The sequence below is a fragment of the Bradyrhizobium campsiandrae genome (assembly GCF_014529705.1).
GTDB lineage: Bacteria > Pseudomonadota > Alphaproteobacteria > Rhizobiales > Xanthobacteraceae > Bradyrhizobium > Bradyrhizobium campsiandrae.
The window spans coordinates 56,108-170,235 of the sequence record NZ_JAANIH010000010.1 but is presented as its reverse complement, the minus strand read 5'-3'; the positions used below and the strand labels follow the sequence as shown (position 1 = coordinate 170,235).

At 62.0% G+C, this 114,128-nt stretch carries 103 protein-coding genes and 4 pseudogenes (2 of these 107 running past the window's edge); 45 read left to right on the top strand and 62 right to left on the bottom strand.

Features of this window, described 5'->3' with window-relative positions; genetic code table 11:
* The 12 genes and pseudogenes from G8O24_RS10100 to ihpA form a co-directional block, all read right to left on the bottom strand.
* Positions 1-163: pseudogene (locus G8O24_RS10100) on the bottom strand (cation diffusion facilitator family transporter) (it extends 738 nt beyond the left edge of the window).
* A gap of 2 nt (positions 164-165) precedes the next feature.
* A complete protein-coding gene (locus G8O24_RS10095) occupies positions 166-1,023 on the bottom strand; it encodes a hypothetical protein (RefSeq protein WP_188098712.1) in 858 nt (285 codons plus the stop codon).
* Positions 1,024-1,030: 7 nt separating this feature from the next.
* On the bottom strand, positions 1,031-1,516 hold the full coding sequence (locus tag G8O24_RS10090; RefSeq protein ID WP_188098710.1) for a hypothetical protein: 486 nt from the start codon (positions 1,514-1,516) through the stop codon (positions 1,031-1,033).
* Positions 1,516-1,776: pseudogene (locus G8O24_RS10085) on the bottom strand (PilZ domain-containing protein); the annotation flags it as partial. The pseudogene G8O24_RS10085 and the gene G8O24_RS10090, both read right to left, overlap by 1 nt.
* Positions 1,777-1,812: 36 nt before the next feature.
* Positions 1,813-2,127, bottom strand: a complete 315-nt coding sequence (locus G8O24_RS10080; protein ID WP_188098708.1) for a ferritin family protein — start codon at positions 2,125-2,127, stop codon at positions 1,813-1,815.
* A gap of 30 nt (positions 2,128-2,157) precedes the next feature.
* On the bottom strand, positions 2,158-4,323 hold the full coding sequence (locus G8O24_RS10075; protein ID WP_188098706.1) for a heavy metal translocating P-type ATPase: 2,166 nt from the start codon (positions 4,321-4,323) through the stop codon (positions 2,158-2,160).
* Positions 4,324-4,365: 42 nt separating this feature from the next.
* Positions 4,366-4,815 (bottom strand): hypothetical protein, encoded by a 450-nt coding sequence (locus tag G8O24_RS10070; protein WP_188098703.1) that lies wholly within the window; start codon positions 4,813-4,815, stop codon positions 4,366-4,368.
* Between the two features lie 27 nt (positions 4,816-4,842).
* Positions 4,843-5,214, bottom strand: a complete 372-nt coding sequence (locus G8O24_RS10065; protein WP_188098701.1) for a hypothetical protein — start codon at positions 5,212-5,214, stop codon at positions 4,843-4,845.
* Positions 5,211-8,432 (bottom strand): efflux RND transporter permease subunit, encoded by a 3,222-nt coding sequence (locus G8O24_RS10060; RefSeq protein WP_188098699.1) that lies wholly within the window; start codon positions 8,430-8,432, stop codon positions 5,211-5,213. The genes G8O24_RS10065 and G8O24_RS10060 overlap by 4 nt, the downstream gene beginning before the upstream one ends.
* The gene (locus tag G8O24_RS10055; protein WP_188098697.1) at positions 8,425-8,787 is read right to left on the bottom strand and encodes a P-II family nitrogen regulator; all 363 of its coding nucleotides are present in this window, start codon (positions 8,785-8,787) and stop codon (positions 8,425-8,427) included. Before G8O24_RS10055 ends, G8O24_RS10060 begins: the two co-directional genes overlap by 8 nt.
* Positions 8,777-9,724: a divalent metal ion exporter adaptor subunit IhpB gene (gene ihpB, locus G8O24_RS10050; protein ID WP_188098695.1), complete on the bottom strand. Its 948-nt coding sequence runs from the start codon at positions 9,722-9,724 to the stop codon at positions 8,777-8,779. Before ihpB ends, G8O24_RS10055 begins: the two co-directional genes overlap by 11 nt.
* Entirely contained in the window at positions 9,721-10,992 is a 1,272-nt protein-coding gene (gene ihpA / locus G8O24_RS10045) for a divalent metal ion exporter subunit IhpA (protein ID WP_188098693.1), read from the bottom strand. The genes ihpB and ihpA overlap by 4 nt, the downstream gene beginning before the upstream one ends.
* Positions 10,993-11,770: 778 nt before the next feature.
* Here ihpA and G8O24_RS10040 point away from each other — a divergent pair.
* From G8O24_RS10040 to arsH, 6 genes are all read left to right on the top strand, one after another.
* On the top strand, positions 11,771-13,591 hold the full coding sequence (locus G8O24_RS10040; RefSeq protein ID WP_202988753.1) for a cytochrome c/FTR1 family iron permease: 1,821 nt from the start codon (positions 11,771-11,773) through the stop codon (positions 13,589-13,591).
* Between the two features lie 123 nt (positions 13,592-13,714).
* A complete protein-coding gene (locus G8O24_RS10035) occupies positions 13,715-14,080 on the top strand; it encodes an ArsR/SmtB family transcription factor (protein ID WP_188098689.1) in 366 nt (121 codons plus the stop codon).
* The gene (locus G8O24_RS10030) at positions 14,073-14,600 is read left to right on the top strand and encodes an arsenate reductase ArsC (RefSeq protein ID WP_188098687.1); all 528 of its coding nucleotides are present in this window, start codon (positions 14,073-14,075) and stop codon (positions 14,598-14,600) included. The genes G8O24_RS10035 and G8O24_RS10030 overlap by 8 nt, the downstream gene beginning before the upstream one ends.
* 2 nt (positions 14,601-14,602) lie before the next feature.
* Positions 14,603-15,658: an ACR3 family arsenite efflux transporter gene (gene arsB / locus G8O24_RS10025; RefSeq protein WP_188098685.1), complete on the top strand. Its 1,056-nt coding sequence runs from the start codon at positions 14,603-14,605 to the stop codon at positions 15,656-15,658.
* Positions 15,655-16,059, top strand: a complete 405-nt coding sequence (gene arsC, locus G8O24_RS10020; protein ID WP_188098684.1) for an arsenate reductase (glutaredoxin) — start codon at positions 15,655-15,657, stop codon at positions 16,057-16,059. Before arsB ends, arsC begins: the two co-directional genes overlap by 4 nt.
* Positions 16,049-16,771 (top strand): arsenical resistance protein ArsH, encoded by a 723-nt coding sequence (gene arsH, locus G8O24_RS10015; protein WP_202988752.1) that lies wholly within the window; start codon positions 16,049-16,051, stop codon positions 16,769-16,771. The genes arsC and arsH overlap by 11 nt, the downstream gene beginning before the upstream one ends.
* A 39-nt stretch (positions 16,772-16,810) precedes the next feature.
* On the opposite strand, the gene merA is transcribed toward arsH, so the two are convergent.
* The 3 genes from merA to G8O24_RS10000 all read right to left on the bottom strand — a co-directional run bounded on the left by merA (position 16,811) and on the right by G8O24_RS10000 (position 19,045).
* On the bottom strand, positions 16,811-18,262 hold the full coding sequence (gene merA, locus G8O24_RS10010; RefSeq protein ID WP_188098682.1) for a mercury(II) reductase: 1,452 nt from the start codon (positions 18,260-18,262) through the stop codon (positions 16,811-16,813).
* 103 nt (positions 18,263-18,365) lie between these two features.
* Positions 18,366-18,653, bottom strand: a complete 288-nt coding sequence (locus G8O24_RS10005) for a heavy-metal-associated domain-containing protein (protein WP_188098680.1) — start codon at positions 18,651-18,653, stop codon at positions 18,366-18,368.
* Between the two features lie 17 nt (positions 18,654-18,670).
* Complete coding sequence (locus G8O24_RS10000) at positions 18,671-19,045, bottom strand: mercuric transporter MerT family protein (RefSeq protein WP_013913466.1); 375 nt, start codon at positions 19,043-19,045, stop codon at positions 18,671-18,673.
* A gap of 136 nt (positions 19,046-19,181) precedes the next feature.
* Here G8O24_RS10000 and G8O24_RS09995 point away from each other — a divergent pair, with 136 nt between their 5' ends.
* The 13 genes from G8O24_RS09995 (at position 19,182) to G8O24_RS44275 (ending at position 35,531) form a co-directional block, all read left to right on the top strand.
* A complete protein-coding gene (locus G8O24_RS09995; protein ID WP_188098678.1) occupies positions 19,182-19,652 on the top strand; it encodes a MerR family transcriptional regulator in 471 nt (156 codons plus the stop codon).
* Positions 19,653-19,999: 347 nt separating this feature from the next.
* The gene (locus G8O24_RS45585; RefSeq protein WP_244654160.1) at positions 20,000-20,416 is read left to right on the top strand and encodes a heavy-metal-associated domain-containing protein; all 417 of its coding nucleotides are present in this window, start codon (positions 20,000-20,002) and stop codon (positions 20,414-20,416) included.
* A 765-nt stretch (positions 20,417-21,181) separates the two neighbouring features.
* On the top strand, positions 21,182-22,414 hold the full coding sequence (locus G8O24_RS09985) for an OpgC domain-containing protein (protein WP_188098676.1): 1,233 nt from the start codon (positions 21,182-21,184) through the stop codon (positions 22,412-22,414).
* A gap of 380 nt (positions 22,415-22,794) precedes the next feature.
* Positions 22,795-23,172: an SPW repeat protein gene (locus G8O24_RS09980; protein WP_188098674.1), complete on the top strand. Its 378-nt coding sequence runs from the start codon at positions 22,795-22,797 to the stop codon at positions 23,170-23,172.
* An 87-nt stretch (positions 23,173-23,259) separates the two neighbouring features.
* Entirely contained in the window at positions 23,260-24,531 is a 1,272-nt protein-coding gene (locus G8O24_RS09975) for a porin (RefSeq protein WP_188098673.1), read from the top strand.
* 1,476 nt (positions 24,532-26,007) lie between these two features.
* On the top strand, positions 26,008-26,562 hold the full coding sequence (locus G8O24_RS09970; protein WP_188098671.1) for a sigma-70 family RNA polymerase sigma factor: 555 nt from the start codon (positions 26,008-26,010) through the stop codon (positions 26,560-26,562).
* Positions 26,559-27,200, top strand: a complete 642-nt coding sequence (locus G8O24_RS09965) for an NrsF family protein (protein ID WP_188098669.1) — start codon at positions 26,559-26,561, stop codon at positions 27,198-27,200. The genes G8O24_RS09970 and G8O24_RS09965 overlap by 4 nt, the downstream gene beginning before the upstream one ends.
* Positions 27,201-27,763: 563 nt before the next feature.
* On the top strand, positions 27,764-28,036 hold the full coding sequence (locus G8O24_RS09960) for a hypothetical protein (protein WP_188098667.1): 273 nt from the start codon (positions 27,764-27,766) through the stop codon (positions 28,034-28,036).
* Between the two features lie 513 nt (positions 28,037-28,549).
* On the top strand, positions 28,550-30,067 hold the full coding sequence (locus tag G8O24_RS09955; protein ID WP_188098665.1) for an efflux RND transporter periplasmic adaptor subunit: 1,518 nt from the start codon (positions 28,550-28,552) through the stop codon (positions 30,065-30,067).
* Positions 30,064-33,261 carry an efflux RND transporter permease subunit gene (locus tag G8O24_RS09950; protein WP_188098663.1) on the top strand — a complete coding sequence of 1,066 codons (3,198 nt, stop codon included), beginning with the start codon at positions 30,064-30,066 and terminating at the stop codon, positions 33,259-33,261. The genes G8O24_RS09955 and G8O24_RS09950 overlap by 4 nt, the downstream gene beginning before the upstream one ends.
* A 128-nt stretch (positions 33,262-33,389) precedes the next feature.
* Positions 33,390-33,782 (top strand): copper-binding protein, encoded by a 393-nt coding sequence (locus G8O24_RS09945; RefSeq protein ID WP_188098662.1) that lies wholly within the window; start codon positions 33,390-33,392, stop codon positions 33,780-33,782.
* Positions 33,783-33,900: 118 nt separating this feature from the next.
* Positions 33,901-35,328 carry a multicopper oxidase family protein gene (locus G8O24_RS09940; protein WP_188098660.1) on the top strand — a complete coding sequence of 476 codons (1,428 nt, stop codon included), beginning with the start codon at positions 33,901-33,903 and terminating at the stop codon, positions 35,326-35,328.
* 23 nt (positions 35,329-35,351) lie between these two features.
* Positions 35,352-35,531 (top strand): hypothetical protein, encoded by a 180-nt coding sequence (locus G8O24_RS44275; RefSeq protein WP_244645804.1) that lies wholly within the window; start codon positions 35,352-35,354, stop codon positions 35,529-35,531.
* Between the two features lie 66 nt (positions 35,532-35,597).
* Here the strand turns inward: G8O24_RS44275 and G8O24_RS09930 are convergent, their stop codons facing one another.
* Together G8O24_RS09930 and G8O24_RS09925 are read right to left on the bottom strand one after the other, a co-directional pair.
* Positions 35,598-36,158, bottom strand: a complete 561-nt coding sequence (locus G8O24_RS09930; RefSeq protein WP_188098658.1) for a hypothetical protein — start codon at positions 36,156-36,158, stop codon at positions 35,598-35,600.
* Positions 36,159-36,434 carry a metal-sensitive transcriptional regulator gene (locus G8O24_RS09925; RefSeq protein WP_012564758.1) on the bottom strand — a complete coding sequence of 92 codons (276 nt, stop codon included), beginning with the start codon at positions 36,432-36,434 and terminating at the stop codon, positions 36,159-36,161.
* A gap of 53 nt (positions 36,435-36,487) precedes the next feature.
* Here G8O24_RS09925 and G8O24_RS09920 point away from each other — a divergent pair, with 53 nt between their 5' ends.
* Both G8O24_RS09920 and G8O24_RS09915 read left to right on the top strand, forming a co-directional pair.
* Entirely contained in the window at positions 36,488-38,929 is a 2,442-nt protein-coding gene (locus tag G8O24_RS09920) for a heavy metal translocating P-type ATPase (RefSeq protein WP_188098655.1), read from the top strand.
* 452 nt (positions 38,930-39,381) lie between these two features.
* A complete protein-coding gene (locus G8O24_RS09915) occupies positions 39,382-40,116 on the top strand; it encodes a helix-turn-helix transcriptional regulator (RefSeq protein WP_188098653.1) in 735 nt (244 codons plus the stop codon).
* A gap of 128 nt (positions 40,117-40,244) precedes the next feature.
* Here G8O24_RS09915 and G8O24_RS09910 read toward each other — a convergent pair whose 3' ends face one another.
* Positions 40,245-42,557, bottom strand: coding sequence for a relaxase/mobilization nuclease domain-containing protein (locus G8O24_RS09910; protein WP_188098650.1), 2,313 nt, complete (start codon positions 42,555-42,557; stop codon positions 40,245-40,247).
* A complete protein-coding gene (locus G8O24_RS09905) occupies positions 42,554-43,126 on the bottom strand; it encodes a hypothetical protein (protein ID WP_244645803.1) in 573 nt (190 codons plus the stop codon). Before G8O24_RS09905 ends, G8O24_RS09910 begins: the two co-directional genes overlap by 4 nt.
* A gap of 448 nt (positions 43,127-43,574) precedes the next feature.
* Between G8O24_RS09905 and G8O24_RS09900 the strand changes: the two genes are divergently transcribed.
* Both G8O24_RS09900 and G8O24_RS44270 read left to right on the top strand, forming a co-directional pair.
* Positions 43,575-44,276 carry an AAA family ATPase gene (locus G8O24_RS09900; RefSeq protein WP_188098648.1) on the top strand — a complete coding sequence of 234 codons (702 nt, stop codon included), beginning with the start codon at positions 43,575-43,577 and terminating at the stop codon, positions 44,274-44,276.
* Positions 44,273-44,689: a hypothetical protein gene (locus G8O24_RS44270; protein ID WP_244645802.1), complete on the top strand. Its 417-nt coding sequence runs from the start codon at positions 44,273-44,275 to the stop codon at positions 44,687-44,689. Before G8O24_RS09900 ends, G8O24_RS44270 begins: the two co-directional genes overlap by 4 nt.
* 91 nt (positions 44,690-44,780) lie before the next feature.
* Here G8O24_RS44270 and repC (G8O24_RS09895) read toward each other — a convergent pair whose 3' ends face one another.
* Positions 44,781-46,013, bottom strand: a complete 1,233-nt coding sequence (repC, locus tag G8O24_RS09895) for a plasmid replication protein RepC (RefSeq protein WP_013913430.1) — start codon at positions 46,011-46,013, stop codon at positions 44,781-44,783.
* A gap of 315 nt (positions 46,014-46,328) precedes the next feature.
* Between repC (G8O24_RS09895) and G8O24_RS09890 the strand changes: the two genes are divergently transcribed.
* Entirely contained in the window at positions 46,329-46,640 is a 312-nt protein-coding gene (locus tag G8O24_RS09890; protein WP_188098646.1) for a helix-turn-helix domain-containing protein, read from the top strand.
* A 66-nt stretch (positions 46,641-46,706) separates the two neighbouring features.
* The gene (locus tag G8O24_RS09885; RefSeq protein WP_244645801.1) at positions 46,707-47,123 is read left to right on the top strand and encodes a helix-turn-helix domain-containing protein; all 417 of its coding nucleotides are present in this window, start codon (positions 46,707-46,709) and stop codon (positions 47,121-47,123) included.
* 60 nt (positions 47,124-47,183) lie between these two features.
* On the opposite strand, the gene G8O24_RS09880 is transcribed toward G8O24_RS09885, so the two are convergent.
* The 8 genes from G8O24_RS09880 to G8O24_RS09845 all read right to left on the bottom strand — a co-directional run bounded on the left by G8O24_RS09880 (position 47,184) and on the right by G8O24_RS09845 (position 54,956).
* On the bottom strand, positions 47,184-47,516 hold the full coding sequence (locus G8O24_RS09880) for a single-stranded DNA-binding protein (protein ID WP_012564767.1): 333 nt from the start codon (positions 47,514-47,516) through the stop codon (positions 47,184-47,186).
* Between the two features lie 618 nt (positions 47,517-48,134).
* Positions 48,135-49,367 carry a plasmid replication protein RepC gene (repC, locus tag G8O24_RS09875; RefSeq protein WP_012564768.1) on the bottom strand — a complete coding sequence of 411 codons (1,233 nt, stop codon included), beginning with the start codon at positions 49,365-49,367 and terminating at the stop codon, positions 48,135-48,137.
* Between the two features lie 193 nt (positions 49,368-49,560).
* Entirely contained in the window at positions 49,561-50,544 is a 984-nt protein-coding gene (repB, locus tag G8O24_RS09870; RefSeq protein WP_013913427.1) for a plasmid partitioning protein RepB, read from the bottom strand.
* Positions 50,541-51,764, bottom strand: coding sequence for a plasmid partitioning protein RepA (repA, locus tag G8O24_RS09865; RefSeq protein WP_012564770.1), 1,224 nt, complete (start codon positions 51,762-51,764; stop codon positions 50,541-50,543). Before repA ends, repB begins: the two co-directional genes overlap by 4 nt.
* 208 nt (positions 51,765-51,972) lie before the next feature.
* Positions 51,973-53,145: a site-specific integrase gene (locus G8O24_RS09860; protein ID WP_188098645.1), complete on the bottom strand. Its 1,173-nt coding sequence runs from the start codon at positions 53,143-53,145 to the stop codon at positions 51,973-51,975.
* 13 nt (positions 53,146-53,158) lie between these two features.
* Positions 53,159-54,247, bottom strand: a complete 1,089-nt coding sequence (locus G8O24_RS09855) for a hypothetical protein (RefSeq protein ID WP_188098637.1) — start codon at positions 54,245-54,247, stop codon at positions 53,159-53,161.
* Entirely contained in the window at positions 54,244-54,681 is a 438-nt protein-coding gene (locus G8O24_RS09850; RefSeq protein ID WP_012564773.1) for a type II toxin-antitoxin system VapC family toxin, read from the bottom strand. Before G8O24_RS09850 ends, G8O24_RS09855 begins: the two co-directional genes overlap by 4 nt.
* Complete coding sequence (locus G8O24_RS09845) at positions 54,678-54,956, bottom strand: type II toxin-antitoxin system Phd/YefM family antitoxin (RefSeq protein WP_012564774.1); 279 nt, start codon at positions 54,954-54,956, stop codon at positions 54,678-54,680. Before G8O24_RS09845 ends, G8O24_RS09850 begins: the two co-directional genes overlap by 4 nt.
* A gap of 122 nt (positions 54,957-55,078) precedes the next feature.
* Here G8O24_RS09845 and G8O24_RS09840 point away from each other — a divergent pair, with 122 nt between their 5' ends.
* The gene (locus G8O24_RS09840; RefSeq protein WP_244645800.1) at positions 55,079-55,435 is read left to right on the top strand and encodes a prevent-host-death protein; all 357 of its coding nucleotides are present in this window, start codon (positions 55,079-55,081) and stop codon (positions 55,433-55,435) included.
* Between the two features lie 203 nt (positions 55,436-55,638).
* On the opposite strand, the gene G8O24_RS09835 is transcribed toward G8O24_RS09840, so the two are convergent.
* The 3 genes from G8O24_RS09835 to G8O24_RS09825 all read right to left on the bottom strand — a co-directional run bounded on the left by G8O24_RS09835 (position 55,639) and on the right by G8O24_RS09825 (position 58,801).
* Positions 55,639-56,958: a hypothetical protein gene (locus G8O24_RS09835; protein ID WP_006023653.1), complete on the bottom strand. Its 1,320-nt coding sequence runs from the start codon at positions 56,956-56,958 to the stop codon at positions 55,639-55,641.
* The gene (locus tag G8O24_RS09830) at positions 56,937-57,374 is read right to left on the bottom strand and encodes a hypothetical protein (protein WP_006023654.1); all 438 of its coding nucleotides are present in this window, start codon (positions 57,372-57,374) and stop codon (positions 56,937-56,939) included. Before G8O24_RS09830 ends, G8O24_RS09835 begins: the two co-directional genes overlap by 22 nt.
* Before the next feature lie 131 nt (positions 57,375-57,505).
* Positions 57,506-58,801, bottom strand: coding sequence for a site-specific integrase (locus G8O24_RS09825; RefSeq protein WP_188098634.1), 1,296 nt, complete (start codon positions 58,799-58,801; stop codon positions 57,506-57,508).
* 123 nt (positions 58,802-58,924) lie between these two features.
* On the opposite strand from G8O24_RS09825, the gene G8O24_RS09820 reads away from it, so the two are divergent.
* The 4 genes from G8O24_RS09820 (at position 58,925) to G8O24_RS09805 (ending at position 63,398) form a co-directional block, all read left to right on the top strand.
* Positions 58,925-59,866 (top strand): DUF1403 family protein, encoded by a 942-nt coding sequence (locus G8O24_RS09820; protein ID WP_006023656.1) that lies wholly within the window; start codon positions 58,925-58,927, stop codon positions 59,864-59,866.
* 1 nt (position 59,867) lies between these two features.
* Positions 59,868-60,530: an SMC-Scp complex subunit ScpB gene (gene scpB / locus G8O24_RS09815; protein WP_006023657.1), complete on the top strand. Its 663-nt coding sequence runs from the start codon at positions 59,868-59,870 to the stop codon at positions 60,528-60,530.
* An 88-nt stretch (positions 60,531-60,618) separates the two neighbouring features.
* Positions 60,619-62,253, top strand: a complete 1,635-nt coding sequence (locus G8O24_RS09810) for an ATP-dependent nuclease (RefSeq protein ID WP_188098632.1) — start codon at positions 60,619-60,621, stop codon at positions 62,251-62,253.
* Positions 62,250-63,398, top strand: a complete 1,149-nt coding sequence (locus tag G8O24_RS09805) for a UvrD-helicase domain-containing protein (protein ID WP_188098631.1) — start codon at positions 62,250-62,252, stop codon at positions 63,396-63,398. Before G8O24_RS09810 ends, G8O24_RS09805 begins: the two co-directional genes overlap by 4 nt.
* A gap of 101 nt (positions 63,399-63,499) precedes the next feature.
* On the opposite strand, the gene G8O24_RS09800 is transcribed toward G8O24_RS09805, so the two are convergent.
* The gene (locus G8O24_RS09800; RefSeq protein WP_081758779.1) at positions 63,500-65,278 is read right to left on the bottom strand and encodes a retron Ec67 family RNA-directed DNA polymerase/endonuclease; all 1,779 of its coding nucleotides are present in this window, start codon (positions 65,276-65,278) and stop codon (positions 63,500-63,502) included.
* A 467-nt stretch (positions 65,279-65,745) separates the two neighbouring features.
* Here G8O24_RS09800 and G8O24_RS09795 point away from each other — a divergent pair, with 467 nt between their 5' ends.
* Both G8O24_RS09795 and G8O24_RS09790 read left to right on the top strand, forming a co-directional pair.
* Positions 65,746-67,014, top strand: coding sequence for a metallophosphoesterase family protein (locus tag G8O24_RS09795; RefSeq protein WP_006023661.1), 1,269 nt, complete (start codon positions 65,746-65,748; stop codon positions 67,012-67,014).
* Between the two features lie 3 nt (positions 67,015-67,017).
* The gene (locus G8O24_RS09790) at positions 67,018-70,521 is read left to right on the top strand and encodes an ATP-binding protein (RefSeq protein WP_006023662.1); all 3,504 of its coding nucleotides are present in this window, start codon (positions 67,018-67,020) and stop codon (positions 70,519-70,521) included.
* A 183-nt stretch (positions 70,522-70,704) separates the two neighbouring features.
* Here the strand turns inward: G8O24_RS09790 and G8O24_RS09785 are convergent, their stop codons facing one another.
* Positions 70,705-71,688: a LysR family transcriptional regulator gene (locus G8O24_RS09785; protein WP_188098629.1), complete on the bottom strand. Its 984-nt coding sequence runs from the start codon at positions 71,686-71,688 to the stop codon at positions 70,705-70,707.
* 88 nt (positions 71,689-71,776) lie between these two features.
* Here G8O24_RS09785 and G8O24_RS09780 point away from each other — a divergent pair, with 88 nt between their 5' ends.
* The 5 genes from G8O24_RS09780 (at position 71,777) to G8O24_RS09760 (ending at position 75,549) form a co-directional block, all read left to right on the top strand.
* Positions 71,777-72,796 carry an NADP-dependent oxidoreductase gene (locus G8O24_RS09780; protein ID WP_188098715.1) on the top strand — a complete coding sequence of 340 codons (1,020 nt, stop codon included), beginning with the start codon at positions 71,777-71,779 and terminating at the stop codon, positions 72,794-72,796.
* Positions 72,797-73,148: 352 nt separating this feature from the next.
* Positions 73,149-73,637 (top strand): Hsp20 family protein, encoded by a 489-nt coding sequence (locus tag G8O24_RS09775; protein WP_006023665.1) that lies wholly within the window; start codon positions 73,149-73,151, stop codon positions 73,635-73,637.
* A 75-nt stretch (positions 73,638-73,712) separates the two neighbouring features.
* Positions 73,713-74,183, top strand: coding sequence for a hypothetical protein (locus tag G8O24_RS09770; RefSeq protein ID WP_006023667.1), 471 nt, complete (start codon positions 73,713-73,715; stop codon positions 74,181-74,183).
* Positions 74,184-74,739: 556 nt separating this feature from the next.
* Positions 74,740-75,201: a thermonuclease family protein gene (locus G8O24_RS09765; protein WP_006023669.1), complete on the top strand. Its 462-nt coding sequence runs from the start codon at positions 74,740-74,742 to the stop codon at positions 75,199-75,201.
* A gap of 84 nt (positions 75,202-75,285) precedes the next feature.
* Positions 75,286-75,549, top strand: coding sequence for a WGR domain-containing protein (locus tag G8O24_RS09760; RefSeq protein ID WP_188098627.1), 264 nt, complete (start codon positions 75,286-75,288; stop codon positions 75,547-75,549).
* A gap of 68 nt (positions 75,550-75,617) precedes the next feature.
* Here G8O24_RS09760 and G8O24_RS09755 read toward each other — a convergent pair whose 3' ends face one another.
* From G8O24_RS09755 to G8O24_RS09735, 5 genes are all read right to left on the bottom strand, one after another.
* A complete protein-coding gene (locus G8O24_RS09755) occupies positions 75,618-75,932 on the bottom strand; it encodes a DUF736 domain-containing protein (protein ID WP_006023671.1) in 315 nt (104 codons plus the stop codon).
* Between the two features lie 680 nt (positions 75,933-76,612).
* Complete coding sequence (locus G8O24_RS09750; RefSeq protein WP_006023672.1) at positions 76,613-76,771, bottom strand: hypothetical protein; 159 nt, start codon at positions 76,769-76,771, stop codon at positions 76,613-76,615.
* A gap of 319 nt (positions 76,772-77,090) precedes the next feature.
* Positions 77,091-77,276, bottom strand: a complete 186-nt coding sequence (locus G8O24_RS09745) for a hypothetical protein (protein WP_006023673.1) — start codon at positions 77,274-77,276, stop codon at positions 77,091-77,093.
* Positions 77,277-77,685: 409 nt separating this feature from the next.
* A complete protein-coding gene (gene dinB, locus G8O24_RS09740) occupies positions 77,686-78,771 on the bottom strand; it encodes a DNA polymerase IV (RefSeq protein ID WP_006023674.1) in 1,086 nt (361 codons plus the stop codon).
* A gap of 12 nt (positions 78,772-78,783) precedes the next feature.
* Entirely contained in the window at positions 78,784-79,290 is a 507-nt protein-coding gene (locus G8O24_RS09735; protein ID WP_024921644.1) for an SOS response-associated peptidase family protein, read from the bottom strand.
* Between the two features lie 57 nt (positions 79,291-79,347).
* On the opposite strand from G8O24_RS09735, the gene G8O24_RS09730 reads away from it, so the two are divergent.
* Positions 79,348-79,938: an SOS response-associated peptidase family protein gene (locus G8O24_RS09730; RefSeq protein WP_006023676.1), complete on the top strand. Its 591-nt coding sequence runs from the start codon at positions 79,348-79,350 to the stop codon at positions 79,936-79,938.
* Positions 79,939-79,945: 7 nt separating this feature from the next.
* Here the strand turns inward: G8O24_RS09730 and xth are convergent, their stop codons facing one another.
* The 10 genes and pseudogenes from xth to G8O24_RS09680 all read right to left on the bottom strand — a co-directional run bounded on the left by xth (position 79,946) and on the right by G8O24_RS09680 (position 91,027).
* Positions 79,946-80,776 (bottom strand): exodeoxyribonuclease III, encoded by an 831-nt coding sequence (xth, locus tag G8O24_RS09725; protein ID WP_006023677.1) that lies wholly within the window; start codon positions 80,774-80,776, stop codon positions 79,946-79,948.
* Positions 80,777-80,779: 3 nt separating this feature from the next.
* The gene (ligD, locus tag G8O24_RS09720) at positions 80,780-82,594 is read right to left on the bottom strand and encodes a DNA ligase D (RefSeq protein ID WP_202988751.1); all 1,815 of its coding nucleotides are present in this window, start codon (positions 82,592-82,594) and stop codon (positions 80,780-80,782) included.
* 140 nt (positions 82,595-82,734) lie between these two features.
* Positions 82,735-82,920 carry a DUF3606 domain-containing protein gene (locus tag G8O24_RS09715; RefSeq protein WP_006023679.1) on the bottom strand — a complete coding sequence of 62 codons (186 nt, stop codon included), beginning with the start codon at positions 82,918-82,920 and terminating at the stop codon, positions 82,735-82,737.
* Between the two features lie 127 nt (positions 82,921-83,047).
* Complete coding sequence (locus G8O24_RS09710; protein ID WP_188098625.1) at positions 83,048-86,320, bottom strand: error-prone DNA polymerase; 3,273 nt, start codon at positions 86,318-86,320, stop codon at positions 83,048-83,050.
* Positions 86,317-87,840, bottom strand: coding sequence for a Y-family DNA polymerase (locus G8O24_RS09705; RefSeq protein WP_188098623.1), 1,524 nt, complete (start codon positions 87,838-87,840; stop codon positions 86,317-86,319). Before G8O24_RS09705 ends, G8O24_RS09710 begins: the two co-directional genes overlap by 4 nt.
* Positions 87,755-88,507, bottom strand: a complete 753-nt coding sequence (locus G8O24_RS09700) for an ImuA family protein (RefSeq protein WP_024921641.1) — start codon at positions 88,505-88,507, stop codon at positions 87,755-87,757. The genes G8O24_RS09705 and G8O24_RS09700 overlap by 86 nt, the downstream gene beginning before the upstream one ends.
* A gap of 261 nt (positions 88,508-88,768) precedes the next feature.
* Positions 88,769-89,062 carry a type II toxin-antitoxin system RelE/ParE family toxin gene (locus G8O24_RS09695; protein WP_006023691.1) on the bottom strand — a complete coding sequence of 98 codons (294 nt, stop codon included), beginning with the start codon at positions 89,060-89,062 and terminating at the stop codon, positions 88,769-88,771.
* Complete coding sequence (locus G8O24_RS09690; protein WP_006023692.1) at positions 89,059-89,364, bottom strand: type II toxin-antitoxin system RelB/DinJ family antitoxin; 306 nt, start codon at positions 89,362-89,364, stop codon at positions 89,059-89,061. The genes G8O24_RS09695 and G8O24_RS09690 overlap by 4 nt, the downstream gene beginning before the upstream one ends.
* Positions 89,365-89,442: 78 nt before the next feature.
* Positions 89,443-89,742, bottom strand: a pseudogene (locus G8O24_RS09685) (zincin-like metallopeptidase domain-containing protein); the annotation flags it as partial.
* Positions 89,743-90,382: 640 nt separating this feature from the next.
* Positions 90,383-91,027, bottom strand: coding sequence for an NIPSNAP family protein (locus G8O24_RS09680; RefSeq protein WP_188098620.1), 645 nt, complete (start codon positions 91,025-91,027; stop codon positions 90,383-90,385).
* Positions 91,028-91,268: 241 nt separating this feature from the next.
* On the opposite strand from G8O24_RS09680, the gene G8O24_RS09675 reads away from it, so the two are divergent.
* From G8O24_RS09675 to G8O24_RS09660, 4 genes are all read left to right on the top strand, one after another.
* Positions 91,269-92,135, top strand: a complete 867-nt coding sequence (locus G8O24_RS09675) for a LysR family transcriptional regulator (protein ID WP_244645799.1) — start codon at positions 91,269-91,271, stop codon at positions 92,133-92,135.
* 497 nt (positions 92,136-92,632) lie between these two features.
* Positions 92,633-93,853: a site-specific integrase gene (locus G8O24_RS09670; RefSeq protein ID WP_024897184.1), complete on the top strand. Its 1,221-nt coding sequence runs from the start codon at positions 92,633-92,635 to the stop codon at positions 93,851-93,853.
* Positions 93,850-94,794 carry a tyrosine-type recombinase/integrase gene (locus tag G8O24_RS09665; RefSeq protein ID WP_188098618.1) on the top strand — a complete coding sequence of 315 codons (945 nt, stop codon included), beginning with the start codon at positions 93,850-93,852 and terminating at the stop codon, positions 94,792-94,794. The genes G8O24_RS09670 and G8O24_RS09665 overlap by 4 nt, the downstream gene beginning before the upstream one ends.
* Entirely contained in the window at positions 94,791-95,783 is a 993-nt protein-coding gene (locus G8O24_RS09660; RefSeq protein ID WP_024897186.1) for a tyrosine-type recombinase/integrase, read from the top strand. Before G8O24_RS09665 ends, G8O24_RS09660 begins: the two co-directional genes overlap by 4 nt.
* Positions 95,784-95,817: 34 nt before the next feature.
* On the opposite strand, the pseudogene G8O24_RS09655 reads toward G8O24_RS09660, so the two are convergent.
* The 11 genes and pseudogenes from G8O24_RS09655 to G8O24_RS09605 form a co-directional block, all read right to left on the bottom strand.
* Positions 95,818-96,495, bottom strand: a pseudogene (locus tag G8O24_RS09655) (ArdC family protein); the annotation flags it as partial.
* 337 nt (positions 96,496-96,832) lie between these two features.
* Complete coding sequence (locus tag G8O24_RS09650) at positions 96,833-97,420, bottom strand: hypothetical protein (RefSeq protein ID WP_006023694.1); 588 nt, start codon at positions 97,418-97,420, stop codon at positions 96,833-96,835.
* A 386-nt stretch (positions 97,421-97,806) separates the two neighbouring features.
* Positions 97,807-98,178, bottom strand: coding sequence for a hypothetical protein (locus tag G8O24_RS09645; protein ID WP_191093118.1), 372 nt, complete (start codon positions 98,176-98,178; stop codon positions 97,807-97,809).
* Complete coding sequence (locus G8O24_RS09640) at positions 98,136-99,104, bottom strand: DUF7007 domain-containing protein (protein ID WP_244645798.1); 969 nt, start codon at positions 99,102-99,104, stop codon at positions 98,136-98,138. The genes G8O24_RS09645 and G8O24_RS09640 overlap by 43 nt, the downstream gene beginning before the upstream one ends.
* Entirely contained in the window at positions 99,101-99,577 is a 477-nt protein-coding gene (locus tag G8O24_RS09635; protein WP_188098616.1) for a UCP036055 family protein, read from the bottom strand. The genes G8O24_RS09640 and G8O24_RS09635 overlap by 4 nt, the downstream gene beginning before the upstream one ends.
* Before the next feature lie 84 nt (positions 99,578-99,661).
* On the bottom strand, positions 99,662-101,335 hold the full coding sequence (locus G8O24_RS09630) for a ParB/RepB/Spo0J family partition protein (RefSeq protein ID WP_006023698.1): 1,674 nt from the start codon (positions 101,333-101,335) through the stop codon (positions 99,662-99,664).
* A gap of 250 nt (positions 101,336-101,585) precedes the next feature.
* Positions 101,586-106,685, bottom strand: coding sequence for a helicase-like domain-containing protein (locus G8O24_RS09625; RefSeq protein ID WP_188098614.1), 5,100 nt, complete (start codon positions 106,683-106,685; stop codon positions 101,586-101,588).
* Between the two features lie 169 nt (positions 106,686-106,854).
* Positions 106,855-107,460: a DUF1419 domain-containing protein gene (locus tag G8O24_RS09620; protein WP_006023700.1), complete on the bottom strand. Its 606-nt coding sequence runs from the start codon at positions 107,458-107,460 to the stop codon at positions 106,855-106,857.
* Positions 107,461-107,634: 174 nt separating this feature from the next.
* On the bottom strand, positions 107,635-108,402 hold the full coding sequence (locus tag G8O24_RS09615; RefSeq protein ID WP_006023701.1) for a hypothetical protein: 768 nt from the start codon (positions 108,400-108,402) through the stop codon (positions 107,635-107,637).
* Between the two features lie 73 nt (positions 108,403-108,475).
* Entirely contained in the window at positions 108,476-108,865 is a 390-nt protein-coding gene (locus G8O24_RS09610; RefSeq protein ID WP_006023702.1) for a hypothetical protein, read from the bottom strand.
* Between the two features lie 207 nt (positions 108,866-109,072).
* Complete coding sequence (locus G8O24_RS09605) at positions 109,073-109,996, bottom strand: DUF3991 and toprim domain-containing protein (RefSeq protein WP_024921637.1); 924 nt, start codon at positions 109,994-109,996, stop codon at positions 109,073-109,075.
* A gap of 770 nt (positions 109,997-110,766) precedes the next feature.
* Between G8O24_RS09605 and G8O24_RS09600 the strand changes: the two genes are divergently transcribed.
* From G8O24_RS09600 to G8O24_RS09590, 3 genes are all read left to right on the top strand, one after another.
* Positions 110,767-111,078, top strand: coding sequence for a transcriptional repressor TraM (locus G8O24_RS09600; RefSeq protein ID WP_081758552.1), 312 nt, complete (start codon positions 110,767-110,769; stop codon positions 111,076-111,078).
* A 369-nt stretch (positions 111,079-111,447) separates the two neighbouring features.
* Positions 111,448-112,071 carry an acyl-homoserine-lactone synthase gene (locus tag G8O24_RS09595; protein WP_006023704.1) on the top strand — a complete coding sequence of 208 codons (624 nt, stop codon included), beginning with the start codon at positions 111,448-111,450 and terminating at the stop codon, positions 112,069-112,071.
* 27 nt (positions 112,072-112,098) lie between these two features.
* Entirely contained in the window at positions 112,099-112,344 is a 246-nt protein-coding gene (locus tag G8O24_RS09590; protein WP_024921636.1) for a hypothetical protein, read from the top strand.
* 12 nt (positions 112,345-112,356) lie between these two features.
* On the opposite strand, the gene G8O24_RS09585 is transcribed toward G8O24_RS09590, so the two are convergent.
* The 3 genes in view from G8O24_RS09585 to G8O24_RS09575 are tightly spaced (at most 14 nt apart) and all read right to left on the bottom strand, a layout consistent with a single transcriptional unit that may run on beyond the window.
* Entirely contained in the window at positions 112,357-113,046 is a 690-nt protein-coding gene (locus G8O24_RS09585; protein WP_006023706.1) for a hypothetical protein, read from the bottom strand.
* Positions 113,043-113,519, bottom strand: a complete 477-nt coding sequence (locus G8O24_RS09580) for a hypothetical protein (protein WP_006023707.1) — start codon at positions 113,517-113,519, stop codon at positions 113,043-113,045. Before G8O24_RS09580 ends, G8O24_RS09585 begins: the two co-directional genes overlap by 4 nt.
* Positions 113,520-113,533: 14 nt before the next feature.
* Positions 113,534-114,128 carry the 3' portion of a hypothetical protein gene (locus G8O24_RS09575; RefSeq protein ID WP_006023708.1) on the bottom strand. It continues 62 nt past the right edge of the window, so only the last 595 of its 657 coding nucleotides appear in the window; the start codon falls outside the window, past its right edge; its stop codon occupies positions 113,534-113,536.

The following is a 114,128-nucleotide window of genomic DNA, read 5'->3' as shown; positions in this document are numbered from 1 at the left end:
CATCGGTCAGCATATGGGCGGCGTCGGCAAGTAGCGCTAGACTGCCCGTGACCAGGCCTCCCACGACTTCCGCCACCATGTAGGTGGCCGTCAGCGCGAGCGCCCATCCCAACCTCCCCGCGTGCTGCGCCGCTGCTGTTCCCGCGGTCCCTCCACCATGCATCGTCAGACCTCCGATGGGCGAGCTGGATGTGGATCGGCATTCTGACCGACAGCGTCTCGCAACTTCGTCTCGAGTTCATCCAGCAGAAAGAAGCTCACGTCGTCAACTGAGCCGTGGCCCTTCGCAAAGGGCTGTTCGAGCAAGCGAACCAGATACAACGCATAGACGAACATGTAGGTGATGAAGCCGAACATGATCGCTGACGCTGGATCGCCTTCGGTTTTGAGGAACAACAGCATTGCTACAATCGACAGCACCAAGGTCTGGACGAGGACATGCACGGACGGAACGAATTCGACGCGCTGAATGTGGTAGATGCGCAGCATCGCGCGTCGAATCACATCCTGGGTGGTGCGCAGCCGTACCACGAAGTTTGCAGCCATCCCCATTCCTTCGAGGCAGCCGAAGATCGGCGTCAATTTCGCGATCTCGTCCAACGCAGGCGGGATATCCTTGTGACTTTTGGCATGATCCAGACCTCGACGGAGCCTGTCGATGACCCCAATCAGAATTGCGCGACATTCGATGAGGTCGAAATTCGGATTCTGAGCGGCAAATGACTCCAGATCGCCGTCGATGGCCTCAATTGCGGTGCGGATATCGGCCGGAATGCGCTCGGTTTCCTTGTAGTCGGCGAGGATGCTCGACAATAGAAAGCCGATAATGAAGATGGCGCCGCCGATGCCGCTCGTCAGCAATCGGTTGAGTTCGAGGAATTCAAAGCCGTAGTAATGGATCGCCGTCTTGATGCATCCGAGCAGCAGCACCACGATGCCGACGGTAAAGAACAATCGGAATTTCTTCCAGAAGCTGATGTCCGCGCGGTCGAAGTGAAGATGGTTTATGATTGATGGTATCATCCGCTCGTCATTCTTTCCCTATCGTCACACGTACAAAACGCCCACCGTTCCATCGGTATCGGCCCCGAAGGAATCCGCCGTTAACTTCCAATTCAATGGCGTTGTCATCGTCGACCATCTTCAGATCGCGTGCATGGGCACTGAAGACGAGTCGATGCCGCCCACGTGACTCCAAGTACACCTCGTGGAGACACAAATCCCCCTTACAAACGGTCGCCCTGTTTTGGCAGACGAAATCCTCGAAGTGCAGCGAGATGAAACGCTGGCCCGTCGTTGCGATGGTGACCGAGAAGTAGTGGGCCGCGGCCGCCTTGTTGCCGCAGACCCTGGCGCGTGCGGACAGCTTGCGCTGGATCTGCGGCGGAAGCGCTTCGATGTGCTCGGCCGCCAACGGATTCTCCGAAGCAAATCCGCCGCGCGCATATGCCGCCGACGTCGCGGACAGCGACCCGGCCAGCAACAGCGCGCTCATCGTCGGCTTCAATCCGAACATCACCGTACCTTTCCCGCGAATGCCTCGCCTGCATCGCGCAGACGTTCGAACCGGACCCCGAGGCGGCGTTCGGATTTCCAGATGGTGCGGCACGGTCGGGACAATTGGTCCGTTGGCACCACCAGGAGAAACCGCTCCGGAATGCCAAGCGGACTTTCAACTTCCAACAGGGCGCCGGTCGCGCTGATGTTGCGGACCATGCAGGAGATCGCGGCACCTCCGAAGGAAATGCTGCCCGCCTTCAGAATCCGCGTGCGTGACGACTCCCTTTTTTTCCTCCACGTTGCGCGCCTCCGTCAGTCGGCTTTTTTCTCGGCCTGCTCGCCATGCTCGACGACGTCCCCGTCCTTGACGAGGATGCCTTGAAGTGCAACTCGCCAGTCGGCCTTGCGCCGGAGCAAGAATTCGAGATTCATACCGAAGTGCTTGAATTCTTCCTTTTGGGCGTTGGCCATGATGGCTTTGGCTTCCTTATTCCTTTCGAGCGACATCCGCTGTTCGTACCAGCCAATGGCTTCGGCTTCTTCAATGAGCGAGGCGATCATGCGAGCGAACGTCCGCATCTCTTGCGACAGCTCTTCTGCTGGTTCGTGATACTGATCGACACCCATACCGGTCTCCTCCGTCGTTCCGTTTGTCCGTCAGACCTTTCCTTGCGCGAGCAGACGAAGCGCGTTCATGGTGACGAGGACGGTCGCACCGGTGTCGGCGAGAATGGCCGGCCACAATCCGGTCAGCCCGACGATCGTGGTGACCAGAAAGAAGGCCTTGAGCCCCAGTGCGATGGCGATGTTCTGCCGGATGTTGGCCATGGTTCGCTTCGAGAGGTCGACCATCGCGGCGACGTCCGTGACGCGGCCGTGCAAGACGGCGGCGTCCGCGGTTTCCAGCGCCACGTCGGTACCGCCGCCCATCGCGATGCCGACGTCGGCCGCGGCCAACGCCGGCGCGTCATTGATGCCGTCGCCGATCTTGGCTACCGAACTGCCGTCTCGCCGCAACTCGCCGACGATCCGCTGCTTGTCCTGTGGCAGCAATTCCGCTCTGACCTCGATTCCCAGTTCTTGACCGATCGCGCGCGCAGCGCGGCGGTTGTCGCCAGTCAGCATCAGGGTCCGGATTCCCGCGTCCGTCAGACGCTTGAGTCCCGCCTTCGCGTCCGGGCGGGGTTCGTCGCGCATCGCGATCGCGCCCGCGACTTCGTTTCCGATCGACAGCAGTGAGACGGTCTTGCCCTCGTCGTTGAGTGCCGCGATCCGGGCGGTCTGCTCAGAGGTCGGGGATGACAATTCCGCAACGGCCGCAGGCGACCCAAGGAAGACGCTGCGTCCGTCGATCGTCGCTTGAATACCCTTGCCGCCGATCGCTTTCGAATCCGCAACCTGGGGCAGCGCGATCCGCTGTTCGGACGCTTTTGCCAGGATCGCGGTCGCAAGCGGATGGCTTGATCCGGATTCCAGCGCGGCGGCGAGACGCAGAACATGCGCCTCGCTGCTGGAAAAGCCGATGATGTCCGTGACCTGGGGTTTCCCCGCCGTCAACGTTCCGGTCTTATCGAAACACGCCACCGTGATCTTGCCGACCTGCTCCAGGACCGCGCCACCCTTCATAAGGAGGCCGCGGCGCGCCCCGGCGGCAAGGCTGGCGGCGATGGCAGCGGGCGTCGAGATGACCAGCGCGCAGGGACAACCAATCAACAGGATAGCCAAGCCCTTGTAGATCCAACCGCTCCAATCCCCGCTGAACAACAAAGGAGGACCGATGGCAACCAACCCGGCAACCGCCACCACCCCCGGCGTATAGAAGCGTGAGAACCGGTCGATGAAACGTTCCGTGGGCGCTTTCGATTCCTGCGCCTCCTCAACGAGGCGAATGACCCGCGCAATCGTGTTGTCGGCTGCGGCGGCGGTCACCCGCACCCGCAGCAGGCCGTCGCCGTTCACGGTTCCGGCAAAGACGAGTGCGTCCGGCCCCTTCCGCACCGGCGTGCTTTCGCCCGTCACCGGGGCTTCATCGATCGGACTTTCTCCGGACAGGATGACCCCATCGGCCGGAATGCGATCGCCCGGCCTGACCTGAATCGTCGTTCCGACCTCGAGACTGTTCGCCTGTACCTCCCGGACCTGCCCGTCGGCTTCGAGGCGAGCCGTCTTCGGAACGAGCTTGGTGAGGTCCCGGATGCTAGCGCGGGCGCGGCTGGCGGCGACGCCTTCCAGGAGTTCACCGATCAGAAACAGGAAGACGACGGTCGCCGCCTCTTCGGTCGCCCCGATGATCACCGCGCCCACCGCGGCGATCGACATCAGCATCTCGATCGAGAACGGCGTCCCGGACCGTGCGGCGGAGAGCGCGCGACGCGCAATCGGAACGAGACCCACCAGCATCGCCAGCAGAAACGCCCAACGCTCGGTGACAGGCGCAATTTTGCCGACCGCAAACGCCCCCGCCAATGCGGCACCGGACGCCAAGGTGAGCAAGCCCTTTCGGGTCCGCCACCAAGACCCATCGACCGGGGCGTGGCCGTGTCCCTGCGGATCGTCTCGCCGCGGCGAGACGCCCTGATCGTGGAGATCGCTGCGGACGGGCTCCACGCGATAGCCGAGATCCGAAATACGATTGCGGAGTTTCTCGTCGTCCACGCGATCATCGTCGCGACTGACGATCACCGTGCCTCCGGCGACGGAGACGGCAACCTCGGTGACGCCCGGAACCCGCCGCAGAGCGGTTTCGATCTTGGTCGCGCAAGACGCGCAGTCCATCCCCTCCACGCGGAAGCGGACTTTCGCAACCCGTGCGGTGACGTTCATGTCAGGTCCCCTCGGAATCGTGCATGGAATACAGTTTCGCGATCACGTCTTGCCCTCCTGCCGAAGCCGCTTGTAGAGCGCTTCGACGGCGTCAGAAAAATCCAGCGATACATTACGTGCACAATGATCTTCCAGAAAATGCAGTTGGTTGATGAGATCGAATGTTACCGGATTGAGATCGAGCCCCTCGTCAACACCGGGCGGCCGGCTCAGGATGATTCCGCTCATGAACCCTTGCGCCCATGCAAGGTAGTCCCGTCGAAGCACAGGATTGGCTTTGACGTCGTCGTTGAATCGCTGGCACGTGGTGGCGCCAAGACCGACAATCCGCGCCTTCGGTGCTTCCGCGCGCGAGGCCTCGACCGCGAACACAGCAAACGAGGATAGCGCCATGACCAAGAGTAAACGACCGGGACGCAGGCTCGCGACGCGCGCGTAGGTCTGGGCTGTAAGTGTGCGGCAACCTCGCATTGCTTGTTGTTCGATCAACATTGGTCCGTCCTGCAACAAATCGACATGCTACTCTTTGAATTTGGCCTGACCCGATTTGCCTTCGGCGGTCTTGATGGTCAACGTGATGGTCGTTCCCGCCGCGATCGGTGTTTTCGCGTCACCCATCAGAGAATTCTCGCCCTGAGGCGCAAGAGTCACGGTCTCTCGTCCGCTCCCGCCGGCGATGAGCACCGCCCCCGAGTAGCCTTTCGTTGCGATCGGTTTGCCATTCTTGGCGTCGAAGACGTTGATGGTGACGGTCTTCTCAGTGGTGAGGAGCTCGGCGTCGACACCGGCGACGTCGAGCATCAGGCCACCATTGGGGCCTTTTTCATACTCTTCAGCCCAAGTCGGGACGGCCGACAGCAGGGTGGCAATCAACAACAAGGCGTATCTCATGGCGTTTCTCCGTTCGTGGTATTCGCGGCGTGGGGTTGCACAGCCGCTCCGTTCTCGAGATCCTCGCGTCGGAACAGGACATAGAGCGCCGGGAGCACCAGCAAGGTGAGGATCGTGGAGGAGATGATGCCGCCGATGACCACCGTCGCCAGCGGCCGCTGGACTTCCGCGCCGGCTCCAGTCGCGATCGCCATCGGAACAAATCCAAGCGACGCGACGAGCGCCGTCATCAGCACCGGGCGCAATCGGGTGAGCGCACCCTCGCGCACAGCATCGACCAATCGATGCCCTTCCTGACGCAGCCGCTCGATGAAGGTGATGATCACCAACCCATTGAGCACCGCGACGCCGGACAGGGCGATGAAACCGATTCCAGCGCTGATCGACAGCGGAATGCCGCGTAACAGCAGTGCAATGATGCCGCCCGTCAGGGCGAGCGGCACGCCGCTGAAGACCAGCAGTGCATCCGCCATGGACCCCAGGCTCATGAACAGCAGCAGGAAGATCAGCAGGAGCGCGATCGGCACCACGATGGTCAACCGCTGCGTCGCCGAGACCAGTTGTTCGAACTGACCGCCCCATCCGATCCAGTAGCCGGCGGGCAGTTTAACCTTAGCTTCCACCTGTTCCTGCGCGTCGGCAACGAACGATCCGAGATCGCGTCCGCGGACATTGGCGGTGACAACGATGCGTCGTTTGCCCTGCTCGCGGCTGATCTGGTTCGGCCCCGGAGCCAGGTCGATCTGCGCGAGTTCGGAGAGCGGCACGTAGCGGATCTGGGCAAGGGGAGAATTGTTCCAGACCGCGGGCGTGGCCTTGGTTTGATTGTCGAGCGGGGGCAGCGGCACCGGGAGCGCCTTGATCGCCTCGATGTCCGAGCGCAGATGTTCCGGAAGGCGGACCACGATGTCGAACCGGCGGTCGCCCTCGAAAACCTGCCCTGATTTCTTGCCGCCGACCGCGATCTCGACGAGGTTTTGGACGCCGCCGACGCTGATGCCGTAGCGTGACAGCGCCTGGCGGTTGAGCTTGACGGTCAGCACCGGCAACCCGGACGCCTGTTCGGTCTTGACGTCGGCGGCACCCTGCACGTTCTGCAGCACTGCCTGCACCTTGGCGGCGGACTGGACCAGCACGTCGAGATCGTCTCCGAAAATCTTGACGCCAACATCACTGCGCACGCCCGATATCAACTCGTTCATTCGTTGTTGTATTGGTTGTGAGATCTCGTAGACGCTACCTGGAATTTCTTCGACGGCTTCCTGAATCTCAGAGACTACGGCCGCCTTGGACCTCTGCGGATCGGGCCATTCCTTCCGCGGTCTCAGCATGACATAACCGTCAGAGGTGGATGGCGGCATCAGGTCGGTCGCGACCTCCGCCGTCCCGGTCCGCGCAAACACGTCTTTGACTTCGGGAATCTTGAGCAGCCGCTTTTCAAGTAGCGCTTCCATTTCCAACGACTGAGTCAGACTGGTTCCCGGGATCCGAATGGCCTGCAGCGAGACGTCACCCTCGTCGAGGCTCGGAATGAATTCAAAGCCCATGTGCGTGGCCGCGATGCCGCAGACCACAACGAACAACGTGGCGATTGCCGCCACGCCCAACCGACTCCGGATCGAGGCGTTGAGCAGCGGCGTATAAAGGTGGCGCGCGCCGCGCATGAACCAGTTCTCGTGCTCCGACACCTTGCCCGTCACCAGGAGCGCCACAGCGGCGGGCACGAAGGTCATCGACAGGATGGCAGCACCGGTCAGCGCCATCAGGACTGTCAGCGCCATCGGCGTGAACATCTTTCCTTCCACGCCAGTCAGGGTGAGAATCGGCAGATAGACGACAGCGATGATCAGGGTTCCGAATAGGCTGGGTCCGATGACTTCGCGCGACCCCGCGAGGATGGTTTCGAAGCGCTCCTGGCGACTGAGCAGGCGGCCCAATCGGTGTTGCTCCGCCGCGAGCAATCTCAGGCAGTTCTCGACGATGATGACGGCGCCGTCGATGATGATGCCGAAATCGATCGCCCCGAGGCTCATCAGGTTGGCGCTGACCTTGTTCTCCACCATGCCCGTGATGGTGAACAGCATGGCGAGCGGTATGACGCAGGCCGTGGCGATCGCCGCTTTGAAGTTGCCGAGGATCAGGAACAGGACCACGATGACCAGCAAAGCGCCTTCGACGAGATTCTTCTCGACGGTCGCGACCGTTGCCTCGACAAGGTGCGTGCGGTCGTAGACGGCATGCGCGATCACGCCGTCCGGCAACGACTTGCCGATCTCCTTGAGCTTGGCGGCGACGCTTTGCGCGACGGCGCGGCTGTTCTCGCCGATCAGCAGCATGGCAGTGCCAAGCACGGTTTCCTTGCCGTTGATGGTTGCAGCACCCGTGCGCAGATCCTTGCCTTCGGTAACGTCGGCGACGTCGGCAATCCGGATCGGCACGCCTTTGTGCGACCCGATAACGATCTCCTTGATCTCCTCAACGTTGGCCACCTGACCGGGCGTGCGGACCAGGTACTGCTCGCCGTTGTGCTCGATGTAGCCGGCGCCGACATTGGCGTTGTTGGCGGCCAGCGCCGTCATTACGTCACGAAAGTTGAGCTTGTAAGCCATCAACTGCGCCGGGTCCGGCAACACCTGGAATTGCCGTTCAAAGCCGCCGATGGTGTTGACTTCAATGACGCCCGGCACGTTGCGCAATTGCGGCTTGATGATCCAGTCCTGGATGGTCCGCAGGTCGCTCGGGGTATACTCCCCGCCCCCGGCCTTGCGCGCTCCGGGCTTGGCTTCCACCGTGAACAGGTAGATCTCGCCGAGACCGGTCGAGATCGGTCCCATCGCGGTTTCGACGCCCGTGGGAAGCTGGTCCTTGACCTGCTGAATCCGTTCGTTGACCAACTGACGTGCGAAATAGATGTCGGTACCGTCCTTGAAGATGACGGTGACTTGACTCAGGCCGTAGCGGGACTGGGAACGCGTACTCTCGAGATGTGGCAGCCCGCCCATCGCGGTCTCGACCGGAAACGTGATGCGCTGTTCGACCTCAAGGGGCGAGTAGCCGGGCGCCCGGCTGTTGATCTGTATCTGGACGTTGGTAATGTCCGGAACGGCGTCAATCGGCAGTCGCGTGAAATTCCACGCGCCGAAGGCGGCCATCAGGACGACGCCGATCATCACCAGCCACCGCTGCCGGATCGCAAACGAGAGAACGGCCTCAATCATGGCGATGCTCCTCCGCCCCGGCTTCCCTGATGCAGGCGAAGGTCCCCACCGGCGTCGTGTAGACGACGCCGTCGCCCTTTCGTCCGGTCCACGCCGCCGCTTCGATGCGGCGGCAAATCTCGTCGGCCTGATGCGCCCGGCACACCAGCCTCAATTCGAGGTACTGGTGATAGGTGATGTCCTCATCGCTCGCGACGTAGGTCCCGCCTTGTCCCCGCCCGCGGCCCTGGCCGCGAACTTCATCGAAGGTGAAGCCGGGAAAATCCGCCAGATCGTGGAGCGCGCGGACGACATGGCCTTCCATATGCGGCCTGATCAATGCGGTGATCAGGATCATGCCGTTGTCAGTGCTCATCGCCGCCCGCTCCCTTGGTCATTTCCGCCTTCACGATGAAACTGTTCTGCGCCGCGTAGACGTCGCCCTCGAGGACGCCGAAGGTGATCTCGACGAGTTGCGAATCGCGTTGGCCGACTTCGACGTCGCGCGCCTCGAACTTGTCGCCGTTGCGGACAAACACCACCGTGCGGTTCTCGACGGTCTGAAGCGCCGACGATTTCACCGCGATGCCGACCTTCTTCGCCGACAGTGTCAATCGTCCGGTAATGAAGAGACCCGGACGCAGTCGCTGTTCGTTATTAGGGACCACGGCTCGGGCGATAGCGCTCTGCGTGTCGCTGCTGCCGACCGGCGACAAATAGGAAATCCTGGCGTCGATCGGCGGCCCGCCGTCGGCCGGATCGATCAACACCTGGTCGCCGACGCTGACCCGTTTCAGGTCGCGCCGATACACCGAAAAATCGACCCACACCGTCGACAGGTCCGCGACAACGAATGCGGGCTTCTGTTCGGAGGCGTATTCACCCAACGTGATCTGGCGGTCGATCACCGTGCCCGCCAGCGACGCCTTCAATTCGTAAGGGGTGAGGCTTTGGTTGCTTTCGATCACCGCAAGCACGTCGCCCTTCTGGACCTTGTCGCCGATGCGCTTGCGCACATCGCGAACGATCCCCGGAAAACGCGGCGTCACCTGCACCAGCAATTCCTGGTTAGGTTGTACGATGCCGTTCAGCAACAGGGTGTCGCGCAGCACGCCGGCGGACGCCTTTGCAAGCTCGATCCCCGATGCTTCGACCTTGGCGTCGCTGAGGACGACGGTGTCAGAATGCTCCCCTTCGCTGGTTTCGGTCGGCGTCGGCTTCGATGTAGCGGGCTTCAACATCCGGTAGCCGCCATAGACCAGTCCGGCGGCAACCACGAGAAATACGAAGTAGCGGGCGAATGCCTTGATCATCTTGAACTCTGATGGGTAAGCGAGAACGGGTTGCCGACGAGACCTTCGATGGTCGCGACGGCAATATGGAAGTTTTGCAGCGCTTCCTGCTCGCGCAGCAGTGCCTGTAAAACCGAGCCCTTCACGTCGAGCAGTTCGAGCAGGGTGAAGCGGCCCTGCGCATAGCCGCTCTGGATGGTTGCGGCTGCGCTGCGGGCTTTCGGAATGACCGAGGAGCGCAACAGTTTGATTTCCGCCAGCGCTCCGTTGATCGAGTCGTAAGCTCGTCCGGCGATACTGATGAGAACCAGTTTGTTGATGGAACGCTCGGCCGCGGTCTTGGCGAGGGTTTCCTGGGCCGCGATGATGTTGCCTCTGTTCTGGTCGAAAATGGGCAGCGGAATCGAAACTCCCAGCCGCACGGCATTGTCGTTGGTGTCCTGATAGTGACGCCATCCCGCGGACAGGCGAATGTCCGGAATGGCTTTCAGACGCGCGATCAGCAGTTCGGCGTTACGCTGCGCGGTCACGGCGGTCCAGCGCATCAACTGCGGATTGGCTTCGATAGCCTGGACGACCGACCGGAACGAGGGCGGCTGTCCGATGAGGCCCAGTCGACCGATCGCCTTGCCAAAATGGGGCGTGCTGTCACCCATCAGGATGGCGAGATCCCGCCGAGCCGTCGCCAATTGGGTCTTGGCCCGCTCCCGCTCGACCCGGAACAGGTCGGCGGCGACTTGGGCGCGTTCGGTTTCCGCAGGCGACGATGCGCCTTCCTCGACGCGTTTCTGCAGTTGCGGAATCAGCTGATCGAAGCTGGTGATCTGTTCGTCGAAAATTTCGATCCGGCGTTGTGCGCTGATGACGGTAATGAAGGCAATTGCAGTCTCGGACAACACCTCCAGCCGTGTCGCCCGCCGCTGCCACACCGCGGAGCCGACGCCAGCCTCGCCTGCTGCGATCCGCGCCTCGCGCTTGCCGCCTAGTTCGACCAGCTGACTGAGCTGCAGATTGGTTTCGGCCGAACGCGTTCCTTTGTACGGACCTGAACCAAGTGCGTTGTCGAGTTCGAACGAGGCTTCCGGATTGGGCAAGGCGCCCGACTGAATCCGCAACCCTCCGGCGATCCCGACGTCCCGCTCGGCGGCAGTCAGGCGCGGATTGGCAGCCAAGGCTCGCTGCAACGCTTGCGGCAATGAAATTGGTCGCGACCGCTCCGCCGCCTGCGCTGGAATTGTGAATGCAAGCAATACGCACGACGTGCGCAATGCCATCCTAAATCGACCCATAAGCTCAACCTGAAACGCGTAAAGACGACGCGCTGAATGCCGCGCGCAATGACGGTCTTCAGGTCAGGGTCTTGGGGGGAGGCGTATCGAGCTTGGGAGGGTCCTCGAGCAAGCGTCGAGGCGCAACGAAGGCGATCTTGACCGGTTGCTCCATTGGAGAGGCCACCGGCACGGACGTCGGCATCACGACCGGTGTACAAATAGGGCAGTGTTCCGCAAGGACGGGCGCCTTCGTTGAATCACCATTATCGGAGCCGTTGCTGGATATCGCACCTATCTCCGAGGCCACCATCGCAGCGATTGCTCCCTCGGTGCAATAAGCTACTTGGCCCAAGCCGACGAACAGATACGTCAGGGCAAGCAAAAGCAACGTCGCCCTACGAAGGTAGGGCGCTTTCGGCCTCGACAAACCCTGGAGCGTTCCGCATTCCATGAGCGCTGATATAACAGAGCGAATTTCTGAATACTATCACATCATGCCAATAGATCGGGAACCGCCGAGGACGTCGGCCGAGTAAGGGATCTGACGTCGTCCCAGGCGAGAGCTGCGTGCCTCGTCAAGCAGATGGTCCTCCGCCTGTTGCGCGTCGCGTATAGCGAAATTAGAAGGCCTCAAATTGCATCGACTCGAAACCAGCGATACCAATGTCGTCAAACTCAACCTTCGACTTGGCATCCTGTGAGTCTCCTATCCTTGCCATCACGTCTCGGAGTGCTCGCCGTACTGCTGGTTCTCGTTTGCTTTGGCCCTGCGAGGGCAGAGACAAGCGATGTCGAAATGACGTGGCGGCTGTTGGACTACATCGCGGTCGACTACGCTGGCGCCGTGTCGCACGGCTCAGTCTCAAGTCCTTCCGAATATGCCGAGCAGAAAGAGTTTGCGGCGACCATCGCTGCGAAGCTCGCTGCGCTGCCGCCCAAGCCGGAACAACAGGCACTTGTGACGGAAGCTGCCCGTCTGCAGCGCGCTATCGACAGCAAGGCCGAGGCCAAGGAGGTTGCAGGGATAGCGCAGGGCTTAGCCGCCGCGCTACTTGCAACCTATCCCGTGCCGCTGGCGCCGAGGAAGGCTCCGAACACCGCGCGCGGTGCAGCGCTGTTCGCTCAGAACTGCGCTACCTGTCATGGCGAGGCCGGTGACGGTCATGGACCGGATGCCGCGAAGCTGGATAACCCGCCCGTCGCGTTCACGGACGCCGATCGCGCCCGTCAACGCAGCGTGTTTGCCCTCTACCAGGTGATCACCCAAGGTCTCGACGGGACCGCCATGCCGAGCTTCGACGGCTTGCCGACCGAAGATCGCTGGGCCCTCGCATTCTACGCCGGTCATTTCGCATTTCCGGACGCCGCTGCAACGGAGGGGGAGCGGCTGTGGAAGCAGGACGAACCGCTTCACAAGCTCATCCCCGATCTGAAGACTCTCGTCGGCACGACGCCCACAGCGCTTGCCGGCAAGATCGGACAGGATACGGCGGACGCCCTTATGGCCTACTTACGTCGTCATCCCGACGTGATAGGGCAGCAGACTGGATTTCTGTCGCTGGTTCGCGGTCGTTTGTCCGAAAGCCTCGCCGCCTATCGTGCGGGGGACCGGCAGCGGGCCGGCGAGTTGGCACTGTCAGCATATCTCGATGGTTTCGAGCCAATAGAGCCTATGTTGGCCGCGCGGGACCGTACCCTCTTGGAGCGTATCGAGGGTGCGATGGGCGAGTACCGCGCCGCTATACAGAGCAGAGAGACTGCCGATTCACTTGCCAATCGCGTGCAGGTCCTCGACGACCTTCTGGACGATGTGGAAGCTGCGCTATCGCCTGACGCCGCAAGCGGCCTGTCGGCGTTCCTGGGCGCGGCGACAATCCTGCTGCGCGAGGGGCTGGAAGCACTGCTGATCATAGTCGCCATGATCGCCTTCCTCCGCAAGGCCGAGCGAATGGAGGTCATGCGGTACATCCATGCAGGTTGGGTCAGCGCACTTGCGGCGGGTTTTTTGACCTGGGTTGCCGCGACCTGGGTGATTGGGATCAGTGGCGCGAGCCGGGAATTGACAGAGGGCTTCGGGTCGGTCTTCGCAGCAGTGGTTTTGCTCTCAGTCGGCATCTGGATGCATGGCAAGGCACAGGCCGATCAATGGCAGCGCTACATTCGAGAAAAGATGGCGAAAGTGCTGTCCGGCAGTTCGGCATGGTTTCTGTTCGGTCTCGCCTTCATCGTCGTCTACCGAGAGGTCTTCGAGACAATCCTCTTCTATGCGGCGCTGTGGAACCAGGGAAACGGTGGTGCGATACTCGCGGGCGCCCTGAGCGCAGGCATAACCCTGGCCGTGATCGCATGGGCCGTGCTGCGCTTTAGCCGCCGCCTGCCGATCGGCAAGTTCTTCACCTACAGTTCATGGCTGATGGCGGTCCTCACGGTTGTTCTCGCCGGCAAAGGTATCGCGGCTCTGCAAGAGGCCGGCATCGTCAGCATCGCACCGTTGCGCTCGGTGCCGCGTATCTCGTTGGTTGGCCTGTTCCCAACGATGCAAACGGTTGCGGCCCAATTACTCATGATAACGGCTCTGGCTATAGGCTTTGCCCTTAATCGTCGAAAAGTTGTATAGAGTGGTGGAACCTGGTTAGGTGCCACCGCCGTTTCTCACGCCGCGCAACATATTCGAATTATATCACCCGCCGTTTCCGGGAAGTGAATTGACAAATCCAAATATATCCATAAGTCTGGATATATGGAAAACGAACAAGCCATCCTGGCGCTGGGCGCCCTCGCCCAACAAACCCGTCTTCAGGCGTTCCGGGTTCTGGTGCAGCACGCGCCCAGCGGATTGGCCGCCGGCGATCTCGCCCGACTGCTCGAGGTGCCGCAGAACACGCTTTCCGCTCATCTTTCCGTGCTGGCGCGAGCCGATCTCGTCGTGTCCGAACGACACAGCCGTTCGATCGTGTACTGCGCAAACCTCGCGGCGTTTCAGGCCGTCGCGGTCTTCCTCCTGCAAGACTGCTGCGGCGGACGTCAGGAGATTTGCGCTCCCATTTTCGAAAGCCTGACACCCTGCTGTCCTCCTCCGCGCAAGAAGGAAAAAACCCGTGTCTGATCGCGTCTACAACGTCCTTTTTCTCTGCACGGGCAATTCCGCCCGCTCAATTCTGGCCGAATCCATCCTGCGCAAGGACGGAAGCGGCCGCTTCCGCGCATTCTCCGCAGGTAGCCAACCGAAGGGAGCGGTCAATCCGGTTGCATTGCGCGTGCTGGCCAGCCTCGACTATCCCACGGACGGTTTGCGTTCGAAGAGCTGGCAAGAGTTCGCCGCTCCGGATGCGCCCGTGATGGACTTCGTCTTTACGGTTTGCGACAGCGCCGCCGGGGAAAGTTGCCCAGTCTGGCCAGGACAGCCGATGACCGCGCACTGGGGCATTGAAGACCCCGCCGCCGTGGAAGGAACCGACATCCAGAAGGAAGCCGCCTTCGTTGCCGCCTTTCGCTACATGAAGAATCGAATTTCGCTGTTCACCGCCCTTCGGCTTGCTTCGATCGACAGAATGGCACTCGGCACCAAACTTCGTGACATTGGAAATTCCGAGGGCTCGACGTCGGGCCGACCGCACGTGGCCTGATCATGAGTACGTTCGAACGCTATCTCACCCTATGGGTCGCCCTTTGCATCGTGGTGGGCATCAGCCTCGGCCACCTGATGCCGGGTTTCTTTGCCGCGATTTCAGGCGCTGAAATCGCGAAGGTGAACCTGCCGATCGCGGTGCTGATCTGGCTCATGATCATTCCCATGCTGCTGAAGATCGACTTCACGGCCATGGGAAAAGTTACCGAGCACGCGCGCGGCGTCGGCGTGACCCTCTTCATCAACTGGGCGGTCAAACCGTTTTCGATGGCATTGCTGGGGACGCTTTTGATCGGTCATGTCTTCGCGCCGATGCTTCCGGCCGATCAAATCCAATCCTACATCGCCGGATTGATCTTGCTGGCGGCGGCGCCCTGCACGGCGATGGTTTTCGTCTGGTCCAATCTCGTGGGCGGCGAACCCCATTACACCCTTGGCCAAGTCGCCTTGAACGATGTCCTGATGGTGTTCTTGTTCGCGCCGTTGGTTGGCCTGCTCCTCGGAGTGGCTTCCATCACCGTGCCATGGGAAACGCTGTTGCTGTCCGTGCTCCTCTATATCGTGGTTCCGGTCATCATCGCGCAGGTCTGGCGGCGCACACTGCTCAAGAGCGGCCCTGCGGCATTCACCCGAACCCTAAGCCGCCTTCAGCCGCTGTCCCTGACATCTCTGCTCGCCACCTTGATCCTCCTGTTTGCATTCCAGGGCGAACAGATCGTCGCCCAGCCAGCCGTCATCGTCATTCTCGCAATCCCGATCCTGATTCAGGTCTACTTCAACGCAGGTCTCGCCTATTTGCTCAGTCGGCATTTCGGCGTGGCCTGGTGCGTGGCCGCACCCGCTGCGCTCATCGGCGCCAGCAACTTTTTCGAACTTGCCGTGGCGGCGGCCATCAGCCTGTTCGGGGTCAATTCAGGAGCCGCGCTGGCCACGGTCGTCGGCGTTCTCGTCGAAGTGCCCGTGATGCTTTCGGTCGTGAAGATCGTGCAGGTGTCTCGCGGTTGGTACGAATCGCGCCAACCCGAAAAAACCAAAAGCGCTGAGGTTCGCTCATGAGCGTCACCATCTATCACAATCCCGATTGTGGAACGTCCCGCAACACCTTGGCGATGATCCGCCAAAGCGGCGCCGAACCGGAAGTGATTGAGTATCTGAAACAACCGCCATCGCGCGGGAAGCTGGTTGAATTGATCGCCCGCATGGGCATACGCCCTCGCGATCTGCTTCGCCAAAAAGGAACGCCCTACGATGCCCTCGGTCTGGCGGATTCCAGGTGGAGCGACGATGATTTGATCGACTTCATGGTTGCTCATCCGATCCTGATCAACCGCCCAGTCGTCGTGACATCCAAGGGAGTCAAACTCTGCCGTCCTTCCGAAGAAGTGCTGTCCATTCTTCCGAACCCGAATATTGGACGGTTCGTGAAGGAAGACGGTGAAATCATCAATGCGGACTGAAATGCAAGATTTGCCAAACGTCAACGACGAAGCCTTCGTCCATCCTGATCCCGGATCGCTGCATCGCCCAGTGCCGACGCACCGTCCGCGCATTCTTCTCCTGTACGGATCGTTGCGCGAGCGGTCGTTCAGCCGTTTCGCCACAGTGGAAGCGGCCCGTCTTTTGCAAACCTTCGGGGCGGAAACCAGGATATTCGATCCCTCCGGCCTTCCCCTGCCGGACGACGCCCCGGCGACGCACGAGAAGGTTCAGGAACTTCGCGAACTGTCAGCCTGGTCGGAAGGCCAGGTCTGGTGCAGCCCGGAGCGCCATGGCGCGATGACCGGCATCATGAAGGCACAGATCGACTGGATTCCGTTGTCGCTCGGCGCGGTGCGACCGACGCAAGGCAAGACACTGGCGGTGATGCAGGTGTGCGGCGGCTCTCAATCATTCAATGCCGTGAACCAATTGCGCGTCCTCGGCCGATGGATGCGTATGATCACGATCCCCAACCAGTCCTCGGTCGCCAAGGCTTACGAACAGTTCGACGAAACCGGGCGGATGAAACCGTCGCCGTATTACGACCGGATCGTCGACGTCATGGAAGAACTGATGAAGTTCACGCTGTTGACCCGCGGCGTGTCCGGGTATCTCACGGATCGTTACAGCGAACGCAAGGAAACAGCCGAAAAACTCGCGAAGCGATTGAATCTCGACGAGGCAGTGTAAGGACCAGAGACTAACGTGAATATGATACAATCTCGGTCGCTACCCGGCGCAGCAGGAGAGTTTCTTCACGTCCCGATCAAACGTCTGCGCCGCAAGCTTCAAAGCCTCGACGGTGGTCAGGTAGGGGAAGATCATTTCCGACAGATCGTTGATCGAAAGCCCACAGCGGATGGCGAGCGCCGCCGTCTGGATGCTGTCGGCGCCTTCCGGCGCGAGAATATGCGCTCCCAGCAGCTTGCGGGTTGCCCCATCCGCGACAAGCTTGATCAGGCCCCGCGTATCGCGAGCCGCGAGCGCGCGCGGCACGTTGTCGAGCGAGAGCACTGAAGTTCGCACGGGGTGCCCGGCAGCACGCGCTTGCGCTTCGGTCAAACCGACGCTCGCCACCTGAGGGTCGGTGAAGACAACGGCGGGCATGGCGGTGTTGTCGTAACGCAAGCTGTTGCCATTCAGTGCGTTCCTCGCCGCGAGCTTTGCGCCGTAGGCCGCCATGTAGACGAACTGGTCCTTACCCGTCACGTCGCCGACCGCATAGACGCCTACCTTCGAGGTGCGCATACGGTCGTCAACGACGATCGCGCCGGACGATGTCTGCACGACACCAGCTTCGGAAAGTCCGAGACCTTCGGTGTTCGGAGTTCGCCCCGTGGCAACAAGAATCCGCTCGGCGGTCAATACCTCATGGCCGCCATTCCGGGTGATCGCAAGCGCGGCGCCGTCAGCGGTCTTGCGGACGAAATCGTAGGTCACGCCTCTCATGATCGTCACCCCCTCACCGGTCAGATAATCCGCGAGCGCTTGCCCAATCTCCGGCTCGGCCTTTGGCAGAAGGCGGCTGCGGAAGACCAGCGTCACCGCGACCCCGACACGAGCGAAGGTCTGCGCAAGCTCGGCCCCGATGTAACCCCCGCCCATCACGATCAGGGAGCGAGGCAGTTCGGTCAGGGAGAGTGCCGTCGTGCTGTCGAGCAACGGCACTTCGGCGAGCCCTTGAATCGCCGGCCGCGCCGGACGGGCCCCCGTTGCAACGATGATGCGGTCTGATGCGAGGTGCTGGCCACCCACATCGACGCCGTCCTCGACGAGCCGTGCCTGACCTTCATGGTAAGTTATATTGTTGTATTCAGGCAGAAGGTCGGCGTATTTCGCCTGACGCAGACTCGCGACCAGCGCGTCCTTCTGGGCGATCTGTGCGGCCCAATCGACTATGCGCGCGCCGCTTTCGATGCCGTCAAACCGGGTCGATGCAATATTGGCGTGGTGCACGGTCTCAGCAGCGCGGATCAGCGTTTTCGAGGGCACGCAGCCAATGTTCACACAGGTACCGCCGATCGTGCCGTGCCCGACGAGCGCGACCTGCGCACCCTGCCCCGCCGCGGTGATTGCAGCCGAGAAGCCCGCCGATCCAGCGCCGACAACGACAAGGTCATAACGGCCTTTGCCATTGCTCGCAGGCGGAGCGCAGCAGTCGTTCATGGCTTCAACTTTCATGTGTTCGCGTCCATCCTGCAGCGGTCACGGGCGGCAGGCTCGCGGGAAGCACACTCCCCGCGCCGAGGACGAAAAGCTTTGCGACGGCCGTGCCGACGCAGCCCTATTGCACGACGTGCGAGGGATAGCCGGCATTGGTGGTCGCGGTGATGAGTGCGGGGACATTCGTGCGGCTGTCCTCGAAACGTACCTTTGCAATCGCGGCGCCATCCGCCTCCGATATCTGAACATCGAGCACGCCGGATACCCCGCTGAGCGAGCGTTTCACGATCGGGCCGCAGAGTTCACAGGTGGCGTTGGCGACATTCAGCGTTACGGTTTGCTCGGTAGCAAAAGCCGCACCGGACGCGAACAGGGCAGCGGTCAGGGCGATGAAGGGCGAAATCTTCATGGATCATCTCCTTGTGGTCAGGCATCGAGGAAGAGCCGCGCGGCGTACGGGAACCCCACGGCGATCACGATCAGAACGGTCGCAACCCACAGCCCGATCTTGGCGTTCCGGTTCGACGATGGGCGAGCGCAGTAGGAGCCTTCGACGCAATCGGCCGCCTTCGGCTTGCGGTAGACGGCATAGTAGCCGCCGCCGAGGCAGACGACGGCAAGTCCGACGAACAAGGGTTGATACGGCTTGAGCGCAGTCAGGTTGCCGATCCAGGCGCCGCTGACGCCGGCGACGAACAGTGCAAACGGCACCACGCAACAGGTCGCCGCGCCAAGTGCCGCGAGGATGCCGCCGACCGACAGCACCGCCGCGCCGTCGAAGCCCTTTCGCGGCGGCGTCATGGCCGTGCTTGGCAGCACCGTTGTCTCGTGTCTCACTGTCATTGAGCACGCTCCCGGAATTGGTCTATGGTGAACCTAGGTTCTGTAGTGGCTACAGGGTCAAGCGCGAATTTCTCACGGGTGTGTGAGGGCAAGAATGAAGCAGACCGAAGCGTTTTCGATCGGGGCCCTGTCAGGGCGTAGTGGCGTCCATATCGAGACGGTCCGCTATTACGAGAAGATCGGCATCATGCCCGCACCGGCCCGGAGCGCAGGCGGCTACCGCATCTATGGGACGGATCATGTCAGACGGCTGCACTTTATTCGTCGAGGTCGGGAGCTTGGCTTCAGCCTCGATGAGTTGCGCGGCCTGCTTCACCTGGTCGACGGACAGAGCTACACTTGCCGGGAGGTGAATGCGCTCGCCGTCGGGCATCTCGCCACAATCCGTCAGAAGATCGCAGACCTGCAACGCCTGGAACACGTGATGTCGGACATGGCGAAACAGTGCAAGGGCAATCAGGTGCCGGACTGCCCGATCATTGATGCACTGTTCGAAATGCGGCCAGTCGCTCACGATACGGCCCATACAAGAGTTCGCGCCGAGAGAAGCTCGAAGAACAAATGATCCGAATCCCGCTTGGTGCGAAAGCACCTCGCTGGCGGGTCATCGACCACGCCGCCGCAACACCGACCGCCACCGCCAGCAGCGGAGGGACTGGATCGAAGAGGCGCTTTCATCCATCCGATCACGAAGGTTCAACTAGGTCCGATCCAGGCGGATGATTCCGATTCACGCTGAAGATCGTATTTGGCCAAGCGCTCGGACCACAGGGCTGCGGGTCCGGCAGATCGGAAAACTTCATGCTTTCGCCTCTTGTCCTAGGAGTACCTCCAAGGGTTAGCATCGCTCCCATGCCGCAATATCTTGAACTGGAGCCTGGATGAAAAACGACGGCGTTCAAAATCGAAGGCATGAATTGCAGCGCCTGCGCCAACACGATCAAGAGGCTTGTTGAAAAGGAGCCTGGGGTGCGGATAGCCGACGTTTCCTTCGATGAGCGGCAGGCGCGTCCTCTGCGATCCGAGGTCCGTCGAGACGCACCGCCGCGGCGAGGCGATCCAAAAGCTCGGCTTTCGAGTCGCCGCACACAGTTAGACATGCTGGCACCGCCTCGCTTTCCCATTTCAGCGCGCCCGCACACTCACGGAGATTACGGTGGCCTTTCAACGGCAAGCACCTCCCCATTCGCGCTTTGGGCAGAGAACCGTCGTCGCGGCCAAGTCGCCGGAAGATTTGCTCCCGGATCGGCGGCCTGCATCGTACGCTTTGCACCGGCATCATCGAGAAGGCGCTCGGACGTATACCGAGCGTCGACAGGGTCGCTGTGAGCCTGACGTATGAACAGGCCTTGGTGCCGGCCCGAGCATCTGCTCCAGACGTTGGGCGACATAGGCTCCACGATTTCCGACCCGCGCAAGCTCAGAGCCCTTGAAGACGAAGAGCACGATCTGGTGCACTAGGTCCGGCGCTTCGTCCTCACGGTTGGCCTCAGCGTCGCGGCGATACCGATCATTGCCGATCCGGCGGTGGGCTCGATCGGTTTTTCCGGCCCTGGCTTGCCTCAGTCTCGGCGGCTTCATCTTTCTGGTGCTGTGATCGAGCGGATCGTGGACCGCGATCGGTGCCGCGTTGGGTCTCAGCGCCATGGCATTGAGCTGACAGCACATCCTCGACATGGCTCGGTCACCCACTGATCGAGCGTCACGTCACTACAAACACTTCCGGAGGGCATGAAATATCACCACCACTTTCGCTATTACGTCGCCCTGCCACTCACATCAGCGTGAACTTGTAACCAACAAAGCGATCTCTTCGAATTCCCTTGTGAGGATTACCAAGCAGACTGCGTCGCGCAGACAACCGTGAAGGCAATCTTCATAGCGGGTCATAAGGATATCACACTGGACAAACGGGCCATGTCATCGAGTCAATCGCAATTCTCGATGCGTGTATCGACCGACTTGCAAAACGACCTCTCCGCGCGTCCGAGTCCCACGTCGGGTGCTCCAAGTGCGCTCCGCCTCTTCGAATAATCCTTAGAGCGCGAACGGGGCTACCGTACGCAAGCGGTCGGAAAAGGAAAACCGATACCCATGCCTGCCAATGCCACTCTTCCAATCAGCGGACGCGATCATCGTCTTGATCTCTTTCGCGGCGTCGCTAACTGGGCAATCTTTCTTGACCATATTCCAAACAACGTTGTCGCGTGGATCACGATCAGAAACTACGGCTTCAGTGATGCGGCCGAGCTTTTCATCTTTATATCAGGATATATGACATCGCTGGTTTGCGCGAACATTATGCGTCGGCGCGGCTTTGTTGCGGGAACGTCCTGGTTGATGAAGCGCGCCTGGCAGCTTTACGTTGCGCACATTTTCTTGTTTGTTTTGTATGCGGCCGTAATCGGCTATATCGCACAAAGTTACGATAATCCTGCGCTCATAAATGAATTCAATATTGCCGGTTTGCTGAGCAACCCCTTCGACGTCCTTACTCAGGGGTTACTCCTCCGTTTCAAGCCCCTCAACATGGACGTGCTCCCTCTCTACATTGTCCTTTTGGCAAGTATGTCACCAATTTTATGGCTTATGTTGCGGTTGCCCGATGCTACGATGTTGGGATCATTGTACATCTACCTCGCGGCGCGACATTTCGGCTGGAATTTGTCCGCCTATCCCGAAGGAGCCTGGTATTTTAATCCCTTTACGTGGCAGCTGCTATTCGTCCTTGGCGCATGGTTTGCTGTGGGCGGCACAAAGCGATCACGCCGTCTCATTAGCTCACGAAGTCTTCTGTATGTTGGAGTCGTCTATCTACTGTTTTCATTCGCAATGACGATGGCCGGTCATATCCCGGATCTGGCGAATGAATTCCCAAAATGGCTCTTTGACGCATTCAATCCAAATGACAAGACCGACCTTGCCCCTTACCGCGTGATCCATTTTGCGTTCATTGCGCTGTTCGCGACACGGCTTCTGCCCGTGAACTGGAGCGGCTTGCAATGCCGCATTCTTCAACCTCTGATCAAATGCGGAGAGCAGTCTCTTCACGTCTTTTGTTCAGGAATAATCCTGTCGTTCTTGGCCTATTTCGTATTGGAGTCAGGCTCACGGACCGTGTGGTCACAAATCTTCGTCAGTGTCGCTGGGCTTTCAATGATGACGGCAATTGCGTACTTCGCTTCTTGGCCCAAGAGGTTCGATAAATCACGATCTCTTTCCCTCTCGGGGCACTTTGGGAGAGATGCGATTGACAGCGATGATGCCGAAATGTGGCCCAAAAGCCAGACCTGGTTGGAGCGCACCGATCTTTCCTACGAAAGATAAGAACGGCGGAAGCAGATAGCAGCACTCGCCTCGGCTGTCTGTAACAGTGCGGGCCGCAGCAGGCCTTTGAGCGGCCGTTTTATGTCGCATCGATACCCGGCTCGATGCGCTTGCTCTTCTACTATGTAGTTCGGAAGAAACACCCGCCCGGTTACACGAAATGTAATCCCCCGCGGGATTTCTGCTGACCCACCGCCATCTCGCTGGCACGAGGCAAGCCCTCTGCGGCCGCGGCGACGTCCGGACCTCGTGAGGATCACACAGCCAACGCCCCGCGACCCCCGAAGTCACGAGTCGGAAATCGCTGGAACATTCCATGCGAACGGGACTATACTATTATTGTAACTTGCGTTGTGTGGCCTTCATGAAGTGAGGTCGCCATGTTCAAGCGAAACTGGAAAACGGAAGCTTTCGTCGACGCTATCAACCTCGCATTGGGCGGGTTCCTGTTTCTGTCACCTTGGTTACTTGGATTCAGATCGCCCCTCGGATGGCATACATCCTGGATGGCAGGGGCCACTATCATCACAGTCGCGATCTTTTCGCTTGCCGACCTTCTCGACTCGGTTTCAATTCCTGCGTTTTTCGAGTCGGAAGAATGGATCAATCTGACGATCGGCTCGTGGTTGGCAGTGTGCCCCTGGGTCCTCAGCTTCAACGACGATACCATGGCGATGCAGGTGCATCTCGCGGTGGGGATCGTCATCGCAACCATTGCTGCGGTCGAACTCTGGGTGCTGCGTCACAGCCCCGCGTGAAAGGGCGTGATACGATTTTGACGAATTAGAATGTGAGACGGAAATTATAGGTTGACGTCGTGCCGGGGGGCTACAATGCGGAGGGGTGTGCTGCTCGGACTGGTCGTTGTGATTTTATCAGTCGGCGGCGCGGCGGCTGCAGATTTGACGATTAAGGCGCGCAATCCCGCGCCTGCGTTGCCGTCCTGGTGGGATACCGTCACGATAACCGGCCATGTGCAAGCGGGGACCACCTTCAACGAGCGCCCTTCCGGCGGCATCAATTTTGGCCACCTCTTCACCGATAAAGCCAATTCCCTGTTGATGAACCAGGCGTTGCTAACGGTTCAGCGCCCGCTCGATCCCAAAGCAACCGGATATGATTTCGGCTTCAAGTTCCAGGCGATGTACGGCTCGGATGCGCGGTACACGCATTTTCTGGGAGAATTGGATCAGTCAATCAGCGGCCGCAATCAGTTTGACATCGTCGAAGCGCACGCTCTGTTTCATTTGCCGTGGCTTACGTCGGGCGGCGTGGATGTCAAGGTCGGACAATACGTCACCCTGGAAGGCGCCGAAGTTATTTACGCGCCGGATAATGCACTCTACTCGCATTCTTACATTTTTAATTTCGGCATTCCTTTCAAGCACACCGGAGTGATGACGACCACACATGTGAGCCCAATCCTTGACGTTTATGCTGGCATCGACACCGGCGTGAATACGACCTTCGGCAATAGGTTCGATAACTTCAATAGTGGCGACAACAACGCGGCCGCGGCGTTCCACGGCGGTATCGGCCTGAATTTGTTGGATGGTGCACTGACCGTTTTGGCAACGACCCATATCGGCCCGGAAAATCCCAATGTCTCGTCGGTCGTGCTTGCCGGTGTCAATCCGAATAGCGCTCTGCGTTATCTCAATGATGTGACGATCGTCTGGAAGGCAACCGACAAGCTTACCCTGACGACCGACCTCAACTACATTCGTGATGATGGCTTCAACGCGACAGGCGGCGGTGTGGCACAATACGTCACCTATGCTCTCAACGACTGGCTCAAGATCACTGGCCGCGGAGAAGTCTGGCGCGACAACAATGGTTTCTTCGTTGCCGCTTTCCCCGGCAACCTGGATTTCGTCAGAATCGAGCACGGCAACCCATTGGGCACAGCGATCAGCGGCGGAGCGACGACGTACGGTGCGCTGACGGTAGGACTTGCGATCAAGCCTCCCGTACCCAAAGAACTCGACGGCCTGGTTGTCAGGCCCGAAATTCGTTACGATACCTCGCTGAACGGAACGACGCCATTCGGCGCCGGAACGAAGCGTTCGCAATTCACGTTCGGCGGCGACATCATCATCCCGTTCAAAATCAGATGATTGCGGCCCGAGGCGTTGCGCGAAAGAGCGGATGTTGGATCGGGCTCTCGATCGTTAAGACCCGAGTGCGATGACCCCATCGCATTGGTTTGATCCCCCGCGCGGCAGTGTCGCACGTTCTCAAAGAAGGGCGCGGGTCTCTTCGTCTGGGATCGGACCGATCGATCGCTGCTCCCGGAACAGTCAGGCAGCCTGCTCGTGCTGCGAGTGGCCTTGCCCGGTGAGTCCTGCAAGATTATTCGCACGACCAGATGCCCGTTTTGGGTCCTCCGCGATAGCTGCAAGTTTTCGGGCGCGGACGTGGAGCAACGGCCCGATCGGTGCGGGGCACCGCAGGTGCCATTCGCTCCGCGGTCATGGTTTTGTGGGGACCCGGACGGGTCTCCGTCCCGGTCACGCGCGCAAAGCTTGGCGATGCGGACGCGACCAGCACCAACGATAGTACTGCAACCAAGCTCGATTTGCGCATTTTTACCTCCCGGGATATCTCGGTGGTCCGATCCTGAATGGACCGCACACAGAAATGAGTTCGGAAAGGAGGCCCTGTTGGTTACAAATCACGGCGATGTGAGTGCTGTTGGACTCTCCCGCCGGGCCGTCCGCAGCTGACCCCTGTGTGGGCTGGTCATTTGTGCTGCACATCGGTAGCCGTTATTGCAAAGCGGTAAGAAAACGATAACGTGCGGCTATCGTGATCAGAAAATACACCTTTCAATGGGTCAGGCGGCTGCTGGCGGCAGCCGTTGTTTTGACCGTTGCAATACATGGTCCGGGAGTACCATCCGCGGTCGCTCAATCGATAGCCTCGGTATGGCCGTCGCCGACGCACAATTGCTGTGACGATTGTGCCCCAACGAACAAGGCAGCATCTGTCTGCCAGTTATCATGCGCCACGACGCAGGCCGTGCTACCAATTTCGTCTATTGATTTGCATCTCGTCCCCTTCGCGATTGAATATCCCCGTTTTGTTTTGGGGATTGACGATTATTGGTCCGCGCCGGACCCATTTCCTCCGAAATACCAGTCCTGATCTAAAGCGCTCCTACGCGAGCACGTCGTTAGCTTCCCGTGGCAAATGCCACATGCCGAGGCGTCGCGTCTGATTGGCCTTAACCCAGGACCACAACCCATGCCTTTGGATAGTTACGAGATTTGCCCTACAGATGCAGGACGGAAGTGTTTCAACCCCTCGCAGCCCGATTGTAGCGCGTTGGAATCCTTCTGGTTGGAGAGAGACGGTTTTCGATGCATTCAATGCGCAGTTAAACACGAGCCATATTCCCGGCTGAATTTGCGAAATTCTGAACGGCACGTTCGGTGGAGGGATCTCCAATTGCCCCGACTTGGCCAACATCCCGCGAATGACGATGATCGAGGGACAAGCCAGCGGTACTATCTCTCATACGAAGCATGCGGTTCACAATCCCGTGAGCGTGTAACCCCGTGGCTCTCTCATACGAATCCAAAGAGGGAGAGATGACAAAGGAGTCTGACCTCAAGGCCCTGATGGCGGCAAGTCTCGAAGGCGACTCGAGTGCACATCAATCACTGCTGACAGCTTTGAGCGGATACCTGAGAAGCTACTATAAGAGCAGGCTTGTGCGAGCTGGGCGCACTGCCGAGGAAGCCGAGGATCTCGTGCAGGAGGCCTTAATTGTCATCCACACGCAGCGTCATACCTACGACCAGGAGCAGCCGCTAACGCCGTGGGTGTATGCCATTGCACGCTACAAGCTTATCGATCATTTGCGGCGCACCCGGGCGTCGACGGCGAGTGTCCCTCTGGAAAACGCCGAAAATATTTTGGCATCCGACGACAGGGGCGCTACCGAAAGCCAGTTCGATCTAACCAGGCTCCTTGAAAGGCTGCCCGAAAGAATGCGACTTTCGATCCAATACGTGAAGCTCGACGGCATGAGCGTAGCCGAAGCAGCTAATCGTTGCGGAATATCGAAGTCCGCCGTCAAAGTTAATGTGCACCGTGGGCTGAAAATCCTCGCCGCTTCGATTGCACGGGAGACAAAAGCGTGAAGACCAACGAATTGATTTCCATGCTTAGCTCGCAGGTTGATCCGGTCGACACACGGGAGGTTGTCCGGAACGTTCGGATTGCCATTTTGGTTGGGGCCGCGGTATCCCTGTTAGCGGTCGTTTTTGTTCTTGGCGTTCGTACCGACCTTAATGAGATACACGCCCAGAATTTCGTATTCGCGAAACTCGCCTTCAGCTTGTCGGTCGTGATCCTGGCCTCACATTATCTTGTCAAATACATCCGGCCCGGTGGCGAGTTTCGGGCGCGGTTTGCCCTCACGGTCCTGCCGTTTCTTGCTGCGATGGTTGTTGCTGCGATCAACCTGGCCGCGGCACCGCGGTCGCATTGGGAGACCATGGTGTTTGGCAGTTATTGGCTCGAGTGTCTGATTGCCATTCCAATGGTCGCCGTCTTGCCGTTCGTTGCGATCATGTGGGCAGTCCGCCTCGCTGCGCCCACGGACTTACTGCGCACCGGCGCGCTGGCGGGTCTCGTCGCGGGCGGCGTAAGCGCGACGGCCTACGCTTTGCATTGCATGGATGACCTGCTTCCTTTTGTTGCGCTCTGGTACGGTGGAACGATCGTTTTATGTACAATCGCCGGTGCCGCGCTTGGGCCCCGACTGCTGCGCTGGTAGAGAGCGGAACTCTTTTCTGAAGTCCCCGAGCCGCAGTCGCCAAGACAGCCAAGACGGCGGCGCCTGCACCCTTTCCAGGGTTTGCTTCTGCTCAAGTCTCACGAGACCGTGAGCTTGTAACCAGACGCGCCAGCCTTGCGAACTAACTGATGTCATACGCTCGCTCCTATTGAGTGAGCGACGGCATGCGGATGGGCAGGATTTTATGAGCGACCAGCGAGGAGGCAACAATGACTTTGTTGACGCCCATTTCAGATCGGCAAGACGTGCGACGCTGGGCTACGGGCACATTTCATTTTCGCGGCCGTACGTTGTGGCTGATTTTGGCCGCGTTGACGCTACTCGCTGGAGCCGCGCTCAACTGGCGGTGGCTCATTGCATCAGGCGCTCTGCCATTTCTGCTGCCTGCCCTCCCCTGTTTGGCGATGTGCGCGCTTCACTTATGTTCTCGCGAGAATAGCGCCGGATGCGATCGCAGCGAGACACCGAAACACTTCGCGAGAGCCCCCATGGAAGATCAAAACCCCTGATATAAAAGTCATCCCTTCAGAAAGGCACCAGACATGAAAAAGACAGCACTCACCTCACTTGCACTGTTCGTTGGTTTCCTTGCGCTTGCATCAGCGGTCCGAGCGGAAGACGCGCCGGCTGCGGCGAAGACGCCGGCGGAAACCAATCAACCCATGATGGGCAGCGGCTCACAAGGCATGCAGGGTATGATGAACATGATGAGCCAAATGCAGCAGATGATGGAAAGCTGCAATCAGATGATGAAGGCCAGCAACGATCACCACGACAAGCAAGACGCGCCGAAGCAGCAAGACCGGCGCGGGTGAAACGGCCACGGCGTGGTCATAACGCGGACAGGCGGACTTCGCTCATTCGGAAGGCGGTCTAGAAACTCTACCGCTTCCGGGTTGTAAACTGCATGAACTCGGCTTGGCCGGAAGCTCTGCAGCACTCCCCGTTCGTCGCGGCACCGAGCGGTCACTAAAGTGGCCCTTTCACGTTGGCGTGAGCTTGTAACCGGTCGGGCGTCTTGCGCGAATTAACCGGTAGTTCCATTTGCAAATCCGGACTTTACCCGGCGGGCTGGGTCACGCCGGGTGAAGACCTTTGTCGCGAACTGAGGATCAATTAGGTGGCCATGCAAACGGCGAACAAGGGGATCGCCCCTCCTACGGTGGGTACCCTTCATATTAACACGCGCTTAGAACGGCTGCCGTTGCTTGCTCCGCCGGAGGCAGGAGATCGTTTGCAATCACTTTTCGGATCCACATCGTTTCTGCCAAAGAGCCGCTACCAGTTTCAATTGCGTTCTTTCGTTGCGATCAAAGGGCAAGTTGCTGATGGACAAGTTAACAGATTACCGCCCGTTCGACGATAGCCATGCGAAACGGCGCGCCCCGGCCAAGAGAACAACCGTGAAACGGATCGTGCTCATTGCGCTTCTGACAAGCGCGCTCGCGGTAACACTGGGAATCGGCTATCGGCTCGGCCACACCAGTCAGGCGCTGCCCGATTGGGTGCCACTCCGTTTCGCAGTGGCCCTCGGTGTCCAGCCAGTCAAGTCCACAGCCACCGGTCCGGTGATTTATTACCGCGATCCCGATGGCAAACCGTTTTACTCAGCGGACCCCAAGACGACGCCCGAAGGGCGTGCGTATGTCGCTGTACACGCGAGCGAAGATCTGAGCTTCGACGATCCAGCGAAAGCGGCTGCGCTGACGCATGCAGATCCTGGAACCAAACGTATTCTCTTTTATCGTAACCCGATGGGCCTTCCCGACACCTCTCCGGTCCCGAAGAAAGACTCCATGGGAATGGACTATATCGCCGTCTACGAAGGCAATGGCGATGCATCCACGATTCAGATTTCCCCGGGCAAATTGCAGCGCACCGGCGTGCGCTCCGAGCCAGCCACGCTCCGCACCGTGACGCGACCCATTCGCGCTCCCGGAACGGTCAAGCTCGACGAGCGGCGTGTCGCTGTCATCTCGCTGCGGGCCCAGTCCTTCATCGAAAGCGTCGAAAACGTGACGACAGGCGATCACGTCACCAAGGGACAACCCTTGCTGAAGCTTTATTCCCCGGATGTGGCATCCGCTGGCGCCCAATATCTCTCCATCATCGGGGACAGTGCTGGAACAGCCAACCTCGCAGGACGCAAGCAACTGATCGAGGGCGCGCGGCGGCGGCTCGAAAACCTTGCGGTGCCCGCCGAGGTGATCGCCGAGATCGATCGCACCAAAACGGTGCCGCTGACCATCACTTGGACTGCACCCCGCGATGGTGTGATTCTGGAGCGGACAGCGGTCGAGGGCATGCGCGCGATGCCGGGCGACGTGCTGTTCCGGCTCGCCGACACATCCGTTATCTGGGTGCTCGCTGATGTCGCCGAACAGGATATCGATGCCGTGAAGATCGGCGCTGCGGCGACCATCAAGGTTCGCAGTCTGCCGGGTCGGGTATTCAAAGGATCTGTCGCTTTGATCTATCCTGAGGTGAACACGCAAACGCGAACCACCAAGGTTCGTATTGAACTTCCCAATCCTGACGGCGTGCTTCTCCCCGATATGTTCGCCGACGTGGAAATCGCTTCGGGCGCAGAAAAGCCCGTGGTCGCAGTACCAAACGGCGCGGTGATTGATACGGGTGCGCGGCAGATCGTCTTCATCGACAAAGGGGAGGGCCGTTTTGAACCTCGTGAAGTCAAGGTCGGCACGCACGGCGAGGACTACACTGAGATCCGCGAGGGCGTCGGCGAAGGCGACCTCGTCGTCGTTGCCGCCAACTTCCTGATCGATGCCGAAAGTAACCTGAAATCCGCCTTGCAGGCATTTACAGATGGAGAGAAATCGAAATGATCGCCCGCCTGATCGCCTGGTCGGCGCGGAATCTCATGCTCGTCCTGATCGGGACGGTGTTCGCAGTCACGGCGGGCATTTATGCGCTGCGCACCCTGCCGCTCGACGCCATCCCCGATCTCTCCGACGTACAGGTCATCGTCTACACTGAATATCCCGGACAAGCGCCCCAAGTCGTCGAAGATCAGGTCACCTATCCGTTGACAACGGCGATGCTGACGGTGCCGAAATCGAAGGTAGTGCGGGGCTTCTCGTTTTTCGGCGCGTCCTTCGTCTACGTCATTTTCGAAGATGGCACCGATCCTTATTGGGCTCGCAGCCGCGTGCTGGAATATCTCAACACCGTAGCGCGCAGACTCCCGACGGGGGTGACCCCGACTCTTGGGCCTGACGCAACTGGCGTTGGATGGGTCTATCAATACGCCGTTGTGGCCAAGAACATGACCCTCGCTGAACTGCGTTCCATCCAGGATTGGACCATCCGTTATGGAATCTCCAAAGCCGAAGGCGTCGCGGAAGTGGCCAGCGTCGGCGGCTTCGTCAAGCAATACAACATTGTCGTTGATCCACAAAAATTGCGCGCTCAGGGCATTTCCCTGGACAAGCTTCGCAGCGCCGTCCGGGCGAGCAACATGGATGTCGGCGGGCGCACCGTGGAGCTGTCCGAGTTTGAATTCGTCGTCCGCGGCCGTGGCTACCTCAGAGGCATCGAGGACATCGAGAACATCGTTCTGAAAACTGATGCGGGCGCTCCGCTTCGATTGCGGGATGTTGCGCGCGTCGAACTTGGTCCTGACGAGCGCCGCGGCATTACCGAACTCAACGGCGAGGGCGAAGTCGTCAGCGGAATTGCGCTGCAGCGGTTCGGCGCCAATGCCCTCACCGTCATCGACAACGTCAAGGCGCGCCTCGCAGAGATCGCCTCAAGCCTGCCCAAGGGCGTCGATATCATCCCAGTCTACGATCGCTCCGAACTCATCAAAGCTGCCATCAAGACACTCAAGGGCACCCTGCTCGAAGAGAGCATCATCGTTGCCTTGGTTTGCTTTGTCTTCTTGCTTCACCTGCGCAGTGCCCTCGTCGCCATCCTAATGCTTCCCGTCGGCATCCTGATGGCGTTCGCGGCCATGAAACTCATGGGGCTTGGCGCCAATATTATGAGCCTCGGTGGTATCGCCATTGCGGTCGGTGCCATGATCGATGCGGCAATCGTGATGATCGAAAATGCGCACAAGCACCTAGAGCGCGCGGAGCCTGGCACGCCGCGGACACAAATCCTCATCGATGCGGCGAGCGAAGTCGGACCGTCGCTGTTCTTCAGCTTGCTGGTGATCACCGTCTCGTTCCTGCCGATCTTTACCCTGGAGGCGCAGGAAGGCCGCATGTTCGGGCCGCTCGCCTACACCAAGACCTTTTCGATGGCCGCCGCCGCCCTCCTTTCGATCACGTTGGTGCCTGCTTTGATGGTCGTCTTCGTCCGCGGGCGCATCATCTCGGAACACAAGAATCCCGTGAACCGGTTCCTGATCTGGGTGTACCGACCGGTGATCCGATGGGTTCTCAACGCCAAGACATTGACGATCATGCTTGCGCTAGTTGTGCTTGCGATCACGATCTGGCCCGCCCGCCAACTCGGCAGCGAGTTCATGCCAAGCCTCAATGAAGGCACGTTGATGTACATGCCGACGACGCTGCCGGGGCTATCCATCACCAAGGCGGCGGAGCTGTTGCAGACCCAGGATCGCATCATCAAGTCATTCCCGGAAGTTGCATCGGTCTACGGCAAGGCGGGCCGCGCCTCGACCGCGACCGATCCGGCGCCCACCGAAATGTTCGAGACCATCATCAATTTGAAGCCAAAGTCGGAATGGCGGCCTGGCGTCACGATCGACAGCCTCAAAGCCGAGATGGACAAGGCACTGCAGTTTCCGGGCGTATCGAATGCATGGACGATGCCGATCCGCGCACGCATCGACATGCTGTCGACCGGCATCCGCACCCCTGTCGGGATCAAGATTTTCGGCAAGGATCTTGCGGAAATGGAGAAGATCGCGCGCGAAGTCGAAGGGGTGGTCAAATCGGTACCTGGCACCTCGAGTGCCTACGCTGAGCGCGTGATTGGTGGATACTATCTCGAGATTATCCCCGATCGGATCGCGCTCGGACGCTACGGATTGACGATCAGCGATGTTCAGGACGTGATCGCGACAGCGCTCGGCGGTGAAACCGTAACCACGACGGTCGAAGGTCGGGAACGCTATTCGGTGAACATCCGATACCCACGCGCGCTCCGGTCCAACCCGCAGACGATCAGCACGGACGTCCAGGTGCCGCTGGCGTCCGGTGGGAGCGTCCCGCTCGGTCAAGTCGCCAGCGTGAAGTTGACCCGCGGCGCTACGTCGATCCGCACCGAGAACGGTCAACTCGCGGTTTACATCTACGTCGACATTACCGGTCGCGATCTAGGCGGCTACGTCGCCGAGGCGCAGCAGGCGGTCGCGCAAAAGGTAAAGTTTCCGCCGGGCTACTACGTCTCCTGGAGCGGACAATTTGAATATCTGCAGCGTGCCGAAGCGCGGCTCAAGATCGTCGTGCCGGTGACTTTGCTGATCATCTTCCTACTGCTCTACCTGAATTTCCGGAAACTGGCGGAAACCCTGATCGTGATGCTGTCATTGCCGTTTTCGCTGGTCGGCGGCATCTGGTTGATGTGGTGGCTCGGATTCAACATGTCGGTCGCGGTCGCCGTCGGCTTCATCGCGCTTGCCGGCGTCGCGGCCGAAACCGGCGTCGTCATGTTGATCTACCTCGAGCAGGCCATGTCCGAATTGAAGGCGGAACGATCGGCCGCTGGAGAGCAGTTCACGCGTGCCGACCTGTACGACGCTATCATGCTCGGCGCGGTGGACCGGGTACGGCCAAAAATGATGACCGTCGTCGCGATCATGGCAGGCCTGGTGCCGATCCTCTGGAGCACCGGTACCGGGTCGGAGGTCATGCAGCGAATTGCCGTGCCGATGATCGGCGGCATGGTTTCGTCCACCGTGCTGACCCTCGTGGTCATTCCTGCCATCTTCGCGGTCGTCAAGGGAGTCGGGTTACCCGCCTCGCCGTGGGACGGCGAAGAGAAAGGCGGCGGACATCGGAATATGACGACAAAGCTCGACCTGCATCGTGCGGAGAACGTGCAGTGACGCCGAGCGGCCACACAGATTGCGTGCCGGAAACGGCGGCAATGGGCGCGAGAACAATCCCGGTGGATCGGTTCATTCGCCCCGAGCCCTGCCCTCAACAACCACCACATCACAACAGGAGAATATCTATGTATTTCGTCGACAACCATCGCCGGGCCCAGCGTGCCGGAGTTCTTGCTGCCACGCTGCTCGGCGCGGCATTGACGCTGCAGGCGGGTGCCGCGTCCGCGCAAGGCGGCACAGGCATGTCCGACATGAAGAAGATGGCGCCGATGAGCGACGCGAAGGCCGCGAAGACCGCGACCTCCTCCGGCACAGTCACCGCACTGAACGTCGCCGACCGCAAAATCACCTTCGATCACGGTCCGATTCCCGCCATCAATTGGCCCGCCATGAAGATGGAGTTCGCCGTTGCACCGTCCATCGATCTCGCGAAGGTGAAGACCGGCGACAAGGTCAATTTCACCCTGAGCGGCTCCGGCGGCACCTATACCGTCCAGTCGATCACGCCGACGCACTGACGGATTCGGCTGCGGTCGGGACGGATTGCGACCTGGCCGCTGCCAAGCGGGAGGTGCTTAACAAGGCACCTCCTTCATCACCACGCGGGACGTCCGCACTGATGAAAAGCCGATGTGCATGTCTTCACTCTGCCACTCAATGGTCGATCGACGAACGCTTTTACAGGCGGGTGCGGGCCTCGCCGCGGCCGGGATGTTTCCAGGCGCGGTGCGCGCGCAAACACCACGCGCCGAGTACAACCTCGTCGCGGCAATTGCGCGGTCACCAATCCTTGGCGAGAGGCGTCCCGGGACAGAGGTCTGGAGCTACAATGGCAGTCTTCCGGGACCGGACATCCGCGTTCGGCAAGGAAAGCCTGTTCGCATCGCCGTGCGCAACGGCCTGTCGGAAGACACCACGGTCCATTGGCATGGCATACGGCTTCCCAACAACATGGATGGCGTACCGGGCTTGACGCAGCGTCCGATCGCTCCTGGCGAGACCTTCGCATACGAATTCACGCCGCCGGACGCCGGAACATTCTGGTATCATTCACACAGTAACAGCTTGCAGCAACTCGGCCGGGGACTTGCCGGGCCCCTCATTGTCGAAGAAGCGGAACCTTATCCGGTCGATCGCGATATCATCTGGATGCTTGCCGACTGGCGGCTCACCCCCGATGGGCAGATTGCACCCGGATTTGGCAACGCCATGGAGGCGGCCATGTCCGGTCGTGTCGGCAACACCGTTACGGTCAACGGCGCTATTTCGAACGGCGAACAAGTCCACGCCGGGGAGCGGATCCGCCTGCGGCTGATCAACGGTGCCCTTGCGCGCATCATGGCACTGCGATTCGAAGGCCATCAGCCGGTGATCATCGCCGTCGATGGCCAGCCGTGCGAACCGCATCAGCCCGCCGACGGCCGCGTCTTGCTGGGGCCGGCGATGCGCATCGACATCGTGCTTGATTTGCAGGGTGAGCCTGGACGTCGTTATGTCGTCCGCGACGATTTCTACGAGGATCTCGCCTATACGGTCACCCATCTCAACTACAACGCAACGTCGTCTACGCGCGCAATACGCGACGATAGTTTCGCCCCGCTTCCTGGCAATCCTTTACAAGAACCCGATCTTACCCGCGCCGAACGGCATCAGATCAACTTGCAAGGCGGGATGATGGGCGGCGGCATGATGAGTGGAATGGGTGGGATGTCTGATATGGCTCATGATGCCAGCTGGAGCATCAACGGTCATTCCATGACCGGGGACGGCCACGCCAACATGCCCCCGCTCCTGACCTTGCCCCGGGGTAGTAACATCATGTTGACGATGCATAACCAGACCGCGTGGTGGCATCCGATGCACCTGCACGGTTACAGCTTCAAACTGCTGAGCCGGAATGGCGTTTCTGTTCCATATAACCAACGGGGAGATACCGTTCTCCTCGCCCCAAAAGACGCCGTTGACGTCGCCTTTGTCGCCGACAATCCCGGCGAGTGGATGCTGCATTGTCACATCACGGATCATCAGGTGTCGGGAATGTCGTCCGTCCTGCAGGTGAGATGAAGTACCGAAGAAGGAGAACGACCATGAACAGACGCACTTTCTGCCTAGCAACTGCCGTAGCGCTGGTCGGGTTGCCGCCCAAGGTCATGACCGCCAAAGCCACCCCTGCGAATGTCCCAAGTTTTTTTCTGAATATTCCGCGCACCACCCAACCAACGGTGGCGACAGTCGCCCCAATTTGCGCTGACATAAAAATCCCCTGAACTGACGATGGACCACGGGCGCACGTGCCCGGCACGGGCACGGCACCGCGTCATGCTGTGGTCAGGTCAGGAATTGGGGGGACGATAAAGCCGAGAGGGCGCGTTGTCCGCCAGCTTCCGATGGTTGTCGGATACGCGGACGGCGTTCGGCACGGGCGGCTTTGCCACCGTGACGAGGGTTGCGGGAAGCGCGGTGACGCACATCAGGCCACAGCACTTTCCATCCGCCGCATGCGGCGCTTTTACCGGACCGGCGTCGCTCTTCAGCGCAACCGGCTTCGCATCATGGTCCGCGGAGGAATCCGCGTGGACCTGGACGCCGGAATGATGATGGACATGTCCATCCTTGTGGACGTGCATGGCGCCTTCATGATGGTCGTGGGCCATGCCCGGCACGTGATCCTCGTCGGTCAGGCAATAAGGCGTAGCCTGACTGCCGGGCAAGGCGAAGGACAGCGTCGGCGCCAACACGCAAAACAGATAAGCCAGGGCGACGAACCACCCTGCTCTCCGTCGTTGCGTTCTGGTAAGTCCGACCAACATCAATGCGTCAATGCTTTCGATTTGCCGCCCGAATTCGGAATCATAGTCGCGAATCTTCGTATCGCCAAGACGGAACCGGGACATTCATCGTTCCGCACGTCCCACCACTGCCATCAATTCCGCGATTTTGCGGCGCTGATCCGCCTTGTCGCCGCTCGCGATCGCGTGCTCGACGCAGTGGGCGACATGATCCTTCAAGACCTCCTCCTCGACGCGGCGCAGTGCGGCGCGAACGGCGGAGATCTGCGTTACGATATCGATGCAATAGCGGTCTTCCTCCACCATCCTGGCGAGGCCGCGCACCTGTCCCTCAATTCTGCTGAGGCGCTTCTGGCACGACGTCTTGATGTCTTTTCGCATCTGTCCTATATACCCCTACTGGGTATCGGTTACAAGCCTATGAGGAGACCTAGATGACCGGGGCGCGAAACGCAAGTTCCATGGGCCAGCCCATCCGTTCCTCGACGGCAACTCCGGGACATGAAACCGGATCGGCTTGCTGCGGCGGTCATGGCGGCCAGGCCCACGGCGATCATGAACATGATCAACCTCCTGCGGAAAGCGGTAAGGTTCTTGACCCGGTTTGCGGGATGACCGTCGACCCGGCAACGAGCAAGCACCGGCTCGATTACCAAGGTCGCACCTATCATTTCTGTTCGGCAAACTGTCGCACGAAGTTCGCGGCCGCCCCGGAAACCTACCTCGACAAGTCTAAGGCCGCGCCGAAGGACCCTGTTCCGGAAGGCACCGTTTACACATGCCCGATGCATCCGGAGATCCGGCAGATCGGTCCCGGCAGCTGCCCCATCTGCGGGATGGCCCTGGAGCCCGAAGTCGCAACACTGGACGCTGCACCGAATCCCGAACTGGCGGATATGAGCCGGCGGTTCTGGATCGGCCTCGTGTTCGCCCTGCCCGCAGTCGTCCTCGAGATGGGCGGACATTTGGTCGGCGGCCACGGCTGGGTCGACCAAACCCTGTCGAATTGGATTCAACTCGTTTCGGCGACACCGGTTGTGATCTGGGCGGGTTGGCCGCTCTTCGTGCGCGGCTGGCAGTCGCTGGTGACCCGCAACCTTAACATGTTCACCCTGATCGCGATGGGGACCGGCGTCGCTTACGTCTATAGCGTCGTCGCCACCGTCGCCCCGCACATCTTCCCTCCTGCGTTCCGCGGACACGATGGTGCTGTCGCCGTCTATTTCGAAGCGGCGGCCGTCATCACTGTCCTGGTGCTGCTGGGCCAGGTGCTTGAGTTGCGTGCCCGCGAGGCGACGTCGGGTGCGATCAAGGCCCTGCTCGATCTCGCCCCGAAGACGGCGCGCCTCGTTGCCGAGGACGGCACCGATCACGAAGTCCCTCTCGATGGCCTGAATGTCGGCGACAAACTGCGCGTCCGTCCCGGTGAAAAAATCCCGGTCGACGGCGTTATTCTCGAGGGACGTTCATCGATCGATGAATCCCTGGTGACCGGAGAGTCTATGCCCGTCACCAAGGAAACCGGTGCCAAGGTGATCGCCGGGACGCTCAATCAATCCGGAAGTTTCGTGATGCAGGCCGAGAAGGTCGGCCGCGATACGGTGTTGTCGCAGATCGTGCAGATGGTCGCGCAGGCGCAGCGGTCGCGGGCGCCGATCCAGCGTCTCGCCGATCAGGTGGCCGGTTGGTTCGTACCTGCGGTGATCGTGGCCGCGCTCGTCGCCTTCGCCATCTGGGCCCTGGTCGGTCCTGAGCCTCGCCTGGCGTTTGGTCTGGTGGCAGCTGTCAGCGTGCTGATCATCGCCTGTCCGTGCGCCCTCGGGCTGGCGACCCCGATGTCGATCATGGTCGGCGTCGGACGCGGCGCGCAGGTCGGTGTCCTCATCAAGAATGCCGAAGCGCTCGAACGCATGGAAAAGGTCGACACGCTCGTGGTCGACAAGACGGGCACCCTGACCGAAGGCAAGCCAAAGGTGGTTTCCATCGTGACTACTCTCGGATTCCTTGAGAACGATCTGCTGCGTTTCGCAGCAAGCGTCGAACGCGCCAGCGAGCATCCGCTGGCCGACGCCATCGTTCGCGCGGCCAAGGAGCGCGATCTGGCGTTAGCAAACGTGGAGGAATTCGATTCACCCACAGGGAAGGGCGTGACGGGTAAGGTCGACGGCAAGAACATATTGCTCGGCAACGTCGGTTACCTGCAATCGCTGGGCGTCCAAACCCGATCGATGGAAGCGCAAGCCGAAGCGCTCCGCGGCGACGGCGCCACCGTGATCAATATCGCGGTCGACGGAAAGCTGGCGGGGCTCTTCGCCATCGCCGATCCCATCAAACCATCGACGCCCGATGCCTTGAGGGCGCTGGCCGCGGACGGCATCAAGGTCATCATGCTGACCGGAGACAACAGGACGACTGCCAATGCTGTCGCGAAGCGGCTCGGCATTTCGGAGGTCGAGGCGGAAGTTCTGCCCGACCAGAAGAGCGCGGTTGTAAGCAAGCTACAGAAGGCTGGCCGAATCGTCGCCATGGCGGGGGACGGCGTAAACGACGCCCCTGCCCTCGCTGCGGCCGAAGTCGGAATCGCAATGGGCACAGGGACCGACGTCGCGATGGAAAGTGCCGGGGTAACCCTGTTGAAGGGCGACCTCGGCGGCATAGTCCGCGCGCGCCTCCTGTCGGAAGCGACCATGGCCAACATCCGTCAGAACCTGTTCTTTGCCTTCATCTACAACGCCGCCGGAATACCGATCGCAGCGGGCGTGTTGTATCCGGTGTTCGGTCTACTACTGTCGCCGATCATTGCTGCAGCGGCGATGGCGCTGTCGTCGGTAAGCGTGGTCGGAAACGCGCTGCGCTTACGGGTGGTCAGATTCTGAACGTTTCAGACATTGCAAACATTGCAAAAACGTCTGACTCGACCGAGCCAGGTTCGCCTATTTCAAGGCAATCGAGCATACTGCGCCTCCCTCGCGCCGAAGCCGCTCGATGCTCCTGTCGAATGGCGACTCTTGAACGGGTTAGCAAGGGATCAACATGCTTTGCATTAATGCAGCTGCGCAAAGGCCTAGCCAGGACTCATTGCGCATGAGTGCACGCGAGAACAAACACCTATGAAGGAGCGCGAGCGGAGAACATTACTCTCTCATCTTGATTGCACGCGCGCAAGATTTTTTTGGTTTGTTGGCTCGCTGCTCGACCGCTATATCGAGCAACGTCCTCGCTTCCTTACCCGCGCCTCCGCGCGAGAATTTTTCACTGACGATAATTTCTGAGTTTTTGTACGCGCCGAGACAGTAGGGACTGCAATCAGTCGTAAAATGGCTTGAGAATGACAGACTTATTTTGGAGCACTTGGGAAATTATCTCGCTGATAGAGCAAGCAGTCGATGAGGGCGCTCTTAAAAATTGTCTTATAGACATCGCCAAAAGTTACGGATTTGCATCGGTATTTGGCGGAATCGTACCACCGGGTGGCATGCGAAATTCAAAGGTCGAAATTCAAGCTCGCGCGGTCGTGCAATATTTCCCTGATGGCTGGGCAGCCAGATACCTCGATCAAAACTATCTTCCGCGCGATCCGATTGTTGGTCGTCTTCAAAAAGATCGAAATGCATTTTCCTGGTCGGAAAGTTATAAATCCTGTCCCGAACCAGACAACGTGCGGGCTGTCGGAGGTGAGGCTGCCGACTTTGGGTTGGTTGAAGGTTTCGTGATCCCCATCACGACGCTAGACCAGCGGATTGCGGCATTATCATTCGGCGGAGCAAGGGACGACCTCAGCAATCGTGACCGATCAGCCCTTACTTTTCTCGCAAATTTCGCCATCGGTCATTGGTTGTATTTGCGCCGCCCGAGACCAACGTGCAATAAAACGCTCTCGCCCCGGGAGCTTGACTGTCTTCTTTGGGCCGGGGAAGGAAAAACAGATTGGGAAATATCCGTCATTCTCGGCATTTCTCGGTCAACAGTAACAAAGCACATCACTTCAGCACGCGAGAAACTTAACGCCGTCAATAAGCCCCACGCAATTGCAATCGCGATGCGTCTGAAGATTTTGGGCTAAGATCTTCGTCGCAGACTCCAGGGAGCATTCTCACATTCTGTGAGCGCCTCCATTGTCGTCGATACTCTCAAATGCGGCAACAGTCACTGCTCGGCGAGCCTTCAGAAATCGCTCGCGGTGGTTAGCGCTCAACTGCGCCTTTGGCCCTTGATTGCTTGCAAGCTAGGCTTTTCCGCTTCGAGCTCTCGCACAACTTTTTCCTGTTCCGCGCGGAGTTTTGCCAAGGCATCGTTCTGGATCAAGGACGTTGGCAGCGGCTGCGCCGGGTGTTCTGCGATCGCCCGCGCAGCCTCGACAGCCGCGGCCGCCTCCCGAGCTTCACGTGCCGCCGATTGTTGCGATCCGACAACGATGGCCCTTTCCGCGCGCAGTTCCTCTTGGGAGGTGGGATCAATGCCGCCACTCGCCTCTTGCCGGCGCGCCGCATCGATTGCACGACTTGCGACATGTTCAGCGGACGCCGCTTCACGTTCTTCCTTGATGCGAATCTCCCGGGCACGCTCGATAAGCCGTTCGGCTTTCGCACCAACGACGGCTTCGACCTCCGACCGGCTGAGTTGCTGTACGCCACGTTCCTGCATGCGCTGGAGATCAACGCGATTGGCGAGCGTTTCCAGGTAGCGCGCAGATATCTCGCGGAATTGTTGCTTCGTCGTCCCATCTAAGAGGTCGCTGGTCCGCGAAACCGCCTCGTTCATGAGACGTAGATCCTGAGCCATTCGCTCCGATGTAATTGGCACCTCACCCTCCTTGGTCAAAAACTCCACGCGCTGGCCAATCGTATGAAGGATGGCCCCAACGGTCTGCGCCATCAACAGCCGTTCCAGCATATCCTTTGCCGTCCTGTTTGATGGCTGCTCTACAGCAACCGCCTTCCAGGCGACGATGCTCTCGTTGACGACTTTGCGATCGGGCGCGGACATCGGCAGGCGGATCGGGTTTATTTTCGCCACCCTGATCCGCTGCCGGGCATTGTCGATGAGGCGTTGGTTGGTGGGATCGGCGGCATAGGCGCGGTCGCGCGCTTCTCGCCCGGGGCGCGGACGATCCGCCGCCTGGACGATGGCCTTATCCGTCGCCCCATAGCTTTGGGAAGAGACTCGCTCCTTCGCTGAGGTCGCTACGATTTTCAGGCCCTGTGCCTGGGCGTGCATGGCATAAACCTCACGCCACTCCCGAAAGGTCTCCGGACCTGGATGGATTTTCTGACCGGACTCGTTCTTCACAGTGACGACTGCGTGAGCGTGGATGTGCCCGGCCGATTCCTTGTCAGTGTGGACCCCGAATATGAACTTATGATCGCCAAAGCGATCGTGCAGGAACGCGCGCGCCGCATCCGTAAATGCGACAATGTCGGTTCCAGTCTTCGCCGACATGATCAGGTGCATCGTATCGCGCGCCGATTGCGACCGAAGCGACGGTCCCCACTCCCGCGCGGCCATGCGCGCATCGGCGACGTTGGACAGGATTTTGCCGTGGTCGTCGATGGCGGCGCCCTTCTCGATCAGCTTGTTGAGCCTGTAGGTGACGCCGTCGCGACCATGGCTGGTCGCGCCCGGCCGGATCATCACAGCGTCGCCGCCAATACCGGTGGCAGCTTCGACCCTCGTGCGAACGGCGAGATTGGACACCGAGTCGAGACGGCGCGGTCGGGCTTCATGTGCCTGATCGGCCGCCTGGCCGTCTCGAATTCGGAAGCGCTCCTTGCCGCTCCCGGCCATCACAGCGACAATGTGCGCTTCCAGGCCGCCAGATCCATCGGCGTCTATGCGAGCGGCGTGACGATGTCCGCAGAAGGCGGACTCAATCGCCTTCTCGTACGTCGCCCGCCCCTCCAGCGTATCGAGCACACCCTCAACCTTGAGACGGAATGCGCCGACGTCCTGGCTTTCCGCACGCTTAGAAAAGTCCGGCGACCAAGCCTTGATCTCGGCGGCCACGGCTTCCCGGTCCGTCAATATCCGCCCATCATGAGTCTCGAGCGGAACGTCCTCACGTTGGACATACTGCCCGGTCGCCGTGGCGCGTGCCACGCCGCGAGCATAGGACACCACCTTGATGACCGCGGGCTGATAGCCGGCTGCCAATTGTCGGGCGCGGCCAGCCGCTCCCTGCCCCGCCCCGCCGAAGCCGCCGGCAACAGGTGCCAGCGCGCTCGGACGAGATGGTGCCGCGCGGCCGCCGCCTCCACCTGTCGACGTGGCGGGCAGCGCTCGCGATCGCTCCTCATCCCGACCGCCGGTGATCGTTTCGCCACGGATGATCTCATCGGCCGGCCGCGTCTTCGGAAGCTGCGCGACTCGGCCGCTGCGTGGCTTCCGATCATCATCAAGCCCGGCGCCTGGCTGTGGCCGGCGGCGCGCACGACTGGCGTCTTGAACGGATCGTCGAGCGGCCTCAACTTGTTCGAGCCACCAGTCAATTTGCGCCGCGCGGTTCATGCGATATCCTCGCCCAAAACCTCTGCCGGTAGCGCCAGCCCCGCCCTGCGCCGAAGTTTCGAACCGTACGCGACCGTGATTTCGGTCAGTTCGTCGTTGATGGCGGCGATGACCTCATGCAGACCGCGCCACACGGGTTCGGTGTCCTCGATCCGCACGGCTTGGCCGCGATGGATGGCCCTCAAAACCTGGGACAGGTTGCGGCCAACCATACGCACCTGCTGCGCTAGCTCGACGACGGCGCGAGTGTTCTCGGCCGACAAGGCTGGCCCCGCCTGAATGGACGCCCGGATCAGCCGGCGCACAACCTCTGCCTTCGGCAAACCGAACAATACGACGGCCGCCTGCAGACGCTGTTCGTCTGCTTCAGACAGCTCGGTCCGGAGTCTCGGCTTTCGCTTCGGTGCTGCGGCGGAGCGAGTCATCGGCGCGCCCTTCCCCTTCCCGGTCGCACGGCTCGCGGCCACCTGGCCGGAGCCGAACCCACCGGCATCGACGAGATGCCGGCCCTGGCGCGTGAGCGCCTTCTTCGGCTGCGCCCAGCAGCCGCCCCCGAGTTTGTGGCCCACAAACCGGTATCTTGTCAACCAACATCTAATATACTGACTATGCGCCCTCAGCTCATCACGAACGTCAGCGACTCAGAAAAACGTGAGTACGGACGACCCCACACCACAATGACGCGGCACCTCAAAGGCCCCGACCGATTGCGGCAATAACGCAATTGGGTAATGCCGCGTTTCGCTCTATCGCGATTGCCGCATCAACGAAACACTGGAATCATGCAAGTAGGAAAGGCCTTAGCACCGCAAAACCATTATCCCGCAAAGCCGTAACATCGCAATCCGCTACCGCGGCAATGCGCCATAACCGCACTGCCGTTACCACGCATCTTCGCAACAACGCATTGCTTCAAGAACGCGATCACAAACTACCGGAAAGACACATTCCGCAATTGTCGCATGTTCATTATGTTGTATGTTGCTCATTCGTTTGGGTTGCCAAGGGAGGAACCAGTTGCCCAGCATCTTCGCCGTGGCGAATCCGAAAGGCGGAAGCGGCAAGACGACCGTCGCGATCATCCTCGCGGGGGAGTTCGCCAAACACGGCTATTCAGCCGTCATCGTCGACGCTGATCCGCAAGGGTCGTCCTACCAATGGCATGCGTCGTCGGTTGCGCGCGACTTGAGCCCGCAGGGCGTCGACCTCGTGCGTGCGCCCGATGAGAAAACCCTCGCCCAGGCGATCGATCGACTCGATGGCTATGACGTCGTCGTCATCGACACCCCGGGCTATTACGGCGAGGTATTGATCCAGTCGGCGCTTCGCGCCGACCTCGTCGTCTTGCCCTGCAAGGTGCACACTTTCGACGCTTCCCAGGTCGTCCGCACAATCCGCAATCTCGAACAGCATGCCGTTGCCTCAAAGCTGCCAATGAGCCCACATCGCGTTCTGTTCAACGAATACGATAGCTTCGACCGCAATACGCGCCCCCTCAGGGAAGTCGTCGCTTACCTCGATGCCGAGAAGGTGCCGGTCTGCACCACCGCGCTGTACCGGCGCGTCACCTACCGCACCATGACGGTTGGGCATGGCACGCTGTACCAAATGAACGACAAGGATGAGTCGATCAGGAAGGCTCGTTACAACGCCGACCAAGTTGTTCGCGAATTACTCGCGGCAAGCCAGGGCGCCGGCCAGGACGATAGTGACACATGACGGATCCCGCCGCCTCTGCACAAAAGCCAGATCGCCCTCCGCTGCCCCGCGACGCGTTTCGCGCCCATCGGGTCAATTCGTCCACGACAGATGCACCCGCGGCCAAGCCGGTTGTCGTGACGCCGGCATATGAAGATCTGGTCGTCACACCCTCCCCGCACTCCGCCCCGACAGATACTACATTCCCGCGAAAGCAGCCGCGCCCTCAGAAAGCCCGGGATCGAAACCCTTTCGACGCCTACGGCGAGCGGTCGTCGTCTCGGCCTTATGCGTTGCGGTTGCCCGACGCGATCGACCTTGTCGTCCGTCAAATCGCCGCGGAGGAACGGACACATCCGCTTCGGATCATCGATCGCATTCTGTACGACCACCTCAAACGAACCGGGCGTCTTCCGCCGACGCGAGAAACTTGACGAATACGTCCTCACCGGCGCCGGGTTCCAGCAAGACGTTGTCACAACGCGACGCCCCGAAATTATGGGAGTTGGACAAACAGGATCACTCTTACGAGCAATCTTCCGGGAGGGAAGACGGGAGGTACTCCCGATCACGGGCCGCATGCCCTTGTCGGCGGAGCGCCAGCAGCATCGGCCAGACCGAGAATTCTCCAGTTGTGGCGCGGCGGGCCAGGATCCTGAGATAGCCTCCAGGGCTCTTGATGGCCGCGCCACGTTGTAGAATAGCGGCCAACACCACGCTCGCCTGTCCGTCGCCCATGGCATTGCAGGCCTCTTCCCATGCGCTGGGACTAATGCCGAGCATGGGACGCACGGTTGATGCTGTGGAGATGAGATCCTGTGAGGTGCGAATGCCGCCGCGCGCGTAGTCGACGATATCGGGACAGACTTCGACCACCATGCGAATCGGAATTGCACCGGCCGAACCGGACCGCTCGGCGTTGCCTGCATGCGGCGCATGTGGGTTTAGGTCAGGATCAGATGGTCTCGGACCTTGAGCGGGTGAAGTCTGAATCTGATCGACGCACGGATTTGGCGGGCCGGCCTTGATCGGATCAAGGTGTCGTTCCAGGACGTCGACAATCGTCGCTGCCAGGCAGGTCAGGTCGACGAGGATTGGTTCAAGGATTTCGTATGTCGGGACGCGCGGAAGGCGTGCCATGAGGTCACGGAAGGTCCGGTGATAGGATACCCAGTCGCAGGCGACTTCTTGCTCCACGCCAGTGGCGATCATCTTGGCGATGTCACGCCGCACCAGGGTGATCCGCTCTCGAAGCATGACGAGCGCGTGCCGTTTGGCGATAGCAGCCTCGGCCAAAGCGGCAAATTCCTCGGCCCGCGTCACGATCGGCCCGAGATCAAAACCGAAGGCCTGCTCAATGTCGCCGGAAGTCGACTTGCGCGCGTAGCGTTTGCCGTTCGGGCTGTCGCGCCGCAGCACGAGTCCTGCGTCGACAAGCGTTGCTAGATGGCGCCGCAAAGTCGAGCCCGCCATCCCGTGAGCGCGCAGCGCTAGGAAGCGATTCGACGGGAATACGACCAGATCGGCCGCGCCGGCGGTCAACACCGTGTCAGGATGAAACGAGAGCAACGCATTCAAGACCACGAGCGTGCGGTCAGAAATGGCGAATGATGCGCGCGCTTCGCAGATATGCCGGAACACCTGCCATTTGTGGACGGGTTTCCCGCTGGGACATTCTCGAACGTCGCGCTGCGCCTTTATCGAGCCGAGCGATAGTGGTCGCCGTCCAAACGGCGTCATGGGATTCTGGCCGAGCATCTGCTTTCGCGTCCTCTCCTTGCGAGTGCGCGGGGCAAACAAAGACCGTGGCGTGAAAACGCAGGCCTCTTGAACTGTCGGACGGCGCGGGCTAAAATGCCTCCATGCATTCGGGGCATTGTTGGCGATTGGCGTCGCCCGCCCGCTCATCCTCTCGAGAGACCCGGCTCTGCCGGGTTTTTCTTTGTCCGAACGCACCTCTCCTGGTTGAATCGAATCCGTCTATTATATTGAATGTTGGCAAGCCGTCCAATGTGTGGGCTTCAGTTGTGCGACGGACGACCCGATCCGCGTAGGGAAGTGCGAGGATGAGCGATGGGTGAAAAGCAATGTCGCCGAAAGGCAGCTCACGCGGCGGAAGGCAGCACCCTACGCCGCGCGTTTCAGGCGGGGCTGGAAGAGCTCCGAGTGGGTTCCGGCCTCAGCCGACGAGAATTTGCGGAGCGGCTTGGGATTCCGCGATCGAGCTATTTCCACTTGATGACGTCGGCGGCCAATCCCAGCCTCGACTACATCGAACTCATAGCCGAGCGAGCGGGTATAGATCCGCTGAAATTGCTGCACCAGCAGGGTAGCCCCACGGCCGGACGCCGCGCGGACATCAGGGATGCTCGTGCGGCAAGATGAGTCGTTTCAAGGACTTGTCTGTAAAAATTCTCCAACGTCCAATATACTGGACCTCGGGCTTGGTGTATGTTCCCCGGCGTTTCTCCCGGTGGACCCGAAAGCCAACCTGCCATGTCACCAGTCCGCAAACCCCAGGCGATCAATCATTCTGTTCTGAGTGAAATGCTTGCAGCCCGGCTCCAGCAACTCGAAATCGAGAACGGTGGGACGGAACGCTTCCAGCGAAAGCTAGGCCTTGCGCGCGGCACCTACTACACGATGGTGCGCGGCAGGGGGAATCCGACGTTCCGAACCATCGAACGCATCGCATCGAGCCTCAATATGAGTGTATTCGAATTGCTTGGCTTCAACGATACCGATGCCCGTCGTGCGCTGAATAAAAGCGGTATCGATTACGATGAGCTGGTGTCCGCAATCGAAAAGAAAAATCAAGCCGAGCGTGGCCTTGCGCGTCAGACGCGATCACGCAAATTGCCATACTGAGATTAGCGCAACCGGGAAGGCGGGAATCGGCGGGGAGGCCGAAACCCCCCCGCCGATTCACTATGCGGCGGCGCGCTCGCTGGCCTGCGCCAGCCGGCCGACCTCCAGAGCGATAAGATCAACGGTGTAAACCCGCTGGCCGTCGCGCTCATAGCTGTTCTGCCGAAGCCGTCCGCGGACGTGGACGAGGTCACCCTTGCTGACGTGCTCGCTCACGTAGGACTGGATCGCCTTCGTGAAGATCGTGACTTCGTTCCAGTGCGCGTCGTCCTTCCACTGACCTTTGTCGTCCTTGAAGGGATAGTTGGCGCAGACGCTGACGCGAACGGTCTTGCCGACTTGCTTGATGGTTCCGACCCGACCGATGAGGGTGAATTCGGCGATGTTGCGCATTGTCTTTCTCCATCTTGTGGGGCTGTGCCCCGTTGCGATGGCGATCCGTTCATGGCCGGGAAGACGAAACAGAGCCGGAGCACGCCAGAGGCGAGCGGAGGGCAAGCGCAGCGCTGCGCCCCGGCTGGAGCCACGAATTTTGGCGCCGCAGGCGCATGCGCGAGGAATGCCGGTCGGGGTCCCGCTTGCAGGGGAAACCGGCAGGGGAAAATTCTTGGCTCCAGGGGCCGACGTGCCGTCGACGGCCATAGGAATCCAGCCATGTAACCGGGAGCAACAGCCCAGACGGAGAGAGATCTGCAATCGCCGCGCGCACCCGGCTCTTGGTCGGCGCGAGAAACACGCACGGCGAGCCCATTGTCGCGGCTTTTTGTGCACCTCCCGATCGGGGACATTTCGGAAGCCCCGACGCGGGCTGATGGATACGATCGACCCGGCGATCCCCAGGCAGCGTGCGATTCGACGGCGGCGAAACTGCACACCGTCGGACGGCCGCGCAGTTTCAGTTTTCGACGGCTCTCGGGTCGCTCGATCAACCGTTCGTGGTTAGTCGCCAGCATGCGGCGAGTTCGAGAACGCAGGGCAAAACGACGATGTGGAGGTGAGGTCGCCATCGCGTCACGCCCGCCGCTTTTCGTGGAGACGCGAATTGATTTGCGACATGAGGATCGGTCCGAGCGAGAACTCCCCGGCCTCGGCTTTCCGCGTCAAACCGCGCAGATAGCCACCGGCGGAGCGGATCGCCGCGCCGCGCTGGAGGATGCAGGCGACGACAACCGCGGCCTGGGTTTCGCCCAGAACTGTTTGCGCCTCCTCCCAGGCGCTTGGACTGATCCCCAGCATCGATCGAACCACGGCGGCGGTGGCGAGGAAATCCCGCCAGTTCGAGATGCCGCCCTTGGCGTAATCGACAATGTCGGGGCACGCGGTCAGCACCATTCCCAACGGATACGTTCCTTCCGCCATCCTCGCCGCTTGAGGTTTTGGCTCGATCCTCGCCGCCCTGCCTTCTGGAAGGCTAGGTTCAAGATCAATAAAGGGATCTGTATTTGAATTCTGTATGTGGCGCTCAGAATGGGACTCATTGGCGCTAGGATTTGTAGTTTTAACGTGTGTTTCCAGAAGATTGAGGACGTCATCTGCAAGCTGTGACAGCTCTTCGGCGATCGGCTCGAGTTCTTGCCGCGTCGCGGTGCGTGGAATCTGGTCAACGATCGAGCGAAAGACCACGTGGATTTCCTGCCAGTCAGCCGGCCCCTGCCCTCCCCGACGCGTCGGAACACCTTCCTCAATGCCCGTGGCGATCATCTTGGCAAGATCGCGCCGGCAAAGCGTGATCCGCTCCCGGACAAGCTTGAGCGCCCTGGCTTCGGCCTCAATGTCGGCCGCCAGACTCTCAAACTCCTCCGATCGGACAACCAGCGGCGACAAATCAAAGCCGAAGGCGAGCTCGATCTCGCCGGCGCTGCCCTTCCGGGCGTAGCGCTTGCCGTTCGGACTATCCCTCCGTACCACCAGGCCCGCGTCAACGAGAACGGCCAGGTGACGCCGCAGCGTCGACGCCGGCATTCCATGCGTCCGCAGCGACAACTGATGGTTCGACGGAAAGACGATCAGATCGTCTTCACCCGTAAGTGCCGTCTCCGGATGAAAGGTCAGGAGCGCGTTCAAAACCGACAAGGAACGCTCGGAAACGGCAAGCCGCGGCCGCGCCGTGCAGATGGCGTGAAAGATCTTCCATTTATGTACGACCTTTTCGGGTGGCCGCGCGGTGGCCACCATCTGGCTTGCCACGTGGGCAAGTGTCAATGATCGCCGCCCAAAGGGCGTCGTTGGAGAGTGTGACTGCATGTCTTTGCCTCTTCAGGGCAAAGGAATTCGGCTCGCCAAAACGACGCCGTCTCTCACGAGACACTTGACTGCGATTCGCGGAAGTGATTCTCTGTCAGTCGCCAAACAGACAAGAGAGGGCTTCCGGACGGAAACGTTTGGGGGCCTTTTCTTTTGCCGCTATGAATCCTTCTTCGTATTGCGGGAACGCGGTTTACGCATCGGCGCGACGTCGAAACGCCGCGTAGATTTCGGGTAGCTGTTCAATCAAGTAAGACCCGAAAGCTGGCGCTGATTTCTCTTCGATCGTGAATTGAAGGCGATCTTTTCCCTGCACGATCTGCGCGAGGGGAGCGCCAGTATCTGACTTAATGAGCTGCTTGGTCTTTTTGGGCTGACGTGGTGACAGCCCCTTCAGAACCCGGGCGAACCGCGTGTCGCTCTCAAGTGCATCGAACCCAGTCGACGCGATCGCCTGGCGCCATCTGTCTCCAGTCTTTGTGAGGAGTTCAGCCAATTGTTCCCACCGGGGCCGACCAACCTTAGGGGCCGGACCGATGGCGATAATGAGCTCTTCGGGGACGCTGCGTGCGACCGTGATCATCGTGGATAGATTGCCCTTGTGAACTGCCAAGGCTGCCGTCAACGCTGACCGAGCGAACCCGTGATCCTCAAGCCGCGCTGCGAAAAGCGCGCGCTCGATGAAAGAGAGATCGCGCCTCTCGAGGTTTTCCCGGCCCTGGGCCACTACGAGTTGTTCGTCGCTCAGGTGTTTGACAATTGCCTTAACCGGTCGGCCAAGGCGCTGCAGCGCTTCTAGCCGCCGATGCCCATATGCGACTTGATATCGCCCCTCGGTTTGAGAGCTCGGTCTGACGAGAATCGGGACTTGTTGCCCATGTTCGGCAATGCTGGCCTGGAAGGCTTCAAACTCCGCAGCCTTCGCATCGTCCAACCGGTCGCGAATAAAGGACGGATCGATCAGTGTGGGATCGAGCTCCACCACGTGATCTCCGCCAGCGAGTTGCTCACGGAGTGCTCTCGCTTCGTCGGCATCCTGCGATAGGCTCTGCAGAGAGAGCCCCATAGCCTTAAGCGATCCCGATTTGACCGGCGTGCGAGTTTGCCGATCATCAGATGATGGCTGCGCGGTAATTGGGGCCATCATGGCCTTGAGCGCGTCACGTCGCTTGTTCACACCGCCCTCCCCCATGCCTCTTTGACAAGATTCTCGATCTCGGCATGCGCACCATCGAGCGATTCAAGAGCGCGGTCGTAAGTGCTCCGGACAAAGTTCTCGCGGCCGACTTCGTACAGCGTTTGTTTGGTCAACCCTGCGTCAGAGATCGCAGTCGACTTCAAAATTGCGGTCGTAAGGACACGCTCGCCGAACAGACTACGCATGAGCCCAACGATTTGGCCTTGAGGACCGTCCGTGGGTTCAAAACGCGTAATCACGTAACGAAAGAAATCGTAATCAGCGTCGCCGCCGGCTTGCTCGACAACATCGAGAAGACTCGCGGTCATGTGCAAGAACTGCGACATCGATGCGACATCGAGCATCTGAGGATGGATCGTCACCAAAACACTGCGAGCGGCACACAGCGCGGAGAGCGTGAGAAAACCAAGAGAAGGCGGGCAGTCGAGAATGACGACGTCATAGTTGTCTTCGACTGACGCGAGCGCACTTGCGATGCGCGAAAAAAACATGCGCTCGGAGCCGCGGTTCCGTTCGGCCAGGACCTTGGGTGTATCGTGCTCGAACTCCTGGAGCTCCAGATTGCCCGGAACGATATCGAGGCCCGAGAAATAGGTTTTTCGGATGATCTCGGACAATGGCCGGCGCGCATCGTCGTAGCGGATTGCGCCATACAACGTTTCGTTCTCTTGGAGATCAAATTCCGGCTGGAGGCCGAATAGGGCAGAAAGCGATGCTTGAGGATCCAGATCAATCGCGAGAGTGCGATAACCCCTCATCGCGAAGTGTTGAGCCACATGGGCGGCGGTAGTGGTTTTGCCGGAGCCGCCCTTGAAGTTCGTGACGGCGATGACCTGGAGATGCTCCCCTTCCCGCCGGTTCGGGACGTAGCTCTGTTTGGTCTTCGCAAGGGTGCGTCGGATCTCGTGCACCTGCTCAAGGGAAAACAGGCGGCGCCCACGGGCCGTCTTCTCTGCCTCAGGGGCGTCGCCGGCAAGTGAGAGATGGCGAATGTAGGCGTCAGTAACGCCGATCAGCTTTGCTGCTTCGCCGGAGGTGAATTTGCGAAGCTCTTTCAGGGACGACGGCGGAAACGCGCGCAGCCGCAACTCCTTGAGCTGGGCGCTCAGAAGATCGGCATCCGACTCCACAAGCCGCGTTAGAGAGCGGACTTTCTTGCCGGTCCGGTGGCTAGCGTCATTTGCTGCTAGAGCCGTCATATACGCTCGGTATCCAAATTTTCCACATTGAGCGTAAATTCGGCGACTTCTCCGAGTCGGTCAAGCAAATAAGGGTTAACGGCAATTAACCACTTGGCCCAGCCGGAGTGTTCTCAGCTGAGAACTTTTCGATTCACCGGCACCAGTTCTCATCTGAGAACTGGCCTGTGTCGGAGCAAGGCCCGGCGTTAAATGGGGCCGTCGTGGATCAGAGAATCAAGCGAGCTGCCCGTCCAAACGATCTTTCCGCCTCGTTGTAGTAGCTCGCCGCTTGTTGGACCGATCGGTGCTGTGACTGCTGCATCGCCTCAGGCAGGGCCACGCCTTGACGCGCTGCCTCGGTCAGATACCCGGACCTCAGCCCATGCGCCGAAAACTCCCGCGGCTCCAGGCCCGCCATGGCGCAGCGCCGCTTGACGATCAGGTTGATCGACTGCGGCGTGAGCGCCCGTTCCTCCAACGCCTCCCAGCGATCGATCGCACGGAAGACCGGTCCCTTGGAGATGTCGGCCCGCTCAAGCCATTCGCGCAGCGCCTCGACCGGCGGACCGACCAGGAGCACCCTCCCCGCCTCGTCCGCGACGCCGGTTTTAGTCCGGCCGAGGTGGATGGCCACGCACGGCAAAGTCGGCGATCGCGGGTCCTTGGGATCGAGCGGCACGGCGGCCTCGTCGCTGATCTGCTCGACCCGGAGCCTTGCCACCTCGCTCCGGCGTCGGCCGCCGGAGGCAAAAGCCATGAGCAGGATTGCGAGATCGCGGGTGTCCACGATCCGGTCGGAGCGACAGGTCGCGAGCAGCCGGTCGAGCACGTCGCGGGTGACAGCGCGTTTACTCTTGCGCTGCCGCGGCCGGACGCTGGCTCGGACCGCGAGCCTTAGCGCCGCGCGAAGACTGGGCGCGTGGAACGGGCCCTCCTGCCCTTTCCAGCGGTGCAGCGTGCCCCAATTTGCCAGCCGGCGTTTGACGGTCGATGGCGCGTGCGGCCCGATGGTGCGGAGAAGCAAGGCGTCCTGCAGCTCGGTCGCGACCGCGGTCGGCATGCCGTGGTGCGGATCGGTTTCGCGTTTGGCCGGGTCCCAAAGATGATGCGCCACGTATTTCAGCACCAGGCTTTCCGGCGCCGGCCATGGCAACGGCGACCCTGTCGCCGTCCTCGCCCAACCCTCAAGATAGGCCAGATCGGAGGCGAGCGCTCGGAGGGTGTTCTCGCCCACGCCCTCGCGCGTGAGATGCTTCAGTGTCTCGACGTCGTCGTCAGTGAGCAGTTCGGCGAGCTGATCGCGCCGCTCCATGGGCAGGATCGCGGAGAGCGCGTCGAGCTGCAGCGCCCGCCGGGTTTCCGGATCGGAGACCAGCACGCGGGAGGTGATGTCGTCCATCGGCGGCGCTCCGTCAGAAGCCGTAGCTTCGATCGGCCCAGCGCAGCAACACGCGGGCGTCCGGGTCAGGAAGGCGGACGCGCTGTGCCTTCAGACCTTCAGCAATCGCGAGCCCAACGTCCGGCTCGACCCAATGGCCATGGGTCATCAGAAAGAACCAGCCGAAGGGCAGGCCGACCTCGCGGTCGACGGATTCGATCCGGTCCATCAGCGCATGCACCGAAGCCTCCGGCGTCATTAGCAGCCGCTCCTTCGGAGGCTTCAGGGGCCGGGGGATAAAGCCGACCTCGCGCTCGCCCTTGTGGGTGTAATCGCGGGCGTCGAGCGCCCAATGCGCGAACACGCGCTGCGGCCTGGCGCTCGATTCCTCCCAGTCTTGAAAGAACCGCGGCTCCCTCGGGACAAATTCAAAATAGTCCGGCACCGCGTCGAGGAACGGCGTCTCGCGCGTTCCGCCCGGCCCGACCTCGCGAATGACGCGACGCTCCAATTCGGGCCGTTTGGCCTCCCGCTTCTCCCGCTCGACGCGGCTACAGCGGTCAAGAAAGCTGCGGACGTGAATCACCGCGCCGCCGGCGCGATCGAGCAGGCGGTAGAGCGGACCGGCGAGACGGTCCGTCTCCGGGAGCGGGTCCTGCCGAGGCCAAGCGGGATCAAGCAGTTCCTCCTTGCCCCACGGTCGGTAGTTCGGATTGACGATCGGGCCGGCGCGCCACTCGATCTCGCGACCAAGCGCAATCTGGATATAGTCGGCCGCGCCGGGCCCTGTTGGCGCGGACACGAAGGCGCTGGTACCGCGCCATTCGGTGATCTGCAGATCGGTCTCTTTCAGGCGGCGCCACACCGCCGCGATGTCGCCGTTGTCTTTCGCGAGCTCGGCCGTCATCCATGGCCGCAATTCGCCGATCCGGGTGCCGTCCGGCCGAAGGACCGACCTTGTGTCGCGCCAGTATTCGTCGTCGACCGGCGCAACGCCGAAGGCGAAGCCCGGAAAGGCGGCGGCCAGCGCCGGGATGAGGTCCGCGTCGGCCGAGGCCGGATCGAGACCCGCCAGGACGGCTTCGAGCGAGGCGACGTCCGGGAGACGGGCAGGGGCAGTCATCCCGAGACTCCTTCATCTGTCCAGGGGTTCAACAGCGGCACGCCCAGCGGAGCAAAATCCTTGGTGTTGCGGGTCGCGAGCATGAGTTCGCGGTCGAGAGCCGTCGCTGCGAAAAACCCGTCCATGACCGAAAGGGCAAAGCCGCTCTGGCGGGCATGTGCCATCAGATCGCCCCAGCGTGCGGCGATCGCCGGGTCGATCGGCAGGATCCGGCCGGCGAAACGCGCCGGCAGATCCTCTGCGAGCCAGGCCGTCAGCGCTTCGCGACGGCGGCCGTCGTCCATCAGGGCGATGCCGCGCCGGAGCTCGGCGATCGATGTCACGCTGATGAAGGCCCGGTCCTCGTCGATCGCATCGAGCCAGGCAAGCACCTTCGGATCTGGCGCCGGCCGGCGAACCTCGGAGAGCACGTTGGTGTCGAGCAGGACATTCATAGATCAAGGTCGCGCGGCTGATCGCGAACCCGATCGAGATCGAGATCGGCGTCCCGCAGGGGCGAGGCCATCAGGAATTCGGCCAGGGTCCCCTTGCGGACGGTCTTGCGCGCCCATTCCTCGGCCGAGACGATGACGACGCTCGGCTTGCCGTGGCGGGTGATGATCTGCGGATCAGTCTGGGCGCGCTCAATCACTTCGGAGAGGCGCGCTTTAGCGCCGGCAACCGTCCAATGATCCGATTCGTGAGCGTGGGTTTTACGGGAGGCTGTCACGATCCACTCCTGTGACCATAATGACCATTGTGACTATATATAGATCCACTGCAACCTTCAACAGAGCACGCGCGGAGAGAGCTTCTTTTTGCTATGATCGGGCTGGACCAAAGGACCGCGCCATGGGCAGTCACGAGACGCAGAATCAACCGCAGGCGGCGGCCGACCAAGTGAGGACGGCCGAGCAGCGCGAAGCGGCCGGGCGCGATCGTCGGGCCGTTCGGACCATCGATCTGACCGACGAGGAGATCGCCGCAATCGAGGCCAGCGAGATGACGCCCGGCTTCGAGCACCTCAATGCCGAGCTTGAGCCAGAGGCGACCACTCTGGTCGAGGAGGGCGCTCGCATCGCGCGAGAACTCGGCCAGCGCGGCGCGCCCAACCAAGGGGCAGCCAGCCGACAAGGCCTTTCGCGACAGCCTCTACGACGACAATTGAGCTTGGCCGGCACGGATATCGTGCCGAGCCACGACGTCTAAGCCGCGAGGCCAAGGCGTCCGGAGGAGGGGAGGGGGCTGGCAGCGGCGGCGTCCTCTCGTCGATCGGAGGCCCGGCGCGCATTATTTTCCGGGCTGAGGACGGTCAGAATCGCCGATTTGCGGATTCGTCCAACACTATCGATAAGGGCCAGTTATCGATAGTCATAAATCATCGAGCCAAGGATCTAGCCTGAAGCACTTCGCTACGCCGCGGCGGCGGATTCGAGCTCCGTATCGAAAGCGTCTCTTTCAACGCGGCCATGATTCATCAGCAAAGTTTGGATCGTCAAAGGAGATACATCGAAGTGTTCCGCTACGTCCTGCTGGCTTTCCATGGAGTAGTCGCCAGCCAGCATCTCATCGACCGCTGAAAATGGGCTAAGAAACTCAGCAGCAAAGGACCTCTGCATCTTCTGGCGATAAGTGTATGCCTTCGTAGCTGGCAACAGGCGTCCAATGGGGGGGCGAGCTAGACGATCACCAAGGAGCCGCGCGAGCTCAAACCGCCGGCCGGAGCGCCATTTGGAGCGCAACACCACTCGGCTCGCATTTTTGTGAACCTCATCCAGCGCAAAAGAAATATCAGGCGAGCCTCGGCGATCGTCAATTACGGCCTGATCAACGCCTGCGATCTCAGCAAGCTTGCGGCTGGAAATTGGCTTTTCGCCCAACCGCTCCTGTTCGCGCAGCGCACGAGCCGCCGATGCACCAACTCGGTAGGCTGGTATCTGCCCACCGATACGTAAGCCAATTTCAGCAGGCAGGCGCGCTACGTCCTTCGGAGCAGCGTCAAAGCCGTAGCTCGTGGCAACATCGCGGAGATGATTGCCCGTAAGGATCTTTCCGCTCTGACCATGTTCCGCTGCGAGTTCCTCGACGGCCGACGCACCTAGGTCAGCGATGTCCTTTACAAGGTGTTCTACGACCCCGCTTTCGGCGGCGTCTGGATCTCTTCCTAGTAGGGCTTCGAGTTTGCGGGCGCGAGCAAGCTCGGGCACCCGACGTTCCTCACAAACGCTGGCCCAAATCGTCTGAAGATTGCTTCCAGATATCGATGCCCAATCCAACCGTTCGATCACTTGACCAATGAAAAGATCAAGTTCGGACTCGAATTCGCTCGCGGGCAAGATCCCAGCGTGGTCAGCGATGTATCGGAACGGAGTTTGCGGACGCTCGGTTGTAGGTTTGGAAATAAGTGCGATCCGCTCCCCATCAGAGAATATCGTAATATTTGGCCAGATATACCCAGATCCGATAGTTGCCATACGGTGAGCGTACGGCCAGTCGTAGGCGTTGGAACGAGGCTCCCAACGCAGCCGCCACCAGTTCCAGGCAAGCCATTCGGCTAGGTGATAGGCGGAAAGCAGGGGCGACTGACGAAGACGGTTGGCCAGGACGTCGTTTCCCTCAGTCAACCAAATGCCTTGGGCCTTGATGCCGAGCGCGGCAAAGCAGGCCCGCTCCTCCGGCGAGCCTACGTCGAGCGACTCCCAATCCGCCGCTATCGTCCAGCTGGCTGGCATCTCTGCTTCCAAATCGCTTTCACGTTGTCACGCATATCGTCCTCCTCTTCGAGGCGATAGCCGTGATAGACTCCTGTGGTCATAGGATCCGTCTTGGCCTCATAAACTTCACCTTCCATGTCCACGGACCAGATAAACTTCGGGAAGCCGTCAAAGGCAAGCTCGCTTACCATTCCGAGGTTAATTCCCTGCTGCAAGAGTCCCTGTGCCTCCGCCAGTGGCACAGTTCGAAGAAGATCACATAGTGATTTCGTGGGGCGTGGATTTGTACGCTCAAGGCCGTAGTCAGCGGGATTTCGTTTGTGGTGACCGCTGCCGATATAGCGCGCGCGAAGAGCCAGCTCCTCCTTTGCGCCGTCGGACAATAGATCTTGAGGTGCCACTCGCCTTTTCGGATTGTTGCCCGCCCGTTTCATTCGTCTTCGTTTCCTAGAAATTCCATCAGCCCCACTGTATCAGACTTTGGCATGGAACTCATTCGTAACTACCTGTCGTGCCTATGTGATGCCTAGATGCAGCTGGCACAGAAGGGGAGGGGGTTTTGGCCCTACAGCCCGCTCGCCTTGGTGAGATTGACCCGGAAGCGATCTCGCCGGCGCTGGTATTTGCGAGTCATCTCGGCGGATGCGTGGCCGAGCTGTTTCTGCACGTAGCGTTCGTCGACCTCGGCCGAGGACGCGAGGCCAGCGCGCAGCGAATGCCCCGCGAACTTTTGCTCCCGTTCGCCTTCCGACAGGTCGCCCCGGACGCCAGCGGCCAATGCGACGCGTTTGACCAGCCGTGCCACCTCCTGGTCGTTCAGCCGCTCAGAGCCCACCGCCTTGCCTTGGCCGGTGACGCGCCGGAACAGGGGGCCATGGGCGATGCGAGCGAGTTTCAGCCAAGTCTGCAGAGCAACGACCGGGCAGGTGGCATCAGACGAGCCGCGACCGACCTCAACCTCGCGCCAGCCGGTTTTGCCGCGTAGCGTCACCAGAACGCCCTTGTCGAAAACCTCGACCCAACCGCGTCCGTCCTCGGTCTGATCCCTGGCAACGTCGAGACCGACGATTTCTGAGCGGCGCAGACCGCCAGCAAAGCCCAGCAGCAGCATGGCGCGATCGCGCAGACCGCGTAGCGTGCCGCGGTCGAAGGTCTCCAGCATCGCGATCAGGTCTTCCGGGAGGATGGCTTCCTTCTGAAGGGGAGGGGAGGCGTGGGTGTTGCGGATGCCGGCCATGACCGTGGCGATGTGGCGATCCTTCCTGTCCAGCGCCTGGCCGCGTTGCGCATAATTCCACGTCAGCGAGGAGAGCCGGCGCTCGATCGTCGACACGGAGTTCGGCTTCTTGTCGCCTGTTGCCTTTCCGGACGCACATGCGGTGATGTAGAGGCCGACCACCTGCGGATCGGGCGGAAACATCTCGACGCCCTGCCGGCGGCACCAGGTGGTAAAATGCTTCCAGTCTGCCGCGTAGGCGCGGCGCGTGTTGGCTGAACTCGCCGCCTCGACATAGCCACGCGCCCGATCGGCGAGCGCGTCGAGATGCGCCGGCAGGCGCGGGTTCGACACGACCGGAAGGGGAGGGGGTGAGGAGTGGTCGGCATCGCCGGCGGAAAGCCAACGATTTGGCTTTCCGAACGACGAACGCCCGGAGCCATAGCGGAGGGCTTCGGCTTCCGCCGGCGGCTCCTCCGGTATCTTTCCCATCTCCATGACCACGTCGATGATATCCGGCAGGTCGTCCTTGAGCTCGGCCGACGGCCGCGCCGCCGAAACGTCATCCGTTGGCCCCGTGCCGTGGGACGGTCCGGAGGGTCGATCGACGTAATTTCTCGGCTTCTGCTCGACGTTTTGGGCCATTCTTTATATAAAGAGCAAAACGACCGATAATGCAACATTATCGGTCGTTTTTATTTTCCGACAGGCGCGGCGGTTTTGTGCGATTTGGGTGGCGAAAAGCGCCGCGTGGAGATAGGCTCGATCATGGCCTCACGCGCGCGACTCATGCCCGATGCCCCGCCGACCTTCCCGCCGTTTCCGGGCTGGGTGCGGCAGGGCGTGACGTCCGAGAGCGTTGATGACGCGATGTTTTCGGCCGGCGCCGCGCTCGCCGCGATCCATCCGATCGCGCGCAGCGAGCATCCATTGGGATCATTGTGGCGGCATCGGCTGTCGCTGTCGAACGCCGCGGTGCTGGCCCGGCACGGCGGACGCACCGAGGACGAGGCGGCGCTGCGCGACGCCTGGTATCTGCGCCGCGACGGTGACGATCCGGGCCCGGGCGGGCGCATCCTGAAAGCCTGGCGGCATCTCGGCGAGCGCAGCGCCATGGCGTCGAAAGACTGGACCCTGCGGTTGTCGGCGCTGTTCGAGGTGCGCTTCAGCGACGCGCTCGAGGATGTCGTCGCCCAGGCCGACAAGCTGATGACCGGGCAGGGGAATGCCGTCGCGGCCGCCGCAGAGATTGCGGCGGCCAGCCTGCGCTTCGTGCCGCAAAGCGAGCCGCTTGCCCTGTGGCTCGCCGACATGATGCTCGCCCAGCGCCTGAAATGGCCGATGGCGGTGCCGCTGATCGCGAGCCAGATCCGCCGCGGCGATCTGCGCGTGGCTGTGAAATCCAACGTGGCGGATGAAGCCTGGCCGAGGGCCTGCGCCCAGGCCTATGCGCGTGCGGCTGCAAGCGCGGCGGATCTCTATGTCGAGCTGGCGCGGCGCGCCGATCGCCTGCTGGCGGCGGCGCCGAAGCTGCGCGGCAAGGACGCCGACACCATGGTGGCGATCCTGATAATGGAGGATGCGCAGCCCGCGGGCGCCGGCAAGACCGCGAGCGACCGCAGCATGCGCCGCCTGTTCGAGCGCCTGGTGGCGCTCGGCGCCGTCCGCGAGCTGACCGGCCGGCCGACCTTCCGATTGTACGGGCTCTGACATGGGACGGCGGGCGCGCGCAAAGACGGATCTCGACCTCGACCTCGCGGACCTGCCGCCTGAACTGCGTTGGCGCGAATGGATGGGCCGCGTCGAGGCGGTGATCTTCGCCTCGCCGGCGCCGGTGACGCGCGAGGTGCTGTCGCGCGTCGTCGGCCGCGATTGCAATCTCGACCTAATCATTGACGACATCCAAGACGAGCTGCGCGGCCGGCCCTACGAGCTCGTTTCCGTCGCCGGCGGCTGGCAATACCGCACCCGAAAGAATTTCGGCGATACCATCCGGACGGCGATCGGCGGCGGCGCCGACAAGTCCCTGTCGCAGGCCGAGAACCTGATCCTCGCCTGCATCGCCTACTACCAGCCGATCACCCGCAGCGAGCTGTCGCAGTTCTTCGGCAAGGAGGTCAGTCGCGACACCATCGGCCACCTGCGCGGCCTCGGCTTCATCGCGGCCGGACCTCGCAGCCCGCAGCCGGGCGCGCCCTACACCTATGTGACGACCAACGGCTTCCTGTCGCACTTCGGCTTCAACACGCTACGCGACCTGCCGGACATGGAAGCGCTTGAGGACGCCGGCCTGCTCAGCAAGGAAAAGTTGTTGGCGGGGGATATTCCCATCGCTCCCGGCGGACTCGTTGATGAGGATGATCGCCTAGATTGAACGACCCGTCGGATTGGCCAGTGGTGATAATATCGCCTATGTCGCGATTCGCGGGTGCGGCGTTTCACGAACTCAGCATCGAGGGCGCATGAAGATCGCCAAGGTAAAGATCACCAACTTCAAGTGCTATGAGGAGACGTTTTCTCTCGCGCTCAACGATGCCCTGAACGTCATCGTCGGCGGCAACGAGTCCGGAAAGACCACGATCCTGGAGGCGATCCACTTGGGCTTGACCGGGATGCTAAACGGCCGCCCGCTCAAAAACGATCTGACCAGCTACCTCTTTAATTTGGCCGCGCAGCAGAAGTACGTCGCCAGCCTGAAGACCGGGTCACCCTTACCGCCGCCGGCGATCACCATTGAGCTGTTCTTCTCGGGAGACTCGAGCGAGTTGGCCGAGCTCGAGGGCGACGGGAATTCCGAGAAGATTAAGGCAAGCGGCGTGATATATCGCGTCGAGTTCGACGAGGAGAATTACAAGGGTCCCTACGAAGCGCTCGTGGCGGCCGGGGAGCTGACCTCCATTCCCGTAGAATACTATGCTGCGACCATGCGGTCGTTCGCGCGCAAGGGGATCACCTCGCGCAACATTCCGATCAAGTCCGCGCTGATTGATTCATCCAGCGCCCGGCTTCAAAACGGGTCCGACGTCTATGTCTCGCGGATCATCCGTGACGTGCTGGAGGAGACCGAGCGCGCTTCGATCTCGCAGGCGCACCGAAAGCTGAAGGAGGCTTTCGTCGAGGACAAGAACCTGAAGCTGATCAACGATCGGATTACTAAGGCCGCGAAAATTAGTCAGAAGTCCGTCTCCATCTCTGTCGATCTGTCGTCCCAGACCGCCTGGGAAAGCAGTCTGATGACCTACATCGACTTCATCCCTTTCCAGTACATCGGCAAGGGTGAGCAGTGCGTGATCAAAACTAAGCTCGCCCTCAGCACCAAGAAAAACGCCGAGGCCACGGCCATCCTGCTGGAGGAGCCGGAAAACCATCTGTCGCACGCTCGGCTCAACGAATTGATCGCTGACCTAACTGCCCAGCACGGCGAGAAGCAGATCATCATCTCGACCCACAGCAGCTTCGTGGCCAACAAGCTCGGCCTCGACCATCTGATCGTGCTGCGCGAGGGCAAGGTAGTCCGGATTTCGGAGCTGCAGGCCAGCGACTTCTTCAAGAAACTTGCAGGGTACGACACCTTGCGCCTGGCTTTGGCCAAGAAGGCGATCCTGGTGGAAGGCGACTCCGACGAACTGGTGGTCCAGCGGGCCTACATGGACGCCAATGGCGGGCGCTTGCCTATTCAGGACGGGATTGACGTCATCTCGGTCGGTACGGCCTTCCTGCGCTTCCTCGAGCTAGCGCTGGCGTTGAAAATCCCGGCGGCCGTGGTGACCGACAACGACGGCGACACCGCTGCAGTGCAGAAGAAGTACGCCGCGTTCGATGGCCAACCGTCGATCAGGATTTGCTTCGACCCCGACGTCGACACGGGTGGGCTGACGGTCAAAGAAAAGCCCTTCAATTACAACACGCTTGAGCCAAAAATCTTGAAGGCGAACGGTCGAGAAGCCTTAAACAAGATGCTCGGGACCGCTGCCAAGACAGACGATGAACTCCACCTTCATATGCGCGCCAACAAAACCGATTGCGCACTGGCCATCTTCAGTTCGAAAACGGCGATTACCTATCCTGACTACATTACCCGGGCGATCGCGCCGTGATTGGCCAGAATAGGCTGGTCATCGCGGCAGCCGGCTCCGGCAAGACCACCTACCTCGTCGAAGAGGCACTTAAGATTAGGGACCAGCGGGTCCTGATCACCACCTACACCGAATCCAACGAGGCGGAGATCCGCCAGAAATTTTTCGACGTCGTTGGCCATGTTCCGTCGAACGTGGTGATCATGACCTGGTTCAGTCTCTTGATTACCCATGGCGTGAAGCCGTTTCAGGGTGCTGTGTTTGAATTTCTGGTCAAAGGCATGGCATTGGTCCAAGCCCAGTCGGCCATTCGCTACACCAACAGCCGGGGCATCGCGGTGACCTGGCCCGAAGGAGACATCGCAAACCACTTTTTTGATCGGCGTGGACAGGTCTTCTCGGACAAGCTGTCCAAGTTGGTGATCCGATGCAACGAGCAGAGCGGCGGCGCGGTCGTCGACAGGCTGAGCCGGGTGTTCCCTCACGTTTTCATCGACGAAGTCCAGGACCTCGCTGGCTATGATCTCGACATCATCGAAGCGCTGGCGCGAAGCCCGGTCCGCCTGCTGATGGTTGGCGATCCTCGGCAGGTGACCTACCTGACCCATTACGAGCGCCGCTTCGCAAAATATGCCGACGGCGGCATCGCAGACTTTTTACGGTCGCTGCCCAAAAAGCTGAAGATCGAGATTGACGAGGTAAGCCTGAACCGATCGCACCGTAACAGCGAGGCCATCTGTGCGGTGTCGTCACGGCTATTCCCCGGGTTTGCTGCCACTCAGGCTTGCGAGTGTGCCTCGTGCCGTCGCCCTCTGCCGGCCAGCGCTGGCGTATTCATCTTGAGGATCGCAGACTATGATCATTATCTGGCGACCGTCAGACCCGTGCAGCTGCGCGACAAGGTCACCAGCAGGGGCGTCGACCCGTCGTCGCAGGCGGTGAACTTTGGAGAATCCAAGGGACGTGGATTCGACCACGTCGTGATCCTGCCAACGGATCCGATGAAGCAATGGCTTGCCGATCCGGACAGCAAGCTGGCGGCACAAAGCCGAGCAAAGTTTTATGTTGCGCTCACCCGCGCGCGTTACAGCGTAGCTATTGCGATGGATTGGAGATCGGCCTCGCTGCCCGCGGGCTTTTCACTCTACCAAGTGCCAGCAATCTGATTCTGGGATCTCATCGGTCGCGAGAACCTAGCTATGCAGCTAACGCGACTCCGAAATCGTCCCATCGCTTCTACACCCAGCGAAAGCCCACCATCGCAACGTCACGGCGTGGGAGCGGCGGCTGCGATCGCTGGCACTGGAGCCGCCGCCGCGGCCTTTCGTGCCGCATAGTCCCGGATCACGGCCTCGATCCGTTCGAGCAATGGGGTGAAACCGGCGAAATTGATCGACCCGGCCCTTGGCCTCACGACCCGCGTTGCGAACACAGCTTTTCCATACTCGGTCGCGGGATTGATCTTGTTTTCCTTGTTGAAGGATTTGCCGTCGAGCTTTTCCGCCAGAACGGCAGGTTCAAAGAAATCCTCGGGGCAAGACATGAGGTTCGCGCCGAGCGCCGGCGTCTTCACCAGATAGAGGGGTCCGTGGAGATGGAAAAACAGGTCATGCTTGTCCCACGCGATATCTAGGCCATAGTTCTTTTTGTTGTTGAGGTAGCTGAAAATCTCTTTCGCCCCATCATCGTTGTCGATGAGAACGATGACCGGATGCTCGGCCGGGCGAAACTCGTAGCGGTTAAAGGCGTCCTTCCAGGAAATCAGAAAGCGCAGCAAATCGCCGGAGCCCCCTCGCAGCTGAAGGAAGTCACGCGCCTGATCAGAATACTTGAAAAAATTCACCCTCAGCTCAGGCTTGCCTCCCACGACTGACGCAAGAAGTGGGTGCGCGGCAGCAAGCCGCCGGATGGCGCTCTTCAGGTACACAGGATCGGTTGGCCCTTCGCAGATGATCAACGGCCGCGGCGGGTTGATGAAGCTTTTGAAGAAAATGAGTTCGTAGTAGACGACGCGGATCGCCGAGGGCCACTCATTCTTCATCTTCGTGCGCTCGGCGTGCAGCTTATGCTGCTTCTCTTTGTTGCCTTCGTTCGCGATCGCAATGTCGATCTGCCGCTCGCGCACATGATAGATGTGATTGATCATGCCTTCCAGGCGCGGCACGGAGTTGCAAGCCACCCCGTTGAGTTCATATGCCCCCGTTGTCAGGAAGCGATGCGCTGTCGCGCGAACCCGCTTGTAGTATGTCTGCGCTACATTGGCCTTCTCGTTGACGGTAAGCCCTGTCACCATCTGCCGACTTCCGCGAAGCTGCATGCGCGTCTTGGCGTCATTCACCTCAAAGCCGGCGTCATTGATGCGCGACACAAGCTCCTCGCCGAGCTTCCACTCGGCCCCGTCCAATTCGGCTAGCGCCGATGGGAACTCGCGCTGGTTCGTGGAGATTGTGATGTCATCCGCGTAGCGCGTGTAAGTGCATTTATGCCTCGCCGCCAGCTTCACCAGCCGGATATCGAGAAAGTGCGTCATCAACTCAGTGATGACCGGCGAGCACGGGCTGCCCTGCGGCAGCTTTCCGTCCTTGCATGCGATCTGAGCCAAAAGCGTTGCTACCGGCTCCGCAAGACGAAAGTGTTCGCTCTTCAGAAAGAAGCCGCGAACGCGGCCGAAGTTGAAAGCCGGAAAAAAGTCCTTCAGGTCAAGGTTCAGCACGTAGCGACGCCGGTGATGCGTCTTAGCGTTGCTGATGATCGAAGCGCCGGGACGAAACGCATGGGAGAGTTTGTTGCGGCGAGGATCTTTTGCTTCGATCTCGCGCAGGCATTCATAAAGCAGTTTCGAAAGGCTGCGTTGCAGCCCTTTCAGACGGTCGTTCGGCGCATCGATGGTGCGGACACCGCCGCTTCGCTTCGCAATATCGAAGGTGATGTAGCGGGCCGCCGGCGGCGTTGCGTGGACGATGAACGACACGGCGCTTGGGCGATAGCGCAGCAGCGCTGCCACTTCGTGTCTGGTTCGCGTGGCGCGAAGATCCGTGAGGCTCAACGTGAAGCACCGAAGAAAGAAGGCTTACAGGCACTCCTACGCGTCGCATAGGCCGTCACATCATGCTGCAATCGAGCAGCGTGTAGGGAGCAGCGTCCGAGACATCGGATCATATATCGCGAAACACGATAACAAATCTGCCTGTAAGCTTGATATTGCGGTACCATCTGTCGCGCGCCATGCCAAGCTCTCGATTTGTTCTGGATGTCAATACGACGTCACACGAGTATAGGTACAGAAGGATTGCGGCAATTGCCCCGAAATCTAACGCGATCTCAAAGACTTCCCGCCTGGCTACGGGTTCAAATTTAGAGGCCTATCGCGTAGACAAAGTTATCATTCTCCCCCTGTTTCTGTGAATTTCGCGGTTATCCCGGCGTTCCTCGGCGATTTCAATATCACGCCGATTGACCGGCGCGTAAGGTCCACCCAATGCGAGCAAGCCATAAATGCAGGGGTAGGCGAGGGTGACGTATCGATTTGTCCATGCCGCAGACATTCATCTCGATTCACCGCTGCGCTCGCTTGCGCTGCGGCATTCCGAGTTGGCTGAGCTGATCGGTAACGCCACCCGGCGCGCCTTCGTCCGGGTGATCGATCTGTGCCTGGACGAGCAGGTCGACGCGCTGCTGATCGCCGGCGATCTCTACGATGGCGATCAGACCTCGATGAAAACGGCCCGCTTCCTGGCCGAGCAGCTCCGGCGCCTGGACCAGGCTGGCATTCGTGTCTTCATCATCCGCGGCAACCACGACGCGCTGTCGAAGATCACCAAGGAATTGGTGCTGCCGGATTCCGTGAAGATCTTCGGCGGGCGAGGGGAGGCTATCGCGATCGATCGCGCGCCCGGACGCGTCCCCGTCGTCGTCCATGGCCTGAGCTTTGCTCAACCTCATGCCCCGGAAAGCCTCCTGGGGCGCTATCGGCCGGTCGTGGATGGGGCGGTCAATATTGGCATCATGCACACGAGCCTCGGCGGCGCTCCCGGCCATGACCTCTACGCCCCGTGCAGCCCGGCCGATCTACAGGCGTCAGGATTTCATTATTGGGCGCTCGGCCACGTTCACAAGCGCTCGGCGACCGAAGGCACCTGCGCGATCGTGATGCCCGGCATGCCGCAGGGGCGTGACATCAACGAAGCCGGGCCGAAATCCGTGACGCTCGTCACCATCTCGGACGATCGCTCGATCCATCTTGAGGAGCGCGTCACAAGTGTCGCGCAGTTCGAACGCGTGTCCGTCGATGCCACGGGAATGGACGATTGGCGCGAGCTGGTGTCCGCAGTGACGCGCGCGCTCGAGAACCAACGGGCTGCTGCCCGGGCAGAGCACCTTGTCGCTCGCGTGCGAGTGACTGGTGCGACGCCGCTGGCATGGCGCATTCGACGCGACGGCGACTTGCTGAAAACCGAGGCCGATGACCGGGCTTCGGTGATCGGCAGCTGCTGGGTCGAGCAGCTCGAAATCGCATGCCGTCCCGGAGAACAGCGGAGCGAGACATCGGGCGACCCGCTCAGGGAGCTGCATCGCTTGATCGAAGACGACGTCCTCGATTCCGCGGCCTTTCAGAATGAACTTGCAGGCATCGCCGAAGAGATCAGGGCTCAGTTGCCGCAGGAATGTCGCGACATTTTCGGCAAGGACGAGGCGTCTTTCCGGGAGGCGGTCGCCCAGCTGGCGCGCGACGGCGCAGAGGGCGTCATGGCACGTCTTGAAGCTCCGGGCGAAGGAGCGTGATGCATGCGACTTCGCCGCCTTGACCTGACCCGATATGGCAAATTCACCGATCGCAGAATCGACTTCGGCGAGCGGGTGAATGGACAGCCGGACCTGCATATCATCTACGGACCAAACGAAGCGGGAAAATCAACCGCGTTTGCTGCCTTCCTGGACCTGTTGTTCGGGATCGGTTCGCAGAGCCCATTCAACTTCCTTCACCCCTATCCGACCATGCGCATCGGCGCCGCTCTGGATATCGGAGCGGAGACAAGGGAGTTCGCACGTCTCAAACGCTCGCAGAACAGCCTGGTCGACGGCCATGATCGCAGCGTTCCAGAAGCCGCGATCCGCGGCGAACTCGGCGGCATCGAGCGGGATGCCTATCGGACCATGTTCTCGCTCGATGATGAAACGCTCGAAAAAGGCGGCGAGAGCATCCTTGCAAGCAAGGGGGATCTCGGCCAATTGTTGTTCTCGGCCAGTGCAGGCCTCTCGCACCTCAGCGACAGATTGGTCGACCTGACGGCAGATGCTGACAGCTTCTACAAATACCGGGCTAGGTCCGGAGCACTCGCGGATTTGAAGTCGCGCCTCGCCGAACTCAAAGCTGAGCGCGAGCAGTTTGACACACTAGCCACGGATCACGCTCGGCTGGTGGACACCCGGGACCGGGCAACCGTTCAATACGATGAAGCGGTCAAGGAACGAGCCGAGGTCCAGCGGCGCGTCGATGAGATCCGGGGCTATCTCACCGCATTACCGCGTCTCACGGCTCTACGGGGCATTCGAGCACGGGTCGCACCCTTGGCGGATATTCCGGAGGCACCGCAGGGGTGGGTAGCCGAAGTGCCGCGGCTCCAAAAGCAGGAGATCGAGCTTGGTGTCAAAATCAGCGCGGTTGCCGACGAGATAGGCCAACTTGCCGACGAGGGTCGGGCCGTCATCGTGGACGAGACAGCCTTGCGGACTGCCGACCGCGTAGAGCGGCTTGTCGACCTGCGCGCACGGTACGTCACCGCTGAAAAGGATCTTCCTGAGCGACGCCTGCAGTTGCGCGAGCTCGACTTGGCTATCGCCGGAATTCTTCAGCGCATCGAGCGGCCCGAAGAGACCGAGCCCAAGCGGCTTGTGTTGAGCTCCGCGACCATCGGCAGACTGCGCGATCTGGTCGAAGCTTATTCGGGGATCAAGGCCGCCAGCCGGAACGCATCCGACGAGCTTGCCGAGGCGCGGCGCCGGCTGGATGACGTTGCGGCGAAGCTGCCCGAGGGCGGTGCTGACCCTACGGTCCAGGCGGAGCGAAAGCGCGCTTTTGCAGAGCTGGCCGTCGTGATCGAAGCACTTCGCTCAGCGGACCATCATGTTCGTCGCCGGCTGGCGGAGCGCGATCGTGCGGCTGCCCTTGATGCGCTCAATGACCGACTCGTCGCACTTCGTCCCTGGCAGGGCACCGGCGATGAATTAGTCGCCATGAATTGCCCGAGCCCGGATACGCTGCAGAATTGGAAGGTTACCCGCGGGGAGGCAGTGTCGGCAAAGTCCCGCTGCGATGCAGAGGTGCAACGCCTGACCACGATCGTCAGGCGTCTCGAAGCCGAGAAGGCCAGTTTCGCATCGACGACCGGCGTTGTTTCAGATCACGAAGCCGCGGAAGTACGTTCGCAACGTGAGCAGGCTTGGGCCGCGCACCGTCGGGCGCTCGACACAGCTTCTGCAGATACGTTCGAAGCCGTCTTGCGCCACGACGACATTGTGACTGCAGGGCGGTTCTCGCACATGGGCGAGCTCGCGAAGCTGCATCAGACCGAACAGGCGCTTGCCGTCGCGGAGACGGATCTGACGCGCGCCGTTGAACTCGCCCAACAAGCCGATGCGGCCTTAGGGGCAATTGACGCCGAGGTCATCGCAGAGGCCGGCGTGATAGCCGCCTGCTTCCCCAAGGCACTGTCGCTTGCGGAGCTTGAGGCGTGGATCAGCCGGCGGGAAAAGACGCTTGAGGCGCGTGCCGCATTACAGAGCGCCGAACGGGACATTGCTGCTGCTGAGCGTGATGCGGCGGCCGCCTCCGAACGGCTTACGACCGCGATGGCGGGTGCGGATCTCGCGCCGGCTCCTGACGCGAGCTTTGATGCCGTGCTCGGGATGGCCCAAACCTCGCTCGATCGGGAAGCCGAACTGCGCCGTCTCCAAGTCGAGCTCGACGAGCGTCGCCGAGATGTTGTTGCGCGGGAACGCGCCGCGGAGCGTGCCACATCGGACGAGAAGGGCTGGGCAGAGGCGTGGGCGGCGGAATGCCGTGGATGCTGGCTCGGCGAGGGACCCGAGACCCCGGCGGTCGGCGCAGTGCGCGAGGTGCTCGCCGCGATCACTGAGCTTTCCCCGACCATTGAGAAGCGTGCTGCCCTTCTCGACCGCATCCACAAGATGGAACGGGACCAGCTCGCGTTCAGCGAGGAGGTTGCGGCACTCACGGGGCTTCTCGGGATTGAACCGGGTCCCGACGCCGTCCTGGAGCTGGCCCAGCGTGTCGTCGAAACGGTCCGGAGTGCCACGGCGGCCCGCGACCAGCGCTCCAGCCTGACGCAGCGGACCGGGGAGGCACAAGCGCGCCAGCGTGAGCTTGCAGAATCGCAAGCCGTTCATGACGAACAGAAGCAGCGGATGACGGCGTTTTTCGCGGTTGGCTCTCTGGAGGAGGTGTCCCGGAAGCTGTCCGATATCGAGCGACGAACCGACCTCATGAACCAAGCTCGTGAGGCGGAAAAGGATATCATCGAGGCTCTTCGTGCATCGGATATCCAGCGTGCGGAGGCGGCGCTCGATCAAGCGGACAGGCCGGCACTCGAGGCCGAGCTCACGGAATTGACGACCCGAGCGGAAGACCAGGACAAGCGTTGTCATGAACTGTTCGCGGCGAAGTCCGCCGCCGAGGATCGGGTCGAGGCGATCGGTGGAGACGCCAGGGTCGCCATCATCGAGGAGCGCCGACGGACGACCCTGCTCGAGATTGAGGATGGCGCCACGCGATATCTGCAACTACGTGCCGGCATCTCAGCCACGCAGCAGGCGCTCGCCAGCTATCGCGAGCGCCATCGCAGTTCGATGATGGCGCGTGCGTCGGAGGCGTTCCGAACCATCAGCCGCGGCGCCTATACCGGCCTCATCGCCCAGCCCGGCAAGGACGGCGATACGCTGATTGCGATTTCAGCAGAGGGCGGTTCGAAGGCCGCCGATAAGCTTTCGAAAGGCACGCGCTTCCAGCTTTACCTCGCGCTACGCGTCGCCGGCTATCACGAGTTTGCCCGCGCTCGCAGTTCGGTGCCGTTCGTCGCCGACGATATCATGGAGACGTTCGATGATTTCCGCGCGGAGGAGGCATTTCGCTTGTTCGCGGAAATGGCCCAGGTCGGCCAGGTGATTTACCTCACGCATCACCAGCACCTTTGCGAAATCGTTCAACGCGTGTGCCCGACGGCTCGGTTACATCGCCTTGACGAGGCCGAGGTGAGACGGGAGGTCGCCTGACAGCTTTGCGAACAAAACACCGCTCCCGAGCAGGCCGCAAAAAAGCGAGCGCCGGGATCCATCGAGGCGCTCGGCCTGCTCCTCGCAGTCGTGGATAACCAAGCCGGTAGTGCTGGGCTACCCGTCCAGCAGTATACCCATGTGGGCCGCAGTAGGGGTTAGCGTCTATCGCGATGTTCGTCCCTAAGAACCGTTCGCTGTCGCCTGTGGGCCGGCAGCGTGGCGCCCTTCTTCCGACAGGCTCGCCGTGGCCGTCAGCCGCTCTTGGAAAACGTCCTGCAACAGGTCCAGGAAAGCACGCACGGCAGGATTTGCGCGGCGGCTTTCGGGCCACACGGCCGTGATGTTGTGTCGCTCGACCGCAAAGGCGGCAAGCACAGGGACAAGCGCGCCGCGATCGACATAAGGCGCTGCGATGAAGGTCGCGCTGATGCCGATGCCGCCGCCGGCCGCGAGCGTGACGGCGACCGCATCGCTCACGTCGATGACGATGCCGGCGGTGGGCGCCAATTCGATCTCCTCGCCGCCAATCTGGAAGGGCCACCAAAAGCTCTGACCCGTGTTCTGATAGCGGAGGTTGACGAGGTCGTGCCCCGCCAGATCGTCGGGGTGCTGTGGCGCGCCGCGCGCCGCAAGGTAAGCGGGTGACGCAAAGCAGCAGAGTCGATACGGGGCAAGGCTCCGCGACAACAGGCGCGAATCCGCAAGATCGCCGATGCGTATTGCGACGTCGATGCCTTCCTCGATGATGTCCACAATCCGGTCAGTCAGTCTGAGATCGACCGTCACTTTGGGATGACGCTTTCGGAACGCAGGCAGAGCGGGCGCGATCACATGCAGTCCGATCGGCAGCGACGCCGCCACCCGCAAGGTGCCAGACGGCTCCGAGCGCGCGCTCATCGCCGCCTGCTCGATCGCTTCCGCCTCGCCCAGCAGCCGCAGCGCTCGCTCATGCAGATCGCGACCCTCCGCCGTGAGCGCCAGCGACCGGGTCGTGCGGGTGAAGAGCGCAACCCCCAGATGCCGCTCAAGACGTTGGATGCTCTTGCTGACGGCCGAGGGCGAGATCGACAGGGAGCGCGCAGCGGCGGTGAAGCTACCCATCGAGCCAGCACGCGCAAACGCGATCAGGCCGGTCAACCGCTCCAAAAGCATTTGTTCCTTCATGGCACTATTGAAGCGCCATTGGAGCAGATTATCAATGCCGGGACTGGAATTATATCGCTGTCTGAGCACCGAACGGCGAAAGGAGATTATGATGACCGATACAATGAAGGCGATCCGGCAGCACGCGTTCGGCAGTCCCGAGGTGCTGGTCTATGAGGATGCCCCGAAGCCTGAGTTGAAGCCAGGCGAAGTGCTGGTCCGGGTTCACGCCGTCGGCCTCAATCCACCCGACTGGTATCTGCGTGAGGGCTACAAGATGCTTCCGCCCGAATGGCAGCCGCGGGTGTCGTTCCCGCTCATCCTCGGGACCGACATCTCCGGCGTCGTCGAGGCCGTGGCCGGCGATGTCGAAGGTTTCTCCGTGGGTGACGAGGTCTATTCGATGGTCCGATTTCCCTCGGGCCTCGCTGGCGACAGCAGGGCTTACGCCCAGTATGTCAGCGTGCCGGCTTCCGAAGTCGCGATCAAGCCGGCCGGGATCGACCATGCGCACGCTGCGGGGGCGCCAATGTCGCTGCTCACCGCGTGGCAGTTTCTGGTCGATCTGGGGCACGACGCGCCCAACCCGCTACAACCGTATCCGCATGTGCCGGTACCGTTGGAAGGCAAGACCGTTCTCGTCAATGGAGCGGCTGGCGGCGTCGGACATTTCGCGGTGCAGATCGCCAAGCTGAAAGGCGCCCATGTCATCGCCGTGGCGTCGGGCAAGCACGAGGCGCTTCTGCGCGAACTCGGCGCCGACGCGTTCATCGACTACACCAAGACGCCTCCCGAGGACGTGGCGCATGACGTCGATCTTGTGGTCGACGCCGTGGGCGGACCCGGCACCGGACGGTTTTTGCGCACGCTGAAGCCGGGCGGCGCACTGTTTCCTGTCTTTCCTCTTGGCTTCACCGGCGCGGAGGATGCGAAAAAGCTGGGCGTCACGGTCTCGGCGACTCAGGTCCGGTCGAGTGGCGCGCAGCTGGCGGAGATTGGAAGCTTGCTTGCTGCAGGCACGATCCGGGTCGTCCTCGATAGCACCTATGCCCTTGCCGACGCGCGGCTTGCGCACGAGCGAGCTGCCAAGGGGCACATTCAAGGCAAGATCGTCCTGGCGGTAAAATGACGTCAATCCCAAAGCCGCGCCTTGGGACGGCGCCTGATTCGAGATGGTGGGCGCTTTGATGAGCGAAGCGGCAAGGCCGTCCGGGCTCCCGGCGGGGCTGAGTGTGTCGTTTGTCGAGCCCATTCGGACGGCGGCTCGCCGTCGGAGGGTGTAGTTTACGGCATCCGCTCCGACGTCATCGATCCGGCTGCTTGAACGTAAACATCGTTCAAAAAATCTCGGTTTGCTCTCTTGAACTGAGTTTTTGGTTCTCCCAAATCCTTCTGCGTCGGGGCTTCGGCCCGACCAATAGGCGTCGCAGAGACGCTGTGACGCTGCTTGTAATCCATGTTGCTTTACGGAGGATATGGCTATGAGAAGCTTCGATTATAGGCCCCTTTACCGCTCGACGGTGGGCTTCGATCGCCTTCTCGACATGCTCGATACCAGCGTGCGCTCAGACTGGCCGCCTTACAACATCGAGAAGAAGAGCGACAACGACTACCGCATCACCATGGCAATCGCCGGCTTCAGCCCGGATGAGGTGGAGCTCACCCAGGACGGTCCTGAGCTCATCGTGACGGGACAGAAAAGGCCGAGCCAGGAGAATAGGCAGATTCTTCACCAAGGGTTGGCGATCGGCGATTTCAAACAAGCGTTCAAGCTTGCCGACCACGTCAAGGTCGCCAATGCTACGTTGGAGAATGGCCTGCTGTCGGTCGATCTGGTGCGGGAGATTCCCGAGGAGTTGAAGCCTCGCCGGATCGCCATCGGCTCGACGCGCAGCGCCCCATCGGCGGAAGACAACGGCAAGACGAAGCAGATCAGCCAGGATACGGAGCCGCAGCGCAAAGCTGCCTGAGCCCGTCGACCAAACCTAAACCCTGCGATTTGCCTCCCGATCTATCCGGGTGTCACGAATTGCGGAGAAACGGAGATGACTGAATATAGCAGCTTTTCAAACATTGATCGCCATAAAGCACGCCGCGGCGCTGGACATCCGATATTCCAGCAGCCTGATGACGTTATAAATGATCCGGAGATGAGCCGTGCTGAGAAGCGGGCCCTGTTAGCCTCCTGGGCGTCTGACGCCCGCGCAGTTCCGGGCTCTCCATCGCTGCGTCAGCTAGAGGATGGCTCTATTGTCGAGGTGGACGAGATTCTGCGCGCTCTGAAGGCGCTGGACACATTCGACAGCCTCACGCTTTCGACGAACCCAGCCTTTGGGCTGGGGCATATGCCGCCGGAGCGGCGTCGCCGCTCCGCGCTGAGAAAATGGTCTCGCATCGTATCCCGCCGCCGGCGCGATGACGACGACGATCCGCCGCCTTGTCCCGCTCTGGCCACCATACCGCCAAGAATCGGCGGGGGTGGAGCTTTTGTTCATCCCGAACCTGCGCAGGCATAAGCCAGCGCAGTGGCGATTTTGACCAACCTACCGGCCGCCTAAGGCACGGGCCGCATCCGTCGGTGTCTTGCCGATCCAACGCTGGCCATCGTCGCTGACTTGTCTGGGAAGGCCCCGCCTCACGGCGGGACCTTCTACGTGGCGTCTCAGTCGCGGTTCGGACGAGAGCAGATGACCGAAGGGCTGTCCGGCATTCGACCTCGATAAACGTAGCCCTTCTCGGGCGGCGGGCATCGCGACCCCGATGGGTGCGTACTTGATCGGAGGCGATCGCGCCGTAAGGCCGCCGAAAAGGGGCATCGGCTTGACCTCGGCTTAAATGGTCTCGCGAGAGGATCGTCACCGGACCCGGCGGAGACCGCCTGCGGGCTCCGTGAGCGAAGCGAATAGAGCCGTCCGCCGCAGGCGGCTCGCCAAAATCTTGATCGCCCAAGCCAAGCGCAAGGGCGAATGCCTCCAGGGTCTGACCTGCATGATCGACATTCCAGCAAGGACCCGAGACTAGAGGAGATCGCCGGCTTCGATCGATCAAGGGAGAAGTTTCATAAAGACCGAGATGATGCTGGCCGCGGGAATGCTGCTGGTTGCGGCGACGACGCTCGCCTCGGATCCACCCTTTCGGGCCAGTCCGACACAACGGCCGCTGCCCGCCTCCTATCCGGACAGCCTTGCGGCGACGTTCTCGATATGCGGCGAAGCGCGGCGCGCGACCTGCGTCGTCGACGGCGACACCTTCTGGCATCTGCGGGTCAAGATCCGCATAGCGGATATCGATGCTCCCGAACTGAGCCCGCCGCACTGCGAGACAGAGCGGATGAAGGGAGAGGCGGCCAAGCGCAGACTCCTCGATTTACTCAATGCCGGTCCGTTCTCTCTCGTCGCCGCGGACCGGGACGAAGACCGTTTAGGCTGCAAGCTGCGCGTGGTAAGGCGGGCTGGCCACTCGCTTGGCGCGCCATTGATCGCCGAAGGGCTCGCTCGCCCTTGGGGCGGCCCGCGTCGAAACTGGTGCGACTGACTGATCAGGCTGATGAATCGGTCAGCGCAGATTGATTCATGAAAGGCGTTGGACGCCGCTTCTAAAGGAAGCGAGACTCACGTCATGGCCAACGAGGTTCCTGAACAGCTCCATCTGCATCGCGTCGAGCCGGCCCGAAACATGCGGCGCTTCTACGCGCTCGCGCTTCAACCGACGCTGTTCGGCGGCGCGTCGGTCATCCGGAACTGGGGGCGCATCGGAACCACCGGCCAGTCGATGATGGAGACCTTCGACCAGCCCGAGGAAGCCTCCGTCGCTCTAGGCCAGCTTGAGCGTGCAAAAAGGCGGCGTGGCTATCACGATGTTGGCGCTGCAGATCGCAACTAGCGGCTGCCAGGCGCGACGCGAGCATGGCGAAGGCCCCGCCTCACGGCGGGGCCCGCTCGTCGCCCGGGTCAGTCACGGTTCGGCCGAGACCAGATCAGCTGCAGGCCTTCCTCGCCTTCGACCTCGACCAGGGTCGCGTAGATCGGGGCGGGGAAGCTCGGATCGTCGAGCTTGACCGAGAGGTAGTCGCGGTCCGTCTGGTCGGAGTGCTTCTGCCAAGCGGCGCCGAGCTCGGCATTCGCTGCGGCGAAGATGCGGAAGTGCGGGCCCTTGTCGGAGGGGTTTTCGATGCGGACCAGCCGAGCTTTGACGTTCAAGGTCAGGGTGCGGATGGTGCCCGTGAAGCCGTTGCCGTTCGAGGTGAAGGTGCCGATGTTAGCCATTGTCTCGTTCCCTTGTTTCAGGGCCGCGCCCATCGCGACCCGATGGCGGTCGTGAGGCCGGAGGCGATCGACCCGCACCCGAAGGGCTGCAACGCAGTGGAAGGCGGCCGGAGACGGCTTTTTTGTCTCGCGATGCAAAGCCGAAGGCGGCGGAAAAAAGTCGTCGCAGGACGTTGCGGGGACAAGATCGAGAGGACGCTTGCGTGCTCGTCCTTCGGTCAGACCAGGCCAATCGGGCTCGTGTTGGGGGTGGCTTTCGCAAACACCTCGGGAATGATGACAGGCTCACATATCGACACCGTTATCGCATTCGACGGCAACATCACGGTGCACTTGCCCCTTCAGGCCGGCGTCGATCGCGCCGACCGCAACCGTCTCCGGCAAGGGCTCCGCGACCACCCGCCTTCGCGCGAATATCGCGGCACCGCGGCCGCCCGGCGCGCGATGTCCGGTTCGCACGATTTCTCGGCCGTCCCACTCGACAATCCAGACTCCACACCCACAACACCTGACATGCTGGCCGGATGGCGAAGGCTGGCTCCTGCGTGTCGCTCTGACCCGCCACCTCTACACTTAATCGACGACGGGTCCGCCGAGAGGCGGGGCCTTCACCCGAGAGACGGAAGCGCTTCCTTCCGGATGCGGCAACACCCGGTGCCAACGCCGACACAATAAGGAGCCTAAGTCACCTCCGCTTCGCGCTGCCGATGGTCGGCTTCGGTGAGCGCCTGAACAAGCCGCAGCTGCGTTTCGCGGCGCTCCCTGCGCGTCAGGATGCAATGCGCAAGCTCAGCGCGGAGTTCTGCGATTTCGGCGTAGATGTCACGAATGTCTTCCATATGAACCTCCTTCGTCTCGATGACGGAGGCACGCACCAGGTGTTGGAGGGACGGGTCAGGGATCGCGAGGCGACCGGCAGAGCCGGCGCGCGGGGGTGCCGATTTTCTGACGGCGCCCAACGGGCAGCGGCGGAAAATTGGGGGCAACCGCGCGTCCTTGACGCGGCCCGACTGCCGGTATGATCGGCCATCAATGAGAGAGAGATGGCCGTGGCTCGACGTTATGGCTGGCCCATTCTTTCTTGGTTCTGCAGCGCGCTGCGGGATCGGCTCTGCCGATAGTCGAGGCACCGCGCTGCTCGGCGCCAGCGCAACCGGCTCAGTGAGCCGGGCCGCGCTCGTAGGGGTCGAATTCGTGGATCAGTTCGAGATCGTCGGCGTCGTCGAGCTCGTCGGAGGGGAGGGCACCATAGGCATCGCCGGATTTGAAGAGCGTCACCGGGACCATGAGGGTGCGGGCAAGCTGGAACGCGTGATTCTGGGCAAGTGAAAGATCGTGCGACATCTCGAAGGCTCCATCCGGAGCGGGCCAATTCCCGCTCGATGGCTCCTCGATGGACCGCCTCCGGTCGCGATCACCGCGAAGGCGCAGCCGCAGTGGCGGCAGCTTGCTAGCCGACCCCTTGTGGGTTGATCGTGGAAGATCCGGAGGAGGGCCAGGACGCCATCGCTGAAGAGCGGGATTGGTTCGCGGCGGGCAAGACGACCTGTGTGCTACGTCCTTTTCCCTCGCCGGAAGCTGCTGGGAACGCCGCGGCTTCCCGCGATGGGCCGCCGTCACACTCCGCAGCAATCGCCGATCCAGATCGTCCCCGGCCGGCAGGCGGGCTGCCGATCCCAACCGGGACCGCGCGGCCAACGGCCACGCTCTCCCTCCGGAAGCGTTTCAGCCGGCGCTTTCGCGCCTTCGCACTTTAGAGCAGCGCGAGTTGCCCTTCAGAGATTTCGGCCGCGTCTTCGAGCGAGGAGACCGTGACGCCGACGAGCCGGATTCCCTTCTCGACCGGGAACAAGGGATCGAGCAGCGCCCGCGATAGCTCGTCGACTTGCGCCGCGCTTTGAAACGGCTGCGAGACGGTGCGGCTTCGCGTTATCCGCTGGAAGTCGGCGTACTTCACCTTCAGCGTCACCGTGCGCGCCCGCAGTTGCTTCGCTTCGCAGAGACGCCAAACCTTCGCGACAAGAGCGCTGATTTCAGAATACACGCTCGCGCTGTCGAACAGGTCGGTGTGAAAAGTGTCTTCCGCGCCGATCGATTTGCGCGGCCGATCGGGCTCGACGGGCCGATTGTCGATTCCACGGGCAATTCGATAGTACCAGCCTCCCGCTTTTCCGAAGTGTTGCTGCAGGAAGGCCAGCGGTTTCGCCTTGAGATCAGCGCCGGTGTGAATGCCAAGCCGGCCCATCTTCTCCGCCGTCGCAGGCCCGACGCCGTGGAATTTCTTCACCGCGAGCGCCTCGACGAAAGATGGGCCTTTGCTGGGTGTGATAACGGCCTGGCCGTTCGGCTTGTTGAGGTCGCTCGCCATCTTCGCAAGGAATTTGCAATATGAAATGCCGGCGGAGGCATTGAGGCCCGTGACCTCCTTGATGCGCGCGCGGACGATGGTCGCGATTTCGCTCGCGATCGGAATGCCGTGCTTGTTCTCCGACACGTCCAGATAGGCTTCGTCGAGTGAGAGCGGCTCGATCAGATCGGTATGTTCGGCGAAGATCTCGCGGATCTGCGCCGACACCGCACGGTACACATCGAATCTTGGTGGCACGAAGATGAGGTCGGGACACCGGCGCTTGGCCGTGATCGATGCCATCGCCGAGCGAACACCGAAAGCACGCGCTTCGTAGCTCGCTGCCGCGACGACGCCACGCGCCTCCGACCCGCCGACGGCAACGGGTCGTCCGCGCAAGTGCGGATCGTCACGCTGTTCGACCGACGCATAAAAGGCGTCCATGTCCACATGGATAATCTTGCGCTGGATGATGTCCGACTCCGTTGCCACGGCACAACGTCGTCAAAGCGCGAGCATGGATTGGTCGCGGGCGTAGTGAAAACGAGAGACACGAAAGCTTCCGGCCGGCAGGGGACACAAGATGTCCGCCTCGGGGCGCATGGCATCGAGCCAGCCCATACGCTCATTTCGACGTAGCACCGCCATCTGGCGGTCGTGATAGGGCGCGATATCGCCGTTCGATTCGATGGTGATGATCGCATAGGCCTCGGGCCAGTCGCGCGTCGCCGGCCGCCAAATTCCGGCAAAATAAAACCAGTCACCATTCGCAAGCCTGAAGCTGTAGTCTTTACCATTGCTACGATGGCGAAACTCGGTGGCCGGGACGAGGCAACGATGATTGGGAAAGGTTCGCCCCTCGCCGCGTACGACGGTGCAGGGGCGTGCGCCGGTCTCGCCCGGCTTCAGGCCCCACGGCAGTTCGACCATCTCGACCTCGTCGCCGGAGCGTCGAACGATGACGCGGCGTTCGTCGAGTGGTGCATCAGAATTGAAGGCCTTCACGGTCATGGCATTTTAGAACATAATAGGAACACCACGCCAGTGCAATGCCAGGAAAGGGGAGCGATGTGCAATGACTATCGGCTGATGGTGGATGTCGCCTCGATCGTCGAGGACTTCGCCGATCTCAAGATCAAAATCCGGTTCAGCGAAGGCTCGCCGAACATCGAGGCTCGCGAAGATATTAAAATCACCGACATGGGTCCGATCATCCGCCCGGTCGAAGGCGCGAGCGACGAAGCCGACCTGGTGCAGCGCCGGTGGAGCTGGCCCGGCCAGAACAAGCGGCCGGTCTATAATTTCCGCTCGGATGGTCGCGAGTTCACCAGCAACCGCTGTCTCATTGTTGCGGATGGGTTCTACGAGTTTACTGATCCGGCGGAAAAGGGAAAGAAGAAGAAGGACAAATGGCTTTTCACGAAGCGCGACGAGGCGATCTTCTGCATCGCTGGAATCTGGCGTGACACCAAGGATGTCGGAGAGGCCTACACGATGCTGACGATGGAGCCGGGGCCCGATATCAAGCCCTACCACGATCGGCAGATCGTCATTCTTGAACGCTCCGCGTGGGCTGACTGGCTCAATCCCGCGATCTCGGCGAAGTCGCTGATCAAGCCGCTGCCTGCGGGGACATTGTCTGTCGCACAGGTTGGTTGACGACGCCTCAAGCGCGGACGGGCGTCACGCGCCGACGGGGCGCTGCGCGCCTCGCGGATGTCGTCGCATCCGCAAGCTCGATCCAGACGGGGGCGTGATCGCTGCTCTTTTCCCATCCGCGTACCGCAACGTCGACCTGAGCGTCGACGAGGCGTTCGGCAAGCGGCGGGCTGAGCAGCAGATGATCGATGCGCAGCCCGGCATTTCGTGCAAACGCATTTCGAAAATAATCCCAGAAGGTGTAGATGGCCTCGTCGGGATGGAGCGTACGGAGCGCGTCGGTCCAACCTTGTTCGAGTAGCCGGAAATAGGCTGCGCGCGCTTCGGGAGCGAAGAGAGCGTCGTCGAGCCAGCGCTCGGGCTTGTAGACGTCGAGATCGGTCGGCATCACGTTGAAGTCGCCTGCGAGCATCACCGGCTGGCCCGTGGCGAGAAGTTCGCCGGCATGCGCGATCAACCGGTCGAACCAGCGAAGTTTGTAATCGAATTTCGGACCGGGCTTTGGATTGCCATTCGGCAGATAGAGTCCGCCGATCAGGATGCCGTTGACGGCTGCCTCGATATAGCGGCTGTGGCTGTCGTCGGGATCGCCGGGAAGGCCGCGGCGGGTTTCGTGGATCTGTCCGACGCGGCTGAGAATGGCGACGCCATTCCAGCTCTTCTGCCCCTGCCAGATCGCGTCGTAGCCGAGATCGCGGATCGGTTTGTCCGGAAATTTCTCCTGCGGCGCCTTCAGCTCTTGGAGGCAGACGATATCGGGTTGCGATTGTGCGAGCCATCGCAGGAGAACGGGGAGGCGGCCATTGATGCCATTGACGTTGTAGGTCGCGATTTTCATGGATTAGATATCGGGCAAAACTTGTTCGGCACGGCCCCAGCCTGCCAGGGTTTTGGAGCTCGTGCGGCGCACCAGCTCCGGTGCATCGCCGATGTGAAAATGCGCCGGCGAGTCGATGGTCTTCATCTCGCCCCAGCTTATCGGCGCGGCAACCGAGGCGCCGGCGCGCGTGCGGGCGCTGTAGGGCATGACCGCTGTCGCGCCGCGCTGGTTGCGCAGATAGTCGACGAAGATGCGCCCCTTGCGCCGGGACTTTGCAAGCGCCGCAGTGAAATGCTTCGGATCGTTCTGCGCGACCGCCTGCGCGAGGCGATAGGCGAAGTCCTTGACTTGCGGCCATTCGGCTTTCGGCGTGAGCGGCGCGATGACATGCACGCCCTTGCCGCCGGTCACCATCGGAAACGTCTCGAGGCCCATCGATTTCAGGATGTCGCGGAATTGGAAGGCAGCCTCGCGAACCGCCTCAAAATCGAGCCCTTCATCGGGGTCGAGATCGAAGATCAGCCGATCCGCCTTCTCGACATCTTCGATACGCGCGCCCCAGCCATGGAATTCGATCGTTCCCATCTGCACGCAGGTCATGAGCCCATCGGCATCGTCGATATAGAGATAGGGCTCTTCGTGGCCATCCTTCTCGACAATCCCAATGTGGTGAACCGTCTCGCCGAAGCTTCCGGCATCGTGCTTCTGGAAGAAGCATTGCTTTGCGCGGCCCTGTGGGCAGCGGACAAGGCTGATCGGCCGGCTGCCGATCCAGGGCAGCATGATCTCGGCGACAGCCGCATAGTGGTCGGCGAGCTGGCCTTTGGTGATATTGGCTTCCGGATAAATGACGCGGTCGCGGCTTGTGATGACGACCGTGCTTGTCGCCGGCGCCGGCAGTTCGGCGGCGTGATGCTCAGTCTCGAGCACGACGGCCTCGGGCTTCTTGTCCTCGCGCAGCCCGAGATAGCTGGGGTGCCGAAGCGTTCCCTCGTTGGTCATCTCGGTATAGGCGATCTCGGCCACGAGCCTCGGCCGCAGCCAATGCGCGCCGCGGACCTCGGCGCGTGGTGCCTCGACCGTCGCTGCCTTCTGTTCGAGTGGCGCCATGATCTTCATCAGGCGCGCGAGTTCGGCCGTATCGAAGCCCGTGCCGACCTTTCCGGCGTAGCGGAGCGTGCCGCCGTCATGGACGGCGAGAATGAGCGACCGGAAGGCGCGGCTCTTGTCGGACGGCGTCCAGCCGGCGATGACGAATTCCTGCCGCTTGATGCATTTGGTTTTCACCCAGCTGCCGGCGCGTGCGCCGACATATCGCGAGTTGGCGAGCTTAGAGACGACACCCTCGAGCCCGGCCGCACAAAAGCTCTTGAGCAGTCTCTCGCCGTTTCCCTGGATATGATCCGAGTAGCGGATGTGGGTGCCCTTCGCGGGAAGAATGTCCTTGAGCTTGGCTTTTCGCTTGAGAAGGGGAAGGCTGGTGAGATCATCCCCATTGAGTTCGAGCAGATCGAACGCGAAATAGTCGATGCTCGCCGGCGCGCCCTTCAGCGCGCCCTGCAGCTTCTGGAAATTCGAGCGCCCCTCGGGATCGAGCACGACCGCCTCGCCGTCAATCAGAGCAGAGCGGACCTTGAGCTTACGGGCATCGGAGAGAATCGAGGGAAAGCGGCCGGACCAGTCGAGGCCCGAACGGGTATAGGCACGCGCCTCGCCCCCGCCGACGGCGACGAGCGTGCGATAGCCGTCATATTTCATCTCGTGAATCCAGCGGTCGCCGGCCGGGACCGCGTCGACCAGCGTAGCGAGCTGAACGGGACGGAATGCCGGCGCCACCGCGGATGTTCGCGCCGACGAAGACTTCGTCTCGCGTGCGGTCGATCTTGCTTTTGTTTTGGGCGTCGTCGCCATAATCGAACGACCTGTCCTTTGATCGCGTAACTGTCCTGGATGAACAGCCTTTCGCCGCGCTGCGTTTATTTCTTCAGCTTTTCGGCGGCTGCGTTGAGTTTGTTGCGATCATTGCCGATCCGCTTGATCAGGCCCTCGGCTTGGTCCTTCGTGATGCCGTGCTTTTTGGCGAAATAACTGACTTCGTACCCTTCGCCGCCGGCGACGCGCCGACGGTCGGCATTGCCTCGTTTCGATTTGTCGTCGGCCATTTGCATCTCCCTGGGGCTGGATCGGTCCGTTGCGTTGATTTCCGATCCTTATGGTAATTGCAGCGGTATTGTTGATCGGCCCTCGAATGCTTTCAACTGTGAAACGGATTTAGTTTCGCGGCCGCCGCTAGTGGAAATTTCGCGTTTTCACCTTGATGGTGTCGATATGGAGGTCTGGCACATAGATGTCGCGCGTTCGCACCGCCCTCGGCGCCCGCTCGCGTGGATCGGGGGCCGAACCGCCGTTGCGGACCTGATCGCCGCGACCGTAAGGCAGCGGAAAGCTGGCCTCGCGCTCGCCGACGCTGGCCAGCTCGCCCGACAGGTCGACGATCCGCTGCGCGACCAGATGAACCACGTCGCCCTCGCGCTGGATGCGGCCGTGCACGGCGATCATGCTCGCCGCCATGATGGCGCGGCGATTGGTTTCGAAGACCTTCGGCCAGACGACGAGGTTGGCAATGCCTGTCTCGTCCTCCAATGTGATGAACATCACGCCCTTCGCTGACCCGGGCCGCTGGCGGACCAGGACGATGCCGGCTGCTTCGAGCCGGCGGCCGTCGCGCGATTCCATCGCCTCCGCGCAGGAGACGATGCGCCGACGATGCAGGTCGCTGCGAAGAAACGAGACCGGGTGACTGCGCAATGACAAGCCGACATGCCGGTAGTCTTCGACGACTTCGCCGCCCGTTTTCATCGATTGCAGCGCCACCGCGGGTTCGTTGAGCTCGGCGCTCGATCCGTGATCGCGCGCCGCGGCGGCCACGAATAACGGCAAAGGTTCGTCCCTGAGAGCCTTGATCGCCCACAGCGCCTCGCGCCGGGCGAGACCGAGGGCCGGCCGAAATGCATCTGCCTCGGCCAGGAGAACGAGTGCGGCTTGCGGCACGTCGGAGCGGCGCCAGAGGTCGTCGACCGAGGCGAAGGGTTTATCGGTGCGGGCCGCGAGGATCCGGGCGGCGTGGCCATTGGCGAGACCGCGAACCATCCGCAGGCCGAGCCTGACCGCAAAGCGGCTTTCGTCGCGGGTTGGCTCCAGCGTGCAATCCCAGCGCGAGGCCGTGACGCAGACCGGCCGTACCTCGATGCCATGCCCGATCGCGTCTCTTACGATCTGCGCCGGCGCATAAAAACCCATGGGCTGGCTGTTGAGCAAAGCCGCGCAGAAGACATCCGGATGCCAGCATTTCAGCCAGGCGCTCGCATAGGCGATCAACGCGAACGAAGCTGCATGACTTTCCGGGAATCCATACGAACCGAACCCTTCCAATTGGCGAAACGTCTGCTCAGCGAAATCGCGCTCGTATCCGTTGGCGACCATGCCGTCGATCAGTTTGGTCCTGAACGATGAGACCCCGCCCGTGAACTTGAACGTGGCCATCGATTTGCGCAGCATATCGGCTTCGCCGGGCGTGAAGCCCGCGCAGGTGATCGCCACCCGCATCGCTTGCTCTTGAAACAGGGGCACGCCCAAGGTTTTTCCGAGCACCTGTTCGAGCTCGGGCTTGGGATAATGGACGGGCTCGCGTCCTTCGCGGCGGCGAAGATAGGGATGGACCATATCGCCTTGGATCGGGCCAGGCCGAACGATCGCCACCTGGACGACAAGGTCGTAATAGGTTCGCGGCTTTAGGCGCGGAAGCATCGACATCTGCGCACGGCTTTCGATCTGAAACGTCCCGAGCGTATCGGCCTTCCTGATCATGGCGTAGGTACGAGGATCCTCGGCAGGAATCGTCGCAAGGTCGAGCTCGACGCCCTTGTGGTGCGCGAGCAGATCGAGACCCTTCTTCATGCAGGTGAGCATGCCCAAGGCGAGGACGTCGACCTTCATAAATCGCAACGCGTCGATATCGTCCTTGTCCCACTCGATGACCTGCCGGTCCTTCATGCTCGCCGGTTCGATCGGCACGAGATCGTCGAGCCGATCGTGGGTCAAGACAAAGCCGCCGGGGTGCTGTGAGAGATGTCGTGGCGCGCCCATGAGCTGGCGCGCGAGATCGAGCGTCAATCGCAGCCGTCGATCGGCAAGATTGAGGTTGAGCTCCTCGACATGGCGATTTTCAACGCCTTCCTCGGACCAGCCCCAAACCTGGCCGGAGAGCGACGAAATCAGATCTTCGGGCAGGCCGAGCGCCTTGCCGACATCGCGCAATGCGCCTTTCGTGCGATAACGGATCACGGTCGAGCACAGAGCGGCATGATCGCGGCCGTAGGTCTCGAACACCCACTGCATGACGATCTCTCGCCTTTCGTGTTCAAAATCGACGTCGATGTCGGGCGGCTCGCGGCGCTCTTCGCTGACGAAGCGCTCGAACAACAGGTCGTTGCGTCCGGGATCGATCGAGGTGATGCCGAGAACGTAGCAGACGGCGGAATTCGCGGCCGAGCCGCGTCCCTGGCACAGGATGTCGCGTGAGCGCGCGAACCTGACGATGCTGTTAACCGTCAGGAAATACGGCGCGTAGTCGAGTTTGTTGATGAGGCGCAGCTCGTGCTGGAGGACAGCGCGCACCTCGTCGGGCAGCCCTTCGGGATAGCGCGTCGCCGCGCCCTCCCAGGTGAGCTTTTCAAGCGTCTCCTGCGGCGAGAGCGAAGGATCGTCGCGCTCCTCCGGATATTGATAGGCGAGCTCGTCGAGCGAAAAACGGCAGCGATCGGCGATTTCAAGCGTGCGCGCCAAAGCGTCGGAGTAACGCGTGAAGAGGCGATGCATCTCCTCGGGCGGCTTGAGAAAGCGATCGGCATGCCGCTCGCGCCGATCGCCGAGCGCGTCGATCGTGACGTTGTGCCGGATGCATGTGACAACGTCCTGCAGGATCCGGCGATCGGGCGCGTGGAAGAGGACGTCATTGGTCACGACGGTTCGGACCTTCGCGGCCGCAGCGGCGTTCGAGAGCGCGTGAAGCCGCAGTTGATCGTTCGGCCGGCGCCGGAGCGTGAGCGCCATATAGGCGCGATCGGCGAATGCGTCGTGCAGCTGGCGCAGGTGCAATCGGCAATCATCATCGGCCGTGTCCGGCACGAGCACCACGATGAGGCCCTCGCCGTAAGCAACGACATCGGCCCATCCGAGGCTGCACTTGCCCTTGCCGGCGCGTCGCTTGCCTAGCGAGAGCAATCGGCAGAGCCGCGAATAAGCGGACCGGTCGCTCGGATAGACCAAGAGCGACATGCCGTCGGAGAGATCGAGGCGGCAGCCGACGATCAGGCGCACGCCGGTTGCCTTCGAAGCTTCGTGTGCGCGCACGATGCCGGCGAGGCTGTTGCGGTCGACGATCGCGAGCGCCTCGATGCCCTGCACCGCCGCCTGGGCGAAGAGCTCGTCGGCCGAGGAGGCTCCGCGCAGGAAGCTGAAGTGCGATGTCGTTTGCAACTCGACATAGCGATGGGTGCTCATCCGAACACCCCGTGCATGAACCAGCGATGCGATCCGGTCGCAGCGTCTTCGCCGTCGCCGGCGCGATACACCCAATATCGCTCGCCGGCCTCGTCCTCGAGCCGGAAATAGTCGCGCACCGCGACGAGTTCGGCATCACGCTTCCACCATTCGCCGAACACGCGCTCGGGCCCGTCGGCCCGTCGCACACGGCGGCGGATACCACGCCAGGTAAAAGTGACCGGCGGATGGTCGGGCAAGAGCGCGACGGTCTCAATCGGCTCGGGGCGCGGCAGCAGGCGGGCCGGTCGCGGCCAATGGCCCGGCCAGGTGGCGCCGGTATCGGGCGCCATCGCAGGAATTCGAGCGACGGCCCGCTCGGGCACGTCGCTCGATAGCGGCGCCGCGCGGTAGATGGCGCGCTCACCGACGCGGTTGGCCAGCGTGTCGATCAGGTCAGACACATCGGGGATGGCCTCTTCGATGAGCGCGCTGACGGTCTGCTTGCGGACCAATGGTTCGGCGATGCTTGCGACGAGGGTCAGGACTTCAATGCCGAAGCCGGGATCGATCGTCTCGATCCTGTCGCACAAGAGGCGGGTGAGGCGCTTCGCGTCGCGAACGGGCACAGCCATGCCGACGCGGATTGCCTGGCGCTGGTTGTCGACGCGCCGCAGATGAAGATCTAGCCGTCGCGCACCGAGGTCGATTTCCTCAAGGCGTTCGCACAGCGCGACGACGAGCTTGCTGATGTAACGCGCGATGGTCTCGGCGGCGCCGATCGGTTCGGCAAAACTGCGCCGGACCTCGATGAGATCGGCCGGCCGAACCGGATCGATCGGCTCCGCCGCCGCGCCGATCGCCTGATCGAGCCGCAGCCCGAGCTCGGGACCGAAACGAAGCGTCAGCGGCGCACGCGGCTGCAATAGGAGGTCCCCGATCCACTCGAAGCCGAGCACACGCAGATCGTGGGTCGTGGCGGCGGGCAGGCGCAGCGCTTCCAGCGGCAACGGCGAGACCGTCGCCGGCCCATGCCCGGGTGCTGCCACGAAAGCTGGCTGCGCGAGATAGCGGGCGAAGGCGTGCGCGGCGCCCCAGCTGTCGGCGACGGCGGCCCGCGCGGCGATGCCGGACATGGCAAGGCGCCCGACGAGCGCATCGAGCATCGCCTCTTCACCGCCATGGAGATGGTCGGCGCCCGTGGTGTCGATCACGATGCCGTCGTCGCCATCCACCGCGACGATGGGGGCAAAGCGTTGCAGCACCCATAAGGCGAGGCGCTCGAGCGCCTCGAAATCTGCGACCGGATCGGCATCCTGGATGAGCAAGTCCCGTACGAGGACCTGCGCCTTCGCGACCGCCATGCCAGGCCGCAGGCCGGCCGCTCGCGCGGCGGCATCCGCCGACACCACCACGCGCCGGCTTCCTTCCCGGCCGATCAGGATGAGCGGGGCCTCAAGCGGAGGCGCCGCGTCGCCGCCCTTCCGCCGCAGCCGGTCGGTCGACCAGCTCGGCAGGAAGAGCGAGGCAACCCGTGTCATCGCAAGCCTCCAACTCGAAATCTGCACTCTCGCCCGCGCGGGCGCGGATCAATTCGACGAGCCATCGATGACGGCCCACACCGGGAACCGGAAGCGGCGACGAGGGCAACACCGAAATTCTCCAGCGCGTCATGGCTGCGGTCGGTTGCCCGAAATCGGCTGCCTCGGTCTGGCGCCGCCAGCGCCGGAGCGCGATACCGATCGTACCGGCTCCTTCAGCGGCGAGTTGGAGTCGCCGTGACGCAGTCATCGAGAGACGCGCGACCTCGCCAACGACGGCGCCCAGTCCGCCATGACGAAGACCCTCCTCCATGCAGGCGAGAAGCGACTTGTCGTCACCCGCCTCGACGTAGATCACCCTGTCGGGCGGCAAACCTGCCTGGGCAAGTGCGGGCGCGAAAAGGTCTGGGCGCGTGATACACCACAGGACCTTGCCTTTCGTCCGCGCTGCGACGCCGCCGGCGAAGAGGGCTGCGGCCGCGCCGTCAACGGCGCCGAATCCGCCGCCCGCCACCTCGTGCAGAGCGCCGAGTGCCAGCCCTCCGCCGGGAAGTCGTGAGTCCACCTCGGCGATTCCGAATGGAAGCACCGATTTCGCGCGCGGGGTTCGACCCTCGATCTTCTCGATTTGCGCGCGCAACGACTCTATGGCGGGCTGCGGCCGCACGTTGATCCTTGACCTCCTGCGATGGCTCTTGCATCATGTTCTCTATTTGTTCTGTGTTGTTGGGGCGAGAGTCAAGAGCGGTTGAGCGAATCGCGTCTGAGGTGAGGCGATCGGGACGCGAGAAGGGCTTTGCCTTTGCGGGCGGGGCTGAGAAAATCGCCGGTGTTCGTTCATCCAGAAGCATGATGTCGCCGCGGCTGCCCTACGATCTGCCTCGCAGCCTCCAACTGCCACCCCAGAAAAAGGGGTGATGATGCCGGCTCAGCCTTGCGGCAGCTCATCCGGCCATCTTTGGGCGCCGTGCAGGACGCGCAGAATTCGGATCGTCTCAGCGGTCACGGCGTAGGCTGCCACATAGGGCGTGCCGGTGATGACGAGCTCGCGCGTGCCGGCGACGCGGCCGGGACGGCCGCTCTCCGGAAAGTCGACCAAGCGGCGCGCTGCGGTGGCGATCCGCTCGTCGACGGCGATCGCCGCGCGCGGATTGTCCGCTTCGATATGGGTGAAGATGCCGTCGCGATCGGCGAGCGCGAAGGCCGACCAGACGAGTTTCACGATCCGCCGGCGGCCTTGCGCCGGGCGTCCGCGCGGCGCGCGGCGAAATGGGTCTCGGCCTGCTCGTCAGGCACGTCGGGGCGCGTATCCTGCAGCGCATCCTGCACCTTCATCCGGAACCAGGCGTCATGCGCCTCGCTGTTGGTGACGAGTTCCAGCGGAAGCGCGCCTTCATTGGCGGTTCGGGTGAGCAGGATGCGCACGGCGTCCGACACCGTGAGCCCTATGCCCTCGAGCACGGCGGACGCGCGGTCTCGTACGTCAGCGTCGATTCGGGTCTGGACAAGCGCATTTGTGGCCATGATCGCCTCCTTTCCAAGGAAATGTAATGCAATTGAATGACGAATGCCAGCCCCAGTCAAAGGCTGGATCGGAGAGCATCAGGCCGCCTCCGGCACAGTCACCGCCTGCGGCTGCAGACCATGCAAATAGGCGCAGGCCCGCTGCGCGTGCGCGGCGGCCGAGAAGATGAAGCGCCTGTCGTTGGCGAGGACCGCGAGCCAGGATGCGAGGTAGCTCGCATGATCGGCGCGCGGCTCAAGCTCGGGGACGATACCGAGATCGGCGCTGACGAAGCAAGCGCCCAGATCCGCGATCAGCTCTTCGCGAGCGCGTTCACTGCGGTCGCTATGATAGCGCGAGAGATCCCGGTTGAGCCGGTGCTCCGCGCCTGCCCAGTGACCGTTATGCCGATATCGGCATAAGGTTCATTATGCCGTAAGATGGATTATGCCGCATGGCCGAGTTCGGCGGCTGCTGCGTCTGCTGTCGGCCATGCGGCAGTTCGGCATAATCAGAGCGCTTTGAAGAAGGCGAGTATGGGGTGGCAAGCTGCCCGACCGCTTCTGGGCGCCCAAGCCGGGAAAGCGGCCGTTCAGCAGGCTACTGTACTTTGACCGCAATGCGCCACCTTTCCGGCCGTTCGACTGCCGCTTGCGGCGTCCCGAAAGCCGACATTGCTCACGGCGTAGCCAAGCGCAAGCCGATTACTTCGGCGTATATGTTCGAATCCCACCCGGTCCGCCACTTTGGTAAAAACCGGGAACGCCGATTCCCGCCGACTTTCCTCCTTTGGTGGCTACCGGCGTCCTCAATAGGGTGTTTTTTGCTGCCCTCGATGTAGATCGCGTCGTCCGCGATCTCGGCGTGTTGGGCGAAGGCGCGGACATGTTCCCGCCGATAGCCGCCCTTTCCAAGCCGGAGGCGAGTGCGAGCTTCGCTTGCCAGTTCCGGCACGGCCGCTTTGGTGTGAATCTAAATTCAAACAGCAAAGCGCCCGATGGATTGCACCGGGCACTTCTTTCTCAAGTCACCTCGAGATTACTTGGTAGCGAGGATTTCGAAATTGTGGACGTTTGCCGCCACACCGTCGTCCCATCCACCTGAGATCAATTCTGAAGCCTTTTCATTCAGGAGTCCGGCGACTTGTCCGGCAAAGTGCGCTTCGCGGCCAGAGTTGTCGGCAAAGATGTCGAAGATGGCGAAGTTGTTCCCGTCAATCTGCAGCGCCGCCCAGAACAATGTCTTGGGTTCAGTTTCTGCGACGATGGGGCCGGCGGCGGTCAGCAAGGCTGCCAATTCGGGGCCTTTACCTGGAGCAGCTTCGAGCTTGATGTAAGTTGCGGTCGTTGCCGTGTAGAGATCAACCGGCGCCTTTACCGACAGGACATCGGAGTTGTTGATATTCGCGACAACACCGTCGTCCCATCCTCCGTCGACCAGCGCGTCGGCGTTTTGCTTCAAAGCCGCAGCAACCGCTCCTGAGAAGTGAGCGTCGCGTGCTTCTTCATCTGCGAAGATGTCAAAGATTGCGAGCATATCGTCGGCTTGCAGAGCAAACCAGAGTACAGTTCCCGTCTCTGTTTCCCGCACGATAGGTGCGGCACCTGCCAGAAACTCCGCGAAGGCTCCGGTCTGGCCTTCGGCGGCGGGCATGGCGATGTAGCTGGCAGTATGATTTTCCATTGCGTTGTCCTGTGCAGTTGCAGAAGTTGTGAACAGAGCCAGTGCGGCGAATGTCTAAAGGATTTGCGCTTTCATGGTCGTCTCCTGATTTGAAGTGCATCGTGTTTGGTTTCGATGCACTCTTGTCCCATGCTGGGTGCGCCGGGCTCCAATTCCGAAATTCTATTCTTTGATAGACGTGGACTATCGAACTTGTTTTGATGGCCTGAAATGAGATGTGACGGAGAATGTGGCGATGGAAATGAACCAGATCAGGTATTTTCTCGCCGTCTGCGAGCACCGAAACTTCACCCACGCAGCCAGTGCCTCCAATGTCTCCCAACCTTCCTTGACGACTGCGATCAAGAAACTTGAAGACGAGCTTGGAGGTGACCTGTTTGTCAGGGACCGTGCGGGATGCAGGCCTACGTCCCTCGGTAAACTCATGCAGCCAAGGTTGCAGAAGGTTCACGATGAGACGCGACAGGCTAAGGCAGAGGCGGTCCGTCATATGCGCTTGGAGCGGGTTCCAATCTCTGTCGGTGTCGGCGAAACGATTGGCCACAACAGGATTTCGGCAGCTATGGAGCGTACTCGTACGCGATTGCCGCAAGCCGAAATCGAATTGATCGTTGCGTCAACCTCCGAGCTTCTTGCCGGGTTACGAGATGGTGAATTTGACGTTGTAGTCACCGCAGAGAAGGTCAGTGAAGACCTCTATCGTATAGACCATCTCTATGAAGAGGACTACAAGGTCGTGGTGTCAAAGTCGCATCCGTTGGCTGAACTAAATGCGATCTCTCTTTCGGCTCTTGCTAAAACTGACATGCTTGACCGCCTAAATTGCGAAATGCGGGATGTTTTGCATGGAACCTGCGCGGATCATGGTCACGAACTCTACGCGGCCTATCGGTCAAATCGCGTGGATTGGTTAGTTGAACTTGCTCGGCAAGGGTCAGGTGCGGTGATCCTGCCAGCCACCGCTATTCCTTCGGACATGGGCCTGGTGTCGAAACCCATCGATGGCCTTGAAATATCAAGAACTGTTTTGGCCCTTCGATATCGGCACCAAACGACGAGACCAGAGACAAATGATCTGATCCGTGAGATGACGCGCACGCTGGCGTAGTGAGGTCGGTAATCGACATTCGCCCATCGTGCAGCATTCGTCACTTTGGGCTCAGACCAGACTTTCGCGGCATCACGCTCGAACGTCCGTTCTACTTTTCTTCGAGATCTCGCCCGCAATCCGCCACTTAGCGCTGGAGAAATTGCGCCAGATTGCGGTGAAGGTCACAGCGAACCACACCCATTGTGTGCGGTGATAGTCGTCGGTGACGAGGCCGTACTCTTCAAGAAGCCACCGCGCCGCGTGAGGCGACCTTCGGCGCGGGTAACAGTGGGTGGGTTCTTTTCAATCTTGAAGAGCCGCTTGATTTCCCTGATGACCTCTTCAGCAGACGGCCCCGACTTTGCCGTCGGGTGGAAGTGAATGAACGGCAGGTTTCGGGCGCCGAACGCGGCGCTCCGAACGCCGACAATGGGGTCGGAAGCTGTCGCAAAATATGGTCGAAAGATATGTCTTTGTCGTGAAGGTTGTCGCTCCAACAACATGGAGCGCAAGAAATGGAAATATCAGATCAGACTACCTCCCTTGATCCCTACTTCGCGTCGTTCGAGGACAGTCTTTCTGCAAAGAACTACAAACCCGATACCCTGGCGAATTACCGATACCTGCTTCGCCGCTTCGGGCGATTGCTCGAAACCGAGGGCATTGCACCCTCGGCGTTGACGCCAGAACTTGCCGTCGAACTAGGGCGACGGTTGCCGGTCACACCAAAAAGCCAGATCAAGGTTCCCAATCTTGCCAGGCTGTTTGTCGCGCATCTGATTGAGATCGGGGTGGCGACACGGCCACCGTTGACACCTGCGCAGGCCGAACGTGCAGAGTTGCTGAGCAATTTTGAAACCTATCTTCTGCAGCAGCGCGGCCTCAGCCCGCGAACGATTTATCATGTGCTGCGGTTCGCGGATCGCTTCCTCGATCATCGCTTTGGTGACAATATGCTCGATCTTCCGGCGATGAACATCCGGGATGTCGTGGCGTTCATGGAGCACCTGCTCGCGCGCAAGCACCCGTTCCGCGACAAGACGCCGGCCACGCATCTGCGCAGCTTCTTCCAGTATCTGTTCGCACAGGGCCTGACGACGACCAACCTGTCGCTCAGCGTGCCTAGGACGCATAAGCCCTGGGGCGCCAGGCTTCCGCGTCATCTGTCTCCCGATGAGGTGGAGGCAGTTCTGGCCTCGGTACGGGTCAATCCGCGGCGCGGCGCCCGCGACTACGCAATGCTGATGCTGATGGCCCGCCTCGGCTTGCGCGCACCGGAGGTCATCGCGATGCAGCTTGATGACGTGGACTGGCGGGCCGGCGAGTTGCTGGTCCGTGGAAAAGGCCAGCGTCATGATCGGTTGCCAATCCCGCCCGACGTCGGCGAAGCCATCATCGGCTATTTGCAGCAGGAGCGAACGTCAACGACCACGCGCACGCTGTTCGTGACGCACCGAGCGCCAAACCGCCCATTCAAGGACAGCCAGGTCATAAACGACATCTTGAAGGAAGCGTTCGCGGCGACGGGCGTGAAGCCGCCGACGCCCTATGTGGGCTCGCATGTTCTGCGCCACAGCCTAGCGACGAATATGGTGCGCTCCGGCGCATCGCTTGAGGAAATCGGCGATCTGCTACGGCATCGGTCGCGGGCGACGACGATGATCTACGCGAAACTCGACACGGATGGCCTACGCTCCATCGCCCAATCTTGGCCCGTCGCGGAGGAGGCACGATGAGCTTCCTTGCCGAACTTGACCGCTACGTGACTCTCAGAAGCGTCCTCGGCGCCGATCTGAGTACCGATGCACGGATACTCCGTCGCTTCGCCACCTTCGCCGACCGCGATGGCGCGCAGCACGTGAACACCAATCTGGTCATGCGCTGGCTCGAGAGCCTGCCATCCGCCAGTCCCGGAACCCGGGCAACACGCTTCAGGGTGGCCCGTCAATTTGCGGAATGGTTGCATGGCATTGATCCGAGGCACGAGGCTCCACCCCGAGGATTGGTGCCTGGCCGCCTTCAACGCGTGCATCCATATATTTATAGCGAAGCTGAAATCGTTGCGATCATCGATCAGGCGCGGACGTTACCATCGGTCTACGGCCTGCGTGGCCTGACCTGCTCGACGCTCTTCGGGCTGATCGCCGTGACCGGACTTCGGATCAGCGAAGCTCTCGGTCTCGATCCTGCTGACCTGGAGGTTGAATCCGGCATTCTTCACGTCCGGCAGGGCAAACTCGGCAAGGAGCGATTGCTGCCGCTGGATCATAGCGTCGTGCAACGGCTCGAAAGCTACGGCCGCGAGCGGGACCGGCTGCTCGGGCGCAGGCCGGGAGCATTCTTCGTGACCTGCGAGGGGCATCGTCTTGGCGATTGCAGCGCCCGCTACAACTTCGCGCATGTGTGCCAGCAGATTGGGCTACGAGAGCCGCAGCTTTATCTTCGACATGGCCGTGGGCCGCGCATTCACGATCTTCGCCACACCTTCGCGGTGCGGACCATGCTGAACTGGTACCGGTCGGGCAAAGATGTCAGCCGCGAGATGATCAAGCTCACGACATGGCTGGGTCATGCAAGCCCTGCCAATACCTATTGGTATCTGGAAGCGGTCCCGGAACTGCTGGAACTGGCTTCGTCCCGAATGACTGGCGTGGCGGCGGAGGCGGGAATCCGATGAAGGCGACCAACTTCCCCGCGCTGATCCAACGCTTCTTCACCGACCGGCTCTCTACGCAAATGGAGGCGAGCCGCCACACCGTCGCTGGCTACCGGGACACATTCCGGTTGCTGATCCGGTATGCGAGTTCCAGGTGCGGGAAGCCGCCGACGAAGCTCACGATCGAGGATCTCGACGCCGATCTCGTTGCCGACTTCCTGACCCATGTGGAAACGGCGCGCGGCAACACGGCGCGCACCCGCAATACACGCCTTGCCGCGATCCGATCATTCTTCCGCTACGTCGCAATGACCGATCCGAGCTGGCTTCTTCATTGCCAGCGTATTCTCTCGATGCCGAACAAGCGGTATGTGAAGCGAAGCGTGACGTTCCTTGACGCTCAAGAGATCGCGGCGCTGCTCGCAGCACCAAATCGAACGATATGGGTGGGACGCCGTGATCACGCTCTGTTGCTGCTTGCGCTTCAGACCGGATTGCGAGCGTCAGAACTGATCAATCTGCGCTGCAAGGACGTGGTTCTTGGGACTGGCGCCTACATCCGCTGCATCGGAAAGGGGCGGAAAGAACGCAGCACTCCTCTTCGTCGCGATACAGCTAAGCTGATTCAGGGCTGGATAGGCGAACGCCGTAACAGCGATGGGCCATTGTTCCCGTCGATCCGGGGCGAGCGGCTCAGTCGCGATGCGTTGGAACACCTGGTGCGCAAGCATTGCCTAGCAGCATCACGAGTTTGCCCGAGCCTCGCAGGCAAGCGCGTCACGCCGCACACGTTGCGGCACAGCACGGCGATGGAATTGCTGCATCATGGTGTCGACCAATCCGTGATCGCTCTATGGCTTGGGCACGAATCCGTGGAAACAACCCAGATCTATATCCACGCCGACATGCGGCTGAAGGAAAAGGCGCTCGCGCAGGTTGCCAGCCCAGAAACGCATACCGGGCGTTATCGCCCAAGCGATGAGCTGCTCGCTTTCCTCGAAACGCTCTGATTATGCCGAACTGCCGCATGGCCGACAGCAGACGCAACGGCCGCCGAACTCGGCCATGCGGCATAATCCAGCTTACGGCATAATGCACCGTCTCATGAGCCAGCGTGGCGTAGTAGCTTTCCGGGTCGCGGAACGAGTCGAAGGGCGGCATCTGAATGAGATCGAGCGATGGCGCGAAGAACGCTTTGTCGCCGCCGTGCCGGATGACGGCGCCGGTGTTGGCAAAGAATGCGTCGGCATGGGCGATGCGCTGCGCCGGCGCTGCGGGCGCCGCCGGCCGGGCGTAGAAGTGCTCCGGCAGGCCCTCGATCTGGTCGACGCAAAACACGGCGTAGGCGCGCAGAAACGGAATCGCGCGCTCCACCTCGTCGCCATGCTCGTCGGTCTCCGTTCTCGTGAACCGATTGGCGTAGACGACGGTCGTGCCGGTCTCACCCTTCCGGACATTGCCGCCGAGCTCGAGGGCCTGCTTGAACGTCATCCAGATCGGCGAGGCGAAGCCGCGCGCCACGGCCTCCGACCAGAGCAGTACGACATTGATGCCCTGATAGGGCAGGCCGTTGTGGCGCAGGGGCCGCGTGATGCGTCCGCCGCCGTTCGCGGCGCTCCACGGCTGAATCCACGGGCGAACACCGCGTTCCAGGTCGGCGACGATGCGATCTGTGATCCGCGCATAGGCGTCGACGCGGGACTTTGTTTCCTTACCAGTCATGATTCGAACCTCCGTTGGAGGCCGCGCCCATCGCGGCCCGTCACGGCGGTCCGCCGCGGAGGCCCGCACGGCCGCGCATCCGGTTGAGGTTCATGAGCGAGATGACTGGCGACGCGCCGGACCGGAACGTCAGTGGAGGACGGCCACGCCGTTGCGCTGCCGCGCAGGCCGGAGCATGGACCGAAAGCCGAGACGGGCGGCGATGGCCGCCCGCATTTCTCCTTTCCGCCCTTCTTTTCGCGTCCGCGCTGCGCGACATGAAAAAAGCCGGTCCCGAAGGACCGGCCGGAATTGGTCGGAGAGGAAGAAAGGCGGGGCCGAAGCCCCGCCGGCGGCATCACTCGAATGCCGCCATCTGGACCTCGGCCGCCTTGCGGCTGACGGTCTCGCCGGGATGCTCGGGCTGACGCTCGAACGGCTTCCAGCTCTCGCCGACGACGTGCTCGTAAGCGGCGATCGCGCCTTCGGCCGCCATGCGCAGGGCGTGCGCCTGCACCCCGACTTCGGCGGCGAACTCGCGCTTGCGCTGGGCCGCGGAGTCGAAGCCGACGGGTCCGTCGAGGTCCTCGTCGCGGGCGTCGTTGGCCAATCGCGCCGTCGCCTCGCGGGCGTCGGTCACGGCCCGGCTGTAGAACTGCCCGGCGCCGTGGGCGGAGCCGACATAGGAGCCGACGATTCGCTGCAGGTGGATCTGCATGGCGCGTTCGCTGAGGCCCTCGCCGAGCACGTCCGCAGTCTCGGTGATGAGCCGCTGATGCAGATCGCGGATGCCGTCACTGTCGAGGATGGTGAGACCGAAGCTCTCGGCGATGCGGGTGGCCTGCGCTGCGTCGGGGCAGACGAGCCGGATCATTTCGACCGTGGTGCCGCGGCGAAGCTGGACAACGCGGGCGCTGGGGCGGGATGCGCGAGCGGTCTTGGTCATGGGAGTGTCCTTTCCTGGTTGCGCCGTCGGGGTCGATCCGGCCCCTGCCGGACCCCCTTCGGGTGCGGTCGCCCGGCGCCGCCGGCACGAGGGCCGCTTCAAGACCCGGAAGCCGCCAGGCGAGCGAGGTCCGGTTGCGGACAAGCGGGGCTCCAGCCCTGCGCAGGCCGCGGCCGGGCCTTGTCGAGATTGGCGGGCTCCGGCCGCTTGCGGCTTGGTCTTGAAGCGGACCGCCGGGGGCGCAGACCGCAGCAAACCCGAGGGGCGGGCCGACAGGGTGCGGGCCGGGTTGGCGATGCCGGAAAGGATGGACCTGGCCACGCCGATCACCACGCTCACGACACGCCGTGCCGCTTGCATGCGCATGGCGATGACGCGCGATGCGGCTAGATCAGCCCGCCGCGCTGCTCTCCCGGCCGACAAGCGCGCCTGCCATCCTCGACAGCGGCGGCGTCTGCCGGCTGTGCCGGCCTTGACCCGCATGGCCCGGCGCCGCAGCGTTCACGCAATGCCTCGATCGCCGCATCCTGCCGGGCGAGCTTGCGCGACAGGGCGTCGATCTCGGGCTGGCGCTCGGCCGTGATGGCGGCGAGGTTCGAGCGGTAGCGCTCGAGGAACGCGCTCGGATCGGCGGGCTTGCCGTGGCGATATGCGGCACGCTTGCGACCGAGCTGTGGAATCAGCGCCGTCATGCGACGGATGATCTGCCGGTCGATCATGTCGAGCTGGCGCTGCGTCTGGCGGCGCGCCTCTTCCATGCGCGAGAGCTGCGCGATGCGTTGCGGGGAAGCTGTGATCGCGCCCTCCCCTGCCAGCCGATGAAGCTCGACGGGCCGGAATGGACCGGATGACGCGCCTCATCGACGACGAAGCCGAAGCGTCCGACCTGGTACTCGCCGGACGGCACGAGGAAGCGCCGTTCCTCGGTGCCCGCACCGCGGCGGCCGCCGGGCGTGGCGACGACTTCGACAAAGCCCGGCTGCTGATCCGATGTAATCGCCGATACGACGATCCAGTCGTCGGCGTGCCGCTGCTCGAAGGCGCGGCGATCCTTTTCAAGAGACTCGCCGGGCTGAAGGATCGTGCCGAAGATCGCTTCCCAGGCGTCCGGCCAGCTATCCTTGATCGTGCGCTCGGCGCAGCGCCGCTCATAGCTGGTGAAGAGATGCGGGAAGGTGAGCGCGACGATCGCCCAGCCTGCATCTTCCTCGTACCAGCCGCCGCGCGACCGCAGCATGGAATGGACCTTGCGATTGCGCTCGGCCGAGAGGTGGAAGCCGCCATGACCGGCGGTCGAATGGCAGACGACACCCTCGGCATAGAGGGCCGCGCCCTGCGAGCGGCCCCACGGCGTATTCGCCGTGGAGCCGATCTCGCGGCGGCCGAGCGCGCGCTTCTCGCGCTGATGCTCCGCGTTTTCCGCGACCTTGCAGCGGAACGCCACCTCGTCGGCGAGCTCGCCGGCATGACCGTAAAAGTCGGATCGCTTCCATTCGGCCATCGGCCGGCCGATGCGCCAGCCGGTGGCGAGATAGTGCCGGCCATCGCGCGCCGGCAGCATGGCGAAGGCGGTGTCGGCGACACAGGCGACGAGAATGCCCTCTGCTGTGCGGCCGAACGCGATCGGCGGAAATGCGGTCGCAGAATCCGCGATCATCGTGGTGGAGGGTGCGGTCGTGCTCATGCGGCCGTCCTCCCCTCCACGACGGCGGCGGCAACCTCGTCGGCCGAGATCTCGCGCAGCACAGCGTTCGGGTAGCCATGCCGCGTCAGCCACTCCTGCGCGTCGCCGCGATGGCTGGCGAGATAGACCAGCTCGCCGTCGTCGCCCCGCCGGTCGAGCACCTGGACCGAACCGACCTTCGGTCGTTCGGTGACGACGACCTTCAGACTGCTGTCGACCGAAAACGTCCGGTGGACACGGAGCACCACGACGCCGGCGCTGCCATAGTCGCCTGCATGCAAGGTGATGCTTGCGCCGATGACCGTATTGCCGGCCCGGCGCTCGGCCTGCTTGCGGATGAGGCGACCAGCGCTGTTGTTGTTCTCCCAGGCGGAGAACTTCCTGCGATGGCGTTCCGGCGGGCGCGGCGCGCCGTCGGAGAAGCGAATGATCGAGCCAAGCGGCGCGAGGTCATAAATCAACTGTGCGGACATGATGTCCTCCTTTGCGGATGGTGGAAATGAAGCCGCCGGCATGGGCCGGCGGCGGCGGTCGTTCGGGAGAGAAGAAGGTCGGCGCTATTCCGCGGCTTCGCGGAAGGCCTCGTCGTCAGCGGCTTCGCCGCCATCCTCGCTGTCTTCGATCGGCTCGTCGGACTCGTCGTCTTCGGCGACGGCGTTCGACGCGATCCAGCTCAGGAGCGCGGTCCTGTCCGGGGCGAACAACGCGGCCGGATGGACGAAGCGGCCCTCCTTGAAGTGCTCGACCAGGGCGGCCCGCGTGTCCTTCACCTTCTGGCGCGGCAGGACCGGCGTATCCTTGCACGAGCCCTCCAGCGCGACGCGCGACAGACACGACAGGAAGTCGTCACTGCCCATATTCGGCAGGAAGTTGTCGGCGCCGACGACATCGCCGGCGACGCGCGCGACGATGCCGCTGTCGGTACGGTTCTCCCGGCACGACAGCACCTCGGCGAGGATCGACCGTGCCGCGACGCGGAGCGCGTCGTTGTCGAGCACGAGCTGACCTTCCTGATCGAACAGGTTCACCGCATGGCGAGCGATCCGGCGATTGCCGTAATAGGTCCCGGCGCTGGCGGACGCGACGGAGACGTTCTGACCGGCGAAGGCGAGGATCAGCAGCGCCATCAGCGCATCGTCCTCGATCGGCGCACGGGCGAGCGCCTCATGCAGCGCGTCGGTGCGGAAGTCGCCGATCATCTCGACGCCCTTGCGCGTCACGTCCGGACGCGGCTTCGAGATCGCGCCGGTCTCATCCGCCGCATCAGTGCCGGCGGACGCGCCCTTGCCCTTCGGCTTCTTCGCCGTGGGCATGCGGTAATGCACCGTCTGCACGCGGCCGTCGCGGTCGAGATACATGGCCGTGCAATCGCTCTTCGACGGCTTGCCATAGACGCGCTCGGCCTTCGGCGGCAGCTTCACCTCGCCATAGTTCGTCGCCTCGGCGATGATGCCCTTCTTCGGCAGGTTCGCCGCCATCCACTCCTGCTGCGCGCCGAGGAAGGCCTCGACGTCCGTCGTGTAGCGGCTATCCTCATCGGCCGGCGCGAACAGGTCCTCGACCCACTGGATGCCGTAGGCCTGGGCGAGGTCGTCGCCGAAGCTCGCATGACGTGCGTACATGCGGGCCTTGGTCAGCGCCTGCGCGACGCTCCACCACGACACCTGCGGATCGGCCTTGAACGGCTTGTGTTTCTTCCAGACTTCCTTCTGCTCGTCGGGCGAGGCCGCCGCGATCGTGCGGAGCTGACGCTCGTCGGGCATGTCGCCCTTGGCCATATGATCGAGCATCGCCGGCAGCACATTCGCGAGCAGGCGGAGCTTCCTGACCTGCCGCACCGGCAGCGTGAGGGCGACGCCGATCGCCTCTTCCGTCCAGCCGAGCGCAACAAGGCGTTCGATCGCGCGCCACTGATCGACCGGGTTCAGCGGCTCGCGCGCGATGTTCTCGACAAAGGAGCGCATGGCGCCGTTGTCGTTCGCGGCGTCATCGACGAGCACGTCGATTTCCTCGAGGCCCGCGGCGATGGCGAGGCGCACGCGGCGCCGGCCGGCGTTGATGAGGAAGCCGTTGCCGCCATCGGCCTGCTGCGACACGACGGGCGGCTGCACGATGCCGACGGCCTTGATCGAGGCCAGCAACAGCGCGTCGGCCTGCGGCGTCGACTTGGTCTGGCGCGAATGGTCGGGATTCTCGACGAGCGCGCGCGGATCGACTTTCAAGAGATACATGGGATGCTCCTTTTCGGGGTTGGCGGACCGCGCCTCGCGGCCCTTCCTCGTCTTCTTTCCGAAGACACCCCCCGGCCCGCGGAGCGGTCGGGCCGGCACAACTGCGGCCGAGCAGCCCTGCCCGGCCGGACGAGCGGGGCTAACAGCCCTGCGAAGGACGACGGGCCGGGCTCGCGCAGGCGGCGGTTGAGCTCAAGCGTTGCCGGCCTGGCCGATCTGCGAGCGGGCCTTTCTCATCACCTTTTCATCTTCATGCCGCGGCGGCCTGTTCGCGGCCTCCCTCAACATCGCTCGCCAGGGCTTCCTCCACCTCCGCCAATTGCCGGCGCTTTTCTGCCAGCTCAACGGCGAAGGCGAAATTGCCGTTGTCGCGCGACTGGTAAGAGGCGAGCCTGCGGCGGGCGTCGGCGAGGCGCTGGCGGTAGCGCTCGCGTTCACCTTCAAAATCGTCGAGCGCATGCTCGAGACGCGAGATCGCGCCGAGCGGCGTCACCGTGACCGGAAGCTCGATCTCGTATTCCGATCCGGTGCGGAGCAGCATGGTGCCGTAGCGATAGCCGTCGCGGCCGAAGCGCTCGCCGGAATATTCGAGATCGAAGCCGCCGATCGATGCGATGATGCTCTCGCCCTCCTGCTGAAGCTGGACGAGGGTCAGGATTTCCTTCATCAGCGCGCGGCCGGCCTCCTTGCGCTCGACATGGCGCTTGCCGGCGATTATCGCCGCGAAGGCCTCGCCGCTCGTCGGTGTGAGGCGCTCAATATCCTCGCCGATCTCGGCGATGCGCCGCATGCAGAACTCGATGTCACGCTCGGCGTCGCGGAGCTGGCGGCGCACCGCATGCTGGTCGTCGATGTGGGCGGCGCGGAGCCGTTCGAGCCGCGCGATGTCGGCTTCGAGTCCGGCCTTGAGCATCAGACGCTGGTCGCCCGATGCGATCGCCTTCGCCATCGCGAACTGGTTGGCCTGGCCTTCGCCGAGGTCCTCCAGACGGCGGATCGAGGTGTCGCCCGACAGCGCGGCCGCGATGAAGCGGGCCTTGCGCTCATTGTTCTGCCACATCGTGGCATCGAGTGAGCCTTCGGTCGCATAGGCGAAGATGTCGATGACGTCGTGCTGATTGCCCTGGCGCTCGATCCGCCCCTCGCGCTGGGCGATCTGCGAGGGGAGCCAGGGCACGTCGAGGTGATGCAGTGCCTTCAGGCGGAGCTGCGCGTTGACGCCGGTGCCCATCGTGTCGGAGGAGCCGATCAGGAAGCGGACCTTGCCGGCGCGCACGTCGCCGAACAGGCGCTGCTTCGCCTCCGACTTCTTGTAGTCCTGCATGAAGGCGATTTCGCCTGGCGGCACGCCCATGCGGACGAGCTCGTCCCTGATCCAGCGATAGGCCGAGAATCCGCGACTCTTCTCCACGGAGATCGTCCCGAGATCGGCGAAGATCATCTGCGCGGCGCCGGGCAGCTCATAGGGCTTGCCGTCGGCACGCACGTAGGCGTCAGCGGCCGTTTCGTGCCAGATGCGCAGCGCGTTGCCGATCATCAGGTTCAGCTTGTTGTCCGCCTCGTCGTCGTTGTCCGGGTCGACCAGGCGAAGGTCGATCGCGGCATGGCGGCCGTCGGTGATGACGGAGAGCAAGATGTCGTCGCCCGGCTCCGGCGGACGGTCGCGCATCTCGATCGCCTTGATGCGCGCATCGAGCTGGAGCTGGTAGCGCTTGAACGCCGGCGTCGGCTTCGCCGTCACGATCTGGCGCTTGCCGGTCGAGATCGCCGGAATCTTCACGTAACGGCGCAGGTCCTCCGGCATCACCACGTCGGCGAAGGACCGGAACATGGCGATCAGCTCGGGGACGTTGACGAAAGTCGCGAAGCGCGTGACCGGCTTATATCTACCGGAGGGCTGAAGCTCGAGCTCGGTCGAGACGTCGCCGAAGGTCGAGGCCCAGGCGTCGAACTCGTGCAAGCCGCGCTCGCGGAGGGCGGCGTAGCCGAGATAGCGCTGCACCGAATACATTTCGCCGAGCGTGTTCGTGATCGGCGTGCCCGACGCAAGCACAAGCGCGCGGCCGGGATTTTTCGTCTCGATGAAGCGGGACTTCACATAGAGGTCCCAGGCGCGCTGCGAGCCGTTGGGATCGACGCCCTTCAGCGTCGACATATTCGTGGCGAAGGACAGCTTGCGGAATTCCTGCGCCTCGTCGACGATGATCTGGTCGACGCCGATCTCCGAGATGGTGAGGAGATCGTCCTTGCGCGTGGCGAGCGACTCCAGGCGCTCCTTCAACCCCTCCTTCAGCCGCTCGAGACGCTTGCGCGAGACGCGGTCATCGCTCTCGACCTTGGTCAGCAGTGTCTCGTAGAGCTCCAGCTCGTCCTGGATCATCTGCTGCTCGAAAGCCGACGGCACGCCGATGAAGCGAAAGGCCGAGTGCGTGATGATGATCGCGTCCCAGGTCGCGGTCGCCGCCCGCGACAAGAATCTGGCGCGCTTATCCTTGCTGAAGTTGGTCTCGTCGGCGACGAGGATGCGGGCGTTCGGATAGAGCGCCAGAAATTCGCGCGCGGCCTGCGCCAGGCAATGGCCGGGCACGACGAGCATCGCCTTAGCGATCAGGCCGAGCCGGCGCTGCTCCATGATGGCGGCCGCCATCGTCATGGTCTTGCCGGCGCCGACGGCGTGGGCGAGGTAGGTCGCGCCCGCGGCGATGATGCGCCAGATGCCGCGCTTCTGATGATCGTAGAGGACGAAGGCGCCGGATGCGCCCGGCAGCTTCAGATGCGAGCCGTCGAAGGCGCGCGGCACAATGTTGTTGAAGCGATCATTATAGACCCGCGCCAGCCGATCCGTGCGATCCGGATCGCTCCAGATCCAGGTCTGGAACGCGGTCTTGATCTTCTGAAGCTTCTCCTTCGCCGCCTCGGTGTCGACGACGTTGAGGACGCGGCGCTCGCTGTCGCCGTCTCTGATCGTGTCGAAGATCTGCGGCACGGACGAATTGAGCGCGTCGGAGAGAAGCTGGCCGGCGTGCCGCCGGTCGGTGCCCCATTCCGACGTGCCGGCGGCGATCCAGCCGAGCTGGCGGGCCTCGACCGTCCACGACGCCAGTTCCGGCGTGTGGTGGATCTTGATGTCCGCGCCCATCGTCTCCTTGACGAAGGCCATGATGTCGTCGGCCGGAATCCACGGCGCGCCGAGCCGCGCCGTGATGTCCGAGGGCCGAAGATCGGCAGGCTGCACATCGCGCAGCGCCGCGACATTGCGCTCATAGGCCGGATCGAGAGCCGCCGCGGCCTCGGCCGCGACGAGCTTCGAGCGGACCGCGCCGGAGAGATAGGCGTCGGCGCTCTGCCAGGAGCCGTCCGACGGATCGCGGAAGATGGCGCTGCCGAGCTCGGCAATCACGTCCTCGACATCGCGATGCAGCAGCTCCGCGATATGGTCGGGATCGACATGGCCGCGCTCGTTGAGCACGACGGCCAGCGCATCGACCGCGCTGGTGATGACGGGCGGCGCCGGCGGCGCGATCACGCGCTCGGTGAAGATCGGGCCCGGCCGCGCCGTATCGGATTCGAGGTCGTAGTCCTCGATCGACGCCACGAGCCAACAATCGGGATCGTCGAGAAAGGGCTGCAGATTGGGACGGCGATGCGTCTCGCGGACCTCGCCCGTTTCCGGGTCCTCCGTCGTGGAGACGACGGTCGCGTTGATCGGGCCGAAGCTGCGCACGAAATTCGACCAGGCGATCCGCAGCCTGACCTGCGCGTCCCTCCACGGCCGGTCGAGCTCCTGGCACTTCAGAACCTCTCGCACGGCCTCGCGGATCAGGATCAGCTTGCTGATGATGCGGACGTGCTTTTCCGGAACGCCCTCGGCGCTGCGGCCCTTGCGCACCGCGACGGCGACGGGACCGCCGTCGAGGACCTGCATCAGGCCGTGCCGATTATCGAGGAGGTAGCTTCCCTCCCGCGCCGTAAGACCCGTAGCGCCTGTCGTCTGCGTGGACGACACCTCGTCTTCCGCCTCGAAGTCGATCGGCTCCGGCTCGCCGTCATAGAGAGCGGCGGGAAGGCGAGCGACCGCGGCGGGGAGCGCGGTCGCGAGGTCGTCGCCTTCATTCGGCATACAGGTGTAGGTCTCGCCGAAGGGGCCGGAGGTCAGCGCATGTGCGCCGAGCACCATGTCGGGATGGCTGGCGAACCAGCGATTGACGCGAATGGCGCCCTCGTCCGCAGTCGCGTCGCGCACCTCCTCGAGATCGAGCCAGGACAGGTCGCCTTCGGCTTCGCCATGCTTGCGCCGGCGAAAGAACAGGATGTCGACCACGACGTCGGTGCCTGCGTCGGCGCGGAAGCTGCCTTCGGGCAGCCGGACCGCACCGACGAGATCGGCGTGCTTCGCGATCTCGTCGCGCGCGCCGGCATCGGCCTTGTCCATCGTGCCATGCGACGTGACGAAGGCTGCGAGAGCGCCCGGCTTCAGCAGCCGGATCGCCTTGACGATGAAGTAATCGTGGAGTCGCAGGCCGAGCGAGCGTAGCGCGCGATCCGAGCGCACGGTTCGATCGGAGAAGGGCGGGTTGCCGATGACAAGATCGAACCGCGGCGGCAGCTCCGTGCGCGTGAAGTCGCCGGTGACGATGCGAGCGCGCGGCTGCAGGAGCCGGGCGATGCGCGCCGTGACGGGATCGAGCTCGACGCCGGTGACATGGCTAACGTCGCGCAGCGCCTCCGGCATGAGCGCGGGAAACAGGCCGTTGCCGATGCCGGGCTCGAGCACGCGGCCGCCGCGCCAGCCGAGCCGCTGCACGCCCGCCCAGATGGCGCGGACGATGAACTCGGGAGTGAAATGGGCGTATTGCGTGCAGCGCGCCAGCGAGGCGTAATCGGCATCGTCGACGGCGTCCTGCAACTCGGCGCCGATCTCGTCCCAGCCTTTCGTGAAGCCGGTCTCGCCCGGGCGGCGGAAGACGCCATTGGCGAGCTCAGAGGCGCCGAAGCCAGTGAAGCGTATCAGCCGTTCCTGCTCGTCGCGCGTAGCGGGCCGTTCATCGGCCTCGATCTCTGCAGCGAGCCGCACGGCCGCGATGCTGTCGCGGGCGCGCTGCTTCCAGCCCCTGGCCAGGCCGCGGTCGCCGGCGAGATGAAAATTGGCGCCCCGCTTGCGTGAACCGGGTCGAGCGGGCCGCGCCGATGCGGCCGCCGGCGCCGCGGGGGACGGCGGCGGCGGCGGATCATCGTCGGGATCGTCATCGCCGGTGATGTCGGCAGCGAAGGCGGTGACGCCGAGGCCGAGGCCCGACGAAAGCGCCGTGTTTCCGAAGAGGTCGAGGGTGAAAGGGTCGTCCTGCGCCATTGGGAAAGTCCTTCTGCTGGGCGCGCGCGACCGCGCCGCCGCCGCGGAGGGCGGCGGACGGCACGGCGTTGCGGGATTGACGGGAGAGCCGGCGCGATCGGCCGGCTGCGGAAATGCGAAGCCCGGCATGCGGCCGGGCTGTTCGCAGGTCGAAGAGGACGGCGCGGGGCTAGGCCGCGATCGTCTCGGGCAGATGCCGGAGCTGAACCGGCAGCTTCGCCGCGATCTCGGCGTCGCTGAGTTCGTCGAGGAGCTTCAGCACGGTGCCGTGCCCGCCGGCATAGACGAGCACCGTGCGGCGGCCGCGCATGGAGGCGGGCCAGCGTTCGCCGGCATAGCCGCGATAGTCGTCATGCGTGCTCGACCAGATGTGCTCGAGCCGCTCCTCGCGCGTCATGGCGCGGACCGGCCGCGACTCGCGCTCGATGATCGCGGCCTTCATCCGATCGGGCGACGCGCGATCGGAGAGGTCGCAATAGCCGTGAAACCAGCGCTGGCGACCGTCGATGACGAGTGCGAAGAAGATGCTGGTCACGCTGTCCGTCATGAACTCGCGCAGCGCGAACAGATCGCCGCGCATGAACAGCGGCGGCAGGATCTCGAGCATGTAATCATGCTCGGCCTCGGCGATCTCGAACCACTCTCCGGCGAAGAGCTGCGCGCAGTCGCCTGCGCTGTATGCGGGATCACCGCGATGGCGATTGAACATGCGGTACATCTCACGGCGCGTGGCGACGCCCTGGAAGACCTTGCGGATTGTCGGGACGGCGTGCATGGCGGCTCCTTTCAGCCTTGCGGGCCGAAGCGCGAGCGATCGCCTGATCCCTCATCATTTCAGCCCTTCATCACGCCTTTCCGCGGGCCGCCTCTCCGGTCCGGCGGGTCAAGGGCCGCGGCACGCGGGCGAAGCCTCCCTTGACGCGCCGGCCGGGCATGCGGCATCGCGCCTTCATTCCTCTTCTTTCCTCCCTTCTTTTTGCTCCTCCGCGAGACGCCGCTCGGCATTGCCGATCGCGCCGAGCGCGGCCTTGAAGAGCGCCGAGCCTCGTTCCTCCGCGAGATCCGTGGCGGCCACGGCGGCGAGGCTCGCGGCGTGGATGTCGTCGTCGCTCACCGCATCCGGCGACAGGCGCGTCAGCGCACCGTCAAAGGCGATGATCTCGCCGATCATCGTGCGCACTTCGGCTTCGTCGAAACGCAGGAGCACATGGCTGGGCGGCGCGGCCGCCGCGGCAGCTTCGTCGCGGAATTGCGCGATCATCTCGTCGGTAGCGCAGGATCGGATCGCGTCGGCGGTGATGAGGGTGGCCATGCCGCCGAATCCGTCCGGACGCATCCGCGAGCAGGTGAACGCCGACGTCACGACAATTTCCCCGAGCGTTGGCGATCGCCGCACGATGTCCTGGAAGATCGTCGCCCATGACGTCATGGATAGGTCGAGCTCGATGTGGGTGTCGGCATCGGCGGTCTCCGCCAGGCGCTCTGCGGCGATGGAGTCGAGAACGCAGTCGACGCCGGCCGAATCCCGGTGCGCGGCGCGCAGCTCGGCTGCGTCGACCTCGATGCACTCGGCGGGGCTTTCCTCGGCGAAGAAATAGAGCCCGTCGCCATCAGGCTCGGCCTCGAAGATATGCGAGAGCACGAGCCGCTCGAGCGGCGTCATGTCGGGGTTGGAAATCGTCGTCTGCACGACGGTCGGCACGAAGTAGCTGGCCATGTCGGCCTCCTGAAAATGACAAAGCCCGGCAGGGCCGGGCGTGATTGCGGGGATGGTGGATGCCGGCGCCGGATCAGTCCGGATCGCGGGCGCCGGCGAGGATGGCTTCGGCCTTGGCGATCGCGGACACGGCGCGGTCCTGCCAATAGGCGCGATCCGACGCCTCGGCGCCGCTCAGCACCTTCACCAGGCCGAGCAGCACCTCGAAGTGATCGGCCTTGCGCTGCACGGTCTCGCGATAGTGCGATGGGACCAGCACGGACGGGCCCCTATAGGCGCTGTCGCGGCCTTCCCAGACGCCGGTGACATAGGTCTCGCCGGCGGTCTCGTAGTCGTGCTTCTCGTTGTCCCAGTCGTCGTCCTCGACGGCGAGCCGGCAGGCCTCGGCGAGGCTCTCCGCCTCGTAATTGCGCTGCCGATAGACCGGCAGGCGATAGGTGGTTTCGATCGTGAAGATGGGCATCGGAGTCGTCCTTCCCTTCGGGTGTTGAAGACACCCTCGGGGCGGCCGCCTCTCCGGTCCGGCGGGTCAAGGGCCGCTGGCCAAGCGGGCGAAGCCCCCCTTGACGCGCCGGCCGGGCATGCGGCAGGGACGCCATTGCCTCTTTCCGCCGATACCCTCTTGCCCGCTTCGTCGACCCTTCGAGCGGTAGGGTTGAGAGCGGGTCGGTCAGCCGGCGGCCGCAAGCGGCTCAGCGAGCCGGGCGAGCAGCAGGTTCAGGTCCTCGTTCCAATCGCCGGCGCGCGGTCGCGCGCGTGCATAGGTCGCGCTCGTCTGGACCGCGATCGCCTGGACGCGCTCGGCATAGACATCACCCTGGCGATTGTTGTCGGTCGCCGCCACGAGATGCGTGTTCGGCCGTGCCGCTAAGCGGCGGATCGCATCCTCGCTCGCAGGAGACCAGCCGCCGCCGGTGCTGACGTAGAGCGTATCGGGCCGCATGACCTGGATCGCGGCGAGACTCATGGCATCGATCGCCGCTTCAGTGATGCAGACGCGCGCGGCGGCCGACGGGCCGAGCCGGAACAGCTCTTTGGCCCCGCCGGTCGCATATCCGCGCCATTGGGGGCCGCGCTCCTCCCAGCCGACCACGATGCCGTTCTCGCTGCGATGAGCCGCCCACATGCTGCCATGCGGCCCCTCGCGGACCATGCCTTGGCCGACCGCCACGGCGACGATCGTATCGGGAAGCCCGCGTGTCTCGGTGAGATAGCGCCAGGTCGCCGAGCCCGACCGCGGGAGACTCCGACGCGCCCAGCGGTCGGCGATGGAGCTAAGCGGGGAGGACCGGACCTCGCGCTGCCACGCGAGCGGGGTGGGCACGAACCCGACCAGGGACGCGACCCATGCGCAGGCTTCGGGAAAGCCCTGCGCACCGAGATGCTCGGCGAGATCAAACACGTCGCCTTTCGCGGTCGACAACGGGTCAAACCAGCCGCGATCGTTGTGAATGACGATAATGATATTGGCATCGCGGCGGAATTTCATGGCGCGCCGCGTGCTCTCCTTTAGATCGATTTTCCAGCCGTCCTGTTGAAGCAGCGCGGCGCAACCGACCTTGCTTCGCAGTTCTTCGATTTCCTTTTTCTCCATCGCCTTCACCGGGCGCGCATCGCACATACCCCGGTCCTTTCTTCGGTTGACCTGCCTCGCCTTATCCCGAGGGCACGGCGCCCGTCTGCCGCGAAGCGTGCCGGATGCAAGGGCGCGCTGGCAAGCCGTCGCGGCCCGAGATCTCGACCGCGGCGAAGCCTCCCTTGCATCCAGCAACGCGCCAGCGGCATCGATCACCAATTCGAAAAAACAGGCACCACGTACTTTGCCGGCAACCTGCGCTCTGGTCGGAATTGGCATGCGGAATGAGAAGCCGAGATCAGCGAAGCCCGGCGGCCTTTTGGGTGGACGCGAGCGAACGGGCGTCTGGTGTGGTGGCGAAGTCGGCGAACGCGGTAGGTCCGTCTTGCGGCCTATATGCGCTCTCGCTCGCCAGCGGCGGCGACGGAGATCACACACAATCGACGAATTCAAGTTTCAGACTCATCGGACGACGCGAACGCTCCTTGCCTGGCAATCGATGGTTTACCGAAATTGATCTAGAAGCCGAGCGAACGAACGGTTATGAGTCGAGTGGGGCAGTACGCGCTGCCCTGGGGCGTCGAAACCCCTGCTAGCGGTTGGTGCCGGCCGACACGGCACCGCACTCCTTGACCTTATGGTCGGGGAGCCTGTGGCGTATGCAACAGGTTCACCCGAACTAAAGGCCACAGGGCCGTCTAGCACGGTTTCGAACTCCCCGATCACCAAGAGTCAGAGAGGGTTCGTTTGCGGGGGCGTACCGCAGGCACCTCCCCACGGAGGATCGAGTGATCAGGGCCAAGGCGCGAGGGCGCACTTCTCTTGAATCGCGCACGATTGAGGCTCATCGCGCCTATGTGCAGGCGTTGGTGGAGTGGGAACGGGTTTTTCACCTCGGCACCTGCTCGGTCTGCCGCCCCGAGGGTCTCACCGACGAAGAGCACGGCATCCAGTGCGAATTGGCCGAGGCGCAAAAGGAGCGGCGGCGGATGACTTTTCGGGAACGCTGCGACGAACTGGGCTACATGCCGTCAGGGGCAAAAACCTCGCTTCCTCTTCACGCGTCTTGTGGAGCGGTTCCGCGAAGACGAAAGAATTGATTGGCGCAAAGAACGGGGCCGTGGTGCAAAATCTGGCTTTGTGATGCCCCGGCGTAGCGTTATTGGCTAGCGCCGTGTTTATTCGGCGGGTTTCATGGTCGAAATCTTAGCACGACCAGAAGCGGATCAAGAACAAAGGCAGATGACCTGGCGACCTTTATAGCGATGATAGTGTCGCCGCGATCGCACCTGAGCTAAGTCCGCCGAAGAGTCGCCGTACTAATAGGCGTTTCGTTTTTTCATTTATTGAAATATCTCCAAGAACAGACAATGCGCGCGCTAGTCTGATTGCAATGGACCTTTGTGCCCATACCGCGCTGGCGATGGACATGACCAACTCGGCTCTGTCATCTGGTCGAGGTGCATTTCATGCTGATGGTCATTCCAGGCTCGGACGTCGGTCGATACGAGACATTGATGGACCGCGCCTTTCGGTTTCGGCATTCAATTTTTGTCGAAGAAAAGGGCTGGGAGGAACTGCGCCAGCCGGGCGGTCGCGAGCGCGATCGATTCGACGATCGGCATGCAATCCATCACATCTGTCTGCGCGACGAGGAGATCGTCGGCTATCAGCGGCTGTTACCAACCACTCGCCCGCATTTATTGAGCGATGTGTTGACGGATCTGTGCCGGCACACGCCGCCACGCGGCGAACATGTGTTCGAGTGGACACGCTTCAGCGTTGCGCGTAGCTATCGCGAACACCGACCGCGCGGTGACAGTCCCTTTCTCGAACTCGCCCAAGGCGTCGTCGAATGGGGCATTGAGCATCAGGTTGACACAGTCACGGTCGCGATCGACTGGCGGTTGATGTTAATCGCGATGCAATTGCGGTTCTTCGTCCGATCACTCGGTTTTCCCCAGCGTATTGGCCGCGACGAAGTTATTGCCCTGCGCATGTCCTTCAACCGCGAGACCCTTGAAACAATCCGGGCCGCACGAGGCTCCAACGAGTCGGTGCTGCCGATGTCTAACTGGCCGTCAGTTGCGTGATGGTCCGTATCAGCATGGAGTTATTCTATGATAAGAACTGCGGATACCAAGATCATCGCTCACGAACTTCACGCCCGATATGAACATTCGCGGGCGGTGACGCTGATCGGTCGCACCTTGCAAAAAGCTTTGTTCGCCGGGCGCTCCGACGAGGTTGTGTTTTGGGCCCTGGTTCATGCTCATTATCGTGGCGGAGATCTCTGTTCCTCGACCGAGGAGGAACTCAATTATTTTGCTCCCTGGATCATCCGCGACCCTTCCGAGAAAAACTGATCTGGGCGGTACCTAGACGTCTGTCGGATTGACGATGATCGACGCTGTCGATGGCGGTGGCGGATTGGCGGCTATACCGGTCGAGGTCGGAAAATCGCCCGGCCCGGTCGGCGTCTGCTGGCAAACCGCCGACTGGTCTCCGGTAAAGCAGGAGGCGTCATATCCGGCGCCGCGGATGAGGTAGCTGCACACGCTTACCCCGTTGCCATCCTTGACGTTGCGGGCATTGCAGTCGCCGCTCGCAGCGTAGTTCGCGAGCTTCCCGCGCTGGCCGCAGCCGAACTGGCAGGCCATGAGGATGGAAGATTGGTCGATCGTGGCGCAGTGGCCGCCGTAACATACCTGCTGTCCGATCAGCGAGGTCATGCCGTTACTCTGCGCCTTCGACCACTCATTCTGTTCGTACCGGGTCCAGGCGGCGACCTGGGCGGAGGGATCGTCGAGAAAGCTTTGCGCGCTGCCGCTGTAATAGCGTTCGAAGGTGCCGGGGCAAAATTGGAATGCTCCGAGGCAGCCGAACTGATTTGTGGTGCCGAAATTTCCTTCGCTGCTGGACACTTTCGCAGCGAAATCCGCACAGTTCGACGGGATGCCCGCCGCAGTAAGATTGGCGGCTGATTCTCCGGCGAACGCTGCCGCCCCCGACAGACACAGCAGGAGACCCGCATCGGCCAGGATGCCGCGAACAGCGCGCGCTGTCATGGCTTGCCCTCCGGAATCGCAAAGGTGAAATCGCCGTTGACGAGCGTCTTCCCGTCGTCGGTCAACGCGAAGGGACGCTGTGCGAACGCCGCCTGCGCCTTGTCGGCGGCCATCGCGGCGAAGCGCGGATCATCAGGAGGCACGATCTGATGCATCATATCGTCGACCAGGACGGTCGGCTGCTGATGGGGGGCGACGCGCACAAGGCGGGTAGGGCAGGTGCCGGATGTGCAGTCGTCGTTCCAAATCTGCGAGATCAAGAAGTCGCCGCGCGGCGTGCGCAATTCATATTCGTGAATGGTCACGGTGCCGGACGAGCCGGCCGCGAGCGCATCACCCGTCCAGACCTTGTCGGGGTCCTGGGTCACGTTGCGATACGAGGTCTTGTAGCTGAAAGCCGCGTCGGCCGCGGCTGCTGGCACCGCGCCGACAAGGGCGGTCGCAGCAAGCAGACAGATCATCCGAAAGTGCATTTCTATTGTTCTCCTCAATCAGCGTCGCGGCGGTTCAGCGGCACATCCAGCGAGCAGCCGTCGACAGCGTTATGGTTGACGATCATGCCCGTCTTCAACGTCCGGTTCGGAACGTCGTAGGATGCATAGGCCGCGGACACCGTCGGATCGGGCGATGCGCCTGGCTCAAGCTCAAGGAAGCAAGCGCGGCCGCCCTCGAGAGTGCGCACCTGGATCCCCTCGTAAATCGCAATCCGCATGGGGCAGAGCTTCACCGTCGCGCGCGCCTGCGGCACTGCGGTCTTGATCGTGCATCCAATCGCCGTGTTGAGGATACTGAGGACAACGGAACGACCGCGGCTCCAGATGACGAAATGGGCTTCGGTGACGGGCGCATTGCCGCCCGCGAAGCGATGATCCCCACGCTGCCGATAGCCTTGGTTGTTGCGTTCGATCGCGTCCTTCCAGATGTCGGTGTAGGTGGCGGTCGCGCGAGAGGGCAGCTGAAGATCCGCATATGCCATCGGTCGCCACGTCCCCGGATCGGGCGTCACCGTTTGCGCGCGGGCTTGGGTGTTCATCATCCCTGCGATCCCCATCGCCAGGACAAAAATGGCAGAGCTGCGAAAG

What these genes read in the sequence shown, in the direction of transcription:
- G8O24_RS10095 (WP_188098712.1), bottom strand. Translation starts at nt 1,023, where the DNA reads ATGATACCATCAATCATAAACCATCTTCACTTCGACCGCGCGGACATC.
- G8O24_RS10090 (WP_188098710.1), bottom strand. Translation starts at nt 1,516, where the DNA reads ATGTTCGGATTGAAGCCGACGATGAGCGCGCTGTTGCTGGCCGGGTCG.
- G8O24_RS10080 (WP_188098708.1), bottom strand. Translation starts at nt 2,127, where the DNA reads ATGGGTGTCGATCAGTATCACGAACCAGCAGAAGAGCTGTCGCAAGAG.
- G8O24_RS10075 (WP_188098706.1), bottom strand. Translation starts at nt 4,323, where the DNA reads ATGAACGTCACCGCACGGGTTGCGAAAGTCCGCTTCCGCGTGGAGGGG.
- G8O24_RS10070 (WP_188098703.1), bottom strand. Translation starts at nt 4,815, where the DNA reads ATGTTGATCGAACAACAAGCAATGCGAGGTTGCCGCACACTTACAGCC.
- G8O24_RS10065 (WP_188098701.1), bottom strand. Translation starts at nt 5,214, where the DNA reads ATGAGATACGCCTTGTTGTTGATTGCCACCCTGCTGTCGGCCGTCCCG.
- G8O24_RS10060 (WP_188098699.1), bottom strand. Translation starts at nt 8,432, where the DNA reads ATGATTGAGGCCGTTCTCTCGTTTGCGATCCGGCAGCGGTGGCTGGTG.
- G8O24_RS10055 (WP_188098697.1), bottom strand. Translation starts at nt 8,787, where the DNA reads ATGAGCACTGACAACGGCATGATCCTGATCACCGCATTGATCAGGCCG.
- ihpB (WP_188098695.1), bottom strand. Translation starts at nt 9,724, where the DNA reads ATGATCAAGGCATTCGCCCGCTACTTCGTATTTCTCGTGGTTGCCGCC.
- ihpA (WP_188098693.1), bottom strand. Translation starts at nt 10,992, where the DNA reads ATGGGTCGATTTAGGATGGCATTGCGCACGTCGTGCGTATTGCTTGCA.
- G8O24_RS10040 (WP_202988753.1), top strand. Translation starts at nt 11,771, where the DNA reads ATGACGTGGCGGCTGTTGGACTACATCGCGGTCGACTACGCTGGCGCC.
- G8O24_RS10035 (WP_188098689.1), top strand. Translation starts at nt 13,715, where the DNA reads ATGGAAAACGAACAAGCCATCCTGGCGCTGGGCGCCCTCGCCCAACAA.
- arsB (WP_188098685.1), top strand. Translation starts at nt 14,603, where the DNA reads ATGAGTACGTTCGAACGCTATCTCACCCTATGGGTCGCCCTTTGCATC.
- arsC (WP_188098684.1), top strand. Translation starts at nt 15,655, where the DNA reads ATGAGCGTCACCATCTATCACAATCCCGATTGTGGAACGTCCCGCAAC.
- arsH (WP_202988752.1), top strand. Translation starts at nt 16,049, where the DNA reads ATGCGGACTGAAATGCAAGATTTGCCAAACGTCAACGACGAAGCCTTC.
- merA (WP_188098682.1), bottom strand. Translation starts at nt 18,262, where the DNA reads ATGAAAGTTGAAGCCATGAACGACTGCTGCGCTCCGCCTGCGAGCAAT.
- G8O24_RS10005 (WP_188098680.1), bottom strand. Translation starts at nt 18,653, where the DNA reads ATGAAGATTTCGCCCTTCATCGCCCTGACCGCTGCCCTGTTCGCGTCC.
- G8O24_RS10000 (WP_013913466.1), bottom strand. Translation starts at nt 19,045, where the DNA reads ATGACGCCGCCGCGAAAGGGCTTCGACGGCGCGGCGGTGCTGTCGGTC.
- G8O24_RS09995 (WP_188098678.1), top strand. Translation starts at nt 19,182, where the DNA reads ATGAAGCAGACCGAAGCGTTTTCGATCGGGGCCCTGTCAGGGCGTAGT.
- G8O24_RS45585 (WP_244654160.1), top strand. Translation starts at nt 20,000, where the DNA reads ATGAATTGCAGCGCCTGCGCCAACACGATCAAGAGGCTTGTTGAAAAG.
- G8O24_RS09985 (WP_188098676.1), top strand. Translation starts at nt 21,182, where the DNA reads ATGCCTGCCAATGCCACTCTTCCAATCAGCGGACGCGATCATCGTCTT.
- G8O24_RS09980 (WP_188098674.1), top strand. Translation starts at nt 22,795, where the DNA reads ATGTTCAAGCGAAACTGGAAAACGGAAGCTTTCGTCGACGCTATCAAC.
- G8O24_RS09970 (WP_188098671.1), top strand. Translation starts at nt 26,008, where the DNA reads ATGACAAAGGAGTCTGACCTCAAGGCCCTGATGGCGGCAAGTCTCGAA.
- G8O24_RS09960 (WP_188098667.1), top strand. Translation starts at nt 27,764, where the DNA reads ATGAAAAAGACAGCACTCACCTCACTTGCACTGTTCGTTGGTTTCCTT.
- G8O24_RS09955 (WP_188098665.1), top strand. Translation starts at nt 28,550, where the DNA reads ATGGACAAGTTAACAGATTACCGCCCGTTCGACGATAGCCATGCGAAA.
- G8O24_RS09950 (WP_188098663.1), top strand. Translation starts at nt 30,064, where the DNA reads ATGATCGCCCGCCTGATCGCCTGGTCGGCGCGGAATCTCATGCTCGTC.
- G8O24_RS09945 (WP_188098662.1), top strand. Translation starts at nt 33,390, where the DNA reads ATGTATTTCGTCGACAACCATCGCCGGGCCCAGCGTGCCGGAGTTCTT.
- G8O24_RS09940 (WP_188098660.1), top strand. Translation starts at nt 33,901, where the DNA reads ATGTCTTCACTCTGCCACTCAATGGTCGATCGACGAACGCTTTTACAG.
- G8O24_RS44275 (WP_244645804.1), top strand. Translation starts at nt 35,352, where the DNA reads ATGAACAGACGCACTTTCTGCCTAGCAACTGCCGTAGCGCTGGTCGGG.
- G8O24_RS09930 (WP_188098658.1), bottom strand. Translation starts at nt 36,158, where the DNA reads ATGTCCCGGTTCCGTCTTGGCGATACGAAGATTCGCGACTATGATTCC.
- G8O24_RS09925 (WP_012564758.1), bottom strand. Translation starts at nt 36,434, where the DNA reads ATGCGAAAAGACATCAAGACGTCGTGCCAGAAGCGCCTCAGCAGAATT.
- G8O24_RS09920 (WP_188098655.1), top strand. Translation starts at nt 36,488, where the DNA reads ATGACCGGGGCGCGAAACGCAAGTTCCATGGGCCAGCCCATCCGTTCC.
- G8O24_RS09915 (WP_188098653.1), top strand. Translation starts at nt 39,382, where the DNA reads ATGACAGACTTATTTTGGAGCACTTGGGAAATTATCTCGCTGATAGAG.
- G8O24_RS09910 (WP_188098650.1), bottom strand. Translation starts at nt 42,557, where the DNA reads ATGAACCGCGCGGCGCAAATTGACTGGTGGCTCGAACAAGTTGAGGCC.
- G8O24_RS44270 (WP_244645802.1), top strand. Translation starts at nt 44,273, where the DNA reads ATGACGGATCCCGCCGCCTCTGCACAAAAGCCAGATCGCCCTCCGCTG.
- repC (WP_013913430.1), bottom strand. Translation starts at nt 46,013, where the DNA reads ATGCTCGGCCAGAATCCCATGACGCCGTTTGGACGGCGACCACTATCG.
- G8O24_RS09890 (WP_188098646.1), top strand. Translation starts at nt 46,329, where the DNA reads ATGGGTGAAAAGCAATGTCGCCGAAAGGCAGCTCACGCGGCGGAAGGC.
- G8O24_RS09885 (WP_244645801.1), top strand. Translation starts at nt 46,707, where the DNA reads ATGTTCCCCGGCGTTTCTCCCGGTGGACCCGAAAGCCAACCTGCCATG.
- G8O24_RS09880 (WP_012564767.1), bottom strand. Translation starts at nt 47,516, where the DNA reads ATGCGCAACATCGCCGAATTCACCCTCATCGGTCGGGTCGGAACCATC.
- repC (WP_012564768.1), bottom strand. Translation starts at nt 49,367, where the DNA reads ATGCAGTCACACTCTCCAACGACGCCCTTTGGGCGGCGATCATTGACA.
- repA (WP_012564770.1), bottom strand. Translation starts at nt 51,764, where the DNA reads ATGACGGCTCTAGCAGCAAATGACGCTAGCCACCGGACCGGCAAGAAA.
- G8O24_RS09860 (WP_188098645.1), bottom strand. Translation starts at nt 53,145, where the DNA reads ATGGACGACATCACCTCCCGCGTGCTGGTCTCCGATCCGGAAACCCGG.
- G8O24_RS09855 (WP_188098637.1), bottom strand. Translation starts at nt 54,247, where the DNA reads ATGACTGCCCCTGCCCGTCTCCCGGACGTCGCCTCGCTCGAAGCCGTC.
- G8O24_RS09850 (WP_012564773.1), bottom strand. Translation starts at nt 54,681, where the DNA reads ATGAATGTCCTGCTCGACACCAACGTGCTCTCCGAGGTTCGCCGGCCG.
- G8O24_RS09840 (WP_244645800.1), top strand. Translation starts at nt 55,079, where the DNA reads ATGGGCAGTCACGAGACGCAGAATCAACCGCAGGCGGCGGCCGACCAA.
- G8O24_RS09835 (WP_006023653.1), bottom strand. Translation starts at nt 56,958, where the DNA reads ATGCCAGCCAGCTGGACGATAGCGGCGGATTGGGAGTCGCTCGACGTA.
- G8O24_RS09830 (WP_006023654.1), bottom strand. Translation starts at nt 57,374, where the DNA reads ATGAAACGGGCGGGCAACAATCCGAAAAGGCGAGTGGCACCTCAAGAT.
- G8O24_RS09825 (WP_188098634.1), bottom strand. Translation starts at nt 58,801, where the DNA reads ATGGCCCAAAACGTCGAGCAGAAGCCGAGAAATTACGTCGATCGACCC.
- G8O24_RS09820 (WP_006023656.1), top strand. Translation starts at nt 58,925, where the DNA reads ATGGCCTCACGCGCGCGACTCATGCCCGATGCCCCGCCGACCTTCCCG.
- scpB (WP_006023657.1), top strand. Translation starts at nt 59,868, where the DNA reads ATGGGACGGCGGGCGCGCGCAAAGACGGATCTCGACCTCGACCTCGCG.
- G8O24_RS09810 (WP_188098632.1), top strand. Translation starts at nt 60,619, where the DNA reads ATGAAGATCGCCAAGGTAAAGATCACCAACTTCAAGTGCTATGAGGAG.
- G8O24_RS09790 (WP_006023662.1), top strand. Translation starts at nt 67,018, where the DNA reads ATGCGACTTCGCCGCCTTGACCTGACCCGATATGGCAAATTCACCGAT.
- G8O24_RS09785 (WP_188098629.1), bottom strand. Translation starts at nt 71,688, where the DNA reads ATGAAGGAACAAATGCTTTTGGAGCGGTTGACCGGCCTGATCGCGTTT.
- G8O24_RS09780 (WP_188098715.1), top strand. Translation starts at nt 71,777, where the DNA reads ATGATGACCGATACAATGAAGGCGATCCGGCAGCACGCGTTCGGCAGT.
- G8O24_RS09775 (WP_006023665.1), top strand. Translation starts at nt 73,149, where the DNA reads ATGAGAAGCTTCGATTATAGGCCCCTTTACCGCTCGACGGTGGGCTTC.
- G8O24_RS09770 (WP_006023667.1), top strand. Translation starts at nt 73,713, where the DNA reads ATGACTGAATATAGCAGCTTTTCAAACATTGATCGCCATAAAGCACGC.
- G8O24_RS09765 (WP_006023669.1), top strand. Translation starts at nt 74,740, where the DNA reads ATGATGCTGGCCGCGGGAATGCTGCTGGTTGCGGCGACGACGCTCGCC.
- G8O24_RS09760 (WP_188098627.1), top strand. Translation starts at nt 75,286, where the DNA reads ATGGCCAACGAGGTTCCTGAACAGCTCCATCTGCATCGCGTCGAGCCG.
- G8O24_RS09755 (WP_006023671.1), bottom strand. Translation starts at nt 75,932, where the DNA reads ATGGCTAACATCGGCACCTTCACCTCGAACGGCAACGGCTTCACGGGC.
- G8O24_RS09750 (WP_006023672.1), bottom strand. Translation starts at nt 76,771, where the DNA reads ATGGAAGACATTCGTGACATCTACGCCGAAATCGCAGAACTCCGCGCT.
- G8O24_RS09745 (WP_006023673.1), bottom strand. Translation starts at nt 77,276, where the DNA reads ATGTCGCACGATCTTTCACTTGCCCAGAATCACGCGTTCCAGCTTGCC.
- G8O24_RS09735 (WP_024921644.1), bottom strand. Translation starts at nt 79,290, where the DNA reads ATGACCGTGAAGGCCTTCAATTCTGATGCACCACTCGACGAACGCCGC.
- G8O24_RS09730 (WP_006023676.1), top strand. Translation starts at nt 79,348, where the DNA reads ATGTGCAATGACTATCGGCTGATGGTGGATGTCGCCTCGATCGTCGAG.
- xth (WP_006023677.1), bottom strand. Translation starts at nt 80,776, where the DNA reads ATGAAAATCGCGACCTACAACGTCAATGGCATCAATGGCCGCCTCCCC.
- G8O24_RS09715 (WP_006023679.1), bottom strand. Translation starts at nt 82,920, where the DNA reads ATGGCCGACGACAAATCGAAACGAGGCAATGCCGACCGTCGGCGCGTC.
- G8O24_RS09710 (WP_188098625.1), bottom strand. Translation starts at nt 86,320, where the DNA reads ATGAGCACCCATCGCTATGTCGAGTTGCAAACGACATCGCACTTCAGC.
- G8O24_RS09705 (WP_188098623.1), bottom strand. Translation starts at nt 87,840, where the DNA reads ATGACACGGGTTGCCTCGCTCTTCCTGCCGAGCTGGTCGACCGACCGG.
- G8O24_RS09690 (WP_006023692.1), bottom strand. Translation starts at nt 89,364, where the DNA reads ATGGCCACAAATGCGCTTGTCCAGACCCGAATCGACGCTGACGTACGA.
- G8O24_RS09680 (WP_188098620.1), bottom strand. Translation starts at nt 91,027, where the DNA reads ATGGAAAATCATACTGCCAGCTACATCGCCATGCCCGCCGCCGAAGGC.
- G8O24_RS09675 (WP_244645799.1), top strand. Translation starts at nt 91,269, where the DNA reads ATGAACCAGATCAGGTATTTTCTCGCCGTCTGCGAGCACCGAAACTTC.
- G8O24_RS09670 (WP_024897184.1), top strand. Translation starts at nt 92,633, where the DNA reads ATGGAAATATCAGATCAGACTACCTCCCTTGATCCCTACTTCGCGTCG.
- G8O24_RS09665 (WP_188098618.1), top strand. Translation starts at nt 93,850, where the DNA reads ATGAGCTTCCTTGCCGAACTTGACCGCTACGTGACTCTCAGAAGCGTC.
- G8O24_RS09660 (WP_024897186.1), top strand. Translation starts at nt 94,791, where the DNA reads ATGAAGGCGACCAACTTCCCCGCGCTGATCCAACGCTTCTTCACCGAC.
- G8O24_RS09650 (WP_006023694.1), bottom strand. Translation starts at nt 97,420, where the DNA reads ATGACCAAGACCGCTCGCGCATCCCGCCCCAGCGCCCGCGTTGTCCAG.
- G8O24_RS09645 (WP_191093118.1), bottom strand. Translation starts at nt 98,178, where the DNA reads ATGGAAGAGGCGCGCCGCCAGACGCAGCGCCAGCTCGACATGATCGAC.
- G8O24_RS09640 (WP_244645798.1), bottom strand. Translation starts at nt 99,104, where the DNA reads ATGAGCACGACCGCACCCTCCACCACGATGATCGCGGATTCTGCGACC.
- G8O24_RS09635 (WP_188098616.1), bottom strand. Translation starts at nt 99,577, where the DNA reads ATGTCCGCACAGTTGATTTATGACCTCGCGCCGCTTGGCTCGATCATT.
- G8O24_RS09630 (WP_006023698.1), bottom strand. Translation starts at nt 101,335, where the DNA reads ATGTATCTCTTGAAAGTCGATCCGCGCGCGCTCGTCGAGAATCCCGAC.
- G8O24_RS09625 (WP_188098614.1), bottom strand. Translation starts at nt 106,685, where the DNA reads ATGGCGCAGGACGACCCTTTCACCCTCGACCTCTTCGGAAACACGGCG.
- G8O24_RS09620 (WP_006023700.1), bottom strand. Translation starts at nt 107,460, where the DNA reads ATGCACGCCGTCCCGACAATCCGCAAGGTCTTCCAGGGCGTCGCCACG.
- G8O24_RS09615 (WP_006023701.1), bottom strand. Translation starts at nt 108,402, where the DNA reads ATGGCCAGCTACTTCGTGCCGACCGTCGTGCAGACGACGATTTCCAAC.
- G8O24_RS09610 (WP_006023702.1), bottom strand. Translation starts at nt 108,865, where the DNA reads ATGCCCATCTTCACGATCGAAACCACCTATCGCCTGCCGGTCTATCGG.
- G8O24_RS09605 (WP_024921637.1), bottom strand. Translation starts at nt 109,996, where the DNA reads ATGGAGAAAAAGGAAATCGAAGAACTGCGAAGCAAGGTCGGTTGCGCC.
- G8O24_RS09595 (WP_006023704.1), top strand. Translation starts at nt 111,448, where the DNA reads ATGCTGATGGTCATTCCAGGCTCGGACGTCGGTCGATACGAGACATTG.
- G8O24_RS09590 (WP_024921636.1), top strand. Translation starts at nt 112,099, where the DNA reads ATGATAAGAACTGCGGATACCAAGATCATCGCTCACGAACTTCACGCC.
- G8O24_RS09585 (WP_006023706.1), bottom strand. Translation starts at nt 113,046, where the DNA reads ATGACAGCGCGCGCTGTTCGCGGCATCCTGGCCGATGCGGGTCTCCTG.
- G8O24_RS09580 (WP_006023707.1), bottom strand. Translation starts at nt 113,519, where the DNA reads ATGCACTTTCGGATGATCTGTCTGCTTGCTGCGACCGCCCTTGTCGGC.